This is a genomic window from Pseudomonas sp. B3G-3 (assembly GCF_028640915.1).
GTDB classification, from domain to species: Bacteria; Pseudomonadota; Gammaproteobacteria; order Pseudomonadales; family Pseudomonadaceae; genus Aquipseudomonas; species Aquipseudomonas chlororaphis_I.
Window position 1 is genome coordinate 143,332 of the sequence record NZ_JAQZAB010000127.1, and the last position, 115,343, is coordinate 258,674.

Sequence of the window (115,343 nt, forward strand, 5' to 3'; positions counted from 1 at the left end):
TCGCCCAAAAGGTTGTTTAAAACGCGACTTCTTAGTCATTCCAGACGGGCACGCACCATCAACAAGCTTGCTCATCTCAGGACATTCATAGAATCAATCTTTAGAAAAGTCGCCCTAATACGTGGCCCCCGTAACCGATTCGCGGCTACGCTGGCACAATCCTGGAGCAAAAATATGGATGCCTGGCCGAAAACCAGGCGTAAGATCGGCGACAACTCTATCCCCGACGGTCAGAACCAGGGGATCAGAAAGGATTTACCGGCCTGCCTGGCCAACCCCGCCCGACCCTGTCGGGCTTTTTATTGCCTGTTTTTCAACAACCTGGCCATTGCAGCGCAGGTCATGCTTCACGCCAGCGCCTTGAGTACCGCGGCAATGTCTTGCAAAACACTGGCTTCGCCACGTTCGCCCCAATACAAGACGATCATCTGCCGGTCGGCCTCGACCTTGAACACATTGGCCGGCAGCGTGCGAAAGTGCTCGAGCAAGGCCGGGTCCGCACAGGCTTCCCGCCATTGGTTGACCCACATGCCCGGCGCACTTTGCCAGTAGGCCCAGCAGGCCGGCTGTGTACCGCGCCGCGGCCGATGGTATTGCGCACAGGGGCTTGGAGGCTGCGGATCCATCCAGTGCGGCCATTCCTGAGGCGCCAGTTGCATGCCCAGCCCCATGCGTCGCGCCTCCATGCGCAGGGCGATCTGCCCGCTCTGGCGGCGCGACGGGCGCAACCAGGCCAGCGGACTCAAGACCACCGCGAGGATTGACACCACTATCCAGACCGTCATATCTGTACTCCCGATTCTTGATGAGCCGATTGATCCAGGTCGGAACCAATCCGCTTGAAACCAGCCATACTTGAAGCTATTGCAATCCTCAGGAGGAGCACCTCATGCCCTACCACCATATTCTGGTCGCCGTAGATCTAACCGAAGAGTGCGATCCTGTTATCCACCGGGCCCGCGAGCTGTCGGTCAGCAACAGCGCCAAATTGTCCCTGGTGCATATTGTCGAGCCGATGGCCATGGCGTTCGGCGGCGACGTGCCGATGGACCTGTCCCAATTGCAACAGCAGCAGTTCGACCAGGCCAAGGAACGCCTCGATCGCCTCATCACCAAATACCCCGAGCTGTCCAAGGAATACAGCCACCTGACCTATGGCCAGCCACGCCAGGAAATCCACCATCTGGCCAAGGAACAGGAATGCGACCTGATCGTGGTCGGCAGCCATGGCCGCCACGGCCTGGCCCTGCTATTGGGCTCGACCGCCAACGACGTGCTGCACGGCGCCCCTTGCGACGTGCTGGCCGTGCACCTGGTCAAACGCTGAGCCCGCCGCAGGCAGAATTCTCCGCCCGCACCGGCCCTGCAAAAAGCCCGACATGAATGTCGGGCTTTTTTATTGACGCCAGGTCACTCAGGCATCCAGCTCGGCCCAGCGCTCGACCATCACGTCCAGTTCAGCGTTGAGCTGTTCCAACTGGGCGATGACTGCCGTGGTCTCGGCCGCAGGACGCTGATAGAAGCCGGCGTCGGCCATCTCCGCTTCCACGCTGGCGATCTGCTGCTCCATGGCTTCGATCTGGCCAGGCAACGCTTCGAGCTCCCGCTGCAACTTGTAGCTGAGCTTCTTCTTGGCCGCAGGCGCTTCCTGTGCTGCAGCAGGTGCCGCCGCGACGGGCGCAACCACCGCCGAGTTCAGCTCGGCCTTGCCGGACTTGTTCTCGGTCACACCCAGCAGGCGTGGCGAACCGCCCTGGCGCAGCCAGTCCTGATAACCGCCGACGTATTCGCGGACCTTGCCTTCGCCTTCGAACACCAGGGTGCTGGTCACCACGTTATCGAGGAATGCCCGGTCGTGGCTGACCATCAGCACGGTGCCCTGGAAGGTCAGCAACACCTCTTCCAGCAGCTCGAGGGTTTCCACGTCCAGGTCGTTGGTCGGTTCGTCGAGCACCAGCAGGTTGGCCGGCTTGCTGAACAGCTTGGCCAGCAGCAGGCGGGCACGCTCGCCACCGGACAGCGCCTTGACCGGTGTGCGGGCACGCTGCGGGCTGAACAGGAAATCGCCGAGGTAGCTGAGCACGTGACGGCTCTGGCCATCGATATCGATAAAGTCGCGACCTTCGGCGACGTTGTCGATCACGGTCTTTTCCAGGTCCAGCTGGTGACGCAACTGGTCGAAGTACGCCACGTCGATACGCGTACCCTCCTCGACCTTGCCGCTGCTCGGCACCAGGCCGCCCAGCATCAATTTGAGCAGCGTGGTCTTGCCGGTACCGTTGGCGCCGAGCAGGCCGATACGGTCGCCACGCTGCAGGACCATGGAGAAATTCTTGACCAGGAATGGCCCGCCCGGATGAGCGAAGCTCACGTCTTCGAGCACCATGACCTGCTTGCCGGACTTGTCGGCGGTTTCCAGCTGGATATTGGCCTTGCCGGTGCGCTCGCGACGTTCGCTGCGCTCGACACGCAGGGCCTTGAGGGCGCGCACGCGGCCTTCGTTACGGGTACGACGGGCCTTGATGCCTTGGCGAATCCAGACTTCTTCCTGGGCCAGGCGCTTGTCGAACAGCGCGTTGGCTGTCTCTTCAGCCGCCAACACTGCTTCCTTGTGCACCAGGAAGCTGGCGTAGTCGCCGTTCCAGTCGATCAGCCCACCACGGTCCAGCTCGAGAATCCGGGTCGCCAGGTTCTGCAGGAAGGAACGGTCGTGGGTAATAAAGAGGACGGCACCCTGGAAGTCCTTCAGGGCTTCTTCCAGCCAGGCGATGGCGCCGATATCCAGGTGGTTGGTCGGTTCGTCGAGCAGCAGCAGGTCCGGTTCGGACACCAGGGCCTGGGCCAGCAGGACGCGACGACGCCAGCCACCGGACAACTCGGCGAGGGTCTTGTCGGCCGGCAGCTGCAGGCGGCTCAGGGTGCTGTCCACCAGCGTCTGCAAGCGCCAGCCATCACGGGCTTCGAGGTCATGCTGGACGTGCATGAGCTTTTCCAGATCGGCATCGGTGACGATGTTCTGGCTCAGGTGGTGGTACTGCGCCAGCAGCTCGCCAACGCCATCGAGGCCCTGGGCGACGACGTCGAACACCGTCCGCTCGTCGGCCACTGGCAATTCCTGCGGCAATTCGCCGATTTTCAGACCGGGCGCGCGCCATACGGAACCGTCGTCGGGCTTCTGATCGCCCTTGACCAGCTTCAGCATGCTGGATTTGCCAGTGCCGTTACGGCCGATGATGCACACCCGCTCACCACGGGCGATCTGCCAGGACACCTTGTCCAACAACGGCATAGCGCCGAACGCAAGGGACACATCGCTGAATTTGAGCAGGGTCATGAGCTTCTCCAAAAACCGGGCGCGCATTCTACCTGAGTTGAGGCCTCAGAAGGCCGGCATTTTCAATCCTGAAGCACCCTGAACAACATTTGCAGCGAACTGGCGACAAGAGGCCGGCAAAGCTTTCACCCGTTGCTGGCAAAAGGCTAAGCTAGGGAATAATCAGTGTTGGCATTGTCGGCACTTGTCATGATTTCTCTGCCCGGATGTCTCATGCGCAGTCGCCTTTTTAGTCTTTTGTCCTGCCTGCTTCTTTCTGCCTCTGCCGTGCACACCGCTCAGGCCGCGGACCTCTCACTCCAGCGTCAATATTACGATGAAGCCAAACGCGCCCTGGCCAAGGGCGACACCGGCCCGTATTTCCGCTACCGCCAGGTCCTGGCCGACTACCCGCTCGAGCCCTACCTGGCCTACGACGAACTGACCGCCCGGCTAAAAACCGCCAGCAACGCCGAGATCGAAAAGTTTCTCCGTGAACACGGCGACCTGCCCCAGGCCAACTGGATGAGACTGCGCTGGTTGCGCTGGCTGGCCGAACGTGGCGACTGGGCCACCTTCGTCAAGTATTACGACCCCAAGCTCAACTTTACCGAACTGGACTGCCTGAACGCGCAATACCAGCTGGGCCACAACCTCAAGGCCGAAGGTTACGCCGCCACCGACAAGCTCTGGCTCAGCGGCAAATCCCTGCCGGCCACCTGCGACGCGCTGTTCGCCCAGTGGGCCACCGAAGGCCAGTTGACCGAACAAAAGCGCTGGCAGCGCGCCAAACTGGCCGCCGAAGCCCGCAACTATCCGCTGGCCAATAGCCTGGTCAAAAGCATGACCACCCTCGCCCCTCAGGGCCGACTGTTGGTGGATGTTGCCCAGAAGCCCGAGCTGCTCAGCCAGCCGTCGCGCTTCACTCCAGCCAGCGAAGCCATGTCCGACGTGGTCGGCCTGGGTCTGCGCCGCCTGGCCCGCCAGGATCCGGACAGGGCCATGGCCCTGCTCGACGGTTATGCCAGCAGCATGCACTTCTCCCGTGACGAAAAAGTGGCGATTGCCCGGGAAATCGGCCTGACCCTGGCGCGACGCTTCGACAGCCGTGGCCTGGAGGTGATGACCAAATACGATCCCGAGCTGCGCGACAACACGGTCTCCGAGTGGCGCCTGCGCCTGCTGCTGCGCCTGGCGCGCTGGGAAGATGCCTACCAGTTGACCCGCAAGCTGCCCCAGGACCTGGCGACCACCAACCGCTGGCGCTACTGGCAGGCGCGCAGCCTGGAACTGGCCGAGCCGCAAAACCCTCAGGCCCAGACCCTCTACAAGGGCCTGGCCAACGAGCGCGACTTCTATGGTTTCCTCGCGGCCGACCGCACCCAACTGCCTTATCAGCTGAACAACAAACCGCTGGTGCTCAGCCAGCAGGTGATCAACAAAGTACGCAATACGCCGGGCGTACGGCGCGCCCTGGAGTTCCATGCCCGCGGCCAGATCGTCGATGGCCGGCGTGAGTGGTACCACGTCAGCCGTCATTTCAGCCGTGACGAAATGGTCGCCCAGGCCAAGCTGGCCTACGACCTGAAATGGTACTTCCCAGCTATCCGCACCATCAGCCAGGCGAAATACTGGGACGACCTGGACATCCGCTTCCCGATGGCCCACCGCGACACCCTGGTGCGCGAAGCCAAGGTCCGTGGCCTGCACTCGAGCTGGATCTTCGCGATCACCCGCCAGGAAAGCGCGTTCATGGACGACGCTCGCTCGGGCGTCGGCGCGGCCGGCCTGATGCAACTGATGCCCGGCACCGCGAAGGAAACCGCGCGCAAGTTCAGCATCCCGCTGGCCTCGCCGCAGCAAGTGCTGAACCCGGACAAGAACATCCAGCTCGGCGCCGCCTACCTGAGCCAGGTGCACAGCCAGTTCAACGGCAACCGGGTGCTCGCGTCCGCCGCCTACAACGCCGGCCCCGGCCGCGTGCGCCAATGGCTCAGGGGCGCCGACCACCTGAGCTTCGACGTCTGGGTCGAGAGCATTCCGTTCGATGAAACCCGCCAGTACGTGCAGAACGTGCTGTCCTACTCGGTGATCTACGGCCAGAAACTCAATTCGCCACAGCCACTGGTGGATTGGCATGAGCGGTATTTCGACGATCAGTAAGCGATAACGCCCAATAAAAATGCCCGCAGCGATGCGGGCATTTTTGTTTCCAGCGCGGGCTCAGGAGGCAGCTTGGCCATCGCTGAACTGCAACGCCGCCAGGCGTGCATACAGCGGATTGCTGGCGATCAACTCCTGGTGGGTACCCACCGCCACCAGCCGGCCCTGATCCATCACCGCGATCCGGTCGGCGTTTTTCACCGTGGCCAGGCGATGGGCGATCACCAGGGTGGTGCGATTCTTCATCAGGCTCGGCAAGGCCTGCTGGATCAAATGCTCGCTCTGGGCATCCAGGGCGCTGGTGGCTTCATCCAGCAACAGGATCGGCGCATCCACCAGCAGCGCCCGGGCAATCGCCAGGCGCTGGCGCTGGCCGCCGGAAAGTCCCAGCCCCGCATCGCCGAGATGGGTCTGGTAACCCTCGGGCATTTTCTCGATGAAGTCGTGGGCGTAGGCGATCCTTGCCGCCTCCCTGACCTGCTCCGGGGTGGCCGAGGGTTTGCCATAACGAATGTTCTCCTCGATGCTGCCGAAGAACAGCGCCGGGCTTTGCGACACCAGGGCAAAACAGCGTCGCACATCCTGCGGGTCGAGCCGGGTCAAGGGCACGCCATCGAGCAGGATGCGCCCCTGCTCCGGGTCATAGAAACGCAGCAGCAGATCATAGATGGTCGACTTGCCCGCCCCCGACGGCCCGACCAGCGCCAGGGTTTCCCCCTCGCGAACCGTCAGGCTCAGGCCATCGACGGCATAACTGTCCGGACGCGATGGATAAGAGAAGCGCAGGTTCTCCAGCACCAGCTCGCCCCGCACCCGCTCGGGCAAAGCGACCAGGCCTTCATTCGGCGGCTGGATCAGGTTTTCCGAACGCAGCAACTCGGCAATCCGCTCCGCCGCGCCCGCGGCCCGTTGCAACTCGCCGATCACTTCGCTCAGGGTGCCGAAGGCACTGCCGACGATCAGGCTGTAGAAAACAAAGGCCGCCAGCTCGCCACTGGAAATGCGCCCGGCAATCACATCCATGCCGCCGACCCAGAGCATCACCCCGACCGCGCCCAGCACCAGCACGATCACCAGGGTGATCAGCCAGGCACGCTGGACGATACGCCGGCGTGCGGTGTTGAACGCCTCCTCCACCGTCAGGGCGAAACGCCGCTCATCCTGGGGCTGGTGGTTATAGGCCTGGACGGTCTTGATCTGGCCCAGGGTTTCCGCCACGTAACTGCCGACATCGGCGATACGGTCCTGGCTCAAGCGTGACAGGCTACGCACCCGGCGGCCGAAAATCAGGATCGGCACCAACACCAGGGGCAAGGCGATCACCACGATGCTGGTGAGCTTGGGGTTGGTGACGAACAGCAGCACGATGCCGCCGATGACCATCAGCGCATTGCGCAAAAACAGCGAGAGCGACGAGCCGATCACCGATTGCAGCAAGGTGGTGTCGGCGGTCAGCCGCGACTGGATCTCCGAGCTGCGATTGTTCTCATAGAAGCCCGGGTGCAGGTAGATCAGATGGTTGAACACCTGCCGACGGATGTCCGCCACGCAGCGCTCGCCAATCCACGACACCAGGTAGAAACGCACGAACGTCCCCACCGCCAGCCCCAGCACCAGCAGCAGAAACAGGCCGATGGACTGGTTGAGCAGGTCCGGTGATCCGGTCATGAAGCCCTGGTCCACCAACAGGCGGATGCCCTGCCCCATGGACAGGGTGATGCCCGCGGTCACCACCAGCGCCAGCAACGCCCCCAGGGCCTGCCAGCGATAAGGCGCGATGAAACGACTGGCCAGGCGAATCGCCCGGCGTTGACGCGAAGAAAGCATGAAGTTCATCCGGAAGCACACCTGGGAACGGCCCCGCCCCATTCACCGCTGGGTGATCCAGCACAGTCATGAGGCGCAGCCCTGTTTGTCGGAACCGATTTCCTGGAACCTGTTTTCCTGGAACCTTCTTTTCCTGGAACTTCGGTAAATCACAATGAGTCAGGTTAATTATGTCCGCTGATACTGGAGCCTAGATGCTATTGGTCTAAGGTCCGAGTGGAAGTCCACAGGCATTTCTGTTGGACTGAGGACTCCCCGGATAGAAAACGCCGTAGTGGGACCTTGCAGGGAGTTGTCACAGCTTGGTCACCTGGCGGTTTTAAAGTAAGCGCACAACCTGATGAGGAGACAGGCCATGTCCTTGCAAAACAGCAGCAATGACAAGATTGAAGTGATTCGTACCCACCCCGACCAGTCTCTGGGATGCGCCATCATCGACGCTCAGGGTCGCGAAGTACCGATCACCGAAGACATGATCCAGAACGCCTGCCGCGAACTGGAAAAGCGACTGGTCAAGCCTGCGCAGCAAGATTGACACATAGCCTCACGTCCTCTTGACCCGGCCCTGAAGCCGGGTTTTTTATGCCTGCCGGAAACGACCCGGCTCAAGACCCGATCAGCGAACCGACACCGCCCCCAGGGCCGATACGATCTGCTGCAAGCCTGGTGCTTCGCCCTGGATACGCACGGCCAACCCATCGATTTCACGTCGTGGCGGATAACCCTTGCGCAACGCATCGAAAGCCGCGCGCTGCTCGGCCACGCTGCCCACCAGGCTGCGGCGGAAATCCGCATCGTCGCGCCGCGGGTCGTAGACCGCCCGACAGATCATCGCCAGGGACCAGGCCGGGTCACTATTGGCATCGAGACTCACCTCCGACAGCCATGGCCGAGGCAGCAGGTCGCGTAAATGAATCGCTTGCGGCTGCCCAAGGTAATCGCAGAGCGCCTGATAGATCTGCGCCGTCCCGCGCTGCCGGCCATCGAGGCTGTAACCGGCGATATGCGGCGTGGCCAGCACACAGAGGTCAGCCAGGGCCACGTCGACCTGGGGTTCGCCTTCCCAGACATCCAGCACCGCCTGCAAGTCTTCACGCTCGAGCAACACCTCGCGCAGGGCGCTGTTATCCACCACCGCGCCACGGCTGGCGTTGATCAGCCAGGCGCCGGGGCGCAGCTGGAGCAGGCGCTGCTTGTCCAGCAAGTGCCAGGTCGGCAGCTCGCCGGCCTTGGTCAAGGGAGTGTGCAGGCTGATGACATCGCACTGGGCGAGGATCTGTTCCAGGCTGACATAGTCGCCACCTTCCGCCACCTGCCGTGGCGGGTCGCAGACCAGGACTTTCCAGCCCAGGCCGCGCAACACCTCGATCAGCCGTCCACCGACCTCGCCCGCGCCCACCACGCCGTACGTGCGTTGCGTCAGGTCGGCGCCTTCGATTTCCGCCAGGGTCAGCAGGCTGCCCAGCACATAGTCGACCACCCCGCGTGCGTTGCAGCCCGGCGCGCTGGACCAGCGAATGCCCGCCTCGTGGAAATACTCGAGGTCCAGGTGATCGGTACCAATGGTGCAGGTCCCGACAAACCGTACCTGGCTATCCTCGAGCAAGGCGCGACTGACCTGGGTCACCGAACGCACCAGCAGCACATCGGCGCCCTCGATGGCGGCGCGGTCGATGGCCCGCCCCGGGAAACGGCGGATTTCGCCGAAGCCGGCAAAAAAGGCATCGAGCAGGGGAATATTTTCGTCGGCAACAATCAGCATGGCAGGCTCCTTTCGCGGAGCCGCAGTTTAGGCGTAGAAGGCCATTTTCGGCCAGCGAGCAATCCATCCCGCCGGGCGCCGCCAGCACTTACAAATCGACAACAGAGGTTTTTTCCTGACTCATCCGTCAATGCGTAGAATACGCCGCCCTGCGCATCAACCCTGTGGACGCTTCGCCTGTGAATTCCGTGACCGATACCCCTGCCACCTCCCTCAACCGCCCGGCCCGGGTGCGCCTTGAACTGCGCAGCCTGCTGGCCCTGTCCTTGCCGATCATGATCGCGCAGCTGGCGACCACGGCCATGGGCTTCGTCGATGCGGTGATGGCCGGCCGGTACAGCCCACGGGACCTGGCGGCGGTGGCGCTGGGCAACTCGATCTGGATCCCGGTGTTCCTGTTGATGACCGGCACCCTGCTGGCCACCACGCCCAAGGTGGCCCAGCGGGTCGGCGCCGGCACCTATGGCGAGATCGGCCCGATCGTGCGCCAGGCGCTGTGGCTGGCCCTGGCGGTCGGCCTGAGCGCCAGCCTGATCCTGATCAATGCCGAGCCGGTGCTGCACCTGATGAAGGTCGACCCGACGCTGATCGGCCCCTGCATGGAATACCTGCACGGCATCGCCAGCGGTCTGCCGGCGGTGGCGCTGTATTACGTATTGCGTTGCTGCAGCGACGCCCTGGGGCGCACCCGGCCGAGCATGGTCATCGGCCTGTTCGGCCTGGCCCTGAACATCCCCATCAACTACGTGTTCATTTATGGCCACTTCGGCGTGCCGGCCATGGGCGGCGTCGGTTGCGGCTGGGCCACGGCTATCGTGATGTGGGCAATGATGCTGGCCATGGCGGGCTGGACCCGCTGGGCCCCGGCCTACCAGAGCAGCCAGCTGTTCAAGCGTTTCGACTGGCCGCAGTGGGCGGTGATCAAGCGCCTGCTGAGCGTCGGCTTGCCGATCGGCATCGCGGTGTTTGCCGAATCGAGCATCTTCGCGGTGATCGCCCTGCTGATCGGCAGCCTCGGCGCGACAGTGGTGGCCGGGCACCAGATCGCCCTGAACATCAGCTCCCTGCTGTTCATGATTCCGTATTCCCTGGGCATGGCGGTCACCGTGCGGGTCGGCCAGGCCCTGGGCGCCGGCAATCCATACCAGGCGCGCTTCGCCGCCGGCGTCGGCCTGGGCGCGGCGCTGGCCTTCGCCCTGTTCTCCGCGAGCCTGATCCTGCTGCTGCGTGAGTCCATCGCCTCGATCTACACCCCGGACACCGCGGTGATCCAGGTGGCGGCGATGCTGATCGTGTACGCCGCGCTCTACCAGTTCTCCGACGCGATCCAGGTGATCTGCGCAGGCGCGCTGCGTGGCTACCAGGACACCCGGGTGACCATGATCCTGACGCTGCTCGCCTACTGGGGTATCGGTTTGCCGGTGGGTTATGTGCTGGGGCTGACCGACTGGTTCGGCCCTGCCAGCGGCCCGAGCGGGCTGTGGGAAGGTTTGATTGCCGGCCTGAGCTGCGCGGCGCTGATGCTGTCGATCCGCCTGGCGCGCAGCGCGCGCAAGCGAATCCGCATCAGCCGGGCGGCGGGTTAACCGGACTTCTTGCGAATCCAATACAGATAGGTGCCGGCCTCTTCCTGCTGGGCGACCAGCTCATGGTCGAGGAACACGCAGAACTTGGGGATGTCGCGGCGGGTCGAGGGATCGGTGGCGATCACCTTGAGCAGGCCGCCGGGCTGCAGGTCACGAATATGCTGGTGCAGCATCATGACCGGCTCCGGGCAATTGAGCCCGGTGGCATCCAGCGTGCCGTCGACCGGCGTATCGATGATTTGACTCATAACTCACTCCTGGAACTGGCCGGCATTGTCGCGCAATGCCGGCATCGACGCTATCTGTGACATTGCGCCGCAACTGAGCTCAACGGGCCTTGGCCTTCTTTTCATCCAGCCGGCGCAGGTGGCAGGTCACTTCTTCACGGTCGTGGTACAGCTGCTTGCAGCCGATCGCCACGCGAATGCCACGGGCCTTGAAGCCGTCTTCGATCCGTTCGAGCAAACGCTTCACTTCCGCGTAACGCTGCTTCATCGGCAGCTTCAGGTTGACCACCGCTTCGCGGCAGTGCCCCTCGCCGATCCAGGTTTCCAGCAAGGCAGCGTTGCGCGCCGGTTTCTCGACGATGTCGCAGACCATCCAGTCCACCGGCTGCTTGGGCTTGAAGGTGAAACCGTCGGCCATCAGGTGCTGCACCAGGCCGGTGTCCATCAGGCTTTCGGCCATCGGCCCGTTGTCGACAGCGGTGACCAGCATGCCGCGGTTGACCAGTTGCCAGGTCCAGCCACCCGGGGCGGCACCGAGGTCGACGCCGGTCATGTCGCCGTGCAGGCGCTCGTCCCACTGATCGCGAGGAATGAAGTGGTGCCAGGCCTCCTCCAGCTTCAGGGTCGAGCGGCTGGGCGCTTCACGAGGGAACTTCAAGCGCGGAATGCCCATCGGCCACATGGCCGAATTGCCGGCATCGGCCAGGCCGACAAACACCTCTCGGCCGCTTTTGAAGGTCAGCAGCAAGCGTGGCTTGCCGGCATCGTCCACCAGCTTGCCGGCCGCCGTCAGCGCCTTGCGCAGTGGCGCTTCGAATTTCTTGCAGAAGTTCGACAGTTCTTTGCCGTCATTGGTATCCAGCACTTCCAGCCACAGGCTGCCGCAGGTCGGGAAACTCGCCAGATGGGCCAGGATCACGCTGATGCGGTCGGTTTCCGGCAGATCGACGAAGACGCCCCGCGCCCACTGTCGCGGAAAGATCAGCTCGGCAAAACGCAGCTCGCGCATCAGGCGCTCGGCGCCGTCTTCTTCGCTGCACACAAACTCGGCACAGGCGGTGCTCGGCTTGGCCTTGGCGTACCCGGCCACGTTCAGGCGCGCGGCATGGTCGGCGATCTCGGAGCAGACTTCGCCTTCGAAGCCCGGCCGGCAGTGCATAAAGAGGGTGTTCATCGAATCTCCTGGGCAATTGGCAATGAATCATGCGCAAACCCGCTGTAGCAAAGCCTGTCACGAAAACCGGCGCATGATAGCCGAGTTCGGAACCTTGGACTTGTCCATAGAGTCCAGTTATTAGCCAGCTACTGAAAACAGGGCTAGCTTAAGAGCTCTGCCCTTCCCGTCAGGTCCGTAGCCGTGCGGACCAAAAGGAGTGATTCAATGCCGTCCCTCGATAGCCTGAAAACCCTTAAAACATTAAAAGTCGACGACAAGACCTACCACTACTTCAGCCTGCCAGAAGCCGCCAAGCACCTAGGCGATCTCGACAAGCTGCCGATGTCGTTGAAAGTCCTGCTGGAAAACCTGCTGCGCTGGGAAGACGAAAAGACCGTCACCGGCGCCGACCTCAAGGCCCTCGCCGCCTGGCTCAAGGAGCGTCGCTCGGATCGCGAGATCCAGTACCGCCCGGCGCGGGTGCTGATGCAGGACTTCACCGGCGTGCCGGCGGTGGTCGACCTGGCGGCCATGCGCGCGGCCATGGCCAAGGCCGGCGGCGACCCGCAACGCATCAACCCGCTGTCGCCGGTGGACCTGGTGATCGACCACTCGGTGATGGTCGACAAGTTCGGCAGCAACACCGCCTTCGAACAGAACGTCGACATTGAAATGCAGCGCAATGGCGAACGTTATGCCTTCCTGCGCTGGGGCCAGAGCGCCTTCGACAACTTCAGCGTAGTGCCGCCCGGCACCGGCATCTGCCACCAGGTCAACCTGGAATACCTGGGCCGCACGGTCTGGACCAAGGACGAAGACGGCCGCACCTACGCCTTCCCCGACACCCTGGTCGGCACCGACTCCCACACCACCATGATCAACGGCCTCGGCGTGCTCGGCTGGGGCGTGGGCGGCATCGAGGCCGAGGCGGCGATGCTCGGCCAGCCGGTGTCGATGCTGATCCCGGAAGTCATAGGTTTCAAACTGACCGGCAAGCTCAAGGAAGGCATCACCGCCACCGACCTGGTGCTGACCGTCACCCAGATGCTGCGCAAGAAAGGCGTGGTCGGCAAATTCGTCGAGTTCTATGGCGACGGCCTGGCCGACCTGCCGCTGGCCGACCGCGCCACCATCGCCAACATGGCCCCGGAGTACGGCGCCACCTGCGGCTTCTTCCCGGTGGATGACGTCACCTTGGAATACCTGCGCCTGTCCGGCCGCCCGGACGCCGTGGTGAAACTGGTGGAGGCCTACAGCAAGATCCAGGGCCTGTGGCGCCTGCCGGGCAAGGAGCCGGTGTTCACCGACAGCCTGGCGCTGGACATGGGTACGGTGGAAGCCAGCCTCGCCGGGCCGAAGCGGCCGCAGGACCGGGTCTCGCTGCCGAACGTCGGCCAGGCCTTCACTGACTTTCTCGATCTGCAGTTCAAGCCCACCAGCAAGGAGGAAGGCCGCCTGGAAAGCGAAGGCGGTGGTGGCGTGGCCGTGGGCAGCGCCGACCTGATAGGCGAAGTCGATTACGCCCACAATGGCCAGACCTATCGCCTGAAAAACGGCGCGGTGGTGATCGCCGCTATTACCTCCTGCACCAACACCTCCAACCCCAGCGTGATGATGGCCGCCGGCCTGGTGGCGAAAAAGGCCGTGGAAAAAGGCTTGAAGCGCAAGCCCTGGGTGAAGAGTTCGCTGGCCCCGGGCTCGAAAGTGGTCACCGACTACTACAAGGCCGCCGGGTTGACCCAATACCTCGACGCCCTGGGTTTCGACCTGGTGGGTTACGGCTGCACCACCTGCATCGGCAACTCCGGCCCCTTGCCGGAGCCGATCGAGAAAGCCATCCAGAAAGCCGACCTGACCGTCGCCTCGGTGCTGTCCGGCAACCGCAACTTCGAAGGCCGCGTGCACCCGCTGGTGAAAACCAACTGGCTGGCCTCGCCGCCGCTGGTGGTCGCCTACGCCCTGGCCGGCAGCGTGCGCATCGATATCAGCCGCGAGCCGCTGGGCGAAGGCAAGGACGGCAAGCCGGTCTACCTGCGCGACATCTGGCCGAGCAGCCAGGAAATCGCCGAGGCGGTCACCCAAGTCAACACCCGGATGTTCCACAAGGAATACGCCGAGGTATTCGCCGGCGACGCCCAGTGGCAAGCCATCGAAGTACCGCAGGCCGCGACCTATGTGTGGCAGGCGGACTCCACCTATATCCAGCACCCACCCTACTTCGATGACATCTCCGGCCCCCTGCCGGTGATCAAGGATGTGACGGGCGCGCGGATCCTGGCGCTGCTGGGCGACTCGGTGACCACCGACCACATCTCCCCGGCCGGCAACATCAAGGCCGACAGCCCAGCCGGCCGCTACCTGCGCGAGCAAGGCGTGGAACCGCGGGACTTCAACTCCTACGGTTCACGTCGCGGCAACCATCAGGTGATGATGCGCGGCACCTTCGCCAACATCCGCATCCGCAACGAAATGCTCGGCGGCGAGGAAGGCGGCAACACTCTGTACATCCCCACCGGCGAGAAACTGGCGATCTATGACGCGGCCATGCGTTACCAGCAAGCGGGCACGCCGCTGGTGGTGATCGCCGGCCAGGAATACGGCACCGGCTCCAGCCGCGACTGGGCGGCCAAGGGCACCAACCTGCTGGGGGTCAAGGCAGTGATCGCCGAGAGCTTCGAGCGCATCCACCGCTCCAACCTGGTGGGCATGGGTGTGCTGCCGCTGCAGTTCAAGCTCGACCAGAACCGCAAGAGCCTGAACCTGACTGGCAAGGAAACCTTGGATATCCAGGGCCTGACCGGCGTCGAACTGACGCCGCGGATGAACCTGACCCTGGTGATCACCCGCGAGGATGGCAGCCAGGAAAAGGTCGAGGTGCTGTGCCGCATCGACACCCTGAACGAAGTGGAATACTTCAAGTCCGGCGGGATCCTGCACTACGTCCTGCGACAGCTGATCGCCGCATAACGCCTTGCCGCAAAACCAACACCGCCTCCGGGCGGTGTTTTTGTTTCACTTATTCATCGCCCATGCCTCGTTATACTGGCCCCCCGTTCGTTCTATCCAGTAACCGCTGACGCAGGTGGCGCGAGCGGCTGATTCCATTCTTTTCGCAACAAGGATTTCACATGACTGTTCTGCCATGGATGTACCTGGCACTTCTCTCCATTGGTTACGCCCTGGCCCTGAGCTACGGCCAACTGGGCCTGCTGGCGGCGGTTTCCGTCGCCTTGCTGCTGTGCGCGGGCTTTGCCGTGCGCCAGCAGAAAAGCCCATACGCGCGCTACCTGGGGCACGGCCTGTTCGTGGTGCTGGCCCTGGCGCTGGCGATGCACTGGCTGCCCGGTTTCTACAATGGTCGGGCGATCGGCCCGGAACGCTTCACCGCCGACGCCGTGCCGTTTTCCATGTACCTGAACCAGGACAAGCCGCTGATCGGCTTCTGGCTGTTGCTGGTCTGCCCCTGGATCATCGGCCGGCGTTCGCTGCGCCTGTCCCTCTACACCACCGCCCTGGCCTTGACCCTGACCGCACTGGCGGCCCTGGGCGGCGCGGTGTTGCTGGGCATCATCGACTGGGCGCCGAAATGGCCGGATCAGGCCTGGCTGTGGGTGTTGAACAACCTGCTGCTGGTCACCCTGGTGGAAGAAGCGCTGTTTCGTGGCTACATTCAGGGCGGCCTGAGCCGTCGCTTCAAGCATCTGCCCTATGGCGAAAACCTGGCGCTGATGTGCGCGGCCCTGCTGTTCGGCCTGGTGCATGTGGGCGCCGGCTGGCAATGGTGGCTGCTGGCGAGCATCGCCGGGGTCGGTTACGGCCTGGCCTACCGCTTTGGCGGCCTGGGTGCCGCGGTGGCCACCCATTTCGGTCTGAACCTGCTGCACTTCGGGCTGTTCACCTACCCGATGCTCGCGGGTTGACCCTGGCCAAGCCGGGGCTCCTTGAACGGGCCTCGGCTTCGCCGCCCCCTCGCGCCACCTTGCAGAATCAGCTCTCTGTCAATGAGGCACTTCTCAAATTCCAGAAAAAAACTTCAACAATTGGCGAAGACCGCCGACAACCTATCAAAGCCTTGCGGATAGAAAAACCATGCGTAACAACCAGCCCGTCACCCAGCGCGAACGTACCTTTCCGGCTCAGCAACGGTTGATCTCCACCACCGATGCCAAAGGCGTGATCACCTACTGCAACGATGCCTTCGTTGAAATCAGCGGGTTTTCTCGTGAGGAACTGGTCCGCGCACCGCACAACCTGGTCCGTCACCCCGACGTTCCGGCCGCGGTGTTCGCGCATATGTGGGCCACCCTGAAACAAGGCTTGCCATGGATGGGCATTGTCAAGAATCGCTGCAAGACCGGTGACCACTACTGGGTCAACGCCTACGTGACACCGGTCTTCGAAGGTCAGCAAGTGGTCGGCTACGAGTCGGTGCGGGTCAAGCCCACCGCCGAGCAGATCCGTCGGGCCGAAGCGCTTTACCAACGCATCAACCAGGGCAAGTCGGCGATTCCGAAACGCGACAAATGGCTGCCGGTGCTCCAGGACTGGCTGCCGTTCATCCTGGTCAGCCAGCTGAGCTTCCTGATTGGCGTCTGGCTCAACTCTTCCTGGGGCTTTGCCCTCGCCGCCGGCCTTTCCGTGCCGCTCGGCCTGCTCGGGCTGAGCTGGCAACAGCGCGGCCTCAAGCGCTTGCTGCGCCTGGCCGAACAGACCACCTCCGACCCGCTGATCGCCCAGATGTACACCGACAGCCGTGGCGCCCAGGCGCGTCTGGAGATGTCGATCCTCAGCCAGGAAGCCCGCCTGAAAACCTGCCTGACTCGTCTGCAGGACACCGCCGAGCACCTCAACGAGCAGGCGCGGCAGTCCGACACCCTGGCGCACAACAGCTCCAGCGGCCTGGAACGCCAGCGTGTGGAAACCGAACAGGTGGCCACCGCGGTCAACCAGATGGCCGCCACCACCCAGGAAGTGGCCAGCCACGTGCAGCGCACCGCCGACGCCACCCAGGAGGCCAACCGCCTCACCGGGCGTGGGCGCGACATCGCCGGGGAAACCCGCGAAGCGATCCAGCGCCTGTCGGTGGTAGTGGGCGAAACCGGCCTGACTGTGACCCAGCTGGCCAAGGACAGCGACGAAATCGGCGGCGTGGTCGATGTGATCAAGGACATCGCCGACCAGACCAACCTGCTGGCGTTGAACGCGGCCATCGAAGCGGCGCGTGCCGGGGAAATGGGCCGCGGCTTCGCGGTGGTGGCCGACGAGGTTCGCCAACTGGCGCAACGCACCAGCGAGTCCACCGGCCAGATCCACAACCTGATCGCCAAGCTCCAGCAAACCGCCAGCACGGCGGTGCAGACCATGGACGCCGGGCATCGTCAGGCCGAGGAAGGCGTGGCCCGGGTGCTGGAAGCCGACCAGGCACTGGTGGGGATCAGCGAAGCGGTGGCCAACATCACCGACATGACCACCCAGATCGCCGCCGCCACCGAAGAACAAAGCGCGGTGGCCGAAGAGATCAGCCGCAACATCAGCACCATTGCCCAGCTGGCCGACCAGACTTCGGAACAGGCCCAGCATTCGGCGCAGCTCAGCGAAGAGCTGACCCGCACCGCCAACACGCAGTACTCGCTGGTCGAACGCTTCAACCGCTAAGCCGCAAAACAAAAAACCCGGAAGGTTTGCCTTCCGGGTTTTTTATTGCCTTTTTTCAGCCCAGCGCACCCTGTAGGAGCGAAGCTTGCTCGCGATGCGGCCTGGCAGTCGCCACCGTTGTCGCCTTGAAAAACAATCGCGAGCAATCGAACGTCGACCGGCTGCTCCTACAGAAGAGTCGTTCAGCCAGTCAGACCGCGCAAAACCTCGGCAACCTTCCGCGCGGCCGCCTCCAGGTGCTGCTCATGGGTGAAGCCGGAGGCCTTGAGCGGTTTCAGGTCATGGTCGGCGGCCGCCAGCCAGAACAGTTCGATAGCCGGCGCCAGCGCATAGGCTTCGACCGCCTCGCGGTTACCCAGGGCGTCGCGCTCGCCCTGGACGATCAGGGTCCTGGTGCGCAATTCGGCCAGGTGGGCGACCCGCGGTTTCTCCGGCTTGCCGGCGGCATAAAACGGATACCCCAGGCACACCAGCGCATCGGCGCCCAGCTCGTCGGCCAGCAAACTGGCCATGCGCCCGCCCATGGACTTGCCGCCAATGGCCAGCCGCCCAGCGACATGAGGTCGCACCTGGGCATATACCTCGCGCCAGCACTCCAGCAGCTTCGGCGCCGGGTTAGGCGGCCGTTTGCCACCATCGAGGCGACGCTGGGCCATGTAGGGAAACTCGAAGCGCAGGACGTTGACCCCATGCGCCGCAAGGCGTGCGGCCATGTCGTTCATGAAAGCACTGTCCATCGGCGCGCCGGCGCCATGGGCCAGGATCAGGGTCAGCGGTTCGCCGGCCAGCGGCTGCTGCGCGACATCCCAGAGCCAGCCACGTTCCCGCACGCACTGCGCCCATTGATCCCCGTCAATAACAGCCCCTTGCCGTTTGCCCATGCTTACCTCGCTTTTAGTCTGCCTATAACTCCAGAAGAAGTGAGCGCGCCTTGCCGTGCGCAGTCGCTTTCACTTCAGCTGAACCGTGGATGGGGAACCATGAACACTTCTATCAGTACCGCCTACAACTACAAGGTGGTCCGCCAATTCGCCATTATGACGGTGGTGTGGGGCATCGTCGGCATGGGGCTCGGGGTTTTTCTCGCTGCCCAGTTGGTCTGGCCCGAACTCAACTTCAACCTGCCCTGGACCAGTTTCGGTCGCCTGCGCCCGCTGCACACCAACGCGGTGATCTTCGCCTTCGGTGGCTGCGCACTGTTCGCCAGCTCCTTCTACTCGGTGCAACGCACCTGCCAGACCCAGCTGTTCGCGCCGAAAATCGCCGCGTTCTGCTTCTGGGGCTGGCAGCTTGTCATCCTCCTGGCGGCCATCAGCCTGCCGCTGGGCTACACCAGTTCCAAGGAATACGCCGAGCTGGAATGGCCGATCGACATCCTCATCACCATCGTCTGGGTGGCCTACGCCATCGTGTTCTTCGGCACGGTGATGAAGCGCAACACCAAGCACATCTACGTCGGCAACTGGTTCTTCGGCGGTTTCATCATCACCGTGGCCATCCTGCACATCGTCAACAACCTGGAGCTGCCAGTCAGCCTGACCAAGTCCTACTCGCTGTATGCCGGTGCGACCGACGCCATGGTCCAGTGGTGGTACGGCCACAACGCGGTGGGTTTCTTCCTGACCGCGGGCTTCCTGGGGATGATGTACTACTTTGTGCCCAAGCAGGCCGAGCGTCCGGTGTATTCCTATCGCCTGTCCATCGTGCACTTCTGGGCACTGATCACCCTGTACATCTGGGCCGGCCCGCACCACCTGCACTACACCGCGCTGCCGGACTGGGCGCAGTCCCTGGGCATGGTGATGTCGCTGATCCTGCTGGCGCCAAGCTGGGGCGGCATGATCAACGGCATGATGACCCTCTCCGGGGCCTGGCATAAGTTGCGCACCGATCCGATCCTGCGCTTTTTGGTGGTGTCCCTGGCGTTCTACGGCATGTCGACCTTCGAAGGTCCGATGATGGCGATCAAGACCGTCAACGCCCTCTCCCACTACACCGACTGGACCATCGGCCACGTCCACGCCGGCGCCCTGGGCTGGGTAGCGATGATCTCCATCGGCGCGCTGTACCACATGATCCCGAAAGTCTTCGGTCGTGAGCAGATGCACAGCATCGGCCTGATCAACGCGCACTTCTGGCTGGCCACTATCGGCACCGTGCTCTACATCGCTTCGATGTGGGTCAACGGCATCGCCCAGGGCCTGATGTGGCGTGCCGTCAACGAAGACGGGACGCTGACCTACTCCTTCGTCGAAACCCTGGTGGCCAGCCATCCGGGCTTTATCGTGCGCTTCGCCGGTGGCGCGATCTTCCTCTTCGGCATGTTGCTGATGGCCTACAACACCTGGCGCACCGTACGCGCGGCCCAGCCTGCCGAAATCACCGCCGCTGCGCAGATGGCCTGAGGAGTCCGCCATGAAACACGAAGTCATCGAGAAAAACGTCGGCCTGCTGATGCTGCTGATGGTGTTTGCCGTGAGCATCGGCGGTCTGACCCAGATCGTCCCGCTGTTCTTCCAGGACGTCACCAACAAGCCTGTGGAAGGCATGAAGCCCTACACCGCCCTGCAGCTGGAAGGCCGCGATATCTACATCCGCGAAGGCTGCGTCGGCTGCCACTCGCAGATGATCCGTCCGTTCCGCGCCGAGACCGAACGCTACGGCCACTACTCGGTCGCCGGCGAAAGCGTCTGGGACCACCCGTTCCTGTGGGGCTCCAAGCGTACCGGTCCGGACCTGGCCCGGGTCGGCGCCCGCTACTCCGACGACTGGCACCGCGCGCACCTGTACAACCCGCGCAACGTGGTGCCCGAGTCGAAGATGCCGGCCTACCCATGGCTGGTCACCCAGGCGGTCGACAGCAGCCACACCGAAACCAAGCTGCGCGCCATGCGCACCCTCGGAGTGCCGTACAACGACGACGATATCGCCGGTGCCGTCGCTTCCCTCAAGGGCAAGACCGAGATGGACGCCCTGGTCGCCTACCTGCAAGTGCTTGGCACTGCGATCAAGAGCAAGAGGTGAGCCATGGGTCTTGAACTCGATAGCGGCATGATCCGCGGGCTCGGCACGCTGGTGGTGATGATTGCCTTCATCGGCCTGTCGATCTGGGTCTTCAACGCCAAGCGCAACCCGGAGTTCGCCCAGGCGCGCCTGCTGCCCTTCGCCGACGAACCTTCGCCGGAAGTGCCCGGCAATCCATCTGATGACGCTCAATCCGAAGAGCATGCGACAAGGAGCATTCGGCCATGACCACCTTCTGGAGTACGTACATCTGCGTACTGACCATAGGCAGCCTGATCGGCCTGACCTGGCTGTTGATCGGCACGCGCAAGGGCGAAACCAAGGGCAGCGTCGACCAGACCATGGGGCACGCGTTCGATGGCATCGAGGAGTACGACAACCCCCTGCCGCAATGGTGGTTCCTGCTGTTCGCCGGCACCCTGGTGTTTTCCGTCGGCTACCTGATCCTCTACCCGGGCCTGGGCAACTGGAAAGGTATCCTGCCGGGCTATGAGGACGGCTGGACCCAGACCAAGGAATGGGAAAAGGAAATGGACAAGGCAGACGCCAAGTTCGGCCCGATCTTCGCCAAGTTCGCCGCCATGCCCGTGGAAGAAGTGGCCAAGGACCCGCAGGCGCTGAAAATGGGCGGACGCCTGTTCGCCTCCAACTGCTCGGTGTGCCACGGCTCGGATGCCAAGGGCGCGTTCGGCTTCCCTAACCTCGCCGACAACAACTGGCGCTGGGGCGGTAACGCCGACACCATCAAGGCCACCATCATGGGTGGCCGCATGGCGGCCATGCCAGCCTGGGGCGAAGTGCTGGGCGAGGACGGGGTGAAGAACGTCGCGGCCTATGTGCGTCACGAGCTCGCCGGCCTGCCGTTGCCCGCCGACAGCAGCGCCGACCTCGTCGCCGGCAAGCAAGCCTTCAGCACCACCTGCGTCGCCTGTCATGGCGCTAACGGCCAGGGCACTGAAATCATGGGGGCGCCGAACCTGACGCAACCGGCAGGCTTCATCTACGGCACCAGCCTGACCCAGCTGCAACAGACCATTCGCCACGGTCGCCAGGGCCACATGCCGGCGCAGAACGAACTGCTCGGCAACGACAAGGTCCAGCTGCTCGCGGCCTACGTCTACAGCCTCTCCCACAGCAGCAAGCCAGAAGCTGCAAGCGATAAGTAAAAGATCAACGGCAAGCTGTGAGTTTTTGACTTGCAGCTTGCCGCTTGAAGCTTAGCCCTCCTCCTTTGCGACCAAGTGTCGCACCCTCTCTACTCCCTGCCTTTCCACTCTCCGGATTCGGGTCTAAGCTGCTTCGCAGTGGACTGGCACTGGCCGGTCACAGACCAGAAGTAGCCGCTCCATTCGAAGCCGTTGTTCGAGGACAGGCCGCAAAGGCTGGTTTATACCGGCTGTCGCGCCACTTACCGTCTGTCGCTCGTTCAAGGGCTTTCCACACACCCGGTTACAACTGACCTGTACCCCTCGCCTTTTTCATCCGCTGCGACATTTTGTCCGGGGCCGATTTTGTCCTTACTCCGCGCATGGAAAGGCCGCAGAATCAGCTTTTGAAAGCATTGACCCAGGTCATGGCGCGTTGCAATGACCCCCCGCTTTCTCCATACTTGCGGCCGATTTTTACTCCTAATAAAACACCCAAACCGTGGAACCTTAGAATGAGCACAGCAATCAGTCCGACTGCTTATAACTATAAGGTAGTCCGCCAGTTCGCCATCATGACGGTGGTCTGGGGGATCCTTGGCATGGGGCTCGGTGTCTTCATCGCCTCGCAACTGGTCTGGCCGGAGTTGAACTTCGGTCTGCCATGGACGACCTTTGGACGCCTGCGCCCGCTGCACACCAACCTGGTGATTTTCGCCTTCGGTGGATGTGCGTTGTTTGCCACTTCTTACTACGTCGTGCAGCGAACCTGCCAAACGCGACTGATTTCCGACAGCCTGGCGGCCTTCACCTTCTGGGGTTGGCAAGCCGTGATCGTCGGCGCGATCGTTACCTTGCCGCTGGGTTACACCACCACCAAGGAATACGCGGAACTGGAATGGCCCCTGGCTATCCTGCTGGCCATCGTCTGGGTCACCTACGGTCTGGTGTTCTTCGGCACCATCGTCAAGCGCAAGACCAAGCACATCTATGTGGGTAACTGGTTCTACGGTGCCTTCATCGTGGTCACCGCGATGCTGCACATCGTCAACCACGCTTCCCTGCCGGTCAGCTTCTTCAAGTCCTACTCGGCCTACTCGGGCGCGACCGACGCCATGATCCAGTGGTGGTACGGCCACAACGCCGTGGGCTTCTTCCTGACCACCGGCTTCCTGGGGATGATGTACTACTTCGTGCCGAAACAGGCCGAGCGTCCGATCTACTCCTATCGCCTGTCCATCGTGCACTTCTGGGCGCTGATCACCCTGTACATCTGGGCCGGTCCGCACCACCTGCACTACACCGCGCTGCCGGACTGGGCGCAGTCCCTGGGCATGGCCATGTCGATCATCCTGCTGGCACCAAGTTGGGGCGGCATGATCAACGGCATGATGACCCTCTCGGGCGCCTGGCATAAGCTGCGCACCGACCCGATCCTGCGCTTCCTCGTGGTGTCCCTGGCGTTCTACGGCATGTCGACCTTCGAAGGTCCGATGATGGCGATCAAGACCGTCAACTCTCTGTCGCACTACACTGACTGGACCATCGGCCACGTACACGCCGGTGCCTTGGGCTGGGTAGCGATGATCTCGATCGGCGCCCTGTACCACATGATCCCGAAAGTCTTCGGTCGCCAGCAGATGCACAGCATCGGCCTGATCAACACCCACTTCTGGCTGGCTACCATCGGTACCGTGCTGTACATCGCCTCGATGTGGGTCAACGGCATCACCCAGGGCCTGATGTGGCGTGCAATCAACGACGACGGCACCCTCACCTACTCCTTCGTCGAAGCCCTGCAGGCCAGCCACCCTGGTTTCATCGTGCGCGCCCTGGGCGGTGCGTTCTTTGCCGCCGGCATGCTGTTCATGGCGTACAACGTGTTCCGTACCGTTCGCGCCTCGAACCCGGCTGAAGCTGAAGCCGCCGCTCAGATCGCTGTAGTTGGAGCTCACTGATGAAGCATGAAGCAGTAGAGAAGAATATCGGCCTGCTGGCCTTCTTCATGGTCATCGCCGTCAGCATCGGCGGCCTGACCCAGATCGTTCCGCTGTTCTTCCAGGACGTCACCAACAAGCCGGTCGAAGGCATGAAGCCGCGCACCGCCCTGGAACTGGAAGGTCGCGACGTCTATATCGCCAACGGTTGTGTCGGCTGCCACTCGCAGATGATCCGTCCGTTCCGTGCCGAAACCGAACGCTACGGCCACTACTCGGTCGCCGGTGAAAGCGTCTGGGACCACCCGTTCCTGTGGGGTTCCAAGCGTACCGGTCCGGACCTGGCCCGCGTTGGCGGTCGTTACTCCGATGACTGGCAGCGTGCGCACCTGTACAACCCGCGCAACGTTGTACCTGAGTCGAAAATGCCGGCTTACCCGTTCCTCGTAGAAAACAAGCTCGACGGCAAAGACACCGCGAAAAAAATGGAAGTCTTGCGCACGCTCGGCGTCCCTTACACCGACGAAGACATCGCCGGTGCCAAGGATGCCGTGAAGGGCAAAACCGAAATGGACGCGCTGGTGGCCTATCTGCAAGGCCTGGGCACCATCATCAAAAGCAAACGGTGATCTGGATGGATATCGGGATGATTCGTGGCCTGGGCACCGTAGTGGTGATGGTGGCCTTCATCGGCCTGGCGCTGTGGGTGTTCAGCCCCAAGCGCAAGTCCGAGTTCGAAGACGCCACCTTGCTGCCGTTCGCGGATGATCCCGAAGCCATCAAGCACGTCGAGCAAGCTTCTAGGAGTAACAAAGAATGACTACGTTCTGGAGTCTGTACGTCACAGTCCTCAGTCTGGGTACCATTTTCGCCCTGACCTGGCTGCTGCTGTCGACCCGCAAGGGCCAGCGCGCCGAGCAGACCGACGAGACGGTCGGCCACTCCTTCGACGGGATCGAGGAGTACGACAACCCGCTGCCGAAATGGTGGTTCATGTTGTTCGTCGGCACCATCGTCTTCGCCCTGGGTTACCTGGTGCTGTACCCGGGCCTGGGTAACTGGAAAGGCATCCTGCCAGGCTACAACTACCTGGATACCGAAAAGCAGACCCCCTTCGCCAACGGCCAGACCGGCTGGACCGGCGTGCACGAGTGGGAAAAGGAAATGGCCAAGTCGGACGCCAAGTTCGGTCCGATCTTCGCCAAGTTCGCCTCCATGCCGATCGAGGAAGTCGCCAAGGACCCGCAAGCCCTGAAGATGGGTGGCCGCCTGTTCGCCTCCAACTGCTCGGTCTGCCACGGTTCCGACGCCAAGGGCGCCTATGGCTTCCCGAACCTGACCGACGCCGACTGGCGCTGGGGCGGCGAGCCGGAAACCATCAAGACCACCATCATGGGCGGTCGTCACGCGGTGATGCCGGCCTGGGCGGAAGTCATCGGCGAGCAAGGCGTCAGCGATGTGGCCGCCTATGTGCTGACCAACCTCGATGGCCGCAAGCTGCCGGAAAGCGCCAAGGCCGATCCGGCCAACGGCCAGAAGATCTTCGCCGCCAACTGCGTGGCGTGCCACGGTCCGGCCGGTAAAGGTACCCCAGCCATGGGCGCACCTGACCTGACCCATCCGGGCGCGTTCATCTACGGCTCGAGCTTCGCCCAACTGCAGCAGACCATCCGTTACGGCCGTCAGGGTCAGATGCCTGCCCAGGAACAGCTGCAAGGCAACGACAAGGTTCACCTGCTGGCCGCTTACGTCTACAGCCTGTCCCACAGTGACAAGCCGGCGGACGCCGAGTAAGGCAGACACCTTCGGGTAACAGAAAAAGGCCCCGCCAATGTCCATTGGCGGGGCCTTTTTATTTCCCTCTCCCTCACGTCCGTCGCTCCACCCCCGGTTGAGATTGCCCCCTTCACGCCAAGAGTAGTAACGTTGCTACATGAAATTTTTGTCGAGAGTATGACGATGCCTATCACCACCATCTCCAGCCGCGAATTCAATCAGGACACAAGTGGTGCCAAAAAAGCCTCCAGAAACGGCCCGGTCATCATCACCGACCGTGGCAGGCCCGCCCATGTGCTGCTAAGCATTGAGGACTACGAAAAACTGAGCGGCCTGAACACCAGCATCGTCGACATGCTGGCCATGCCTGAAGCGCCTGAAATCGATTTCGAAACAGAGCGCGCCACCATCATTCCTCGCGAGATCGATCTGTCCTGATGTTTTTGCTCGATACCAACGTTGTGTCCGAATTACGCAAGCCCAACGCTGATCGCCAGGTAGTGGCCTGGGCTCAGACCGTGGCGCCCACCAGCCTGTTTTTATCAGTCATTACGTTATTGGAACTGGAAACCGGCATCCTGCGGTTGGAACGCCGCGATCGCACCCAAGGGGCCCTGCTGCGTGCCTGGCTGGAACTGCGCGTGATGCCCGCTTTCGACGGACGAATCCTGGCCATTGATCCTGCTGTCGCTATGCGCTGCGCCCGATTGCATGTTCCGGATCGCAGCAATGAATGCGATACCCTGATTGCGGCGACCGCCCTGGAACATGGGCTGACAGTCGTTACCCGCAACATCGCCGACTTCCAGTCCAGCGGTGTGCAGTTGCTCAACCCGTGGAGCGATTGAACGCGGTCGCGGCGAAAAGCGTCCATAATTCACAAGTCAATTGATTCAAGTCATTACACCATCAATTGATTTCCCCCAACGCGACCAAAGGTCGCACCCTTGAGCTAGAGCGACAGGCGTATCATTGCGCCACTGCAACACTCCTATTTGATCGCGGTCGGCACGTACTGACCGGGGCATTTCTCCACTGCCGTGGGATGCAATGATGAGCAACCAGATTCCGGTACATGACGTTACCCCTCCTGCCAAGAATTCGAACAACAGCGTAGATCTCTACGCCTCTCGGGAAAAAATCTACACACGCGCTTTCACCGGCCTCTTCCGCAACCTGCGGATGGTGGGCGGCGCGGCCCTGTTCCTGCTGTATTTCGGTACGGTGTGGCTCAACTGGGGCGGCCACCAGGCTGTCTGGTGGAACCTGCCGGAGCGCAAGTTCTTCATCTTCGGCGCCACCTTCTGGCCCCAGGATTTCATCCTGCTGTCGGGGCTTTTGATCATCGCCGCCTTCGGCCTGTTCTTCATCACCGTGTACGCCGGGCGCGTCTGGTGCGGCTATACCTGCCCGCAAAGCGTCTGGACCTGGATCTTCATGTGGTGCGAGAAGGTCACCGAAGGCGACCGCAACCAGCGCATCAAGCTCGACAAGGCGCCGATGAGCGCCAACAAGTTCCTGCGCAAGTTCAGCAAGCACAGCCTCTGGCTGCTGATCGGCTTCGTCACCGGCATGACCTTCGTCGGCTACTTCTCGCCGATCCGCGAGCTGGTCATCGACTTCTTCACCGGCCAGGCCGATGGCTGGTCGTACTTCTGGGTCGGCTTCTTCACCCTCGCCACCTATGGCAACGCCGGCTGGCTGCGCGAACAGGTGTGCATCTACATGTGCCCCTACGCCCGCTTCCAGAGCGTGATGTTCGACAAGGACACCCTGATCGTCTCCTACGACCCGCGTCGCGGCGAAGGTCGCGGCCCGCGCAAGAAAGGTGTCGACTACAAGGCCATGGGCCTGGGCGACTGCATCGACTGCACCATGTGCGTCCAGGTCTGCCCGACCGGCATCGACATCCGCGACGGCCTGCAGATCGAATGCATCGGCTGCGCCGCCTGCATCGACGCCTGCGACAACATCATGGACAAGATGGACTACCCGCGCGGCCTGATCAGCTACACCACCGAGCACAACCTGTCCGGGCAGAAAACCCATAAACTGCGTCCACGCCTGATCGGTTATGCGCTGGTGCTGCTGGCGATGATCAGCCTGCTGGTCACCGCGTTCTTCATGCGCTCGCTGGTGGGCTTCGATGTCAGCAAGGACCGCGTGCTCTATCGCGAGAACGCCGAAGGCCGGATCGAGAACGTCTACAGTCTGAAGATCATGAACAAGGATCAGCGCGACCATACCTACGTACTGGACGCCGCCGGCCTGCCGGACCTCAAGCTGCAAGGCCGACGCGAGATCAAGGTGGCGGCCGGCGATATCGTCAGCATGCCGGTCGAGCTGTCGAGCTCGCCGGAGCAACTGCCGTCGAGCACCAACGAGGTGAAATTCATCCTCAAGGACGCCGACGACGAAAGCGTCCACGTTGAAGCCAAGAGCCGGTTCATCGGCCCACAAATTCGTTAAGAGAAGTCATCATGCCCGCAGCGACCGCCACAAGCCCCTGGTACAAGCACCTCTGGCCCTGGATCATCATCGGCATCCTGGCCTGCTCGGTGGCCCTGACCCTGTCCATGGTGACCATTGCGGTGAACAACCCGGACAACCTGGTCAACGACAACTACTACGAGGCCGGCAAAGGCATCAACCGCTCCCTGGACCGCGAACTGCTGGCCCAGACCCTGCAACTGCGCGCCAGCGTGCACCTGGATGACCTCACCGGCGAAGTCGACCTGCGCCTGAGCGGCAACAGCGCGCCCGCCACCCTGGAGCTGAACCTGATCTCGCCGACCCAGCCGGAAAAGGACCGCAAGATCACCCTCGCCCGCAGCGAAACCGAACAGGGCCGCTACATTGGCCAGTTGAGCGACAAGGTCGATGGCCGCCGTTTTGTCGAACTGCTGGGCGTCGAAGGCGACAAGACCTGGCGCATGTTCGAAGAAGAACAGGTCAGCCACGACAAGGACCTGCTGCTGGGTGACGAACCGCTGCAAGGCGCGGAACACCTGGACAAGTAAGCGCCCTCCGTACATCGCCGGCAGGCTGCTGTCTTCTCCCAGGCAGCGGCCTGCCGGCGATGAGGTCCGCCCCTGGAACAAAGAACCGCGATGACCACGCCACTGCCCTGCTACCACTGCGCCCTGCCCGTTCCCGCCGGCAGCCGCTTCACCGCCGTCGTGCTCGGCGCCCCCCGCGAGTTCTGTTGCCCGGGTTGCCAGGCGGTGGCCGAAGCCATAGTCGCCGGCGGCCTGGAAAGCTACTACAGCCATCGCAGCGAAGCCTCGGCCAACCCCGAAGCGCTTCCCGTGCAACTGGTGGACGAACTGGCGCTCTACGACCGCGCGGATGTGCAGCAACCCTTTGTCCGGCATGAAGGCGAACTGGCCGAAACCACCCTGCTGATGGAAGGCATCAGCTGCGCCGCCTGTGGCTGGCTGATCGAGAAACACCTGCGCAGCCTGCCGGCGGTGGCCGAAGCGCGACTGAACCTGTCCAACCATCGCCTGCATGTGCGCTGGGCCGACAGCCAGCTGCCACTGAGCCAGGTGCTCAGCGAACTGCGCCTGATCGGCTATGCAGCGCATCCCTACCAGGCCGACCGCGCCTCCGAGCAACTGGCCAGCGAAAACCGCCTGGCCCTGCGCCAGCTGGGCGTGGCCGGGCTGCTGTGGTTCCAGGCGATGATGGCGACCATGGCCACCTGGCCGGAATTCAATATCGACCTGAGCCCCGAGCTGCACACCATCCTGCGCTGGGTCGCGCTGTTTCTCACCACGCCGATCGTGTTCTACAGCTGCGCGCCGTTTTTCAAGGGTGCCCTGCGTGACCTGCGTACCCGCCACCTGACCATGGACGTTTCCGTGTCCCTGGCGATTGGCGCCGCCTACATCGCCGGGATCTGGACCTCGATCACCGGGGTCGGCGAGCTGTACTTCGATGCCGTGGGCATGTTCGCCCTGTTCCTGCTGGCCGGGCGCTACCTGGAACGCCGCGCCCGCGAACGCACCGCCGCCGCCACCGCGCAACTGGTGAACCTGCTGCCGGCCTCGTGCCTGCGCCTGGGTACTGACGGCCAGAGCGAACGCATCCTGCTCAGCGAACTGCGCCTGGGCGACAAGGTGCTGGTGCACCCCGGCGCCATCCTGCCGGCGGACGGCAAGATCCTCGATGGCCAGTCGAGCATCGATGAGTCCCTGCTCACCGGCGAATACCTGCCGCAACCGCGCAGCATCGGCGATGCGGTCACCGCCGGCACCCTCAATGTCGAGGGCGCGCTGACCGTGGAAGTCCTGGCCCTGGGGCAGGACACGCGCCTGTCGGCCATCGTCCGCCTGCTGGATCGGGCCCAGGCGGAGAAACCGCGCCTGGCGGAAATCGCCGACCGCGCCGCCCAGTGGTTCCTGCTGTTCTCCCTGGTCGCTGCGGCCGCTATCGGCCTGCTCTGGTGGCAGCTGGACGCTTCCCGGGCCTTCTGGATCGTCCTGGCGATGCTGGTCGCCACCTGCCCCTGCGCGCTGTCCCTGGCCACCCCGACCGCGCTGACGGCCGCCACCGGCACCCTGCACAAACTCGGCCTGCTGCTGACCCGCGGCCACGTGCTCGAAGGCCTGAACCAGATCGACACGGTGATTTTCGACAAGACCGGCACCCTCACCGAAGGGCGCCTGGCCCTGCGCTCGATTCGGCCCCTGGGCGACCTCGACAGCCAGCAGTGCCTGGGCCTCGCCGCCGCCCTGGAAAACCGCTCCGAACACCCGATTGCCCGGGCCTTCGGCCGCGCGCCACTGGCCGCCGAGGAAGTCCTGAGCATGCCCGGGCTGGGCCTGGAAGGCCTGGTGGGCGAGCAACGCCTGCGCATCGGCCAGCCCGCCTTCGTCTGCGAGCTCAGCGCCTGCACGGTCCCGGCGATGCCGGACGAAGCCGGCCAATGGCTGCTGCTGGGCGATACCCAGGGGCCACTGACCTGGTTTGTCCTTGACGATCGCCTGCGCAGCGATGCGCCGGCCTTGCTGGCCGCCTGCAAGGCGCGGGGCTGGAACACCCTGCTGCTCTCGGGCGACAGTTCGCCGATGGTCGCCAGCGTCGCCGCCGAACTGGGCATCGACGAAGCCCGCGGCGGCCTGCGCCCGGACGACAAGCTGCAGGTGCTGCAACAACTGCATCGCCAGGGCCGCAAAGTGCTGATGCTCGGCGATGGGGTCAACGATGTCCCGGTGCTGGCCGCCGCCGATATCAGCGTGGCCATGGGCTCGGCCACCGACCTGGCCAAGACCAGCGCCGACGCGGTGCTGCTGTCCAACCGCCTGGACGCGTTGGTGCAGGCCTTCAGCCTGGCCCGTCGCACGCGCCGGATAATCATCGAGAACCTGCTGTGGGCCGGGCTGTACAATGGCCTCATGCTGCCGTTCGCCGCCCTCGGCTGGATCACTCCGGTATGGGCCGCCATCGGCATGTCCATCAGTTCGTTGACCGTGGTGCTCAATGCCCTGCGCCTGACTCGCCTGCCGCGTCAGCCCCAGGCCGAGGCCACGACCCAAACCCGCCCGCTGCCGGCCTGAGCCGCGCGGGCATGGAGCCTACCCATGCCAGCTCTCTACGTGATGATTCCGGCGGCGCTGCTGATCGTGGCCATCGCCATCTACATCTTCTTCTGGGCGGTCGACAGCGGTCAGTACGATGACCTCGATGGCCCCGCCCACAGCATTCTGTTCGACGACCAGGACCCCAAGCACACCGCCGCGATCGACGAGGCCAAGGGCCAGCCGGCGGCCGAACAGCCGCCGCACAAAGACCAGGCGCCGCCCCATGCTTGAGCTGGCGCCGCTGCTGGTTTCCGCGGTGATCCTCGGCCTGCTCGGCGGCGGTCACTGCCTGGGCATGTGCGGCGGCCTGATGGGCGCCTTGACCCTGGCCATTCCCCAGGAGCAGCGCAGCCGGCGCTTTCGCCTGCTGCTGGCCTACAACCTGGGGCGCATCCTCAGTTACGCCACCGCGGGCCTGCTGATCGGCCTGGCCGGCTGGGCCGTGGCCAGCAGTCCGGCGGCCATGGCCCTGCGCGTGCTGGCCGGTCTGCTGCTGATCGCCATGGGCTTGTACCTGGCCGGCTGGTGGAGCGGCCTGACCCGTATCGAAAGCCTTGGACGCGGCCTGTGGCGGCATATACAGCCCGTGGCCAACCGCCTGCTGCCGGTGTCGAGCCTGCCGCGCGCCCTGCTGCTGGGCGCGCTCTGGGGCTGGCTGCCGTGCGGCCTGGTGTACAGCACCCTGCTGTGGTCCGCCAGCCAGGGCAACGCCCTCGACAGCGCCCTGCTGATGCTGGCCTTCGGCCTGGGTACCTGGCCGGTGCTGCTGGCGACCGGGCTCGCGGCGGAGCGGGTCACCGCACTGCTGCGTCGGCGCAGCGTGCGCATGGCCGGTGGCCTGCTGGTGATCCTGTTCGGCATCTGGACCTTGCCCGGTCCGCATCAGCACTGGTTGATGGGCCACTGAGGCTGCCGGCCATCGCCAACAACCATACAAGGCCCGCCCGGCAGGCAGCGCGCACCCGCCAGCCTTGATGCAAATCAAGATGGCCCGGGCGCCAACCCCCTAGACTCGCGAACACTGCCTGCCTACCGGGGGAATTCCCGCATGCTCGACGCCATTCGTTGGGACACCGATCTGATCCGCCGTTACGACCTGGCGGGACCGCGCTACACCTCTTACCCCACCGCTGTGCAATTCCACAGCCAGGTGGGCACCTTCGACCTGCTCCACGCCCTGCGCGAAAGCCGCAAGGCGCTGCGCCCGCTGTCGCTGTACGTGCATGTGCCGTTCTGCGCGAACATCTGCTACTACTGTGCCTGCAACAAGGTCATCACCAAGGACCGCGGGCGCGCCCTGCCCTACCTGCAGCGCCTGGAACAGGAAATCCAGCTGATCGCCTGCCATCTCGACCCCGGGCAGAAGGTCGAGCAACTGCACTTTGGCGGCGGTACCCCGACCTTTCTCAGCCATGACGAACTGCGGCAACTGATGGGCCATCTGCGCCAGCACTTCAACCTGCTGGACGACGACTCGGGCGACTACGGCATCGAGATCGACCCGCGCGAAGCCGACTGGTCGACCATGGGCCTGCTGCGCGAGCTGGGGTTCAACCGGGTCAGCATCGGCCTGCAGGACCTCGACCCGGCGGTACAGCGCGCGGTCAATCGCCTGCAGAGCCTGGAAGAAACCCGGGCAGTGATCGAAGCGGCGCGCACCCTGCAGTTTCGTTCGATCAACATCGACCTGATCTACGGCCTGCCGAAACAGACGCCGGACAACTTCGCCCGCACCGTCGAGGAAGTCATCAACCTGCAGCCGGACCGGCTGTCGGTGTTCAACTACGCGCACCTGCCAGAGCGCTTCATGCCGCAACGGCGGATCAACAGCCACGAGCTGCCGGCCCCGGCGGAAAAACTGCAGATGCTGCAACGCACCATCGAACAACTGACGGCCGCCGGTTACCGCTACATCGGCATGGATCATTTCGCCCTGCCCGACGACGAGCTGGCGATCGCCCAGGAAGAGTCGACCCTGCAACGCAACTTCCAGGGCTACACCACCCATGGCCACTGCGACCTGATCGGCCTGGGCGTCTCGGCCATCAGCCAGATCGGCGACCTGTACTGCCAGAACAGCAGCGACCTGACCCAGTACCAGAACCTGCTGGGCGGCGCGCAACTGGCTACCAGCCGCGGCCTGGTGTGCAATCAGGACGACCGCGTCAGACGCGCGGTGATCCAGCAACTGATCTGCAACTTCAGCCTCGACTTCGAGGCCATCGAGCAGCAGTTCAACATCGACTTTCGCGGGTACTTCGGCGAGCTGTGGCCACAGCTGCAAGCCATGGCCGAAGACGGCCTGATCAAGCTGAGCAACGAAAACATCGAAGTCCTGCCGGCCGGGCGCCTGCTGGTGCGTTCGGTGTGCATGGTGTTCGACGCGTATCTGGAGCAACAGAATCGACAGCGTTTTTCCCGGGTCATCTAGGGGCATCAGGCGCGGCAGCCTGAGTGCCAGGCGCGACAACTTGTCGCAGATTGCGGGCAAAAACTGTCGGGAGAGACAGGGCGCAAGCAAGCCTGATACTTGACGCCGAGACAATCGGCGAGTGCAAGTGACGGCCAGCGCTGGAAATACCTTGAACGGACTGCACGAGCGCATTTTCCCGGAGTGGCCTGGAGGCCACAAACGGACAGCTTTACGACTAAGCGCCAATACGGCACGGACTGGCCGGAACCTCCTCCCGTGAGTTACCCTTACGGCTTATGTGTGTTTTCCCACAAGGATTCTATTGAATGTCCGAGCCAGTAAAACTGCGCGCTCACAACCAGGCCCATTGCAAGGATTGCAGCCTGGCCCCCCTCTGCCTGCCACTTTCTCTGAATCTGGAAGACATGGATGCGCTGGACGAGATCGTTAAACGCGGTCGCCCGCTGAAAAAAGGCGAGTTCCTGTTTCGCCAGGGCGACGCATTCGACTCCGTCTATGCTGTGCGCTCCGGTGCCCTGAAGACTTTCAGTCTCAGCGACAGCGGCGAAGAACAGATCACCGGCTTCCACCTGCCCAGCGAACTGGTCGGCCTGTCCGGCATGGACACCGAGATCCACCCGGTTTCCGCCCAGGCCCTGGAAACCACGTCGGTCTGTGAAATCCCCTTCGAACGCCTCGACGAACTGGCCCTGCAGTTGCCCCAGCTGCGCCGCCAGCTGATGCGAGTGATGAGCCGCGAGATCCGCGACGACCAGCAGATGATGCTGTTGCTGTCGAAAAAGACCGCCGACGAGCGCATCGCCACGTTCCTGGTCAACCTGTCGGCACGCTTCCGCGCCCGTGGCTTCTCGGCCAATCAGTTCCGCTTGAGCATGTCGCGCAACGAGATCGGCAACTATCTGGGCCTGGCGGTGGAAACCGTATCCCGGGTGTTCACCCGCTTCCAGCAGAACGCGTTGATCGCCGCTGAAGGCAAAGAGGTGCACATTCTCGACCCGATCCAGCTGTGCGCCCTCGCCGGCGGCTCCCTGGAAGGCTGAGGCAGAGCCCCCGCCCGAGCCAAGCGGCTCGGGCGAGGCTATACTGGCGCGCTCCACTTCATGCCCGCCAGGACACTGCCACGATGGCCTTCGATTCCTTCGACATCAAATCCCTGATCCGCCCAGTCATCGACTTCCCCAAACCGGGCGTGATCTTCCGTGACATCACCCCGCTGTTCCAGTCGCCCAAGGCCTTGCGCCTGGTCGCCGACAGCTTTGCCCAGCGCTATGTCGAAGAAGACTTCAGCCATATCGGCGCCATGGACGCCCGCGGCTTCCTGATCGGCTCGATCCTCGCCTACCAGCTGAACAAACCGCTGATCCTGTTCCGCAAGCAAGGCAAGCTGCCGGCCGACGTGCTTGCCGAGGGTTACCAGACCGAATACGGCGAAGCCTTTCTCGAGGTCCATGCCGACAGCCTGTGCGAAGGCGATTCGGTGGTGATGTTCGATGACCTGATCGCCACCGGCGGTACCCTGATCGCCGCGGCCAACCTGGTGCGCCGCATGGGGGCCAGCGTCTACGAAGCCGCCGCCATCATCGACCTGCCGGAACTGGGCGGCTCGCAGCGCCTGCGAGACATGGACATTCCAACCTTCTGCCTGACGCAGTTCTCGTTGAGCGAACGGTAAATCGCTGCCATTTGGGTTGCCAGGGCCGGCGCTATCGCGAGCAAGCTTCGCTCCTACAGGGGCCTCCGGCAGGTCTACAGCCCCATCTGCTTGCTGATGATTTCGTTCATCACTTCCCGGGTGCCGCCGCCGATGGAAAGGATGCGGTTGTCGCGGTACAGCCGCTCCACCAGGCTTTCGCGCATGTAGCCCAGCCCACCGAGAATCTGCACGGCATCGTGGGTGATGCGATCGGCCATATCGGTGGCGAAGTTCTTGGCCATGGAAATCTCCTTGATCACACTCTGGCCCGCCGCCATCTTCGCTGCCTGGCGATAAGTGAATTCGCGGGACACCTCCAGCGCGGTCGCCATCTCCGCCAGACGATGCTTGATCACCTGGAACTTGCCGATGGGCTTGCCGAACGCCTCGCGCTCCCGGGCCCACTTCAGGCTCTCCTCCAACGCCAGCTGCGCGGTCATGTTGGCCATTAGCGCCAGCGCCAGGCGCTCGCTCTGGAAGTTGCCCATGATGCAGGCGAAGCCCATGTTCTCGACCCCGATCAAATGACTGGCCGGCACCCGGCAATCGTCGAAAAACAGCTCGGCGGTATCCGACGCCCACCAGCCCATCTTCTTCAGTGGCCGGCCGACGGTGAATCCCGGCGTGCCCTTGTCGATCAGCAGCAGGCTGATGCCACCGAAACCGGGTTCGCCGGTGCGCACGGCCACCGTGTAGAAGTCGGCGCGCACGCCACTGGTGATAAAGGTCTTGCTGCCGCTGACGCGGTAGCAGTCGCCATCGCGCAGCGCCCGGGTCTGCAGATTGGCCACGTCCGAACCGCCACCGGGCTCGGTGACCGCCAGGGCGCTGATCTTCTCGCCCGCCAATACCTGCGGCACCACCCGGTCGCGGACCTCGGGGCGCGCCCATTTGACGACCGGCGGCAAACCGATGTCCAGCGAGCCCAGGCCCGCCACCAGGCCGCCGGAGCCACAACGCATCAGTTCCTCGCTGGCGGCGATCTTGGCGAACAGGTCGCCCTCGTGGCTGCCACCCAGGGCTTCTGGATAGCCGATGCCCAGGATGCCGGCCGCGCCAGCCTTGAGGTACAGCTCGCGGGGGAAGCCTTGCGCCTCCTCCCATTGATCGATGTCCGGGAGGATTTCCCGCTCGACGAAACGTCGAACGCTGTCGCGGACCAACTGATGGCTAGGGTCGAAGTATTCCTGGCAGGCAGACATCGGCAAGCTCCTCTGAAGGTTGAGGAAACTTACCTAGCGCTTGCTTGGTTTTCAAGAAGAGTCGCGTTTAAGCGACAGAGCGCGGCCAGCAAGCAAGCCCCTCTGGCAGCGGCGAGCTTGCTGGCCGAAACGCTTACAGGCTGATCGGCTTACGCCCGGCAAACGAGTGCGCCAGGGTGCCGCCGTCCACCAGCTCCAGCTCGCCGCCCAGGGGCACGCCATGGGCGATACGCGAGGTGATCAGGCCTTTGTTGGTCAACAGCTGGGCGATGTAATGGGCGGTCGCCTCGCCTTCCACCGTCGGGTTGGTGGCCAGGATCACCTCGGTGAAACTGCCCTGCTCTTCGATCCTGGCCAACAGTTGGGGAATACCGATGGCTTCCGGGCCGAGGCCGTCGAGAGGCGACAGGTGGCCCTTGAGCACGAAATAGCGACCGCGATAACCGGTCTGCTCCACCGCATAGACATCCATCGGCCCCTCGACCACGCACAACAGCGTGTCGTCACGGCGCGGATCGGCGCATTGCGGGCACAGATCGTCCTCGGTGAGGGTGCGGCACAGGCGGCAGTGGCCCACGCCCTCCATGGCCTGGCTCAGCGCCTGGGCCAACCGCGTACCGCCGCTGCGGTCGCGCTCCAGCAGCTGCAAGGCCATGCGCTGGGCGGTTTTCTGACCCACGCCCGGCAAAGTGCGCAGGGCATCGATCAGTTGGCGAATCAGGGGGCTGAAGCTCATGGGGAAAGGTCCGACAAAACGACGAGACGCGGTTTATACCCGCGCCTCCGATTAGCGTCAAATGCTCAGTCCGGGGCGACCCGCACCACCAGCTTGCCGAAGTTGCGTCCTTCCAGCAGCCCGATGAAGGCTTGCGGCGCGCGCTCCAGGCCGTCGACCACATCCTCCTTGAACTTGACCTTGCCTTGCAGCACCCAGGGCGCCATGGCGCTGACAAACTCCGGTTGCCGGTCGCCGTAGTCGTCGAACACGATAAACCCCTGGATGCGCACGCGCTTGGTCAACAGCTGGCGCTGCAACAGTGGCAGGCGATCGGGCCCCGGCGGCAGTTCCTGGGCGTTGTACTGGGCGATCAGCCCGCACAGCGGAATCCGTGCCTTGGGGTTGAGCAACGGCAACACCGCATCGAATACCTTGCCGCCGACGTTTTCAAAGTAGATGTCCACGCCCTCGGAGCAGGCCTGCGCCAGCTCGTCGGCAAAATTCGGGCTGTGATGGTCGATACAGGCATCGAATCCCAGCTCCTCGACCACATAGCGGCACTTGTCGGGACCACCCGCCACACCGATCACCCGCAGCCCCTTGATCTTGGCCACCTGCCCCACCACCGAGCCCACAGCCCCCGAGGCCGCGGCCACCACCAGGGTCTCTCCGGCCTTGGGCTGGCCGATGTCCATCAGGCCCATGTAGGCGGTCATGCCCGGCATACCGAGCACACCCAGGGCCATCGAGGGGCTGGGCAAACCCGCCGGCACCGGTACCAGGTTACGGCCATCGGAAATGCTGTGGCTCTGCCACCCGGTGGCGCCCACCACCAGGTCGCCCTCCTGGAATTTCGGATTCAGCGAGCGCTCGACCCGACTGACCGCGCCGCCGGTCATCACTTCGTTGATTTCCACCGGAGCGGCGTAGGACGGCGCATCACTCATGCGCCCGCGCATATAAGGGTCCAGCGACAGATAAAGGGTCTTGAGCAGCACCTGGCCATCCGCCAGATCCGGCAACGCCACCCGCTCCAGGCGAAAGTTTTCCGGCACGGGCGCGCCCTGGGGCCGGGAGACCAGAACGATGCGCTGGTTGAGGGTCAATGCTTGCGACATCAGAGCAACTCCTTATCGAGAATTGAATCGGGCCATACAGAGTGCAGACCATCGTACAGCGCCCAGCGTTCGATGTTTCTCCTCCCACAGCCGCGGCCGCAGGCTGCGATCGGTTGCACGGCAATCGCAAACTCTGCAACCGCAATCATCCAGCCAGACCCCATCGCCTGAATGACGACCGCTGCGCGCTCGTTCGCAGCCTGCGGCAGCGGCTACGGGCGGCACAAACAAAAATGCCAGGCGCGATGCCTGGCATTTTTAAGTCCGACCGATGCGCTGGCGCGAATCAGAACGGCAGTTTCATACCCGGTGGCAGTTGCATGCCAGCGGTCATGCCGGACATCTTGTCCTGGCTGTTGGCTTCGATCTTGCGCACGGCGTCGTTGACGGCGGCGGCGAACAGGTCTTCCAGCACTTCGCGGTCATCTTCGCTGACGCCTTCCAGCAGGCTTGGGTCGATGCTCACGCGCTTGATGTCGTGACGGCCGGTCATGACCACGGTGACCATATCGCCACCCGCCTTGCCGGTGACTTCGGCGTTGGCCAGCTCTTCCTGCATCTTGGCCATCTTTTCCTGCATCTGCTGCGCCTGCTTCATCAGGCCGGCCATGCCACCTTTCATCATGGGAATCACCTCAAAGTACTTGGATAAAAACAGCGCCCGGCCTCAAGGCCCGGCGCCCTTCAGTTATTAACCCTGGCTGACCAGGGCCTCGACAGGTTCAATAGTATCGTGACGGACCACCGCGCCGAACTCCCGCACCATCTGCTGGATGAACGGATCGCCGTGGATCGACTCCTCGGCTTCGCGCTGGCGATTGGCACGGCGACGCGACGCGGCCTGGGCCGGGGTTTCCTGCTCGGGCTTGATCAGCTCGATGCTCACCGTCAGCGTGCGCTGGTGATACTGGTTCAGGGCATCGTTCAGGCGCCGCTGCTGAGTGGCGTTGAACAGGGCGCTGTGGGCCGGATCCAGGTGCAGCAACCAGTTGTCGCCCTCGGCGGCGATCAAGGTGCAGTTGGCGGCGATGCTCGCCGTCATTCCGGAAATCGGCAGTTTCGGGAACAGCTCCAGCCACTCCAGCGCCAGGCCGGTGGCCGGCTGGGCAGCCGGCAGCGGCTCGGGTTCCGGCTCGGGATCGGCGGCGTGTTCGCTGGCCAGTTCGTCCAGGTAGCTGTAGGCCGAATCCATGTCCGGCTCGATGTAGTCTTCGTCCAGCGGCGGCTCGTCATCCAGGTCGATGCCCGGTGTCGCGGCATCGACCTCGGCAACGCTGGGCTCCGGCACCGGGGCACTGACCCATTCCGGCGCATCCGGCACTACGCTGTCCGGGGTCGGGGTCGGCATCGGGGTCAGCTCAGGCTGCTCCGCGGCGGTCTCCAGCACGGGCTCGACGGCCGGCTGCTGTGCGACGACTGGTTCGACCGGGTCGTTCCACGGCAGGTCGACCACCTCTTCGGCGGCGACAGGCGCGGCTTGCGCTGGCGTCTCGACCACAGGCTGTGGCGCAGGCGCCACGGGCGCTGCTGGAACAGGCGCGGGTGCAACGACAGGGGCAACCGCTGGAGCGGCCTCGACCACCGGCGCCGCAACCGGAGCGGCGGCAACACTTACCGGAGCAGCAACGGCTGCGCCAGCCACGGATTGAGCGGAATCAACTGTGGCCTGGCTGATCCCCACTGGCTTTAGCGGCTGTCTCGGCGCATCTGCCGAGTCCGCTGGCCGGAAGGCGAGCATCCGCAGCAGGACCATCTCGAAACCACCGCGCGGGTCCGGCGCCAGCGGCAGGTCACGCCGGCCGATCAGGCCCATCTGGTAATAGAACTGCACATCTTCGGCCGGCAACGCCTGGGCCAGGGCCAGCACCCGATCGCGGTCGCCATGCCCGTTGTCGACACCGTCCGGCAAGGCCTGGGCAATGGCCACGCGGTGCAGGACGTTGAGAATCTCCGACAGCACGCCGTTCCAGTCCGGGCCCTGTTCGGCCAGGTGGCGCACAGCCTCGAGCAAGGCCTTGGCATCGCCGTTGATCAGCGCATGCAGGACGTCGTAGACCTGGCCGTGATCGAGAGTGCCGAGCATCGCCCGCACATCGGCGGCCATGACCTTGCCTTCACCGAAGGCAATGGCCTGGTCGGTGAGGCTCATGGCATCGCGCATCGAACCGTCGGCGGCGCGGCCCAACAGCCACAGCGCGTCGTCTTCGAACGGCACGTTCTCGACGCCCAGCACGTGGGTCAGGTGCTCGACCACCCGTTCCGGGGTCATGTTCTTCAGGGAGAACTGCAGGCAGCGCGAAAGAATCGTTGCCGGAAGTTTCTGCGGGTCGGTGGTCGCCAGAATGAATTTGACGTAGGGCGGCGGCTCTTCCAGGGTCTTCAACAAGGCGTTGAACGAGTGGCTGGACAGCATGTGCACTTCGTCGATCAGGTAGACCTTGAAGCGTCCGCGGCTCGGTGCGTACTGCACGTTGTCCAGCAGCTCGCGGGTGTCCTCGACCTTGGTCCGGCTCGCGGCGTCGATCTCGATCAGGTCGACGAAACGCCCTTCGTCGATCTCGCGGCATACCGAGCAGGTGCCACAGGGCGTGGAAGTAATGCCTGTTTCACAGTTCAGGCATTTGGCAATGATCCGCGCGATGGTGGTCTTGCCCACCCCGCGGGTGCCGGTAAACAGATAGGCATGGTGCAGCCGCTGACTGTCCAAGGCATTGATCAGAGCCTTGAGCACATGGGTCTGGCCGACCATTTCGCGAAACGAGCGCGGACGCCATTTACGTGCAAGAACCTGATAACTCATCGAAAACCGTCGCAACTGGGAAGCGGAAGCCCGTAATGCTAGCGGAGCAAGGGCGAAATTGCATCCGGTGCGCTCGTCTAATCTGGCTAAGCTGCTTTTTGTCAGGCTCGTCAGCGGCCTTTTCCTGCGTGGAGACTCTATGCGTTTAGCCTTGGGCGCCTTTCTGCTGGTTGCCATGAATGGTTTTGCCGCAGAACCGGCCCTGCGCTTCTCGATCCCCGACAGCTGGGCCATGCCCGTGGTACAGATCGAACGTGGCCGACCCACCCAGGGCATTCTCCACGACCTGATGGCCAGCCTCGCCACCCAGGTCGGCACCCCGGCCGAATTCCACGTCCTGGCGCGGGCCCGCGTGCAGGCGGCCATGGATCACGGGGAAATCGATGTCCGCTGTTATGCCGCCCAGTCCTGGCTGCCCAACCAGGCCGGCGATTACATCTGGAGCATCCCGCTGTTCATTCAGCGCGACCTGTTGGTCAGCCGCGAGCGACACCTATTCCCGGTCACGCCCCGGGACCTGCCGACGCAGCCCATCGGCACCGTCCTCAGCTACACCTACCCTTCCCTGCAACCCTTGTTCGACAGCCGCCAGTTGCTCCGCGACGACGCGCGCAACCAGGAACAGGTGCTGCAAAAACTCTGGGCCGGCCGCTACCGCTACGCGGTGAGCAACCAATGGACGCTGGACTGGTTCAATCAGACCTTGCCGCCCGAGCAGCAACTGCACAGCGTGGCCATCCTGCAGGAACAGGCGGTCGGCTGCGTCGTCCGCAACGATCCGGCGCTGCCGGTGCAACGCGTGCTGCGCACCTTGTTGCGGATGAAAATGTCGGGAGAGATCGACGACCTCATCGGCCTGTACACCGGCCGCAGGCCGACCGAGAGCGCCCCGCAGAGCTACGAGGCACCTTAGGCGTCAGCCGACTTCGTCCTGCGGACACCATTCCAGCGGCGGCAGGAAGGTCGCCACCCAACCCGGCACCTCGCTGGCCGGCATGGGCGGGGCGATGAAATAGCCTTGCGCCACGTCGCAGCCCAGCGACATCAGCAACTCGCCGTGCTCCATGCTTTCCAGGCCCTCGGCCACCACCTGCCGGTCAAACGCCCGGGCCAGGCCGATCAAGGCCTGGGTCAGCGCCAGGTCACCCTGGTCGTGCAGCATGTCGCGCACGAACATGCGGTCGATCTTGATGGTCTGGGTGCGCAAGCGCTTGAGGTAACTCAGGGACGAATGCCCGGTTCCGAAATCCCCCAGGGAAAACTGCACCCCCAGCGCCTGGCAGGCCTCGAGGCAAGCGCTGACATGCTGGATATTCTCCACCGCCACCGCCTCGACGATTTCCAGGTCCAGCAACTGCGGGGCAATCTGTGGATGGCGCTCGAGCACCGCCTTGAGTCGGTCGACGAAATCCGCCCGCTGGAAATGCCGCGCTGCGATATTGACGCTGATCGGCCAGCGCTGTCCGGCCAGTTGCCATTGCCGCAACTGGGCCATGACCTGCTCCATCACCCACTCGCCGATATCGACGATCAGGTCGGTCTCCTCCACCAGCGGCAGGAACTCCCGAGGCGCGACCATGCCCCGCTGTGGATGCTGCCAGCGCAGCAACGCCTCGAAACCCACCACCTCGCCGCTGCGCATATTGACCTTGGGTTGAAAGTGCAGGCACAGCTCGCCGGACGCCAACGCCTGCCGGACCCGCTCCACGGTCTGGTGGGTAGCCTTGACCTCGCGGTCCCGCGACACATCGAACAAGTGAAAGCGATTGCGCCCGCTCTGCTTGGCCACGTACATCGCCTGGTCGGCATGCCGCAGCAAAGTGTCGGCGTCATCGTTGTCGGCGGGAAACAGCGTCACGCCGATGCTGGCGCAGACGTTGATCTCCTTGTCCTGGATCAGATAGGGCGTGGAGATCACCCCCAGCACCCGATGCAACGCCGCCCGCAACTCGCGAATGTCGCGCACATGGCGCAGGATCAGCACGAACTCATCCCCGGCCAGGCGCGCCACCACGTCTTCGCCGCGAATGATCGAGCGCAGGCGCGCCGCTACCTCCACCAGCAACAGATCGCCGCTGGCGTGCCCGTAGCCATCGTTGACCGCCTTGAAGCCGTCGAGATCGAGCATGCACACCGCCAGCGCGATGTTCTCCTTGCGCGAGTAATCCAGCGCTTGGTTGAGCAGGTCGGAAAGGAAGGAACGGTTGGGCAAACCGGTCAGCACATCGTGGCCGACCCGCCATTGCAGCGAGTGCAGCAAGCGCCGTTTTTCACTGATATCGAAACGAATTGCCACATAACGCTGGACCCGACCAGTGGCCTCATCGAGCAAAGGTACGACGGTGCTGTCGACCCAATATAAAGTCCCGTCCTTGGCCCGGTTGCAGATCTCGCCCTTCCAGACCTGGCCCAGGGCAATGGTGCGCCACATGCTGCTGAAGAATTCGGGAGGGTGCAGGCCGGAGCCGAGAATCCGGTGATTGGCGCCCAGCAGCTCTTCTCGGCTGTAGCCGGAAATCGAACAGAACTGGTCGTTGACGTAAGTGATCCGGCCGGTCAGGTCGGTCTCGGAAAAAATGGCGGCTGCATCCACGGCCCTGCGGTATTTCTCATCCATGAGTCTGACTCACTGTCGCTAGCGGTTGAACCGCTCGACCAGGGCACGGAGCCCGGAAGAGATGTTTGGGCGTTCACTCTCAATATTTTCGCAATCCCAGGCAGGCCTGGGCTGCTGGTCCGAAAATATCTGTTCAACAGAGGTGACCGGCACATTCAGACGCACGTTAAAACTCCATAGACAGCATTCGACAATGCCAGCCCAGACAAGCCGGCAAGAGGCCGACTCACGGAAAATGGCGCACCGTCTTGCCCCACCTGACACAATTGCAACCGTACAGCGACCGACACCGTCATTGACCTTCGAATCGACGAAGACCAACTAAAATCACTTAAGGATCAGCCGAATTTGGCGGGTGGGACACTGGCAATCATCAGCGAGACGTTCGCGCCTGCGCCATACCCTCGATTCTGGTGAACAAGGAAAATGCAATGAGTTCTTGTTTCATCAGTTCATCTTCTGAAACTAGATCACCAAATGCCTGTCCGAAGCGTCGATTCTACGAATTGCATCACATTTTGCAAGGCAAGGTGATGAATCATGGCGTTGCCTAATGCAAAGATTTATCGTTAAGTTCTTGATTCTAAATGGGAATTGAGCGATGCAAATTTCAAGTTTGGGTCCAGCCATCAGGCGTTACCGCAAGGTAGCGGGGCTTACTCAGGCTGAACTAGGCGAAAAAACCGGTTTTGACCCTAAAACCATCAGCCGCTTCGAAACCGGCACCTACACCCCCAGTGTGGAAGCGCTGTTCCTGCTGGCCGATGTACTGGGAGTGAAGCTGAAAGCCTTTTTCGCAGATCTGGGCGACGAAGACGAACAGCGGGCGTATCTGTTCGGTGTCATTCACAAAGCCACCCCGAAGGACCTGGGAAAGCTGATAGCAGCGGTAGACCTGGCCTTGTCCAAGCCTTAGAGCCGAGCAACACGCAGAGGAGGCAGCCCTATCGAAGCCGATAGCCTGCCTCCTCTTTATTTCCCCCAGATGACTCCTGACAGGAACTGACAACGGCGCCCCTTAAGCTGGCGTGCGCAGCCCAACCTTTCCAGGAGTCCGGATGATCGCTACCAGCACTTACCTTCTGCTATACGTCGACAGCCCCGCCACCAGCGCCAATTTCTACAGCCGCCTGCTGGACAGACCGCCGGTCGAGCTGTCGCCGACCTTCGCCCTGTTCATCCTCGATTCGGGGCTCAAGCTCGGCCTCTGGTCCAGGCAGGATGTCGAGCCAGCCACCCAGGTCGCCGGTGGCGGCGGCGAATTGGCCTTAGGGGTGGCCGACAACCAGACCGTCGACCGACTGCACAGCCAATGGGCCGAATCCGGCGTGAGCATCGCCCAGGATCCGACCGCCCTGGACTTCGGCTACACCTTCGTCGCCCTGGACCCGGACGGACATCGACTCAGGGTGTTCTGCCCGATCCTGGAGTGAACGGCAGTCGCGGCGATAGCCTCCGGCAGTACCGAGCGACGCCGCGACCAACGCCCCTCCAACTGCATCGCCATCACGCTACCGAGGACGATCGCCGCCCCCACGACCACCGCGCCATGCACCCGCTCATGCAGGACCAGCGCTGCCATCAGCATGGCGATTGGCGGTATCAGGTACATGGCGATGGACGCGCGGCTGACCTCGACCCGCGCCAGCACATAGGCCCACGCCAGGTAAGCCAGCGCACTGGGAAACAACCCCAGCAGCAACACCGCCAGGTTCACCCGCCACGGCGCCTGGACCACCGCGACCGCCAGCCCTGGCCAATACAGGCTCAACAGCAAGGTGCCGGCCCAGACCATGTAGCAGACGGTGGTCAACAGGTCGTAACGCCCCGAATAATGCCGCTGCAGCACGAAGTACAACCCCCAGGAGAAGGCCGCCAGCAGTACGAGCAATCCCTGGGGCTTGATCGACGCCACGCCCTGGTCGCCCCAGACCACCACGACCGCGCCGAGCAACCCCAGCCCGACACAGCCCCAGCGCCAACCGCTGACTGGCTCCCTCAACCAGAAAAACGCAATCAGGGTGCTGAAGATCGGCGCCGACTGCGCCAGCACACTGGACGCCCCCGCGCTCAACCCCTGCTGGCCATAGTTGAGGCTGACGTGATGCAGGGCGATGGCAAAAAAGCCCAGCACCAGCAACCAGGGCAGATCACGCCAGCGTGGCAAGGTGATTCTTTTCACCAGGGCAATGGCGCCCATGAACAGTGAGGCAATCAGAAAGCGCAGCAACGCCAGATGGCCAGGCTCGTAACCCTCCAGGCCGATATGGATACCCACCGGGGAATAAGCCCAACACAGAATGACCGCGGCGGTCGCCAGGACCAGTTTCAACGCAGGGGAGATATTCAAGACACAGGCACTCGGTAGCACAAGGAAGGCCTTCAGTCTCCCGCCCGCCACAACTCACCACAATTAACGGATACTGAGACCAGACCTCACTGGAAATGAGCAATGGAACTGAGCCAGCTGAAGATGGTGAAAGCCGTCGCCCGTACCGGCAGCATTGCCCGGGCGGCCGAACAACTGCATTGCGTGCCCTCCAACATCACCAACCGCCTCAAGCAACTGGAAGGCGAGCTGGGCACCCGGCTGTTTATCCGCGCGGGCCGCGGGCTGAAAATCAGTCCGGATGGGGAAATCTTTCTGGGTTACAGCGAGCGCATCCTGGCCTTGGTGGATGAAGCCAAACGCGCCGTCGATCGCCAGGCCGAACCCAGCGGCATCCTGCGCATCGGCGCCATCGAGTCCTGTGCCGGCGGACGCCTGCCGCCGCTGCTGGCGGAGTTCCATCAGCGCTTTCCCCAGGTCACTCTGGAGCTGGTAACCGGTACCTGGTCGCAGTTGTTCGAAGAGCTGCAACACCACCGGATCGACGGCGCATTGGTTGCGGTCGACACGCCCCAGCCAAAGCTGGAGCGCACCGCCCTCTACAGCGAGCCCCTGGTGCTGGTCGCCAGCGCCGATGCGGCACCTGTACTAAGCCCGCGCGACCTGCAAGACCAGACCCTGTTCATGTGGCCCGGCGGCTGCCCTTACCGCCGCGCCCTGGAGCATTGGCTGAACGCCCACGACGTGACCGCGACCATCATCGGCTATGCCAGCTGGGGCACCATCATCGACTGTGTCAGCGCCGGTGCCGGCATGACCCTGGCCCCGGAAGGCGTGCTCGAGCGCTACACCCTGTCCGCGGGCCTGACGCGCCACCGCTTCGCCGACCTGCAGCCGATCGACATTCGTTTTGTCTGGAACAAGGAAATAGAACGCCACACCGCACGGGACGCGTTTGCGCAGTTGTTGCAGGAACGATTGGGGAAATGAAACGAGCGACTGGCCTTTGAATACACCTTGTAATGTTGACCTGGATAAACGTCGGCTGACGCTTTTCCGTCAAATACAGAATGAGCAAAGGCCGAATGCAAAAAAGGGTTCATTTTTAATGAACCCCTTCTTATGGAGCCTGTTAAATAAATCAGAGCAGCGAGCAAGAATCCGACATCGGAACTTTCGCCACATCGCCTTTACCTGTGCAAAGCAAGGTAACCTTCGAACCTTTTTTGAGACTGACCAACTGCTCAGCATCAGACTTTTCAAAGGCAAATTGCGGCTCCATGAACTGATTCACACCACCGCGCAACGTTACATAAGGCTGCCCCATGAAGTTGGTGTTGATATCTGCAACAGTGCCCGACACCTTGAACTTCTTACCCTTGAACTGCTGGTCAGCCGCGACCGTGTTTGCATCATAAGCCGAGGCAATAGCAGAGGCAGTTACGACAGGCATCGCCGCCAATTCAGCGACTACCTTAGCCTTTTCAGCTGCAGCCTGCTCTACACGCTGCTGCTCAAGCGCCGCAGCTTCGGCTTGCTTTTGCTCAGGAGACTTCATTGCGTTGGAAACCATCCCGATAACCACCAGGCAACCAAAGATGATACCTACCCACTTAAATAATTTCTTCACGCCCTTCTCCCTACCCTTTTGAATAACTTCCGTAACAACATCCATGCCATGACACAAATTGCGTATCAAAGCGGCGAGGATTCTCCCCAATAGCAGGAAGGGAAGCAAGGCAAAGGGCCATTAAAGGTTTAACAGGCAATGAAGGAGTAAAAAATATCAGAACGGAGAGTCAGCGCAGATCATCAATATCGTGCGTTGCTACAGAAAGAACTGAAGAGGGGCATAAACAGAGGGGCGACTATGAATCGCTTGGGCGTTATGGAGGCAACCCCACCAGCCACACCCCGGCACACAATGTCACCGCTGCGGCTGCTCCCTTCCAGGCCTGACCGGGTTCACGGCTGATCGTTGCGAGGGGACCAATGGGGTCACCATAACGACGCTCACCTGACGGCGAGCCGCGCCATTGTACCTATCTGCGGCGAAGTTACAACCGCTCTGTAAAGATTAAAAAATCTGAACGGCTTCAAGTACTTGGATCATTACCCCTCTCCCCGCCCGCTCGTCGATTCCTGTAGCCGCTGCCGCAGGCTGCGTTCGGTCGCGCAGCGGCCGCCATCGCGGGTGACACCGTATTTCAGCTGAGCGCAATCGAATGGCTGGCGACTGCTTTGCAGTCGATCGCAGCCTGCGGCAGCGGCTACAGGGGACCGCGCATGAGTGGAATGGCAGTTTTGCGGCGAGCTGGCAGTCGATTTTTCGCTTTGTTTTGTAAGGGGTTTCCTAGAAACTCTGGAACGCCTTTGGGCGGGTTGTACCCCTGAATTTGATCGGGCAGTCTGCGGGGGTCGTTGCAGTTTCAACGACCCGGATGTGGAAGTCTGGAAAAGTCATTGGTACAGCGCTCAACAGCGACTGCTGACGTTTTGCGTCCGCAGATCCGTGTTATGGCGACCATGCGTGGGGCACCTTCGGGTGCGCCGGGCTTTGGGTACCAAGGACTCCCCGGTCTTCCACACCCACGCATGGCTGCCACCCTCTCGTGTGGAAGCGAGACTGGCGGCTTTCATCTTTCAGAGAGTCGTAGGTACCCACATGAAAAAGCTCGTTCCCGATCCGCCACTCACTCCCCCGCGCCGACTACGCGATCCTGAACTGGATGCGGCGAATATCTCCCTGCTCTTGTCGCTCAACGACCAGCAGCAACCGCTGCTCACACAACTCAAAGAAACCCGCAGCCAGCCGTTCGGCCTGCGCGACGCCCAGCAGCGCCCGCTGTTCGCGGTACAGGCCGGGGTGAATGCCGAAGAAGCCTTGATGCATGTTTCACTGCTGCTCAAATGCGCCGAAGAAGTCTCGGATGAAATCACCGAACAGGGCAGCGGCATCGAGCGCGGGTTGATCTGGTCCATGGTGCATTCCGTGGAAATGGCTCGCGCGGTGGTCGATGCCTTGCTCGATGGCGTGCGCACAGCTCGCTAACCGCCCTTGGTAGGAGCGAAGCTTGCTCGCGACAGCATCGCCGCGGCCTTCTGCCGGACCGAGTCGCCTGCATCGCGAGCAAGCTTCGCTCCTGCAGAGGCAGGTGGTGGATTCAGGCCTGTTCGAGCACTTCGTCGGCCTTGCCGCCGGCTTGCTGGATCACCAGGTGGATGAAGTGCAGCTTGGCGATCACCGCGGGCGGCAGGATGAAGGGATAGAAGTCGGGCTGACCCATGCTGCGTGACAATTCGTTGAGCATGCCCGCCAGTTCGATCCAGGCGTTGACGAAAGAGAGGAACGCCGGGCCGCCGGGATGCTGTGGGTCATACAGGGTGTCCAGCGGAAACGGCTGGTAGTCGAAGTCCATTTCCCGGGCGCTCATGCCGAAGCCCAGCGCGGTATCGACCGCGTCCATCATGTGCAGGTAGTGGGCCCAGGTTTCCGCCCAGTCTTCCCAGGGGTGCATGGTGGCGTAGGCGCTGACGTAGGCCTGCGACCAATCGTTGGGCGCACCCTGTTGATAATGTCGGTCCAGGGCTTCGGCGTAGCTCGCGCGTTCGTCGCCGAACAGCGCGCGACAGGGTTCCAGCCAATGGCTGTCGGCGATCAGACGATCCCAGTAGTAATGCCCCACCTCATGCCGGAAGTGCCCGAGCAAGGTGCGATAGGGTTCGCGCATCTGTACCCGCACCTGCTCGCGATAGGCGTCATCGGCTTCCTTTATGTCGAGGGTGATCAGACCGTTGGCGTGGCCGGTCATGGGCGCCTTGCCCTGCCGATCGACACCGAGGAAATCGAAAGCCAGGCCAGCCTCTTCATCCTCGCTCTTGGCGATCAGCTGCAACCCCAGGCTCATCAGTTGCGCCACCAGGCGGCGCTTGGCGATTTCCACCTTGCGCCAGCGCTCGGGGTTTTCCGCCACGCCAAGATCGGGAATGGTCCGGTTCAACCGGCACGCCATGCACAAGGTGCCGGCGCCATAAGCCGGCAGCAGCCAGTTACAGGCCGCCGGGGTATCGAGGTTGGCGCAGCGCCGGAACAGCCCCGCTTGCGGGTCGACGTCCAGCAGCCAAGTATCGACCTCCGGCCCTGGCTGCAGCGACGACAGGCGACTCTGTTCCGGTTGATAACCCAGGGCCGCCGAACAGGCCAGGCACTGACTGTTGCGAAAGAACAGCGACTGCCCGCAGCGGCACAACCAGACCTTGCTGTTGCGGCTGTTCTCACGGACAAAGGGCGCGGCGATACGGGAACTGAGCTGTTCGAAGAAGCGGTACATGGCGATCTCTCCCTGGGCTTGCCAAGACTAGATCATGGGAACGGGACTATTGTTCCATCGCCTTGCTGGCGATCCGCTTTTCTGTAGGAGCGAGCTTGCTCGCGAAGCGATTTCCATATCGCATCGCGTGCAAGCCTGGAGATTTTTTCGCGAGCAAGCTCGCTCCTACAAGGGAACATGATTCCATGTAGCCGCTGCCGCAGGCTGCGATAAGGTCCGCAGGACCTTCCGGCGCCCGACAAAGCAACGCCCGCTGCGCGGTCGATCGCAGCCTGCGGCAGCGGCTACAGGGTTATGCCGAGATACCGTGCTGGCCGAGGAAGGCCACGAAGGCTTCTTCATCCAGCACCTTGAGGCCCAACTCGTTGGCCTTGGCCAGCTTCGAGCCGGCGCCAGGACCGGCCACCACACAATGGGTCTTGGCCGAAACCGAGCCGGCAACCTTGGCGCCCAGGCTTTCCAGCTTGTCCTTGGCCACGTCGCGGCTCATCAGCTCCAGCGAGCCGGTGAGCACCCAGGTCTGGCCAGCCAGCGGCAGCCCTTCCACCACCTTCTTCTCGCTCTGCCAGTGCATGCCGAAGGCTTGCAACTGCGCCTCGATGGCCAGCGCCCGTGTGGCGTTCTCGGCGATATCGAAGAACTCGCGCACGGCCTTGGCCTGCTTCTCCGGCAGGGTCTGGCGCATGTCCAGCCAGTCCGCCTTGACCACACCCTCGAGGGTCCCGAACTTGTCCGCCAGCTTCTGCGCCGCACCCGGCCCCACCGATGGAATATTCAGCTTGTCGAGCATGCCGCCCAGGGTGGTGCTGGCGGCGAACTCGGCGCCCAGGTCGCCCTGATCCTGCAACTGCAGCCCGCACTGCTGCGGATCGAGCAAGGCACCGATGACCTGCCGGTTATGGCTGTCCTCGAAGAAGCTGTGAATCTCGTGAGCCACTTCCAGGCCGATATCCGGCAGGTAGGTCAGCACTTCCGGCAAGGCCTGCTGCACGCGCTCCAGGGAGGCCAGGGAGCGCGCCAGGACCTTGGCCGTCTCCTCGCCCACATCGGGAATGCCCAGGGCATAGATGAAGCGCGCCAGGCCCGGCTTCTTGCTGTCTTCGATGGCCTTGAGCAGCTTGTTGCTGGAGACCTCGGCGAAGCCTTCCAGGTCGATGATCTGCTCGTACTTGAGCTTGTAGAGGTCGGCCGGTGAGCCGATGAGTTTTTCGTCCACCAGCTGTTCGATGGTCTTGTCGCCCAGCCCTTCGATATCCATCGCCCGACGGGAAACGAAGTGGATGATCGCCTGCTTGAGCTGCGCACCACAGGCCAGGCGACCGACGCAGCGGTACACCGCGCCCTCGCTGATGGTTTCCTTGCCCTTGCTGCGCTTGATCAGTTGCGTGCGCTCGACGTGAGAACCGCACACCGGACAAGTTTCTGGGATATGCACCTGGCGTGCGTTTTCCGGACGGCGCTCGGTGACCACCTGCACCACTTGCGGAATCACATCGCCGGCGCGGCGGATGATCACGGTGTCGCCGATCATCAGGCCCAGGCGCGCCACTTCGTCCATGTTGTGCAGGGTCGCGTTGGAGACGGTGACACCCGCCACCTTGACCGGCCTCAGGCGCGCCACCGGGGTTACCGCGCCAGTACGGCCGACCTGGAATTCCACGTCCAGCAGCTCGGTCAGCTCTTCCATCGCCGGGAACTTGTGGGCGATTGCCCAGCGCGGCTCCCGCGCCCGGAAGCCCAGTTCGCGCTGCGAGGCAATGCTGTTGACCTTGAACACCACGCCGTCGATTTCATAGGGCAAGCCATTGCGGCGCTCGCCGATATCGCGGTAGTAATCCAGGCATTCGTCGATGCCCTTGGCCAACTTCAGCTCGCGACTGACGGGCATGCCCCAGTGCTTGAGCTGCTCCAGATTGCCGATATGGGTGTCGGCAATGTCAGCGGTGACCTGGCCAATCCCGTAGCAGCAGAATTCCAGCGGACGGCTGGCGGTGATCTTCGAATCCAGCTGGCGCAAGCTGCCGGCCGCGGCGTTCCGTGGGTTGGCGAAGGTCTTGCCACCCACTTCCAGCTGCGCGGCATTGAGCCGCTCGAAACCGGCCTTGGACATGTAGACCTCGCCGCGCACCTCGAGGGTCGCCGGCCAGCCGCTGCCGTGCAGCTTCAGCGGAATGTTGCGCACGGTGCGCACGTTGACGCTGATGTCTTCGCCGGTGGTGCCGTCGCCGCGGGTCGCGCCGCGCACCAGCACACCGTCCAGATACAGCAGGCTGACCGCCAGGCCATCGAGCTTCGGCTCGCAGCTGTATTCCACCGCCGCCCCGCCACCGAACAGATCGCCCACCGGCAGGTCGAGCCCCTCGGTCACCCGACGATCGAATTCACGCATGTCGGTTTCTTCGAAGGCGTTGCCCAGGCTGAGCATGGGGATTTCGTGGCGCACCTGAGTGAAGGCCGAGAGCGCCGCGCTACCCACGCGCTGGGTCGGCGAATCACTGCTGACCAGCTCCGGGTGCTCGGCTTCCAGCGCCTTGAGTTCGTGGAACAGGCGATCGTATTCGGCGTCGGGAATGCTCGGCTCGTCGAGGACGTGGTAGCGGTAGTTGTGCTGATCCAGCTCAGCGCGCAGCTCAAGAATGCGGGTTTCGACGGCGGTCATGGTGTTCTCTCAAAAAGCAAAAGAGCAGCCTAGGCTGCTCAATATTTGTCTGGAGGGTCTTGCGACCCTGTCGCGAGCCTGCTCCGGCAGGCCAAGGGTTATGCCGGAGCGGCTGGCTCGCGAAGCGCTCAGCGCTTCTGGGTCAGGGCGCGACGCTCGAATTCGACGATGCGCTGACGGTAGTGTTCGATGGTCTGGGCGGTCAGTACGCTGCGCTGGTCGTCCTTCAGTTCGCCGTTCAGTTCCTGGGACAGCTTGCGCGCCGCAGCCACCATCACGTCGAAAGCCTGCTTCGGATGACGCGGGCCTGGCAGGCCGAGGAAGAAGCTCACGGCCGGAGTGCTGAAGTGGTCGATGTCGTCCAGGTCGAACACGCCTGGCTTGACCGCATTGGCCATGGAGAACAGTACTTCGCCATTGCCAGCCATGCTTTCGTGACGGTGGAAAATATCCATCTCGCCAAAGCGCAGGCCGCTTTCCAGGATGTTCTGCAACAGCGCCGGGCCCTTGAAGCCGCCGGCATCACGGCAGATCACGCTGATCACCAGCACTTCTTCGGCTTGCGGCTGGTCCTTGTCGGCGTAGCCGGAAGCCTTGGTTTCATCCGGGAAGTCGTCGTCACGGCTGCTGAAGCTCGGGCCGCCGTCCAGGTCCAGGTTGAGGTTCAGGTCGCCCTGCTGTGGCTCGCTGCCACGCTTGCCACGCTTGGAACCAGACTCGCGCGGTTCGCGCGCCGGCGCGCTCATCGACGGCAGGTCGTGCTCATCGAGTTGCGGTTCCTTATGGGTATCCAGCACGCGGGGCGGGCCCAGCAGTTCGGCACTGCTGTCGTCGTCCGGCAGGTTGGACAGGCTACGATCCAGACGGAATTTCAACTTCCCCTTGCCGCCGCGCATACGGCGCCAGCCATCAAAAAGAATACCGGCAATGACAATGATGCCGATGACGATCAGCCACTCGCGCAGACCGATTTCCATGTAATCCCGTGCCTCTATGAAAAATGCTGAAAAATAAGAGGTTTAGCAAACTGCAAACCGCTTTAAAACGTGGCGCCAACTCTATGTTCTGACTGGCCTTTTGCCCACGTATAGGAAAAATTGACATTAAACTAGCACGACCAAAGACAACTTTACACCGTCTGTCGCAACGGCTTCATTCAATATGTCGATCAGCCAGTACTCGGCGCAGGTAAAAACCTCTTACTTGTCACTTACATACCGGCTTTGGTCGCCCGGATATCAGGCGTCCACCATCGCCATCGCCTCCTCGACATCCACGGCTACCAGGCGTGAACAGCCGGGCTCGTGCATCGTCACGCCCATCAATTGATCGGCCATTTCCATGGCGATCTTGTTGTGGGTGATATAGATGAACTGCACCGTCTGCGACATCTCTTTAACCAGCCTTGCGTAGCGTCCAACGTTAGCGTCATCCAGCGGAGCGTCAACTTCGTCGAGCATGCAGAACGGCGCCGGGTTCAACTTGAAGATGGCAAATACCAGCGCCAGGGCCGTCAATGCTTTCTCACCACCGGACAACAAATGAATGGTGCTGTTCTTCTTCCCTGGCGGACGCGCCATGATCGTTACCCCTGTATCGAGTAGATCTTCGCCCGTCAGTTCCAAATAAGCGCTGCCGCCACCGAAAACTTTTGGAAAGAGTGCCTGTAAACCGCCGTTAATCTGATCAAAGGTATCCTTGAAACGATTACGGGTTTCCTTGTCGATCTTGCGAATCACGTTTTCCAGGGTTTCCAGGGCTTCCACCAGATCGGCGTCCTGGGCGTCCAGATAACGCTTGCGCTCGGACTGCTGCTGGTACTCATCGATGGCCGCGAGGTTGATCGCCCCCAGGCGCTGGATACGCGCGGCAATCCGCTCGAGCTCTTCCTCGGCCTCTTTCTCGCTGGCCTGTTCGGTCAGCGTGGCGAGCACGCCCTGCAAGTCGTAGCCGTCTTCCAGCAACTGGTCCTGCAAGGTCTTGCGGCGCACGCTCAGGGCTTGCCATTCCATGCGCTGCTGTTCGAGCTGGCCACGGATCAATTGCGATTGCTGCTCGGCCTGGGTCCGGCGTTTTTCCGCATCGCGCAATTCGCGGTCGGCATCCTCCATGGCGATCTGCGCGCTCTTGAGCTCGACGTCGACGGTCATGCGCTTTTCCAGCAACTCCTCGAGCTTCAGGCGCAGCTCTTCCAGCGGTGCGGCGCCCTCCTCCAGGTTCAGGCTGAGCTGTTCACGCTTCTCCGTCAGGCGCTCCGATTGCAGCTCCAGGCGTTCCAGGGCCTGGCGGGTGGAATCGTGCTGGGCCTTGAGCGAACCCAGGCGTACCGCCAACTGGTGAGCGTGATCCTTGTGCTGGCGCGCCTCCTGGCGCACCCGGTCCAGGCGCTCACGCAAACTGTCGCGCTGGGCCAGCAGCAATTCGCGCTGCTCGGTGTCCAGGGCCATGCTGTCGAGGGCTTCCTGCAGCTGCAGACGGGCTTCGCCCACCTGCTCGTGTTCCACGGCGCGCTGCTCGCCCAGCTCCGCCACTTCTTCATCCAGACGGGTACGGCGCAGGGCCAGCTGTTCGGCCTTGGCCTTGCCGGCGGAAAGCTTGGCTTTCAATTCACCCTGCTGACGGGCTTCGTCCTGCAGCAGGCGGCGCAGGTGTTCGCGACCGTTCTCCTGCTGGCGCTGTTGCGCACGCAGGTTCTGCAAGTGGGTTTCCAGGTCTTCCACGCTGGCTTCGCGCTCGTCGCGCTCTTGGCTCAACTGCTCGATTTCCTGGTTGCGCGCGAGCATGCCGCTTTCCGCTTCGCTGGCGCGGCGCACCCGCAGGAAATGCCGGCCGACCCAGAAACCGTCGCGGCTGATCAGGCTCTCGCCGGCCGCCAATTGGCCACGCAGGGCAAGAGCCTGTTCAAGGCTTTCCACCGGTTTGACCTGACCCAGCCAGGGCGCCAGGTCGACCTGGGCATCGACCTTGTCCAGCAGGCTGCCGGGTATCCGCGCGCCCTCGCCCGCCAGCTGGAGCAGGCGCAGATCGCCCTGCTCGAACCCGGCCAGGTCAAAGCCGGCAAAGTCGTCGACCAACACCGCTTGCAGGTCGGCGCCGAGCACGGTTTCCACCGCCAGCTCCCAACCGGCCTCGACCTTCAAGCCTTCGGCCAAACGCGGACGCTCGGCCAACTGTTGCTCGCGCAGCCACTCCGCCGCGCCGGTCCCCGGATTGAGCGCCGCCTGCTGCAAAGCCTCCAGAGAGGCCAGGCGACCATTGAGACGTTGCAATTCACCCTGGGCCTGCTGCTGGGCCTGGGTCGCCTGATGCAGCTCCTGGCGCAGTTGCTCCAGGCGCTCGACCTGACCGTCTTCGCTGGCCTGCAAATCTTCCAGGGTCGCCTCGCTCGCCGCGAGTTGTTCGTTGAGTTCGAGGATTGCCGCGTCTTCCGGATCGGCGGCGAGCAACGCGCGCTCCTCCACCAGACGCCGCTGGCGCTCGCCCAGACGCTCCATGCTGCCTTCGAGCTGCTGGATACGCGACTGCTGCACCTCGGCCTGGCGCCGCGGCTCGGCGGACTTGAGGTTGAATGCGTCCCACTGCTCCTGCCAGCCGTGCATGGTGGCTTCGGCTTCTTCCAGGGCCGCGGCAGCCTCTTCGGCGGCGGCGCTGGTGACTTCCTGCTCGGGCTCGAGCATTTCCAGCTCTTCACCGAGGGTGGCGAGCAAGGTGCGGTCGTGACCCAGGTGGGATTCGGTCTCCTGGCGTGCACGCTCGGCCTCGCGCAAGTCGTCCTGCAACTGGCGCAGACGCTGCTGACCGTGCTGGATGCTCTGCTCGACCCGGGCGATATCGCCGCCGACCGAATAGAAGCGCCCCTGCACCAGATTGAAGCGCTCGGACAGCTCATGGTGACCGTCGCGCAGGCGCTCGATGGCGGCGTCGGCATTGCGTTGTTCCGCCACCAGGGCTTCAAAGCCGACTTCCTGGTTGCCGATGATCGATTCGCGCTGGCCGACCTGCTCGTTAAGCTCCTGCCAGCGCAACGCCGACAGCTGGGCCTTGAGCTGACGCTCCTCGGCTTTGTATTCCTGGTACTTCTCGGCCGCCTGGGCCTGGCGGTGCAGGCGTTCGAGCTGGCGCTCCAGCTCTTCGCGCAGGTCGGTCAGGCGCGCCAGGTTTTCGTGGGTACGGCGGATGCGGTTTTCGGTTTCCCGGCGACGCTCCTTGTACTTGGAAATCCCCGCCGCTTCTTCGATGAAGTTGCGCAGGTCTTCCGGCTTGGCTTCGATCAGCTTGGAGATCATGCCCTGCTCGATGATCGAGTAGCTGCGTGGCCCCAGGCCGGTGCCGAGGAAAATATCGGTAATGTCGCGACGGCGGCACTTGGCGCCGTTGAGGAAATAGCTGTTCTGACTGTCGCGGGTGACCTTGCGGCGGATGGAGATTTCCGCGTAGGCCGCGTACTCGCCGACCAGGGTGCCGTCGGAGTTGTCGAAGACCAGCTCGATGCTGGCCTGGCTCACCGGCTTGCGGCTGGTGGAACCGTTGAAGATGACGTCGGTCATCGACTCGCCGCGCAGGTTCTTGGCCGAGCTCTCGCCCATTACCCAGCGCACGGCGTCGATGATGTTCGACTTGCCGCACCCATTGGGCCCGACCACCGCCGCCATGTTACTGGGGAAGTTCACCGTGGTCGGGTCGACGAAGGACTTGAACCCCGCCAGCTTGATGCACTTGAGCCGCACGCTCAGGCAACCGTCAAGGCGGCGACTACCAGGTCGCAACTGCGCCGGGCATAGGCCGTCAACACCAGGCGGATGGTCGACAGGTCACGGGCCAGCACGGCGGCCAGCAGTTGCTCGAACAGGTCGAGGAATTCGCTCATTTCCGCCTTGCGCTGCTCCAGGGCCAGGAAATAGGCACGGCTCATCGCCGGCTGCAGGTTCTCGACGGTTTCCTGCAGGTACGGGTTGTTGGCGAATGGGTAAGCGGCGCGCATCACGTTGAAGCTGTCTTCGACGAAGCTGCGGATGTCCTGGCGCTCGTAGGCGGCGATCAGCCGTTGCTGGATCTGCAGGAACGGCGCCATGTCGGCTTGCAGTTCCCAGCCGTTGGCCACCGAGTTGCCCAGCAGGATGTACAGCTCGCTCATCAGGGTGCACAGGCTCTGCACCTTGTGCGGGGTGAGTTCGGTCACATGGGCGCCACGACGCGGCAGGATGGCGATCAGGTGACGGCGTTCGAGGATCAGCAGGGCCTCGCGGACCGAGCCGCGGCTGACGTTGAGGGCCAGCGTGACCTTCTGTTCCTGAATGCGCTCCCCAGGCTTGAGCTCGCCGCGAATGATGCGTTCGGCGAGGTGGTGAGCGATTTGCTCGGCGAGGCTGTCCGGCGCCTTGAACGTCATGGTTTTCCTTCAAACTCTTAGATCGGTACAAGCGGCGCAGTGTAGCGCAATTGCTACCTCATGGCGGAGTGCCCAAGGGCCTGAATTTGGCACGGAATAAGCAAAAAGCACTGCGGCCCGGGAGGGTCAATACTGTTTGAAAGCGCTTGTTGATCGGCAAAAAGCAATTTCTTGACCCTTAGGTCAGAAATTAATTGACCGAAAAGTCAGACATGACTAAATTCGGCCCACGTCGGTTACCAATAATAATGAGTCTGCGAGGCCTTCCGTGATCCAGTTTTTACTCAACCAGGAACTCCGTAGCGAGCACAGCCTGGACCCGAATCTGACGGTGCTCAACTATCTGCGCGAGCACCTGGGCAAGCCCGGCACCAAAGAAGGCTGCGCCAGTGGCGACTGTGGCGCCTGCACCGTGGTGGTCGGCGAATTGCACACCGATGACACGGGCGCGGAGCACATCCGTTATCGCAGCCTCAACTCGTGCCTGACCTTTGTCTCGTCGTTGCACGGCAAGCAGTTGATCAGCGTCGAAGACCTCAAGCACCAGGGCCAGTTGCACAGCGTGCAGAAGGCCATGGTCGAGTGCCACGGCTCGCAGTGCGGCTTCTGCACGCCGGGCTTCGTCATGTCGCTGTTCGCCCTGCAGAAGAACTCCGAGCAACCCGACTCGCACAAGGCCCATGAAGCCCTGGCCGGTAACCTGTGCCGCTGCACCGGCTACCGTCCGATCCTCGCCGCCGCCGAGCAGGCCTGTTGCAACAAGCAGCCTGACCAGTTCGACGCCCGCGAAGCCGAGACCATCGCGCGCCTGAAAGCCATCGCCCCCAGCGACACCGGCGAGCTGAACAGTGGCGACAAACGTTGCCTGGTACCGCTGACCGTGTCCGACCTGGCCGACCTGTATGACGCCTACCCGCAAGCCCGGCTGCTGGCCGGCGGCACCGACCTGGCGCTGGAAGTCACCCAGTTCCACCGCCCGCTGCCGGTGATGATCTACGTCGGCAACGTCGCCGAAATGAAACGCGTCGAACGCTTCGACGACCGCCTGGAAATCGGCGCCGCCACCGCCCTCTCCGATTGCTACGACGCCCTCAAGGCCGAGTACCCGGACTTCGGCGAACTGCTGCAACGCTTCGCCTCGCTGCAGATCCGCAATCAGGGCACCCTGGGCGGCAACATCGGCAACGCCTCGCCCATTGGCGACTCGCCACCCTTGCTGATCGCCCTGGGCGCGCAGATCGTCCTGTGCAAAGGTAACACCCGTCGCATCCTGGCCCTGGAAGACTATTTCATCGACTACCGCGTCACCGCGCGCCAGGAAAGCGAGTTTATCGAGAAGATCATCGTGCCGCGGGCCAGCGCCCAGCAGCTGTTCCGTGCCTACAAGGTGTCCAAGCGCCTGGACGACGATATTTCCGCGGTCTGCGCGGCCTTCAACCTGCGCATCGAAAACGGCGTGATCGCCGACGCCCGCGTGGCCTTCGGCGGCATGGCCGCCACCCCGAAACGCGCCAAGCACTGTGAAGCCGCGCTGCTCGGCGCGCCCTGGAGCGAGGCCACAGTCGAACGTGCCTGCGCTGCCCTGGGCGAGGACTTCACTCCGCTTTCGGACTTCCGCGCCAGCAAGGAATACCGCCTGCTCAGCGCCCAGAACCTGCTGCGCAAATACTTCATCGAACTGCAAACACCGCACATCGAGACCCGGGTGACCGCTTATGTCTAATCATCACAAAGTCGAGAAGACTCAAGCCGAACTGAGCGCCCTGTTTCAACAGGATCTGGCCACCGGCGTCGGGCGCAGCGTCAAGCACGACAGCGCCGCCAAGCATGTGTCCGGCGAAGCGGTGTACATCGATGACCGGCTGGAATTCCCCAACCAGCTGCATGTGTATGCGCGCCTCTCGGACCGTGCCCACGCGAAGATCCTCAGCATCGACATCGCGCCCTGCTACGCCTTCGACGGCGTGCGTATCGTCATCACCCACAAGGACATTCCGGGGCTGAAAGACATCGGCCCGCTGCTGCCCGGCGACCCGCTGCTGGCCATCGACGATGTGCAGTTCGTCGGCCAGCCGGTGCTGGCGGTGGCCGCCCGCGACCTGGAAACCGCGCGCAAGGCGGCCATGGCCGCGCTCATCGAATACGAGGACCTGGAGCCGGTGCTGGACGTGGTCGAAGCCCTGCGCAAGCGCCACTTCGTCCTCGACAGCCACACCCACCAGCGCGGCGACTCGGCCAAAGCCCTGGCCAGCGCCGAGCATCGCCTGCAGGGCACGCTGCACATCGGCGGCCAGGAACACTTCTACCTGGAGACCCAGATCTCCTCGGTGATGCCCACCGAAGACGGCGGCATGATCGTCTACTGCTCGACCCAGAACCCCACCGAAGTGCAGAAGCTGGTGGCCGAGGTGCTGGACGTGTCGATGAACAAGATCGTGGTCGACATGCGCCGCATGGGCGGTGGTTTCGGCGGCAAGGAAACCCAGGCCGCCAGCCCGGCATGCCTGTGCGCGGTGATCGCGCACCTCACCGGCCAGCCGACCAAGATGCGCCTGCCGCGGGTCGAAGACATGCTGATGACCGGCAAGCGCCACCCCTTCTATATCGAGTACGACGTCGGCTTCGACAGCACCGGGCGCCTGCACGGCATCCAGCTGGAGCTGGCCGGCAACTGCGGTTGCTCGCCGGACCTGTCGGCCTCGATCGTCGACCGGGCGATGTTCCACGCCGACAACTCGTACTACCTGGGCGACGCCACCATCAACGGCCATCGCTGCAAGACCAACACTGCGTCGAACACCGCCTACCGTGGCTTCGGCGGCCCACAAGGCATGGTCGCCATCGAAGAAGTGATGGACGCCATCGCCCGCCATCTGGCGCTCGACCCGCTGGCCGTACGCAAGGCCAACTACTACGGCAAGACCGAACGCAACGTCACCCACTACTACCAGACCGTCGAGCACAACATGCTCGAAGAAATGACCGCCGAGCTGGAAGCCAGCAGCCAGTACGCCGAGCGTCGCGAAGCGATCCGCCGCTACAACGCCAACAGCCCGATCCTGAAAAAGGGCCTGGCGCTGACCCCGGTGAAATTCGGCATTTCCTTCACCGCTAGCTTCCTCAACCAGGCCGGCGCGCTGGTGCATGTCTACACCGACGGCAGCATCCACCTGAACCACGGCGGCACGGAAATGGGCCAGGGCCTGAACACCAAGGTGGCGCAGGTGGTGGCCGAAGTGTTCCAGGTGGAAATCGACCGGGTGCAGATCACCGCAACCAACACCGACAAGGTGCCCAACACCTCGCCGACTGCCGCCTCCAGCGGCGCCGACCTGAACGGCAAGGCCGCGCAGAATGCCGCCGAAACCATCAAGAAACGCCTGGTGGAGTTCGCTGCCCGGCAGTACAAGGTCAGCGAGGAAGATGTGGAATTCCACAACGGCCATGTGCGGGTCCGCGACCAGATCCTGAGCTTCGAGGAGCTGATCCAGCAGGCCTATTTCGCCCAGGTCTCGCTGTCCAGCACCGGCTTCTACAAGACTCCGAAAATCTACTACGACCGTGCCCAGGCCCGTGGCCGGCCGTTCTACTACTTCGCCTACGGCGCCGCCTGCGCCGAAGTGATAGTCGACACCCTGACCGGCGAGTACAAGATGCTGCGCACCGACATCCTGCATGACGTCGGCGCCTCGCTGAACCCGGCCATCGACATCGGCCAGGTGGAAGGCGGCTTTATCCAGGGCATGGGCTGGCTGACCATGGAAGAGCTGGTGTGGAACGCCAAGGGCAAATTGATGACCAACGGCCCAGCCAGCTACAAGATTCCGGCGGTGGCCGACATGCCGCTGGACCTGCGGGTCAAGCTGGTGGAAAACCGCAAGAATCCGGAAGACACGGTGTTCCATTCCAAGGCCGTGGGCGAGCCGCCGTTCATGCTCGGCATCGCTGTCTGGTGCGCGATCAAGGATGCCGTGGCCAGCCTTGGCGATTACCGGCACCAGCCAAGGATCGACGCGCCGGCCACGCCGGAGCGGGTGTTGTGGGGCTGCGAGCAGATGCGCCAGTTGAAGGTGACCAAGGCCGTCGAGGCCGAGTCTGAACTGGCGCCGCTCTAGACCGAGGTGCGCCCATCGCGGGCAGGCCTCGCTCCTACGAACAGGTGACACGCGAACGACGCATAACCTGTAGGAGCGAGGCTTGCCCGCGATGATGGCCGAACAGACAACAGCGATGTTGAGGTGAAACATGTACAACTGGATCAGCGCCCTCGCCGACCTGCAAACCCGCGGTGAACCCTGCGTGCTGGTGACCATCATCGAAGAGCTGGGTTCGACGCCACGCAATGCCGGCTCGAAGATGGTCATCAGCGCCACCCAGAGTTTCGACACCATCGGCGGCGGCCACCTGGAATACAAGGCCATGCAGATCGCCCGCGAAATGCTCGCCAGCGGCAAGCAGGATACCCACCTGGAGCGCTTCAGCCTGGGCGCCAGCCTCGGCCAGTGCTGCGGCGGCGTGACCGTGTTGCTGTTCGAACCCATGGGCCAGGTCCAGGCGCAGATCGCGGTCTTCGGCGCCGGCCATGTCGGCCGCGCCCTGGTGCCGCTGCTCGCCAGCCTGCCGTGCAAGGTGCGCTGGATCGACTCACGGGAACAGGAATTCCCCGAGCAGATCCCCCTGGGCGTGCGCAAGATCGTCAGTGAAGAGCCCGTCGATGAAATCGACGACCTGCCCGCCGGCAGCTACTGCATCGTCATGACCCACAATCACCAGCTCGACCTGGAACTCACCGCCGCGATTCTCAAGCGCAACGACTTCGCCTACTTCGGCCTGATCGGCTCGAAGACCAAGCGGGTGAAGTTCGAACACCGCCTGCGCGAGCGCGGCTTCGACAACAGCGTGCTGCAACGCATGCGCTGCCCGATGGGGCTGGGCGAGGTCAAAGGCAAACTGCCTGTGGAAATCGCCATCTCCATCGCCGGTGAAATCATCGCCACCTATAACGCCAATTTCGGCCAGCACAGCGTCCGCGCCGAACCCATTGCCAAACTGCTGCCGGCCTCGCGCCGCAGCCATGCCTCCCATTAAAAAGCCACGAACCGAGACTGCCTCATGCCTCTGACTCGCAAAGCCTACCGTGCCGCCATCCTGCACAGCATCGCCGACCCCGCCGAGGTCGGCATCGAAGCCTCCTACGAGTATTTCGAGGATGGCCTGCTGGTGGTCGACAACGGCCAGATCAGTGCCCTCGGCCACGCCAGCGAATTGCTCGCCAGTTTGCCCCCCGATACCGAGATCACTCACTACCAGGATGCGCTGATCACCCCAGGCTTTATCGACACCCATATCCACCTGCCGCAGACCGGCATGGTCGGTGCCTATGGCGAGCAGTTGCTGGACTGGCTCAACACCTACACCTTCCCTTGCGAAAGCCAGTTCGCCGACCAGGCCCATGCCGAGGAAGTGGCGGAGATTTTCATCAAGGAACTGCTGCGCAACGGCACCACCACCGCCCTGGTCTTCGGCAGCGTGCATCCGCAATCGGTGAATGCCTTTTTCGAAGCGGCCGAGAAACTCGACCTGCGGATGATCGCCGGCAAGGTCATGATGGACCGCAACGCTCCCAACTACCTGACCGACACCGCCGAATCCAGCTATCTGGAAAGCAAGGCGCTGATCGAGCGCTGGCACGGCAAGGGTCGCCTGCACTACGCGGTGACACCACGTTTCGCCCCGACCAGCACCCCGGAACAACTGACCCTCGCCGGCCAGTTGCTCGGTGAGTACCCCGACCTGTACATGCAGACCCACATCAGCGAGAACCTGCAGGAAGTCGAATGGGTCAAGGAGCTGTTCCCGGAGCGCAAGGGCTACCTGGATGTGTACGACCACTACCAATTGCTGGGCGAACGCTCGGTGTTCGCCCACGGCGTGCACCTGTGCGACGACGAATGCGCGCGCCTGGCGCAGACCGGTTCGGCCGTGGCCTTCTGCCCGACCTCGAACCTGTTCCTCGGCAGCGGCCTGTTCAACCTGCCGATGGCCGAGAAACACAAACTGAATGTCGGCCTCGGTACCGACGTCGGCGGCGGCACCAGCTTCTCGCTGCTGCAGACCCTGAACGAAGCCTACAAGGTCATGCAGCTGCAGGGCGCACGGCTGAGCCCGTTCAAGTCGCTGTACCTGGCCACCCTCGGCGGCGCCCGCGCACTGCGCCTGGAAGAGCGGATCGGCACCTTGCAGCCGGGCACCGACGCCGACTTCCTGGTGCTCGACTACAACGCCACGCCGCTGCTGAGCTATCGCCTGAAGCAGTCCAAGAGCATCGCCGAGACCCTGTTCGTGCTGATGACCCTGGGCGACGACCGCACCGTGGCGCAGACCTATGCCGCGGGTAATCTGGTGCACCAGCGCTAATCCCGAAAACGAAAAATCCCCCGCCTCAGATTCTGGGGCGGGGGATTTTTTTACCTGCTGTAAACCCTGTAGGAGCGAGCTTGCTCGCGAAAAGATCGCCAACGATGACGCGTCTTGGCAGACAGGTCGCCGCTTCGCGGCTATCGCGAGCAAGCTCGCTCCTACAGAGAGATGGCGTTACAGCTTGGCGGGAGAACGGCCCGGCTTCTTGGTTTGCAGCAGGTGCGAGAACACCGCGTGCAGGTCGTCCGAGGCGCTTTCTTCGTCGAGGTTGAGCTTGCTGTCGATGTGATCCATGTGATGCATCATCAGGGTCACCGCCAGCTCCGCGTCGCGGGCCTCGATGGCGTCGATCAACTGGGTGTGCTCGTCGTAGGAACAGTGCGAGCGGTTGCCGCTTTCATACTGGGCGATGATCAGCGATGTCTGCGACACCAGGCTGCGCTGGAAGCTGATCAGCGGGGCATTCTTCGCCGCTTCGGCAAGCTTCAGGTGGAACTCGCCCGACAAGCGGATACCGGCGCCGCGATCGCCGCGGGAGAAGCTGTCGCGCTCGTCGTTGACCATCTGCCGCAGCTCGGCAAGCTGCTCGGCCGTGGCATGCTGCACCGCCAGTTCGGTGATCGCCCGCTCCACCAGCCGGCGCGCCATGAACACCTGACGGGCTTCCTCGACACTCGGGCTGGCCACTACCGCGCCGCGATTGGGCCGCAGCAGCACCACGCCTTCATGGGCCAGGCGCGACAGCGCACGACGAATGATGGTACGGCTGACCCCGAAAATTTCCCCCAGCGCCTCTTCGCTCAACTTGGTGCCGGGCGCCAGGCGCTGTTCGAGGATGGCCTCGAAGATATGCGCGTAGACAATATCGTCCTGGGTCCCGCTGCGACCGGCCTTGCCTGCTCGCGGTTGTTTCTTGAGGGGTTGCAACTGTTCGTTCATGGGCACTCGAGTCGGGAGAACTGCGGCGAATTGACCGTGACTGTAATACGGCACAGTGGGTCGCTGACAAGTATCGCGTAAAAACAATGGCACATTGTACACAACCCATAGGGTTTATTCGCAATAACTCTATGGTCCAGCGCCTGTCGCAACGACTGTACGGCCATTTGCCGCCCTGGCTGTATTGCAATGAATAGTTACTTTTACGTTTAGGCTTGGCCCCTGCTTTCGTCACCCAACGCCCCTGCTCCGGGCTTTCGGGTGGCAGATATCTTCATCAGAACAAGGAACAGTGCTCCATGTCCGACGCCTCCCTCGCGCCGTTACGCCCCCTGGCCGATACTTCGCCCTCGGCCGTAGTCGCCGGCTTCATCGCCATGATGACCGGCTACACCAGCTCCCTGGTGCTGATGTTCCAGGCCGGACAGGCCGCGGGGCTGAGCAGCGGGCAGATTTCCTCCTGGATCTGGGCCATCTCCATCGGCATGGCCGTGTGCAGCATCGGCCTGTCCTTGCGCTACCGCACCCCGATCACCGTCGCCTGGTCGACCCCCGGCGCCGCGCTGTTGATCACCAGCCTGTCCGGGGTGAGCTACGGCGAAGCCATCGGCGCCTATATCACCTGCGCGGTGCTGGTGACCATCTGCGGCCTGACCGGCAGCTTCGAACGCCTGGTCAAGCGCATTCCGGCCTCGCTCGCCGCGGCGCTACTGGCGGGCATCCTGTTCAAGATCGGCAGCGAGATCTTCGTCGCGGCGCAGCACCGCACTGGCCTGGTGCTGGGCATGTTCTTCAGCTACTTGCTGGTCAAGCGCCTGTCACCACGCTACGCGGTGCTCGCCGCGCTGTTGATCGGCACCGCGCTGGCCGGCGTGATGGGCCTGCTGGACTTCAGCCAGTTCCACCTGGAAGTCGCCACACCGGTGTGGACCACTCCGCACTTCTCCCTGGCGGCGACCATCAGCATCGGCATCCCGCTGTTCGTGGTGGCCATGACCTCGCAGAACATGCCCGGGGTCGCAGTACTGCGCGCCGACGGCTACAACGTGCCGGCCTCGCCGCTGGTCACCACCACCGGTATCGCCTCCCTGCTGCTGGCGCCATTCGGCTCCCACGGCATCAACCTGGCGGCCATCAGCGCGGCGATCTGCACCGGCCCCCATGCCCACGAGGACCGCAACAAGCGCTACACCGCGGCGGTCTGGTGCGGGATTTTCTATGGCATCGCCGGGATCTTCGGCGCCACCCTAGCGGCCTTGTTCGCGGCACTGCCCAAGGAGCTGGTGCTGTCGATCGCCGCCCTGGCGCTGTTCGGCTCGATCATCAACGGCCTGAGCATCGCCATGAGCCAGGTGAAGGAGCGCGAGGCAGCGTTGATCACCTTTATGGTGACGGCCTCGGGCCTGACCCTGTTTTCCGTCGGCTCGGCGTTCTGGGGAATCGTGGCCGGCGTGCTGACCCTGGTGATCCTGAACTGGAACAACGAATAAGCCTGTGGCCGCTGCCGCAGGCTGCGATCGCGACCGAAGGGTGCGCAAGGCCTCAGGATCGCTGAAGCCCTTCGGGCTTATCGCAGCCTACGGCAGCGGCTACAACCCGCCCACGCGAAATCCCGGGAAACAGGCCCGAGGCATATAAAGGTTCTGCGGGGGGAATAAATAGATGAAGGCTGTACAGCGACAGCCGTGAGTCGGTAGCCCGGACGGGCCACCGACTCAGCACATCAGGCTACCGGATTGATCGAGTTTTCCGGGTACCAGACATCCAGCAGCGGGCTGACTTCAACGCTGGTCAGCTCGGTGCGGGCCTTGAGCCAGGCTTCGACCTTGGCACGTTGCTCTTCGCTGACCGAACCGCGTTTGCTCAGGCAAACCAGGCCGAAGTCATCGCCACCAACATAGCCGAGGCCGTTGGCTTCCATCGCTTCTTTGAGGAACGCGTCGAGGAAAGCGTCAATAGCCTCTTCGGCCAGATCTTCTTTGAAATCCAGGTTCAGCTCAAAACCCAGCTCCTGAAATTCATCTACGCACAGTTTTTTGCGCAGACGGCGGGAACGGTTAGTGGCCATGGAACAATCCTCATAAGTAATAACGGGCGGCACTTTACCAGTTTAAACAACCGATTGCCTGACTCTATGAGGGCCTTGGCCGGCCATTGGGAAAAAAATAGCGGATTCGCCCGACGCGGCACGGCACAAGCCGCTATACCTTGGGGCATAATGCCGACACTTTCGTGACCACTGAGGGAATTTATCGTCATGCCCTCGTCTTTTCTCCCCTCGGCTGTAGGGTTTTACTTCACATGATCAAATCTTTGCGCCCACTTTTTCTTGCCGGTCTTCTTCTGCCCCTGGCCATTTCCGTTTCCGCAGCCCCCGTCAACACCACCCTTTCGCCCAAGGTTCAACAGGCCCTCAAGGCCAGCAAACTGCAAGACAACGCCCTGTCGCTGGTGATGATCCCGCTCAACGGCCCGGGCACGGCCACCGTTTACAACGCTGACGTGTCGGTCAACCCGGCCTCCACCATGAAACTGGTCACCACCTACGCCGCCCTGGAAATGCTCGGCCCGACCCACCAGTGGAAAACCGAGTTCTATACCGACGGCACCCTGAGCGGCGGCATCCTCAATGGCAACCTGTACCTCAAGGGCGGCGGCGACCCCAAGCTGAACATGGAAAAACTCTGGTTGCTGATGCGCGACCTGCGGGCCAACGGTGTGCAGCAAGTGACCGGCGACCTGGTGCTGGACCGCAACTTCTTCGTGCAGCCGCAACTGCCGCAGTTCAACGACGACGGCAATGACGAGAACAAGCCGTTCCTGGTCAAGCCCGACTCGCTGCTGGTCAACCTCAAGGCCCTGCGCTTCGTGGCGCGCAATGACTCGGGCAAGGTGCTGATTTCCGTCGAACCGCCGATTGCCAGCATTCGCATCGACAATCAGGTCAAGGCCGTCGGCGGTAAACAGTGCACCGGCAACGTTCGCTACAACCCGGTCTCGCAGGCGGACGGCGGCGTCACCGTGACCGTCAACGGCCAGTTGGGCGACGGCTGCAGCTCGCAGACCTACCTGTCGCTGCTTGACCACGCGACCTACACCGCCGGCGCCGTACGCGCCATCTGGAAGGAACTGGGCGGCAGCATCCAGGGCAAGGACCGCCTGGCCGCCGTGCCATCCAGCGCCAAGGTGCTGGCCCGGGCCTTCTCGCCGGACCTGGCGGAAATCATCCGCGACATCAACAAATACAGTAACAACACCATGGCCCAGCAGCTGTTCCTCAGCCTCGGCGCGCAATACCGCACCGAAGCCGATGGCGACGATGCCAAGGCAGCGCAACGGGTGGTGCGTCAGTGGCTGGCCAAGAAAGGCATCACCGCGCCGCATCTGGTGATGGAGAACGGTTCAGGCTTGTCCCGTGCCGAACGGGTCAGCGCCCGGGAAATGGCCTCCATGCTGCAAGCGGCCTGGAGAAGCCCGTACTCGGCGGAGTTCATCAGTTCGATGCCGATCGCCGGCATGGACGGCACCATGCGCAAGCGCCTGAAGCGCACCGCCATGTCCGGTGAAGCCCACGTGAAGACCGGGACCCTGAACACCGTGCGCGCCATCGCCGGCTACAGCCGCGACAGCAACGGCAACACCTGGGCCGTGGTGGCGATCCTCAACGATCCTAAGCCATGGGGCGCGTCCTCGGTGCTCGACCAGGTGCTGCTGGATCTGTATCGCCAGCCGAAACTGGCAGACACCGCTTCGACCCTGTAAGCCGTCACTTGCAGGTGGCGCGGCAACCCCGCGCCACCTCGCTCCTCTGCCCCACTAGCCTCAAGCCATCTCGGCCTGGACCCGGTCGCGCCCTGCCTGCTTGGCCGCATAGACCCCGGAATCCGCCCGCAGCAACAGCCCGTCGGCCCCTTCGTGCTCCCGCCAACTGGCGATGCCGAAACTGGCCGTGACAATGCCCACGCCATCGATCGGCGAGCTGCGCAGCCCGCGCCACAGCTCCTCGGCCAGGACATAGGCCTGCTGGCCATCGGTGTCCGGGCACAGCACCATGAACTCTTCGCCGCCCAAGCGGCAAAACACATCCGTGCGGCGCAGACGAAGGCTGATGCGCTCACAGACACCGCGCAGCACCATGTCGCCGATGGCATGCCCATGCTGGTCGTTGATCCGCTTGAAGTGGTCGATATCCAGCATGATCACCGCCAGATTGCCCACCCCGCGCTCGACCCGCGCCATTTCCGTCTGCAGGCGCTCCTGGAAATAGCGGCGATTGTGAATGCCAGTCAGCGAGTCGGTGACCGACAGGGCCCGCAACTCCTCCTCGACCCGCTTGAGGTCGGAGATGTCCGACAGATAGCCATGCCACAGCACTCCACCCCCCGCCAGCTTTTCCGGGGTCGCCTCGCCACGCACCCAGCGCAGGCCGCGCTGTGGCAACTGCACCCGATACTCCTCGCGCCAGGGGCTGAGGTTGCGCGCCGAAGTCCAGATCGAGCCACGCACCCGGGCCACATCGTCCGGGTGAATACGCTCGAACACCGGGTTGGCATCGCGCTGCAACTGCTGCGGATCGATCTCGTAGATGTCGCGGATGCCGTCACTGACGTAGCTGAAGCTGGAATGGCCTTCGGCATCCACCTGGAATTGGTAGATAGCGCCGGGCACATGGGCGCTGAGTTTCTTCAGCAGGCGATCGCGGGCCGCCAGCGCCTCGTGGACCCGCTTGCGTTCGGTGATGTCGATGCAGATGGCCAGGTGCCCGACCCATAAACCGTGATCGTCCAGGACCGGGGTGGCCAGCATGTTCACCACCAGGTGGCTGCCATCGCGGCGCACCAGGGTCCACTCGCGGGTTTCCTCGCCACGCTCTTCGGAACCGTCCACCAGCATCGCCTGGCACATCGGGATCTGCCGGCCGTAACGCTGGCTGAGGGCTTGCGCGCGCGCATTCAGCTCCGCGGGCAGGTGCAGGCTTTCCAGGGTCAGGTGGCCCACCACCTCGGCGCTGTTGTAGCCGAGCATATGTTCGGCGCCGGCATTGAAGGTGCTGATCACACCCCGCAGGTCCGTGGCGATGATCGCTACCTGGGTCGCCGCATTGAGCACGCTGCGCAGCTGCCCATGGGTGCCGCGCAATTCCTGCTCCCGGACCCGCAGCTCCTCGGTGCGCTGTTCCACCAGCCGCAGCGCGCGCTGCCGCTGGCTGACCAGGACATACAGCAAGGCGCTGAGCAGCAGGCTGAGCAGCGTGCCGAGGATCACCTGGCTGGACACCGAAGAATGGTTGGCCTGGAGGAACACCGCGCTGGGGCGGATGTTCACCTGGTAATCATGATCGGCCAGGCTCAGCACCCGGCTCACCGCCAACGGGCTGTCCCCCGGGCCGTTGCTCGATTCATAGAGCTTGCCGTACGACTCGGCGGTCGACAGGTCGATGATCTGCACGAACAGGTTGTCCTGGCTCTGCTCGGGCAGGCCATCGACCACCAGTTGGCGCATGCTGATCACCGCGATCACATAACCGTATGGCTCGGGGGTCGACAGGGCCACATCGGTGCGCAGGCTGACCGGAGTCGCCAGGATGATGCCGCGCGCGTAGGAAGGCTCGACTCCGACCAAGCGCACCGGCTGTGAAACCGCCACGCCCCCGCGCTGCCGCGCCCGTTCGAGGGTATCGCGACGCATCGGCTGGGCCAGCAGGTCGAACCCCAGGGGCGAGCCCAGCGGGCTTTGGGTCTGGCTGTAGAGCACCGGTATGTACTCATCGCGCTCGGCGGCTCGCTGCAGCTTGCCCTCGGCATTCAGGTCGGCAATGAAATAATCCGGCGCCCCCTGCTCCTGCGCCATGCGCTCGAACGACGCACGCTCGGCGCGGCTGACGCGCGGCGCCCAGGCGTAGGCCTGGGTCCGATGCAAGAGAGGTTTGGTGTAACCGTCGAAGTCCTGGCGCGAGACCGTACCGGAATTGATGAAGAAGCGCTTGAGACCATCCAGGCGCTGCTCCTGGTCTTCGAAGCGCTCTTCGATGCGGCTATAACGTTCGCTGGCCAACAGCTGGAAGCGTTGGCGCAACTGCTGCTGATACAGATTGAGGGTCGACCAGGCCAGCAGCCCGGTCAATACACAGCCAAACAGCAATACCAGTAGCGCGACCAGCCAGGCCGACACGTCTTCGCTGATGAAGCCCAAGATTTTCGGGCGTACCGAGTGCAACGACATAAGCAAAACTCATAACGCCAGCGAACATGAGCGTCACATGGGCTTGCATTGAGTTATAGCTATTCGCCACTAATTTGGCTAGAGCAAAGAGCCTTGAAAATCAAGGCTCTGTGGATCCAATCAACGTCAGCGGGCGGTGATTTTCCAGGCCCGGTGGATCTTGCCGTTACGGGCAAAATCCGGGTCGATGGTCTTGGCGGTGATCTCCTCGACGGAGTAGCGCGCCGCCAGGTTTTCCTCGAGCTGGAACTTGCGGAAGTTGTTGGAGAAATACAGCACGCCACCGCTGGCCAACCGGGCCATGGCCAGGTCGAGCAGTTGCACGTGGTCACGCTGCACGTCGAACACCCCTTCCATGCGCTTGGAGTTGGAGAAGGTCGGCGGGTCGATGAAGATCAGGTCGAACTCATCGCGGCAGGTCTCCAGCCAGGCCATGACATCGCCCTGCTCCAGACGGTTCTTGTCGGAGAAACCGTTGAGCGACAGGTTGCGCCGCGCCCAGTCCAGGTAGGTCTTCGACAGGTCGACGCTGGTGGTGCTGCGCGCCCCGCCTTTGGCCGCGTGCACACTGGCGGTGGCGGTGTAGCAGAACAGGTTGAGGAAACGCTTGCCGGCGGCTTCTTTCTGAATCCGCAGGCGCATCGGCCGGTGGTCGAGGAACAGCCCGGTGTCGAGATAGTCGGTGAGGTTGACCAGCAGCTTCACGCCGCCTTCGCTGACCTCGGTGAACTTGCCCTGGGCGCTCTGGCGTTCGTACTGCCTGGTGCCGCTCTGGCGCTCGCGACGCTTGATCACCACCCGGCTCTTGTCGACGTTCAACGCCTGCGGAATCGCCGCCAGGGCATCGAACAGACGGGCCTGGGCCTTTTCCGGGTCGATGGATTTCGGCGCGGCGTATTCCTGCACGTGCACCCAGTCGTGGTACAGGTCGATGGCCAGGGAGTATTCCGGCATGTCGGCATCGTAGACGCGATAGCACTCGACGCCTTCGCGCTTGGCCCACTTGCCCAGCACCTTGAGGTTCTTCTGCAGGCGGTTGGCGAACATCTGCCCGCCTTCGCTCAGGCGCGCCTGCTCGACCACAGGGGCTGGCGCCGGCTTGATCGGGTTGCCGTTCTTGTTGTACTGGCGCTCCTGCGGAACCAGCGGCGCCTTGTCGGCCTCGGCCTGTGCCCGCTCGATCTGCCGCTGTTCCGGGGTGCGGCGCTCACCGGTGACGAACTGATCCGGCTGCACCTTGATCAGCAGCAGCTTGCACGGCAAGGCGCCGTTCCAGAACGAATACTGCTTGTGGCTGCGGATGCCCATGCGCTTGCCCAGGTCCGGCGCGCCGGTGAACACCGCCGCCTCCCAGCCCAGGCAGGCCTGACGCAGGCGTTCACCCAGGTTCTGGTAGAGATACAGCAGACTGGCCTCGTCACCCAGGCGCTCGCCGTAGGGCGGGTTGCTGATCACCAGGCCTTTCTGGTTCTGGTCCGGGCGCGGCTCGAAGGTCGCCACTTCGCCCTGGTAGATCTTGATCCACTCACTGAGGCCGGCGCGCTCGACGTTGTTGCGCCCTGGCTGGATCAGCCGTGGGTCGGCTTCGTAACCGCGAATCCACAGCGGCGGCTTGGCCAGGCCAGCCTGGGCCCGCGCCTGGGCTTCTTCGTGCAGCTTGCGCCACAGGGCCGGGACGTGACCGAGCCAGGCGGTGAACCCCCACTGCTCGCGCTTGAGGTTGGGGGCGATGTCGGCAGCGATCATCGCCGCCTCGACCAGGAATGTGCCCACGCCGCACATCGGGTCGGCCAGGGCGCCGCCATTGGCCGCGATACGTGGCCAGCCGGAACGGATCAGGATCGCCGCCGCGAGGTTTTCCTTCAGCGGCGCCGCGCCCTGCTGCAGGCGATAGCCGCGCTGGTGCAGGCTGTGGCCGGACAGGTCGAGGGAAAGGATGGCTTCGCCGCGATCCAGGCGCAGGTGAATGCGCAGGTCCGGGTTGAGCTTGTCGATGGAGGGACGCTCGCCAGTCGGCGTGCGCAGCCGGTCGACGATGGCATCCTTGACCTTCAAGGCGCCGAAGTGGGTGTTGTCGATGCCCGAGCCGTGGCCGCTGAACTCCACCGCCAGGGTGCCGTCCGCCAGCATGTGGTCCTGCCAGTCGACGTCATGCACGCCGTGGTAGAGGTCTTCGGCGTCCTTCATCGGGAAGCGCTTGAGCACCAGCAGTACCCGGTTGGCCAGGCGCGACCAGAGGCACAGGCGGTAGGCGGTCTCCATGTCGGCCATGCCGCGCACGGCCGAGGTATGTTCGCGCGCGTCTTCAAGGCCAAGCCCGGCGGCTTCCTCGATGAGCAGGCCTTCAAGGCCTTTGGGACAGGTGAGGAAGAGTTCGTAGCGATCCGACATGGGAGTTCAGGGCCTTTAGCAATAAGTGAACGGACAACGCATCGTCCGCCCGGTTTTCAATCAAGCGCTTTTCTTGAAGAGCGCTCGCGTGGCACGAATCTGTGCCGTCCCGCCCCTGCTGTTCAGCTCGCCGCTAGCGGTGACCACGGGGGCCAAAAGAGCTTAGATGCCGGGGCAGATAAATAAGTCAGTGAAACAAAAGGTCATAACTCGACCTTTCATCGAATAATACCTGAGTGCAACGGAGTGGAATTCTCACTAAAGCATTAAGCCCATCATCCAGTAAGAGGCTGATCAGAGCGAGGTTTGCCTGACTGAGCCGAGGTAAAGCAGGCCGTTCTTATGGCCTTAGCATCATTATCGTTACGTCCTTATGACAAAACGATCATTCCCACGCTGTGACGCATTGGTTAGAAATCAACTCAGGTTGGCGCCGCAACGACGCCAACACCACGCTCGCGACGCCGGCAGCGAGCACCAACGGCAGAAGCAATCTGCCCGGCCTCAAACGAGGCCGACGGGACATAAGACAGTCAACAAGTGAGGGAAACACCCTATGAGAAGACTTAAGCGTGATCCGTTGGAAAGAGCATTTTTGCGCGGATATCAGTATGGCGTTCATGGCAAGTCCCGTGAGCTTTGCCCATTTACTCTACCGTCGGTACGCCAAGCCTGGATCAATGGCTGGCGCGAAGGACGCGGCGACAACTGGGACGGTATGACCGGCACTGCGGGAATCCACAGACTCAACGAACTTCACGCCGTCGGCTAAAACAGGGCACACATTCCGACACCAAAATCTGAATACGTAACGACTTAACCACGCACGTCCCATCCGGACGGCGGGCTGCGGCCCAGGGGCTCCTTTCAGGAGCCCTTTTTATTGGCCGCGCAAAAAACTCAGCGCAACGCCGCGATCGCGTCCACCGACTCGCGAATCAGCGCCGGGCCCTTGTAGATGAAGCCCGAATACAGCTGCACCAGGCTGGCGCCGGCGGCGATCTTTTCCGCCGCATGCTTGCCTTCGGTGATACCGCCTACCGCGATGATCGGCAAACGCCCGGCCAGCTCGCCCGCCAGCACCTTCACGGTGTGGGTGCTCTTGTCGCGCACCGGCGCGCCGGACAGGCCGCCCGCCTCGTCGCCATGCTCCATGCCTTCGACGCCGACGCGGCTCAGGGTGGTGTTGGTGGCGATGACCGCATCCATCCCGGTTTCGATCAGCGCCTGCGCCACTTCGGCGGTTTCTTCGTCGGTCATGTCCGGGGCGATCTTGATCGCCAGCGGCACCCGCTTGCCATGCTGCACCGCCAGCTCCTGCTGACGCTGGCTGAGGGCGCCGAGCAACTGCTTGAGCGATTCGCCGAACTGCAGGCTGCGCAGGCCCGGGGTGTTGGGCGAACTGACGTTGACCGTCACATAGCTGGCGTGGGCATACACCTTGTCCAGGCAGATCAGGTAGTCATCCACCGCGCGCTCGACCGGGGTGTCGAAGTTCTTGCCGATGTTGATCCCCAGCACACCCTTGTACTTGGCGGCCGCCACCCGGGCCAGCAGGTGATCGACGCCCAGGTTGTTGAAGCCCATGCGGTTGATGATCGCTTCGGCTTCCGGCAGGCGGAAGATCCGTGGCTTGGGATTGCCCGGCTGCGGGCGCGGGGTGATGGTGCCGATTTCGACGAAGCCGAAACCCAATTGGGCAAAACCGTCGATGGCCGCGCCGTTCTTGTCCAGGCCGGCCGCGAGGCCGACCGGGTTCGGGAAGTCCAGGCCCATGACCTTCACCGGCATCTGCGCCGGCGCCTTGCACAGCAAGCCATTGAGGCCCAAACGCCCGCCCGCGCCGATCAGGTCCAGGGACAGATCGTGGGAGGTTTCCGGGGAGAGTTTGAACAACAGCTGGCGGGCCAGGGTATACATGGGCGGGCTTGACTCGGTGGCGGCGAAATGAGGCGGCGATTATAGCCGGGCATGGGGCTCGCAGGCGAGGCACGCGGCGAAATCAGCGGTGGATGGCATATGCCTTGCACCACAAGCTGCATCAGCACCCAGGCCAATGGCGGCGTGGGTCGAAAGACAAAGGCGTCGTTACCCCGCCGGCTCTGCCTGGCGCGGGTGCGACGTTTTTTTATGGAAGCTTTTTATGGCCGCTTTTTTATGGAGGACGCCACCCCATGAATGAACTCCCCGTCAGCCCGCTGGCCTGGGTCAACGGCAGCGACGCCCCGGAAAAGACCGCGATCAACCTCGGTTTCATGGCCTTGAGCGACTGCGCCTCGGTGGTGGTCGCCGCCACCCAGGGCTTCGCCCAGCCTTACGGCCTGACCCTGAACCTCAAGCGTCAGGCGTCCTGGGCCAACCTGCGGGACAAGCTGGTGAGCGGCGAGCTGGATGCCGCCCACAGCCTGTACGGCCTGATCTACGCCGTGCACCTGGGTATCGGCGGCGTCAACGCCAACGACATGGCGGTGCTGATGGGCCTGAACCAGAACGGCCAGAGCATCAACCTCTCGCGGGAGCTGCAGGCGCTGAACGTGACCAGTCCTGAAGCACTGGACCGGCACGTGCACCAAAGCCGGGCAAGATTGACCTTCGCCCAGACCTTCCCCACCGGCACCCACGCCATGTGGCTGTATTACTGGCTGGCCGCCCAGGGTATCCACCCGTTGCAGGACGTCGACAGCGTGGTGGTGCCGCCACCGCAAATGGTCGCGCACCTGCAGGCGGGGCGCATCGACGGTTTTTGCGTGGGCGAACCCTGGAGCGCCAGCGCGGTGAACCAGAACCTGGGCTTCACCCTGGCCACCAGCCAGGCGATCTGGCCCGACCACCCGGAAAAAGTCCTCGGCTGCACCCGCGCCTTCGTCGAGCAGTACCCGAACACCGCGCGGGCGCTGGTGATGGCGATCCTCGAGGCCAGCCGCTTCATCGAGCAGGGCCGCGAAAACCGCCAGAGCACCGCGCAGCTGCTGAGCGCCCGCGAGTACCTCGATGCGCCGCTGGACTGCATCGAACCGCGCCTGCTCGGAGAGTATGCCGACGGCCTCGGCAACCGCTGGCAGGACCCGCACGCGCTACGCTTTCATAATGAAGGCGCGGTCAACCTGCCGTATCTGTCCGACGGCATGTGGTTCATGACCCAGTTCCGCCGCTGGGGCCTGCTGCGCGAAGACCCGGACTACCTGGGCATCGCGCGCCAGGTGCAGCAACTCGAGCTTTATCGTCAAGCCGCCACCGCCGTCGGTGTCGCGTCCCGGGGCCAGGACATGCGCAGCAGCCAGTTGATCGACGGCAAGCGGTGGGACGGGTCGGACCCGGCCGCCTATGCCCGCAGCTTCCAGCTGCACGCCATGAGCGACAGCTCGCCTCTTCTCGCCAGCCGCTGACAGGAGCCCGAGACCATGTTGCGTATCCTGCTGATCAACGACACCGCCAAGAAGGTCGGTCGGCTCAAGGCGGCCCTGATGGAAGCCGGTTTCGAGGTGATCGACGAGTCGGGGCTGACCATCGACCTGCCGACGCGCGTCGAAACGGTGCGTCCGGACGTGATCCTGATCGATACCGAATCACCGAGCCGCGATGTGATGGAGCAAGTGGTGCTGGTCAGCCGCGATCAGCCACGGCCGATCGTGATGTTCACCGACGAGCACGACCCCGATGTGATGCGCCACGCCATCAAGTCCGGGGTCAGTGCCTACATAGTCGAAGGCATCCAGGCCCAGCGCCTGCAGCCCATTCTCGATGTGGCCATGGCCCGCTTCGAGAGCGACCAGGCCTTGCGCGCGCAGCTGCAGGCCCGCGACCAGCAGCTGGCCGAGCGCAAGCGCATCGAGCTGGCCAAGGGCTTGTTGATGAAGATGAAAGACTGCAACGAAGAACAGGCCTACACCCTGATGCGCCGCCAGGCCATGAGCCGGCAGCAGAAGCTGATCCAGGTGGCGGAGCAGATCATCGCCATGAGCGAGTTGCTGGGCTGAATCCCACGGCTGCGGTGCGGCGGCCTATCGCGGGCAAGCCTCGCTCCTACGGAAGAAGACCGTGAGTTTCCGTAGGCGCGAGGCTTGCCCGCGATCAGGGACAGCAGGACTGCAACTCTTGGCACAGATCTGGCTATGTAATCGACACAGGTAACCAACGGCGGTTGCCCCACCTACGACAAAGACGTCGCACACCCTTCTCGCCCCAGGCGATGCGGGTTGCGGCGTTTTTTCGTTTTGGCCCCACAGCCCGGGGCCGGTGGAGCGGCCGTAATGGCGCCCCACGCAAAAGCTCATGACTCCTTTCGAGACTCTTTACAGCTGAGGTGCGCGATGAATTCAAGCTTCTGGAAATCCGGCCACACCCCGACACTGTTCGCGGCCTTCCTCTACTTCGACCTGAGCTTCATGGTCTGGTACCTGCTCGGCCCGCTGGCCGTGCAGATCGCCGCCGACCTGCAACTGACCACCCAGCAGCGCGGGCTGATGGTGGCCACGCCGATCCTGGCTGGCGCCGTGCTGCGCTTCGCCATGGGCCTGCTGGCCGATCGCCTGTCCCCCAAGACCGCCGGGCTGATCGGCCAGGTGATCGTCATCGGCGCGCTGTTCTGCGCCTGGAAGCTGGGCATCCACAGCTATGAACAGGCCCTGCTGCTGGGGCTGTTCCTGGGCATGGCCGGCGCCTCGTTCGCCGTGGCCCTGCCGCTGGCCTCGCAATGGTATCCACCGCAGCATCAGGGCAAGGCGATGGGCATCGCCGGGGCCGGCAACTCCGGCACGGTATTCGCGGCCCTGTTCGCCCCCTTGCTGGCCGGCGCCTTCGGCTGGAGCAACGTGTTCGGCTTCGCCCTGATCCCGCTGGTCCTGACCCTGGTGCTGTTCGCCTGGCTGGCCAAGAATGCCCCGGAACGGCCCAAGGCCAAATCCATGGCCGACTACTTCAAGGCTCTGGGCGACCGCGACAGCTGGTGGTTCATGTTCTTCTACAGCGTGACCTTCGGCGGCTTCATCGGCCTGGCCAGCGCCCTGCCCGGCTACTTCAACGACCAGTACGGCCTGAGCCCGGTCACCGCCGGCTACTACACCGCCGCCTGCGTGTTCGGTGGCAGCCTGATGCGGCCGCTGGGTGGCGCGCTGGCCGATCGTTTCGGCGGCATTCGCACCCTGCTGGTGATGTACAGCGTCGCGGCGGTATGCATCGCCGCGGTCGGTTTCAACCTGCCCAGCTCCTACGCGGCCCTGGCCCTGTTCGTGTGCACCATGCTTGGCCTGGGTGCGGGTAACGGCGCGGTGTTCCAGCTGGTGCCACAACGCTTCCGCCGCGAGATCGGGGTGATGACCGGGCTGATCGGCATGGCCGGCGGCATCGGCGGTTTCGCCCTGGCCGCGGGCATGGGCGCGATCAAGCAAAGCACCGGCAGCTATCAGCTGGCGCTGTGGCTGTTCGCCAGCCTGGGCATACTGGCCTGGTTCGGCCTGCACGGGGTGAAACGCCGCTGGCGGACCACCTGGGGCTCCGCCGCCGTCACCGCGGCCCGGGTCTGAGCCGTCCATGAGCCTGCGACTGAGCCACGCCCAGGCCAGCGCCATCGGGCCGCGCGCGGAGAACCAGGACGCCTTGCGCCTGGTTACCCCGGCGCCGACCCTGGCCGCCAGCAAGGGCCTGCTGTTCGCCATCGCCGACGGCGTCAGCCAATGCGCCGACGGCGGCCTGGCCGCGCGCTCGACCTTGCAGGCGCTGGCGCTGGACTACTACGCCACCCCGGAAACCTGGGCCGTGGCCCAGGCCCTGGAGCGCCTGCTGCTGGCGCAGAACCGCTGGCTGCAGGCCAACGGCGGCGGCCAGCCGCTGCTGACCACCGTCAGCGCCCTGGTGCTGCGCGGCCGGCGCTTTACCCTGGCCCATGTCGGCGATTGCCGGGTCTATCGCTGGCACGCCGATCAGTTGCAGCGCATCAGCGACGATCACGTCTGGGACCAGCCCGGCATGCAGCACGTGCTCAAGCGTGCCCTGGGCCTGGACCAGCACCTGGTGGTGGACTTCCTCGACGGTGAGCTGCGGGAAAACGAAAGTTTCCTGATGCTCAGCGACGGGGTCTGGGCCACCCTGGGCGACACCGCCATCGCCGCGATCCTGCGCGATCAGCTCGACCTCGACAGCGCGGTGCAGACCCTGGTCAGCGCCGCGCACCTGGCCGGCAGCCAGGACAATGCCAGCGCCCTGCTGGTGCGGGTCGAAGCCTTGGGCGAAAGCTCCATTGGCGACGCCCTGATTCACTTGCAGCAATGGCCTCTGCCGCCGCCCCTCAAGCCGGGCCAGCACTTCGAAGGCTGGCAGGTCGCCGAGGTGGTCGGGCAGAGCCAGCAATCCCTGCTGTACCGCGTACTCGATGCGCAACAACAACCCTGGCTGCTGAAAACCCTACCCGGCCATCTGCACGACGATCACCAGGCCGGGCAAGCGCTGCTGTCAGAGGAATGGTTCCTGCGGCGGGTGGCTGGACGGCACTTTCCCGAAGTGCATGCCGCGACCGCCCGCCAGCATCTGTATTACGTGATGCGCGAATACCCGGGGCAGACCCTGGCCGATTATCTGCAACAGCATGGCCCCTTGCCGCTGGCGCAGTGGCAGGACCTGGCTGAGCGTCTGTTGCGGGCCGTGGGCCTGCTGCACCGCCGGCAGATCCTGCACCGCGACATCAAGCCGGAAAACCTGCTGCTCGGCGACGACGGCGAACTGCGCCTGCTGGACTTCGGCCTGGCCTATTGCCCCGGCCTGTCCGAGGATCAGGCACACCTGCTGCCCGGCACCCCGAGCTATATCGCCCCGGAGGCTTTCACCGGCGTGGCGCCGACACCGCGCCAGGACCTGTACGCCGTGGGCGTGACCCTCTACCACTTGCTGACCGGGCATTTTCCCTACGGTGAAATCGAAGCCTTCCAGCGCCCGCGCTTCACCACCCCGGTCAGCGCCAGCCGCTATCGCCCGGACCTGCCGGACTGGCTCGAACAGAGCCTGGAGCGCGCGGTACAGGCCGATCCGGCCCAACGCTATGAAACCGCCGAAGAGTGGTTGCTGCTGCTGGAACAGGGCGAACGCCGCAGCCTCAGCGTGCGCCCCAGGCCACTGCTGGAACGCGAGCCCTTGAAGGTCTGGCGCACCCTGGCGCTGGTCTCGCTGCTGCTCAACCTGCTGTTGCTGTACCTGTTCCTGCATCACTGATAGCGCCTATAACCCTGTAGCCGCTGTCGAGCCCCGGCGAGGCTGCGCTCGACCGCGTAGCGGGCGCCAAGCCAGGCGACCGTGCAGGTCAGGCACACCGAGCTGTCAGGTTTACGGGGCTGCGCCCCGATCGCAGCCTCGCCGGGGCTCGGCAGCGGCTACAGGTTGCTCCAGAAACGGGCAAGACGCTTTGAATCGGTGCAGTTTTTACCCTTCTCGCCTGCGCAAGCCGCGCCAACCCCGCTAAAACCGCGCTTGGCGGAACTTGGCACAACCACTGCATTAACTCTCCCAACAGCACATACGACCCGGCCTTCAACGACGAAGGATGGGTTTTCCCGAGAGAACGGGACCGGACAAAGGCGTCCTGCCAGGCAACTGGCGGGACGCCTTTTTTGTTTGCGCAACGTTTATCGAGCCAGGCCCGGCATACCCGACGGCCTGTCTACGCGGAGAGCGAAATGAAGAAACTCAAGCTGGTGATGATCGGCAACGGCATGGCCGGGGTACGCACCCTGGAAGAGCTGCTCAAGCTGAGCAATGAGCTGTACGACATCACGGTCTTCGGCGCGGAACCCCACACCAACTACAACCGCATCCTGCTCTCCCCGGTACTGGCCGGCGAACAGACCTTCGAAGAGATCGTGCTCAACGACCTGAGCTGGTACCTGGACAACAACATCAAGCTGCTGCTCAACCGCAAGGTGGTGGAGATCGACCGGGTCAAGCGCCGGGTGATCGCCGAAGACGGCAGCGAAGCCGAATACGATCGCCTGCTGATCGCCACCGGCTCGACCCCGTTCATCCTGCCGATTCCCGGCAACGATCTGCAGGGCGTGATCGGCTACCGCGATATCGCCGACACCCAGGCGATGATCGACACCGCCAAGACCCACAAGCACGCGGTGGTCATCGGTGGCGGCCTGCTCGGCCTGGAAGCCGCCAACGGCCTGATGCTGCGCGGCATGGACGTGACCGTGGTGCACATCGGCGAATGGCTGCTGGAGCGCCAGTTGGACAAGACCAGCGGCCAGCTGCTGCAAACCGCCCTGGAAAGCCGCGGCCTGAAGTTCCGCCTGAGCGAACAGACCCAGGCCCTGTATGACTCAGGCAATGGCCGGGTCGGTTCGGTGCAATTCAAGAACGGCGACATCATCCCCGCCGACCTGGTGGTGATGGCCGCCGGCATCCGGCCCAATACCGAGCTGGCGGAAAAAGCCGGCCTGCCGTGCAGCCGCGGGATCCTGGTCAACGACACCCTGCAGACCTACGACCCGCGCATCTATGCCATCGGCGAATGCGCCAGCCACCGCGGTATCGCCTACGGCCTGGTGGCGCCATTGTTCGAACAGGCCAAGGTCTGCGCCAACCACTTGGCGCAACTGGGCTTCGCCCGCTACCAGGGTTCGGTGACCTCGACCAAGTTGAAAGTCACCGGCATCGACCTGTTCTCCGCCGGCGACTTCATGGGCGGCGAAGGCACCGAGACCATCACCCTCTCCGACCCCATCGGTGGCGTGTACAAGAAGCTGGTGATCAAGGACGACGTCCTGGTCGGCGCCTGCCTGTACGGCGACACCGCCGACGGCGGCTGGTACTTCCGGCAGATCCGCGAGAACCACGTCATCGGCGAGATCCGCGACCACCTGATGTTCGGCGAGAACGCCCTGGGCGATGTCGGCCACCAGGGCCAGGACAAGGCCATGAGCATGGCCGACAGCGCCGAAGTCTGCGGCTGCAACGGCGTGTGCAAGGGCACCATCGTCAAGGCGATCCAGGAGCATGGCCTGTTCAGCGTCGATGAGGTCAAGAAGCACACCAAGGCCGCCAGCTCCTGCGGCTCCTGCGCCGGCCTGGTGGAACAGATCCTGATCAACACCGTGGGTGGCGCGGCCGACGTCAAGCCGAAAAGCGAGAAAGCCATTTGCGGTTGCAGCGACCTCAACCACGGGCAGATCCGCCAGGCGATCCGCGAACAGCACCTGCTGACCATCGCCGGCACCATGAGCTACCTGAACTGGCGCACGCCCAACGGCTGCGCCACCTGCCGCCCGGCGCTGAACTACTACCTGATTTCCACCTGGCCGGGCGAGGCCAAGGACGATCCGCAATCGCGCCTGATCAACGAACGGGCCCACGCCAACATCCAGAAAGACGGCACCTATTCGGTGGTGCCGCGGATGTGGGGCGGCGTCACCACCCCCTCCGAACTGCGGCGCATCGCCGACGTGGCGGACAAGTACCAGGTGCCGATGGTCAAGGTCACCGGCGGCCAGCGCATCGACCTTTTGGGCATCAAGAAGCAGGATTTGCCCGGGGTCTGGAAGGACCTGGACATGCCCTCCGGCCATGCCTACGGCAAGTCCATCCGCACCGTGAAAACCTGTGTCGGCAGCGAGTTCTGCCGCTTCGGCACGCAGAACTCCACTCAGCTGGGCATCGAACTGGAGCACGACCTGTTCAACATGTGGTCGCCGCACAAGGTCAAGCTGGCGGTCTCCGGTTGCCCGCGCAACTGCGCCGAGGCCGGGATCAAGGACGTCGGCATCATCGGCGTCGAATCGGGCTGGGAGATGTACATCGGCGGCAATGGCGGGATCAAGACCGAGGTCGCGGAGTTCTTCGTCAAGCTGAAAACCGCCGACGAGGTACGCGAATACAACGGCGCCTTCCTGCAGTTGTACCGCGAGGAAGCCTTCTACCTGGAGCGCACCGTGCACTACCTGCAACGGGTCGGCATGGCGCACATCAAGCAAGCCATCATCGAAGACCCGCAACGGCGCAAGGCCCTCAACGAGCGCCTGCAGTTCGCCCTGTCCTTCGAACAGGACCCGTGGAAGGAGCGCCTGGAACAGCCGCTGCTGAAAAAAGAGTTCGAGCCGATCCGCGTCAAGCAACTGGAGGTGCCGCTATGAACTGGCTGGATATCTGCGCCCTGGACGAGATCAACGCCCTGGGCTCGCGCATCGTCAACGGCCCCAAGGGCGACATCGCGATCTTCCGCACCAGCGACGACGAAGTCTTCGCCCTCGACGATCGTTGCCCGCACAAGGGCGGACCGCTGTCCCAGGGGCTGATCTACGGCAAGAAGGTCGCCTGCCCGCTGCACAACTGGCAGATCGACCTGGAATCCGGAGAAGCGCAGGCACCGGATATCGGTTGCGCCCATCACCATCTGGCGCGGGTGGAAAACGGCCGCGTGCTGCTGGCCCTGCGGGATGCCGGCTGATGAACCGCCAGACGACCGCCTCGACCTGCTGTTACTGCGGCGTTGGCTGTGGCGTGCTGATCGAGCACGACGGCGAACGCATCCTCGGCGTCAGTGGCGACCCGAGCCACCCGGCCAACCACGGCAAACTGTGCAGCAAGGGTTCCACCCTGCACCTGACCGGCGACCTCGCAGCCCGCGCCCTGTACCCGGAGTTGCGCCTGGGCAAGGCCCTGGCGCGCAGCCGCACCGACTGGGACACCGCGCTGGAGCACGCGGCCAACCTATTTGCCGAAACCATCGCCGAACACGGCCCGGACAGCGTGGCCTTCTATATCTCCGGGCAATTGCTCACCGAGGACTACTACGCCTTCAACAAACTGGCCCGGGCCCTGGTGGGCACCAACAACATCGACAGCAATTCGCGGCTGTGCATGTCCTCGGCGGTGGTCGGCTACAAACGCAGCCTGGGCGCCGACGCCCCGCCCTGCAGCTACGAAGACCTCGAGCTGAGCGACTGCGTGATGATCGTCGGCAGCAACATGGCCTACGCCCATCCGGTGCTGTTCCGCCGCCTGGAACAGGCCAAACGCCTGCGGCCGCAGATGAAAGTGATCGTCATCGACCCACGGCGCACCGACACTTGCGACCTGGCCGACCTGCACCTGGCGATCCTGCCCGGCACCGATGTCGCGCTGTTCCACGGGATCCTGCATCTGCTGCTGTGGCAGGACTGGATCGACCGTGACTTCATCCAGGCGCATACCGAAGGCCTGGCCGAGCTGAAGAACCTGGTCCACGACTACACCCCGCATATGGTCGCGCAGCTGTGCGGCATCAGCGTCGAGCAACTGCGCCAGTGTGCCGAATGGGTCGGCACCTCGCCGAGCTTCCTGTCGCTGTGGTGCATGGGGCTGAACCAGTCCAGTGCCGGCAGCGCGAAAAACAGCGCGTTGATCAACCTGCACCTGGCCACCGGGAAGATCGGTCGCCCCGGGGCCGGCCCCTTCTCCCTCACCGGCCAGCCGAATGCCATGGGTGGCCGGGAAACCGGCAGCCTGTCGAACCTGCTGCCGGGGCACCGGGAGGCGGCCAACCCGGAGCATCGGGCTGAAGTCGCGGCCTATTGGGGCATCGAGCAATTGCCAGCCAACCCCGGCCTGACCGCGATCGAGCTGTTCGAACAACTGCGCGGCGGCAAGATCAAGGCACTGTGGATCGCCTGCACCAACCCGGCGCAGTCGCTGCCCGACCAGAACGCGGTGCGGGAGGCCTTGCTGGCCTGCCCGTTCGTGGTCCTGCAGGAAGCCTTTCGCACCACCGAGACCGCGGCCTTTGCCGACCTGCTGCTGCCCGCCGCCAGTTGGGGCGAGAAGGAAGGCAGCGTGACCAACTCGGAACGGCGCATCTCCCATGTGCGCCGCGCCGTGGCGGCGCCAGGCGAAGCACGCCCGGACTGGGCCATCACCCTGGATTTCGCCCGGCGCCTGGAACAGCGCCTGCGCCCGCAACAGCCCAGCCTGTTCGCCCTGGATACGCCTGCCCAGCTGTTCGATGAGTACAAACTGCTGACCCGCGGCCGCGACCTGGACCTTTCCGGTATCAGTCACGCGCTGATCGACCAACTGGGTCCGCAGCAATGGCCCTTCCCCGCCGGTGCCGAACAAGGGACAACGCGGCTGTACGTTGACGGCCGCTTCCCGACCGCCAGCGGGCGGGCACACTTCATCAGCGACCCGTATCGCGCGGCCAAGGAACAACGTGATGCACGCTTCCCTCTGACCCTGATCACCGGCCGCCTGCGCGATCAATGGCATGGCATGAGCCGTACCGGCACCGCGGCGCAGCTGTTCGGGCACGTCAGCGAAGCAGTTCTCAGCCTGCACCCGGACGAACTGCGCCGGCAGAACCTGCAGGCGGGTGATCTGGTGTCGCTGAAAAGCCGGCGCGGCAGCGTGATAGTCGCCGTGGCGGATGACGACAGCGTGCGCCCGGGCCAGGCTTTTCTGCCGATGCATTGGGGCGACCGGTTCCTCAAGGGTGGCGTCAATGCCGTGACCCAGCCGGCGTTCGACCCGCTGTCCAAACAGCCGGAACTCAAGCACAGCGGCGTGCGCCTGGAGCCGGTCCAGCTGCCGTGGCAGCTGTTCGCCCTGATCGAAGGCGACGTGCAGCGGCATTTCGAAGCCTTGCGCCCGCTCTGCGAAAGCTTCGCCTACGTCAGCCTGAGCCTGGCCGGTCGCGAACGCCCGGCCCTGCTGCTGCGGGTGGCCAATGCCAAGGCGCCGGCAGCGCAGTTGCTCAAGGACATCGACCAGTTGCTGGGGCTCAACGAAGGCCCGGTACTGGCCTATGACGATCCGCGGCGCTCCATCGGCAAGCGGGTACGTGTCGAACAGGGACGGATCACCGCCATTCGCCTGGCCGGTGAAACCCTGGCCCAGCACTGGCTGCAGAACCTGTGGCTGGAAGGCAAGGCCGATGAGCAACTGCGTCGCTGGCTGCTGGCGCCAATGAGCGCGCCACCGGGGGCCGCCGGGCTGATCGCCGCGAGTGGCAAGACCTTGTGCAACTGCAAGAACGTCAGCCAGAGCGCAGTCTGTGCCGGGATCTCCCGCGGCCTGGACCTCGATGGCCTGAAACAGGAACTGGGCTGCGGCACTCAATGCGGCTCCTGCGTCCCCGAAATCAAACGTCTGCTGGCCAGCTCGGCACAGCCCGTCGCAATCCCCCTGTGAGGAAACAAACATGAGCGCAAAAGTCTGGCTGGTGGGTGCGGGCCCTGGCGACCCTGAACTGCTGACCCTCAAGGCCGTGCGGGCCCTGGGCGAAGCCGATGTGGTGCTGATCGACGATCTGGTGAATCCGGCGGTGCTCGAGCACTGCCCCCAGGCACGGGTCATTGCCGTGGGTAAACGCGGCGGCTGCCGCTCGACGCCCCAAGCGTTCATTCATCGGCTGATGCTGCGCTACGCCCGGCATGGCAAGTGCGTGGTACGCCTCAAGGGTGGCGATCCATGCATCTTCGGCCGTGGCGGTGAGGAAGCGCAGTGGCTGCAGGAACGTGGCGTCGAGGTGGAACTGGTGAACGGCATCACGGCCGGCCTGGCGGGAGCTACCCAGTGCGGGATCCCGCTGACCCTGCGCGGTGTCGCCCGTGGCGTCACCCTGCTGACGGCCCATACCCAGGACGACAGCAGCCTCAACTGGCAGGCCCTGGCGCAGAGCGGCACAACGCTGGTGATCTATATGGGGGTGGCCAAACTGGGCGAGATACGTGAACAGCTGATTGCTGGCGGCCTGGCGCCGCATACCCCGGTGGCCATGATCGAAAATGCATCCCTGCCCGAGCAGCGCCTGTGCCGGAGCGATCTGCACACCATGCAGGACGATGCCCATACCTTCCAGCTGAAAAGCCCGGCCATCCTGGTGGTTGGCGAGGTGGCCGCTTGCGGCGCACAACTGCCGGCCCTTTCCGAGGCGGCCCTGGCGGCCGCACTTTCGGCCTGACGCTAGGCTCTTTCAACAAATCGCGGACAAAGAAAAACCCGGCCTAGGCCGGGTTTTTCAAAGCTGCAAGCTACAGATTACTGAGCTTGTTGAGCTTGTGCTTCAACCTGCGCTTCTACGCGACGGTTTACAGCGCGGCCAGCTTCAGTTGCGTTGTCAGCAACTGGGCGGGACTCACCGTAACCAACGGATTGAACGCGGCTCGACTCAACACCGTACTGGCTGGTCAGAACTTGCTTAACGGCGTTTGCACGACGCTCAGACAGTTTCTGGTTGTAAGCGTCAGGACCGACGGAGTCAGTGTGACCTTCAACAACGGTGCTGGTTTGTGGGTACTGCTTCATGAAGTCAGCGAGGTTCTTGATGTCAGCGTAGCTGTTAGGCTTAACGACCGACTTGTCGAAGTCGAACTTCACGTCCAGCTCAACACGAACAACTTCAGCAACCGGAGCTTCTGGTTCTGGAGTTGGCTCTGGAACTGGAGCAGGAGCTGGAGCAACCTTGCCAGCGTTGCCGCCGAAGTTCACACCCAGACCAACCAGAGCGGAGTAGTCCCACTTGCCGTTGTCCATTGCGTAGTCGGCTTCAACGCCGGCACGAGCGAACAGGTTGTCGGTGAAGTAGTACTTAACACCGGTACCGATGATAGCCAGGGTCGACTGGTCGCGACCGCTGTGGCCGTCAGCCAGGACGTTGGTACGGCTCTGGTGACCGAAACCACCCGAAACGTATGGACGCAGGGAGTCCACGCCAGCTTGACCGAAGTGGTAGGTAGCCAGCAGGCTGCCGGTGTCACCTTTGATCTTCTGGTTGCCAGTGCCGTCGTTCGAACGGGTGTGGTTGGTTTTGTCGTAGTTCAGGTCCAACGACAGGTCATCGGTCAGGAAGTAGCCGATACGAGCGCCTGGGTTGAAGCCGTCTTCGATGTGCTTAACGCTGTCGTTGTACTGTTTTTTGTAAAACAGTTCACCCTCGACCGCGCCTTGGCCTTGCGCCAGAACGCCGAACGAAGTCACGGCAACAATAGAACCAATGGCAATGCCCAAGGTGTTTTTCAGTTTCATCCGTTAAATCCCCATCTGGTGATTGTAAAGCAGTCCCACATACCGGGGGACAACTCGGCGGTAAGTCTATCAGAACTTACCTAGACGTAAGAGATATTTGCGCCGAACTAAGTTTCAGCAATGCCTGCAAATTTCTCACGCAATTTATCAAGCGCACGCTTGTACCGCATTTTCGTAGCACTCAACCCCATGTGCATGATGTCTGCGATCTCCTGGAACTCCAGTTCTGCGACAAATCGTAGCACCAGAATCTCCCGATCGATCGGGTTCACATGCACCAACCAGCGGTCAAGTCCGCCCTTTTCCTCAGGTTTCGGCGCCTTATCTTCAGACGCTTCCTCGAGGGGATCAAGACTTAACGCATCCATCAAGCGACGCTTGCGCCGTTCTTTCCGATACTGAGTGATGCATTCGTTGTACGTGATGCTATAGAGCCATGTCTTGAACTTCGATTTCCCCTCGAAGTTCTTGAGGCCATACAGCACCTTCAACATCACCTCCTGACAGACATCATCAGCATCACGATCGTTCCCTAAATAACGTGCACAAACGTTGAAGAGGGTTCGCTGATAGCGTCGCATCAACTCTTCATACGCACGCGTCACATGAAACAGCTCCGTGTGCGAGCGCGCAACCAACTCCTCGTCAGAGAGCTCACGGGGGTCATAGCGCGTGGATAGCGATTGGGCTTTATTCAAAACGAGTCGGGCCGACAGTCAGGTCAATGTCCACCGCAGCCCAGGCAAGGGCATTTTGCGGCGGCATACATTAGCAGGGTTTGCCGGGTTAGCGGCTACTTACATGCTGCTCCAGCATGATCCGATTGGAGAGAGAGACCAGCTCACCCTCATCGGTCAGCAGTGTAGTCTTAACCGTGCCGATCTCCTCGATCTGCCCTTCGACCTCGCCAACTCGCACTTGTTGCCCAACCTGATACAACTCACGCACATAGATTCCCGCAAGAATCTGACCGGCAATATCCCGGCTTCCCAACCCCATGGCCAAGGCAACAGCCAGACCAACGGTAATCAAAACGATCACGATCACATGGTTGAGCAGGTCGGTTTTGACCTCCAACTGACTGATCGCAACGGAAATACTGATGATGATCACCAGCCCCTGGGCGATTCGCCCCAGGCCACTGGCGTAATCCAGACCAACCCCTTCGGCCGCTCCACGCACCAGCCCATTGGCCAGTTGCGCCAGCAATACCCCCACCAACAGCACCAGCGCGGCCCCGAAAACCTTCGGTAAATACAGCGCCAGCATGTCGAGCGTAGCCGAAACCCGCTCCAGGCCAAGGGATTCTGCAGCAGAAACCAGGAAAATCAGTAAAACAAACCAATACACGATTTTACCGATCAAGGTAGAAATCGGCACCTGCAGGCCCGCACGAGACAGCAGTTTGGTCAAACCGGTACCGCCCATCAAGCGGTCCAGGCCCAGTTTGGCGAGCAGTTTGGAAAGCAGGGTATCAAGCAGTTTGGCGACCACGAACCCCAACAGCAGCACGACCAGCGCGCCAAACAGGTTGGGAATGAAGTTCGCTACCTTGGTCCACAACGCAGTCATCGCAGTGACGAGGCTCTGAGTCCAGAGATCAAGTTCCATATTCAATCAGCCTTATCAGCAGTGCGAGCAGTAGGTTTACGACGGGAAACCGGCGAGATATGGGCCGATCCGTTATTCAGAGCAATCATCAGCGCCGGCAACCAGCGGCCGAGCAGGCTGAACAGATCGCCCGCCCCCACCTGCCGGTTGGCGGTTTTCAGTACGCGGCCCAGGCACGCATCGTCGTCCCGGGTGGACGGTGTGGCCTTGAGCATGTCACGCAACGACTGTTCAAACGGATCGTGCATACGCACCTCTCGATATGTCTGTGAAAGACGCGATCAAAATTCCCCGGGTCACATAGTTCATGATCAGACCCAGCGCAAACGTCGGAATAACCACCATTGTCCCAGCGCTACCAGCGCCATCAACAGGCAGGCCACCAGAAACCCGTAGGGACTGTTGGAAAGCGGGATTCCTCCGACGTTGATCCCCAGCAAGCCGGCCAGAAAACTCATTGGCAGAAAGATCCCGGTGATGATCCCGAAGCGAAACATGATGCGGTTCATGCGCACGCTCAGGCGCCGGTCTTCGGCCTCCAGCACAAGCCCCACGCGCTCTCGGGTCAATTCGAGCTCTTCCAGGTAGCGGGTCAGGCTGTTGTTCAATTCGTTCCAGTAATCGCCATCGTCATCGGCGAACCAAGGCAGCCTGATGCGGCTGAGTTGACCGAAAATATCCCGCTGCGGAGCGAGGAAACGCTTGAGTCCGGCAGCCCGTCGACGGATCTGCAGAATGTTGCTGTGCTCGGGGGTATACCGTTCGTCGGCATCCAGTTTTTCTTCCTCGGCATCGACCACTTCCGACAGGTCGCTGACCAGATCCTGCACCTTATGAGTCAGGTACTCAGCCATATAAAGGATGAGTTCGGAGGCGGTCTTCGGTCCCTTGCCTTCGCCCAGTTGCACCAGCAGCTCATCGGTCGCGCGCAATGGCCGCAGGCGCAGGGAGATCACTCGCTGGGCCGAACCGAAGATGCGTACCGAAACCATGTCCTCCGGCTCGGCGCCGGGGTTGAGGTTGATGCCGCGTAAAAACAGCAGGAACTCGGAATCCGGCAGCGCCAACAGGCGCGGCCGGGTGTTTTCTTCGAGTAGGAGGTCACAGCTGAACTCGCTCAGACCGCTGGATTTACGCAGCCAGGTCTGGGTTTGCGGATGGCTGCGATCCCAATGCAGCCAGAGGCTCTCATGGGCTTGCAGCTGCAGGTCGTCCAGTTCAGTTCGGGCAATCGCACGCGCACCGCCTTTACCATCCAGCACCAGGGCATGTACCAGCCCCCATTGCGCGTTGTCTTCCTCGAACATCCTCATCCCTTGCTTGGTCGACTGCTTATTCAGGCATTTTCAGTGGGCTTGGCGAAACGATCACGCCATTGTTGTCGGCATAGACATATTCGCCCGGACGGAAAGTCACCCCGGCAAAGGTCACTGCCACGTTGAGATCGCCAATGCCGCGCTTGTCGGTTTTCATCGGATGGCTGGCCAGCGCCTGAACACCCAGGTCGGTTTGCGCGATGACATCGACGTCACGGATGCAGCCGTAGATCACCAGCCCTTCCCAACCATTCTTGGCGGCCTTCTCGGCCAGCATGTCACCCAGCAGCGCGCGGCGCAGGGAGCCGCCACCGTCGACCACCAGCACCTTGCCGTGGCCCTTGAGCTCGACCTGTTCCTTGACCAGCGAGTTGTCTTCGAAGCACTTGATGGTCACGATTTCGCCGCCGAAGGAGTCGCGACCACCGAAATTGCTGAACATCGGTTCAACCACCTGTACCAGATCCGGGTAGGCGTCGCACAGGTCGGGAGTGAGGTAATGATTCATCGAGAAACTCCTGTAATGGAAAGAACACGTCGCGGTGTCGGAACTCGCAGGGTTCATGCTGAGTGACGAGCGCTGGCGGCAAATGTTCAACACCTTGCCTTAGCCCTCGATCCCCATGCAGCCCCCACCATACGCCAATTTCAGCAGGGGCAATGAGCACGAACAGGATACCGAGCCAGCGACCGAATGTGACCAAAACCGCTCAATGCGTCATATCTTAGCCGCAAGCGCAGCGGAACGAAATGCTCTTGTCAGAGCCTTCTGAACTCAACTCGCGGCAGCCAGTTCGGCACTCGATGCCAACAACGGGCTCTGCTGATCCTTCAACCAACGCGCCACCAAAGGCCAGACTTCGGCCTGGGCGGCTTTGCTCACCAGCATCTCGACGTGGCCGAAATTGCCGCTGAACCCTTGTTCGCGCCCCAGGCAGACAAACTGTTTGTGCTCGGAACTCAACTGGTCAAACAGCTTGCGACAAGCCCAGGTCGGATCCTGATGATCCCCGGCCGCGCTCACTGCCAATACCGGCAGCGAAACATCGGACAAACCGGCCCACCAGTCCTTCTGCCCATCCCCGAAACGCCCGAACAGCCCATACCAACGCATGCCTTCCAGGGCCAGGCCAATGGGTTCGTCCTCGGGACCGCGCTTGAGCCGCGAGCCGGACAACTGGGCAAACCGCTTGAGAATGAAACGACCGCCCCACTCCACCGCCGGGATTTTCAACGGCCAATAGGTGCGGCTGACCTGACAACCGAACAGCGCCGCCGACGCCACTGCCGGCTCTCCCAGATACTGGCCGCCCAGGGCCGCCGCCAAGGTAATGCCGCCCAGGGAATGGCCGATCCAGTGCGGAACCTGGCCGCTTTGTTCCCGCACGAAAGCGCCGATGGCCGGCAGATCGTATTGCGCATAGTCGGCGACGCGATTCTTACGGTAGTCGGCATTACGTCGCGACAGGCCGTGGCCACGCATCTCGGGGATCCATACATCGAAACCCAGGCGCGCCAGATACGCGCCCAGGCCGATGCCCTTGGGCGAATACCAGAAACGCCGATTGGAGAAGCTGCCGTGCAGCAGAATCACCGGCACGCCACGGGATTCGGGCTCGTCCGCCATTCCCAGGCGGGTGACGGCCAGCTCGACCGTGGTGTCCGGGCTGTTGCCGGGCTTCAGGCGGTAGACGTCTTCACTCAGGTCGCCTCGACGTTCGGCACTGATCAAGGCGACGGGAAATAGGTTGCTGCTGCTTTGCATAATGCTCTTGCACAAAAAAGGGCGGCTTCCAGATGGAGCCCGCCCTACTTGAATCTCAAAGCCCCGGCCAGCCCGAAGGCTGGCCGGGGCTTCATTCCGCTTAGACCGCACCCTGCCCCTCGGCCAGGAAGAACCAGGTTTCCAGTACGGAGTCCGGGTTCAGCGAGACGCTTTCGATGCCCTGCTCCATCAGCCACTTGGCCAGGTCCGGGTGGTCGGACGGGCCCTGGCCGCAAATACCGATGTATTTGCCGGCCTTGTTGCAAGCGGCGATGGCGTTGGCCAGCAGCTTCTTGACCGCCGGATTACGCTCGTCGAACAGGTGCGCGATGATGCCCGAGTCGCGGTCCAGGCCCAGGGTCAGCTGGGTCAGGTCGTTGGAACCGATGGAGAAACCGTCGAAGAACTCGAGGAACTCTTCGGCCAGGATCGCGTTGGAAGGCAGCTCGCACATCATGATCACGCGCAGGCCGTTTTCACCGCGCTTGAGACCGTTTTCGGCCAGCAGATCCACCACCTGGCTGGCTTCGCCCAGAGTACGGACGAACGGCACCATGATCTCGACGTTGGTCAGGCCCATGTCGTTGCGCACGCGCTTGAGGGCGCGGCACTCGAGTTCGAAGCAGTCACGGAACGATTCGCTGATGTAACGCGAAGCACCGCGGAAGCCCAGCATCGGGTTTTCTTCTTCCGGCTCGTAGAGCTTGCCGCCGATCAGGTTGGCGTATTCGTTGGACTTGAAGTCCGACAGGCGCACGATGACCTTTTTCGGCCAGAACGCCGCGGCCAGGGTGCTGATGCCTTCGACCAGCTTGTCGACGTAGAAACCGACCGGTTCGTTGTAACCGGCGATGCGCTTGTCGACGCTTTCCTTGATTTCATGGGGCAGGCCGGCGTAGTTCAGCAGTGCCTTGGGGTGCACGCCGATCATGCGGTTGATGATGAACTCCAGGCGGGCCAGGCCGACACCGGCGTTCGGCAGTTGGGCGAAGTCGAAGGCGCGGTCCGGGTTGCCGACGTTCATCATGATCTTGAACGGCAGCTCCGGCATGGCGTCGACGGAGTTTTTCTTCACGTCGAAACCCAACTCGCCTTCGAAGATGAAACCGGTGTCGCCTTCAGCGCAGGACACGGTCACGCCCTGGCCGTCTTTCAACAGTTCGGTGGCATTGCCGCAACCGACAACCGCTGGAATACCCAGCTCGCGCGCGATGATCGCGGCGTGGCAGGTACGGCCGCCACGGTTGGTGACGATGGCGCTGGCGCGCTTCATCACCGGTTCCCAATCCGGGTCGGTCATGTCGGACACCAGCACGTCGCCGGCCTGGACCTTGTCCATCTCCGACACGTCCTTGATGATCCGCACCTTGCCGGCGCCGATGCGCTGGCCGATGGCGCGACCTTCCACCAGCACGGTACCGGTTTCCTTCAACAGGTAACGTTCCATGACGTTGGCCTGGGTGCGGCTCTTCACGGTTTCCGGACGGGCCTGGACGATATACAGCTTGCCGTCGTCGCCGTCTTTGGCCCACTCGATGTCCATCGGGCACTTGTAGTGCTTCTCGATGATCATCGCCTGCTTGGCCAGCTCGCTGACTTCGGCATCGGTCAGGCAGAAACGCGCGCGATCGGCCTTGTCGACGTCGACGGTCTTGACCGAGCGACCGGCCTTGGCTTCGTCGCCGTAGATCATCTTGATCGCCTTGCTGCCCAGGTTGCGGCGCAGGATGGCCGGGCGACCGGCTTGCAGGGTGCCCTTGTGGACGTAGAACTCATCCGGGTTCACCGCACCTTGAACGACGGTTTCACCCAGGCCGTAGGCGCCGGTGATGAACACCACGTCACGGAAGCCCGACTCGGTGTCGAGGGTGAACATCACGCCGGCGGTACCGGTTTCCGAACGCACCATGCGCTGCACGCCGGCAGACAGGGCGACCAGCTTGTGGTCGAAGCCCTGATGCACGCGGTAGGAAATAGCGCGGTCGTTGAACAGGGAAGCGAAGACTTCCTTGGCGGCGCGAATGACGTTCTCGACGCCACGGATATTGAGGAAGGTTTCCTGCTGGCCGGCGAAGGAAGCGTCCGGCAGGTCTTCGGCGGTGGCCGAGGAGCGCACGGCCACGGCCATGTCAGGGTTGCCCGCGGACAGCTTGGCGAACGCGGTGCGAATTTCGGTATTCAGTTGCTCGGGGAATTCGGCTTCCATGATCCATTGACGGATCTGGGCGCCAGTCTTGGCCAGGGCATTCACGTCATCGACGTCCAGGGCGTCGAGCGCGGCGTGGATCTGGTCGTTAAGACCGCTCAATTCGAGAAAATCACGATAGGCCTGGGCCGTCGTGGCAAAGCCTCCAGGAACCGATACACCGGCGCCTGCAAGGTTACTGATCATCTCGCCCAGGGATGCGTTCTTGCCCCCCACATGCTCTACATCATGGACGCCGAGCTTATCGAGGGAAACTACGTACTCTACCAAGGTGATCTCTCCACTAACTGTGTTGGAAAAGCTCAGAAGCCGGCTGCTCGGGGAGCGCTTGCCAGCTGTATGGCCTGGACCTGGAAAATAAGTGAGAATGCGGGCCATTGGAGGCCGGCAAATCGCGCCTATCATATCCAAGATTCGTCACTAGCTTAAGGCCCAAGGTGCAAATGAAACGATCTGCTTTCTTCATCTCCGACGGTACCGGCATCACCGCTGAAACCCTCGGCCAGAGCCTCCTGGCGCAGTTCGAAAACATTACCTTCAGCAAAATCACGCGGCCGTATATCGACAGCGTAGATAAAGCGCGGGCCATGGTACAACAAATCAACATTGCCGCCGAAAAGGACGGATTTCGCCCGATTATCTTCGACACCATCGTCAATCAGGACATCCGTGAGATCCTCGCGACGTCCAATGGTTTCATGATCGACATCTTCTCAACCTTCCTCGCCCCCCTGGAGCTGGAGTTGAGCGAGCACTCGTCGTACTCGGTCGGCAAGTCCCATTCCATTGGCGGCAACTCCAACTATATGGAGCGGATCGAGGCGGTGAACTTCGCCCTCGACAACGACGACGGCGCCCGCACCCACTACTACGACAAGGCCGACCTGATCCTGGTCGGCGTGTCGCGCTGCGGCAAGACCCCGACCTGCCTGTACATGGCCATGCAGTTCGGGATCCGCGCCGCCAACTACCCGCTGACCGAAGACGACATGGAACGCCTGCAGCTGCCGACCGCCCTGCGCGCCCACCAGCACAAGCTGTTCGGCCTGACCATCGACCCCGACCGGCTCACCGCCATCCGCAACGAGCGCAAGCCCAACAGCCGTTATTCGAGCTATGCCCAGTGCGAGTTCGAAGTGCGCGAGGTGGAAAACCTGTTCCGCCGCGAGAACATTCCGCACATCAATTCCACGCATTTCTCGGTGGAAGAGATCTCGGCGAAGATCCTCGTGGAAAAAGGCGTCGAGCGGCGCTTCAAGTAGCGTTATCTGACCAATAGAAGGCTATCGCGAGCAAGCTCGCCCCTACATGGCTTACAAGATCTTGTAGGAGCGAGCTTGTCGCGATCGGACCAACGGTCCGCCCTGCCTTCAGATCACCAACAGATCCACGAACCGGTGCACCGCCGTGGCTTCCAGCTGCGCCTGGTCCTTGCACAGGGCAAAGATCTGCGCCGAACGCTGGGCCGTGAAGCGGGTGGCCAGGTTGGCCTTGAACTTGTCTTCCAGCAGCGGAACGCCTTCGGCGCGGCGCCGGCGATGGCCGATCGGGTATTCCACCACCACCTGCTCGGTGCTCGAGCCATCCTTGAAAAACACCTGTAGCGCATTGGCGATGGAGCGCTTGTCGGCTTCCAGGTACTCGCGGGTGTAGCGCGGCTCTTCGACTATCTGCATCTTCTCGCGCAACTGATCGATGATCGGGTGGGCGGCATGGAAGCCGTCTTCATAGTGCTCGGCCACCAGGTTGCCGAAGGCCAGCGGCACGGCGGTCATGTACTGGATGCAGTGGTCGCGGTCGGCGGCGTTGGCCAGCGGGCCGACCTTGGAAATGATGCGGATCGCCGATTCGTGGGTGGTGATGACGATCCTGTCGATCTCGTGCAGGCGATTGCGTACCAGCGGATGCAGGGTCACCGCCGCTTCACAGGCGGTCTGTGCATGGAACTCGGCCGGGAAGCTGATCTTGAACAGCACGTTTTCCATCACGTAACTGCCGTACTTCTGCGACAGGCTGAAACGGCGCTGGTCTTCGGGCTTGAGCGCCAGGTCCTTGTTGGTGTGGCTGAACAGCACGTCGTAGAAGCCCCACTGCGGCGCGCTCAGCACTCCCGGAATGCCCATCTCGCCGCGCAGGGCGATATCCGCCAGGCGCACACCACGACTCGTGGCGTCCCCCGCCGCCCAGGACTTGCGCGAACCGGCATTCGGCGCATGCCGATAAGTGCGCAGCGCCTGGCCATCGACAAAGGCATGGGACAGCGCCGCCAGCAGCTGTTCGCGGTTGGCGCCCATCAGTTTGGCGGTGACCGCGGTCGAGGCGACTTTCACCAGCAGCACATGGTCGAGGCCGACCCGGTTGAAGGAGTTCTCCAGGGCGATCACTCCCTGGATCTCATGGGCCATGATCATGGCCTCGAGCACCGCGCGCATGGTCAGCGGCGCCTCGCCATTGGCCACGCGCTTTTGCGACAGGTGATCGGCCACGGCGAGGATGCCGCCGAGGTTGTCGGAAGGATGGCCCCACTCGGCGGCGAGCCAGGTGTCGTTGTAATCCAGCCAACGGACGATGCAGCCGATATCCCAGGCTGCCTTGACCGGGTCCAGGCGGAAACTGGTGCCCGGCACTCGCGCGCCAAAGGGTACGACCGTGCCCTCGACCATGGGCCCCAGGTGCTTGGTGCATTCGGGAAAGCGCAGGGCCAGCAGGCCGCAGCCAAGGGTGTCCATCAGGCAGTTGCGGGCGGTATCCAGGGCCTCATGGGACTCGATCCGGTAGTTCAGAACGTAATCGGCAATGTCCTGCAGGACCTGGTCGTAATCGGGGCGTTCGTTCAGATCAACGTTGGCGCTCATGGGCAGTTCACTCCATCAAGGGTTAGGTGTGGGTTGCATCCTCAAGGTCAGGCTGATCGGGGTTATTTTTTATAACCCCCATTGTAGGAGCGAGCTTGCTCGCGATGACGGATGGACTGTCGACATCGATGTCGAGCTTGGTATCGCTATCGCGAGCAAGCTCGCTCCTACAAGGGTGGTGTGTTTTTAGAAAGCGTCGCCAGGCACACGCACCCAGCCTTCCATCAAGACCCGTGCGCTGCGGCTCATGATGGCCTTGGTCACGCTCCATTCGCCGTTGTCCTGCACGGCTTCGGCGCCGACGCGCAAGGTCCCCGACGGGTGGCCGAAACGCACCGCGCTGCGCTCACCGCCGCCGGCCGCGAGGTTGACCAGGGTGCCGGGAATCGCCGCCGCCGTACCAATGGCCACCGCAGCGGTGCCCATCATCGCGTGGTGCAGCTTGCCCATGGACAGCGCGCGCACCAGCAGATCGATATCGGCAGCCTTCACCGCCTTGCCGCTGGACGCCTGGTAGTCCGCCGGCGGAGCGACAAAGGCGACCTTGGGCGTGTGTTGGCGCTTGGCCGCTTCGTCCAGGTGCTGGATCAGCCCCATGCGCAGCGCGCCGTGGGCGCGGATGGTCTCGAACATCGCCAGCGCCTTGGGGTCGCCGTTGATATCGCCCTGCAGCTCGGTGCCGCTGTAGCCGATGTCGCGGGCATTGATGAAGATGGTCGGGATCCCGGCATTGATCATGGTGGCCTGGAAAGTCCCGACTCCCGGCACCTCCAGGTCGTCCACCAGGTTGCCGGTGGGGAACATCGAACCGCCGGCGCCCTCTTCCTCGGCCGCCGGCTCCATGAACTCCAGCTGCACCTCAGCTGCCGGGAAGGTCACACCATCCAGTTCGAAATCGCCGGTTTCCTGCACCGCGCCGTTGGTCATCGGCACATGGGCGATGATGGTCTTGCCGATATTGGCCTGCCAGATACGCACCACGGCCACGCCGTTCTGCGGGATGCGCTCGGCATCCACCAGGCCACTGCTGATGGCGAAGGAACCGACCGCCGCCGACAGGTTGCCGCAGTTGCCGCTCCAGTCGACGAAAGGCTTGTCGATGGAGACCTGGCCGAACAGGTAATCCACGTCGTGACCGGGCTTGATGCTTTTCGACAGGATCACCGTCTTGCTGGTGCTGGACGTGGCGCCGCCCATGCCATCGATCTGCTTGTCGTACGGGTCGGGGCTGCCGATCACCCGCAACAGCAACGCATCGCGGGCCGCCCCCGGCAGTTGCGCCGCCTCGGGCAGGTCTTGCAGGCTGAAGAACACGCCCTTGCTGGTGCCGCCACGCATGTAGGTGGCGGGAATCTTGATTTGCGCTACGAAAGCCATGGATTTCGGTCCTGATAAAGACCGAGGGCGGCGCCTTGCGGCCCGCCCCCGGTACGTCACTTAACTGGCGACAGCCGATTCGAGGAAGTCCTGGGCAAAGCGCTGCAACACGCCGCCCGCTTCGTAGATCGACACCTCTTCGGCGGTGTCGAGACGGCAGGTCACCGGCACCTCGATGCGCTCGCCGTTCTTGCGCCGGATCACCAGGGTCAGGGTGGCGCGCGGCTTGCGCTCGCCCACCACATCGAAGGTTTCGGTACCGTCGATGCCCAGGGTCTTGCGGTCGGTGCCCGGCTTGAACTCCAGCGGCAATACGCCCATGCCCACCAGGTTGGTGCGGTGGATGCGCTCGAAGCCTTCGGCGGCGATGGCCTCCACCCCGGCCAGGCGCACGCCCTTGGCCGCCCAGTCACGGGACGAACCCTGGCCGTAGTCGGCACCGGCGATGATGATCAGCGGCTGCTTGCGCTGCATATAGGTTTCGATGGCTTCCCACATCCGGGTGACCTGGCCTTCCGGCTCGATCCGCGCCAGCGAACCCTGCTTGACCTTGCCGCCTTCCTGGACCATTTCGTTGAACAGTTTCGGGTTGGCGAAGGTCGCGCGTTGCGCAGTCAGATGGTCACCGCGGTGGGTCGCGTAAGAGTTGAAGTCCTCTTCCGGCAGGCCCATTTTCGCCAGGTACTCACCCGCCGCGCTGTCGAGCATGATGGCGTTGGACGGCGACAGGTGATCGGTGGTGATGTTGTCCGGCAGCACCGCCAGCGGACGCATGCCGGTCAGGCTGCGCGCGCCGGCCAGGGCGCCTTCCCAGTACGGCGGACGACGGATGTAGGTACTCATCTCGCGCCAGTCGTACAGCGGCTCGACCTTGGGCCCGGTGTCTTCGTGAATGGCGAACATCGGGATGTACACCTTGCGGAACTGCTCGGGCTTCACCGAAGCCTTGACCACCGCGTCGATCTCTTCGTCGCTCGGCCAGATGTCCTTGAGGCGGATTTCCTTGCCGTTGGCGTCCAGGCCCAGCACGTCCTTCTCGATGTCGAAGCGGATGGTCCCGGCAATCGCGTAAGCCACCACCAGCGGCGGCGACGCGAGGAACGCCTGCTTGGCATAGGGGTGGATGCGTCCGTCGAAGTTGCGGTTGCCCGACAGCACCGCGGTGGCGTACAGGTCGCGGTCGATGATTTCTTTCTGAATCACCGGGTCCAGCGCACCGGACATGCCGTTGCAGGTGGTGCAGGCAAAGGCCACGACGCCAAAGCCCAATTGCTCCAGTTCGTGGGTCAAGCCCGCTTCGTCCAGATACATGGCCACGGTCTTGGAACCCGGTGCCAGCGACGACTTGACCCAGGGTTTGCGGGTCAGGCCGAGTTTGTTGGCGTTGCGCGCCAGCAGGCCGGCGGCGATCACGTTGCGCGGGTTGCTGGTGTTGGTGCAACTGGTGATGGCCGCGATGATCACCGCGCCATCGGGCATTTGCCCCGGCACCTCTTCCCACTGGCCGGCGATGCCCTTGGCCGCCAGGTCGCTGGTCGCCACCCGGGCGTGGGGGTTGCTCGGGCCCGCCATGTTGCGCACCACCGAGGACAGGTCGAACTGCAAGCCGCGCTCGTACTGGGCGTCTTTCAGGCTGTCGGCCCACAGGCCGGCCTGTTTGGCATAGGTCTCGACCAGTTGCACTTGTTCGTCTTCACGACCGGTGAGCTTGAGGTAGTCGATAGTCTGCTGGTCGATGTAGAACATCGCCGCGGTGGCACCGTATTCCGGGGCCATGTTGGAGATGGTCGCGCGGTCGCCCAGGGTCAGCGCCGCGGCGCCTGCGCCGAAGAACTCAAGGTAGGCGCCCACCACCTTCTGCTTGCGCAGGAACTCGGTCAGCGCCAGCACCATGTCGGTGGCGGTGATGCCCGGTTGCAGCTTGCCGGTCAGCTCGACGCCGACGATTTCCGGCAGGCGCATCCAGGACGCCCGGCCGAGCATCACGCTTTCGGCTTCCAGGCCGCCGACGCCGATGGCGATCACGCCCAAGGCATCCACGTGTGGGGTATGGCTGTCGGTGCCGACGCAGGTATCGGGAAAGGCCACGCCATCGCGCGCCTGGATCACCGGCGACATTTTCTCCAGGTTGATCTGGTGCATGATGCCGTTGCCCGGCGGGATCACGTCGACGTTCTTGAAGGCTTTCTTGGTCCAGTTGATGAAGTGGAAACGGTCTTCGTTGCGCCGGTCTTCCACCGCGCGGTTCTTGGCGAACGCATCCGGGTCGAAGCCGCCGCACTCCACCGCCAGCGAGTGGTCGACGATCAACTGGGTCGGCACCACCGGGTTGACCTGGGCCGGGTCGCCACCCTGGTCGGCGATGGCGTCGCGCAGGCCGGCCAAATCCACCAGGGCGGTCTGGCCGAGAATGTCGTGGCACACCACACGGGCCGGAAACCACGGGAAGTCGAGGTCGCGCTTGCGTTCGATCAATTGCTTCAGGGAATCGGTCAGGGTCGCCGGATCGCAACGACGCACCAGGTTTTCCGCGAGCACGCGCGAGGTGTACGGCAAGGTGTCGTAGGCGCCGGGCTGGATCGCCTCGACAGCCGCGCGGGTGTCGAAGTAGTCCAGTCGGGTACCGGGTAACGGTTTACGAAATTCTGTGTTCATCGTCAGGACTCGGTCACGGTGATTGCAAAAGGTGATGCTGCTGAAATCGCTCCCTGTAGGAGCGAAGCTTGCTCGCGATAGCGGTGTAACGGCCAACATCGATGTTGAATGTCAGTCCGTCTTCGCGGGCAAGCCTCGCTCCTGCAGGGCTCTGGGTTTTTAAGCAGCCACCATTCAGCGACGTTCGATTGGCACGAACTTGCGCTGCTCGACGCCGACGTACTCGGCGCTTGGACGAATGATGCGGTTGTTGGCGCGCTGTTCGAACACGTGGGCCGCCCAGCCAGTCAGGCGCGAGCAGACGAAGATCGGGGTGAACAGCTTGGTCGGGATGCCCATGAAGTGGTACGCCGAGGCATGGTAGAAGTCGGCGTTGGGGAACAGCTTCTTCTGCTCCCACATGGTCTTGTCGATGGCTTCGGAAACCGGGAACAACACCTTATCGCCCACTTCGTCAGCGAGCTTTTTCGACCAGCCCTTGATCACCTCGTTGCGCGGGTCGTTGTCTTTATAGATCGCGTGGCCAAAGCCCATGATCTTGTCCTTGCGCTCGAGCATGCCGAGGGTGCCCTTGATCGCCTCTTCCGGCGAAGCAAAGCGCTCGATCATCTCCATCGCCGCCTCATTGGCGCCGCCATGCAGCGGGCCGCGCAGCGAACCGATGGCCGCAGTAACGCAGGAGTACAGGTCGGACAGGGTCGAGGCACAGACCCGGGCGGTGAAGGTCGAGGCGTTGAATTCGTGCTCGGCGTAGAGGATCAGCGACACGTTCATCACCTTGACGTGCAGCTCGCTCGGTTTCTTGTCGTGCAGCAGGTGCAGGAAGTGGCTGCCGATGCACGGCTCGTCGGTCACGCAATCGATGCGCTTGCCGTCGTGGCTGAAGCGGTACCAGTAGCACATGATCGCCGGGAACGCGGCCAGCAGGCGGTCGGTGACGTCACGCTGTTGGGAGAAGTCCTGTTCCGGCTCGATATTGCCGAGGAACGAACAGCCGGTGCGCATCACATCCATCGGATGGGCGTCGGCCGGAATGCGTTCCAGCACTTCTTTCAGCGCCTGCGGCAGGTCGCGCAGCTTGCTCAGCTTCTGGGCGTAGGCGTCCAGTTGCGCCTGGGTCGGCAGCTCGCCGTACAGCAGCAGGTAGGCCACTTCCTCGAACTGCGCGTCGGCCGCCAGTTCGCGGACGTCGTAACCCCGGTAGGTCAGCCCGGCACCGGCCTGGCCCACGGTCGACAAGGCAGTCTGTCCGGCCACCTGGCCACGCAGGCCAGCGCCACTCAATACTTTTGCTTCGGCCATTGCTCTCTCCAATCTTGAATTTGTTAGGGAATCGGCAACTTCATGGGTCGGGGCTCACCCCGACACCGCAGGAACGAAGCGGCTCGCGATGCTGATCGACACACCCCGGTGTATCAGGGGCTGCGCGTTGTCGTTAACGTCCATCGCGGGCAAGCCTCGCTCCTACAAAGGTTGGTTCAGCTTTTCTTCTGGGCGAACAGCGCATCGAGCTTCTGCTCGAAGGCGTGGTAGTCGATGCGGTCGTACAGCTCCATGCGGGTCTGCATGGTGTCGATCACGTTCTGCTGGGTACCGTCGCGACGGATCGCGGTGTAGACGTTTTCCGCCGCCTTGTTCATGGCACGGAACGCCGACAGCGGGTACAGCACCAGGGAAACATCCACGGATTTCAGTTGTTCGGTGGTGTACAGCGGCGTGGCGCCGAACTCGGTGATGTTGGCCAGGATCGGCGCTTTCACCCGGCTGGCGAAGATCTTGTACATCTCCAGCTCAGTGATGGCTTCCGGGAACACCATGTCGGCACCGGCCTCGATGCAGGCGGCGGCGCGGTCCAGGGCCGACTCCAGCCCCTCCACCGCCAGGGCGTCGGTACGGGCCATGATCACGAAGCTGTCGTCGGTGCGGGCATCCACCGCGGCCTTGATACGGTCGACCATTTCCTGCTGGGAGACGATCTCTTTGTTCGGACGATGGCCGCAGCGCTTGGCGCCGACCTGGTCCTCGATGTGAATCGCCGCCGCGCCGAACTTGATCATCGACTTGACGGTGCGCGCCACGTTGAACGCCGACGAACCGAAACCGGTGTCCACGTCCACCAGCAGCGGCAGGTCGCAGACGTCGGTGATGCGGCGCACGTCGGTCAGCACGTCGTCGAGCCCGGTGATGCCCAGGTCCGGCACGCCGAGGGAGCCGGCCGCCACCCCGCCACCGGACAGGTAGATCGCCTTGAACCCGGCGCGCTTGGCCAGCAGCGCATGGTTGGCATTGATGGCGCCGACCACCTGCAACGGTCGTTCGCTGGCGACCGCATCGCGAAAGCGCTGGCCTGGAGTGCTCTTATTATTGGAACTCATGACTCACCTCGTGGAGTGGCTGTCTGCTTGGCGCCGTCCTGGTAATGACGGGCAATGTTGCGTTTGGAAGCGCCGATGTGACGGCGCATCAACAACTCGGCCAGTTCGCCGTCGCGATCGGCAATGGCATCGAGAATCCGGTGGTGCTCGGCGAACGCCTGGTGCGGGCGGTTGGGCGTGGCGGAAAACTGGATGCGGTACATGCGCACCAGCTGGTACAGCTCGCCGCAGAGCATCTGCGTGAGGGTGCGGTTGCCCGCGCCCTGGATGATCCGGTAGTGGAAGTCGAAATCGCCTTCCTGCTGGTAGTAGCCGACCCCGGCCTGGAACGCCGCGTCGCGCTCGTGGGTATCGAGCACCCGGCGCAGCTCGTCGATTTCCTCGTTGGTCATGCGTTCGGCGGCCAGGCGGCAGGCCATGCCTTCCAGGGACTCGCGGATTTCATAAAGCTCGATCAGCTCGGCATGGCTCAGGGACACCACCCGCGCCCCGACATGGGGCACCCGCACCAGCAGGCGCTGGCCTTCCAGGCGGTGGATCGCCTCGCGCAGCGGGCCGCGGCTGATGCCATAGGTGCGCGCCAGTTCCGGCTCGGAAATCTTGCTGCCCGGGGCGATCTCGCCCTTGACGATGGCCGCCTGAATGCGCCTGAAGACGTTTTCGGACAAGGTTTCCGAATCGTCCTGCGTCACGGCGGGGGGATCGAGCTGATCCAGCATATTGTCGACACCTTGAAAATCAATGCGACAAAAACTAGCCAATACAAGCCAACCAGTCAAAGGAAAAATAGATATTGTCGACAATCGTCTAATAACCCTTTGCACCAAACCGGCACAAAAGCCCCCGCCCCGCCGCTGGCGCCATAAAACCAGCATGCTAGAATGCCGCCCGCATTTGCCTGTCACATTAATAAGGCAGCACACGAGGGAGCTTGCGCAGCAATGCCAGTCGCCTTGAACTGAAGAACCCATGCAACGCACCAGGATCTATGAGACTCAAGGCCTTCTCCATACTGTTCTGCCTGCTCGGCCTGCCGGGCCTGAGTGCCGCCGCCGGCAAGACCGTTTACGGTCTGAATGAATACGCCAGACTGTCCGGGATCGACCTGGAAGTCGCCGCCAAGCTCGACACCGGCGCCAAGACCGCCTCCCTCAGCGCCCGCGATATCAAGCGTTTCAAGCGCAATGGCGAGTCCTGGGTACGCTTCTATCTGGCCATCGACGCCGCCCATTCCCACCCCATCGAACGTCCGCTGGCCCGCGTCAGCAAGATCAAGCGCCGCGCCGGCGACTACGACCCCGATGAGGAAAACAACAAGAAGTACACCGCGCGCCCGGTCATCGAGCTGGATATCTGCATGGGCACAGCCCTGCGCAGCATAGAAGTGAACTTGACCGACCGCAGTGCATTCCAATACCCGCTCTTGATCGGCTCCGAAGCGCTCAAGCGCTTCGATGCACTGGTCGACCCCAGTCTTAAATACGCTGCTGGCAAACCTGCCTGCGCCACCGACGCTCATACCGCAGAGTAATTCCAATGCGCTCTCTTACCCTCCATCTGAAAATCCTGATCGCCATCCTGGTGGTGCTGGGCATCTCGATCACGGCCTATCAGATTTTCGTGCTCGGCATCCCGGTGACCGAAGACGCCACCGACGACCTGTGGAACATCGACGCCAAGGTCGAATTCGTCGCCAACGCCAAGGACCCGATCAAGATCCAGATGTTCGTGCCGCCCCTGAGCCGCGACTACGTCAGCCTGAACGAGAGCTTCATTTCCAATAACTACGGGGTGGCGGTGAACCGCGTCGACGGCAACCGCAAGGTCACCTGGTCGGCACGCCGCGCCAAGGGCAACCAGACCCTCTACTACCGCCTGGTCCTGACCAAGCGCTACACCGCGGAAAAAGCCAAGATCAAGGGCCCGACCTTTCGCGACAGCATCGCCGTCGAAGGCCCGGAAAAGATCGCCGCCGAAGCCCTGCTCGCGCCGATCCGCCAGCACTCGGCCGACGTCGAGACCTTCATCAGCGAAGCCATCAAGCGGGTCAACAACAGCAGCGACGACAACGCCAAGATGCTCCTGGCGGGCGATCCGTCGCCGGCGAACAAGGCCAAGATCGTCGACCTGCTGCTGTCCATCGCCCACGTGCCGATGGAAAAGGTCCACACCATCCGCCTGGTGGCCGACCAGCCGCAGGCTCCGGAACTGTGGCTGCGCAGCTTCAACGGTACCGACTGGCTGTACTTCAACCCGGAAACCGGCGAACAGGGCCTGCCCAGCGACCGCCTGTTGTGGTGGATCGGTGACGACAGCCTGATCACCGTCGATGGCGGCAAGAAAGCCACCGTCACCTTCAGCCTGAACAACAGCGAAATGAACGCCATTCGCCTGGCCAAGCTGACCGACGAGAACACCGACGCCAACTTCCTCGAATACTCGCTGTACGGCCTGCCGCTGCAGACCCAGCAGACCTTCATGATCATGGTGATGATCCCGATCGGCGTGCTGGTGATCCTGGTGCTGCGCAACCTGATCGGCCTGCAGACCCTGGGTACCTTCACCCCGGTGCTGATCGCCCTGGCCTTCCGCGAAACCCAGCTGGGCTTCGGCATCGTGCTGTTCACCGTAATCACCGCGCTCGGGCTGTCGCTCAGGTCCTACCTGGAACACCTGAAGCTGCAGATGCTGCCGCGGCTGTCGGTGGTGCTGACCTTCGTCGTGGTGCTGATCGCCGCCATCAGCCTGTTCAGCCACAAGCTCGGCCTGGAACGCGGCCTGTCGGTCGCCCTGTTCCCGATGGTGATCCTGACCATGACCATCGAACGCCTGTCGATCACCTGGGAAGAACGTGGCGCCGGCCACGCGATGAAAGTCGCCATCGGCACGCTGTTCGCCGCCTCCCTGGCCCACCTGATCATGAGCGTGCCGGAGCTGATCTACTTCGTCTTCACCTTCCCGGCGATGCTGCTGATCCTGGTGGGCTTCATGCTGGCGATGGGTCGCTACCGCGGCTACCGCCTGACCGAGCTGATCCGTTTCAAAGCCTTCGTCAAGGCTGATTCGTAATGTTCGGCCTGTGGAAGACCTGGAAGGCCCTGGAAGCCCGGGGCATCATGGGGATCAATCGGCGTAACGCGGACTACGTGCTCAAGTACAACAAGCGCAGCCTGTACCCGATCGTCGACGACAAGATCATCACCAAGGAACGCGCGATCAAGGCCGGCATCCATGTGCCGGAACTGTATGGCGTGATCTCCACCGAGAAGGAAATCGACAAGCTCGGCGAGATCATCGGCGGGCGCAACGACTTCGTGATCAAGCCGGCGCAAGGCGCCGGCGGCGACGGCATCATCGTGATCGCCGACCGTTTCGAGGGTCGCTACCGCACGGTGTCGGGCAAGATCATCAGTCATGAAGAAATCGAGCACCACATCTCCAGCATCCTCACCGGCCTCTATTCCCTGGGCGGCCACCGTGACCGGGCGCTGATCGAATACCGGGTGACCCCGGACCAGATCTTCAAGAGCATCAGCTACGAAGGCGTGCCGGACATCCGCATCATCGTGCTCATGGGCTACCCGGTGATGGCCATGCTGCGCCTGCCGACCCGCCAGTCCGGCGGCAAGGCCAACCTGCACCAGGGCGCCATCGGCGTCGGTGTCGACCTGGCTACCGGCCTGACCCTGCGCGGTACCTGGCTGAACAACATCATCGCCAAGCACCCGGACACCACCAACGCGGTGGACGGCGTGCAGCTGCCCTACTGGGACGGCTTCATGAAGCTGGCGGCCGGCTGCTACGAGCTGTGCGGCCTGGGCTACATCGGGGTCGACATGGTGCTGGACCAGGAAAAGGGCCCGCTGATCCTCGAGCTCAACGCCCGCCCCGGCCTGAACATCCAGATCGCCAACGACTGCGGCCTGACCCAGCGCACCCACGCGGTCGAAGCGCACCTGGCAGAGCTGAAAGCCCGCGGCATCAGCGAAACCGTCGAGCAGCGCGTGCAGTTTGCCCAGGATCTGTTCGGCCATATCCCGGCGGTGGAAGGCTGATCCACGGCATTGACCTGTAGCCGCTGCCGCAGGCTGCGATCGGCCGGCACGGCCGTGGCGTCCTTATGGGCGCTGGAAGACCTTCGGTCTTATCGCAGCCTGCGGCAGCGGCTACAGTGCGATGCGTCGTAAACCGGGCAATCCCCGACATCCCCACTAGGAGCAAATCCTTGAGGGGACTACAATCGCCAGCCGCGCTCCTCCGATGGCTGATCCGCCCCGCATGTCGACCTGCTCCGTACACCCGCTGCCCTATCGCCCCAACCCCGCCGAGTATTTCGCGGCGATCCGTCATGCCCCTGGCGCCGTCCTGCTCGACAGCGGCCGGCCCAGTGCCGAGCGCGGCCGCTACGACCTGCTCAGCGCCTGGCCACGGGCCCAGCTGGCCGTCCTCAAGGACGAAAGCGGCGAAGATTTCCTGCAACGCCTGCGGCTCAATCTGGATCAGCTGGGCCAGGCGGCGATCCCCGCGCCTTACCAGCTGCCTTTTGCCGGCGGGCTGATCGGCTACCTGAGCTACGACTTCGGACGCCACCTGGAACGCCTGCCCAGCCAGGCCCTGGATGACCTGCAACTGCCCGATGCGCGCTTCGGCCTCTACGACTGGGCGCTGATCAGCGACCATCAGCAGTGCACCAGCCAACTGGTGTTCCACCCGGCCGTCGTCGCCGCCGAACGCCAGCGCCTGATCGCCCTGTTCAGCCAGGTGCCGGCCAGCACCGACGGCAGCTTCAAACTCAGCGGGCCGATGCGCCCCGACCTCAGCGCCGCGCAGTATCAACAGGCGTTCGAGCGTATCCAGGCGTACATCCAGGCCGGCGACTGCTATCAGGTCAACTTCGCCCAACGCTTTCGCGCGCCCTGCGTCGGCGATCCGTGGGCTGCCTACTGCGCGCTGCGCGCGGCCTGCCCCACGCCTTTTTCCGGGTTCCAGAGCCTGCCGGAAGGTGGCGCGGTGCTGAGCCTGTCGCCGGAGCGCTTCGTGCGGATCAGTGAGCGCCAGGTGGAAACCCGGCCGATCAAGGGCACCCGCCCACGCAGCCAGGATGCCGCCGAAGACGCGGCGAACGCCGCCGAGCTGCTGGCCAGCCCCAAGGACCGCGCGGAAAACCTGATGATCGTCGACCTGCTGCGCAACGACCTGGGCCGCACCTGCCGCATCGGCTCGGTGCGGGTGCCGGAGCTGTTCAGCCTGGAAAGCTACCCGAATGTGCATCACCTGGTGAGTAGCGTCACCGGCGAGCTGGCGGACGACAAGGACGCACTGGACCTGATCGCCGGCAGCTTCCCTGGCGGCTCGATCACCGGCGCGCCGAAGATCCGCGCCATGCAGATCATCGACGAGCTGGAGCCGACCCGGCGCGGGCTGTATTGCGGTTCGTTGCTGTACCTGGATGTGCGGGGCGAGATGGACAGCTCGATCGCCATCCGCAGCCTGCTGGTCAAGGACGGGCAGGTCTGCTGCTGGGGCGGTGGCGGGATTGTCGCGGACTCGGACTGGCAGGCCGAGTATCAGGAGTCCATCACCAAGGTGAAGGTGCTGCTGGAGACCTTGCAGAGCCTTTAAAGGCATCGTGGGCAAGTCGGATCGCCGCGCGCTCGCTCCTACGGGTCAATGTCGTTCACGGCAATGCGGCACGACGCGGCCTGTAGGAGCGAGGCTTGCCCGCGATAGCTGCGCCGCGAACCTACAGGCTCAACTCGCGGTTCGATGCCTTGAGGAACTCGTGCTTCAGCTCGGCAAAGCTGTGCACCGCCGGGAACTGCGGGAACTCGCGAATCACGTTGTCCGGGGCATGGAACAGAATCCCGGCATCGGCCTCGCCGAGCATACTGGTGTCGTTGTACGAATCCCCCGCCGCGATCACCCGGTAGTACAGGCTCTTGAAGGCCAGCACTGACTGGCGCTTGGGGTCTTTCTGGCGCAGCTGGTAACCGGTCACCCGGCCGCTGTCGTCGGTGACCAGGCGATGGCACAGCAGCGTGGGGAAGCCCAGCTGGCGCATCAGCGGCTGGGAAAACTCATAGAAGGTGTCGGACAGAATCACCACCTGGAAACGCTCGCGCAGCCAGTCGACGAACTCGATGGCGCCGTCCAGCGGCTTGAGGGTGGCGATCACTTCCTGAATGTCCGAGAGCTTCAGGCCGTGCTCGTCGAGAATCCGCAGGCGCTGTTTCATCAACACATCGTAATCGGGGATATCCCGGGTGGTCGCCTTGAGGGATTCAATCCCGGTTTTTTCGGCAAAGGCGATCCAGATTTCCGGGACCAGTACACCTTCCAGGTCGAGACAGGCAATTTCCACGAGACACTCCCATTTGTATTGGTTATTCGAGCGAGCAAAAGGACTGCCGAACTCTAGCGATTCGCCCCAGCCCACGCAACGCAAGGAGCGCGCCAGCCGGGGGCGGATTTTGTTACCATCGCCAGTATCTAGAGCGCTCAGCGCCACCGACCTGTAGGAAACCGCCCTGATGAGCCCATCGTTCAATGTCGCTGAACTCGCCGCGACCTATGCCCAAAAATCCGCCCAGGACATTCTCAAGCTGGCCTTTGCCGAGTTTGGCGATGACCTGTGGATCTCTTTCAGTGGTGCCGAGGATGTGGTGCTGGTGGACATGGCCTGGAAGCTGAACAAGAACGTCAAGGTCTTCAGCCTCGACACCGGTCGCCTGCACCCGGAAACCTATCGTTTCATCGAGCAGGTACGCGAGCACTACAAGATCGACATCGAAGTGGTTTCGCCGGACCACGCCAAGCTCGATCCTTTCGTCAAGGAGAAAGGCCTGTTCAGCTTCTACAAGGACGGCCACGGCGAGTGCTGCGGCATCCGCAAGATCGAACCGCTGCGCCGCAAGCTGTCCACCGTCAGCGCCTGGGCCACCGGCCAGCGTCGCGACCAGAGCCCGGGCACCCGCAGCCAGGTGGCGGTACTGGAGATCGATAGCGCCTTCTCCACCCCGGAACGCACCCTGTACAAGTTCAACCCGCTGGCGCAGATGACCAGCGAAGAGATCTGGGGTTACATCCGCATGCTCGAACTGCCGTACAACAGCCTGCACGAGCGTGGCTTCATCAGCATCGGCTGCGAGCCTTGCACCCGCCCAGTGCTGCCGAACCAGCACGAGCGCGAAGGCCGCTGGTGGTGGGAAGAAGCCACGCAGAAGGAATGCGGCCTGCACGCCGGCAATATCATCAGCAAGGGCTAAAGCCCCCGATTCCTCTTTCCTCTGGTCTGTCGGAGTGAAGCCTGCTCGCGAAGCGGTGTGCCAGGTACGCCGTCTCGCGAGCAAGCTTCGCTCCTACAGAAGCCCTCCTCCCGGCAAAAATCTTGTACACACAAGTGTCACCACAGGTGCCATTTTTGTGTGCACTTTATGCCTCGACGCCCCAAAAGGTTACACCCCTCTCCCTGGGCCGTCCTCCATCGCGCTTACACCCCATCCCCTCGAAAATAAATACCTGTTCGAACGGTCAATTTATAATTTCGTAGTTTCAGTTACTTAGAAATCATTAAGAACAAACCGAAATTATCAGTCGCTTGCTTAGATTGGGTTCTGGCACGGAAGTGGCTTAAGTCGCTTCGCATCTTGTATACAACTTAAATAAAAAATACATACACTTTATATCCGCAAGCCGGGTTCCCGAATCCGCCTGCAGATGCCCAGAACCCAGTGATTCCCGGACCCCAGCCGAAGACTGCCGAGCCTTGCGCTCAAGCACAGTCAGCGCAGGTCCGCGATCAGGAGCCTGCCGGAATGCGTACAAGCCTTGCCAACAACATCGCACTGGATTTGCCCTCCTCCCACACCCACCTCGGCCCCGGCACCGCCGCCACGGTCGACCTCAGCCCACGCCTGCACAACCGCGACCTGGCGCCGACCAAGGTCGAAGGCCGGCGCTGGGGTGGATACAGCATCTTTGCCCTGTGGACCAACGACGTGCACAACATCGCCAATTACTCCTTCGCCATCGGCCTGTACGCCCTGGGCCTGGGCGGCTGGCAGATCCTCCTGTCCCTGGGGATCGGCGCGGCGCTGGTGTACTTCTTCATGAATCTGTCCGGCTATATGGGCCAGAAGACCGGCGTGCCCTTCCCGGTGATCAGCCGTATCAGCTTCGGCATCCATGGCGCGCAGATTCCGGCGCTGATCCGCGCGGTGATCGCCATCGCCTGGTTCGGCATCCAGACGTACCTGGCCTCGGTGGTGTTCCGGGTCTTGCTCACGGCCATCCACCCCGGCTTCGCCGACTACGACCACAACTCGATCCTCGGCCTGTCGAGCCTGGGCTGGGTGTGTTTCGTGGCGATCTGGCTGGCCCAGCTGGCAATCCTCGCCTATGGCATGGAAATGGTCCGGCGTTACGAAGCCTTCGCCGGCCCGGTGATCCTGGTGACCGTTGCCGCCCTCGCCGCCTGGATGTTCACCCAGGCCGAAGCCAGCATCGCCTGGTCGATCCGCGAGCCCTTGAGCGGTGGCGAGATGTGGCGCCAGATCTTCGCTGGCGGCGCGCTGTGGCTGGCGATCTACGGCACGCTGATCCTCAACTTCTGCGACTTCGCCCGCTCCTCGCCCTGCCGTCGGACTATCAAGGTCGGCAACTTCTGGGGGCTGCCGGTGAACATCCTGGTGTTCGCGGCCATCACCGTCTTGCTCTGCGGCGCGCAGTTCCAGATCAACGGCAGGATCATCGAAAGCCCGACCGAAATCATCGCCTCGATCCCCAACACCTTCTTTCTGGTGCTCGGTTGCCTGGCGTTCCTGATCGTCACCGTGGCGGTGAACATCATGGCGAACTTCGTCGCCCCGGCCTTCGTGCTCAGCAACCTGGCGCCGAAATACCTGACCTTTCGCCGCGCCGGGCTGATCAGCGCGACCCTCGCGGTGCTGATCCTGCCGTGGAATCTCTACAACAGCCCGCTGGTGATCGTGTACTTCCTGTCCGGGCTCGGCGCCCTGCTGGGGCCGCTGTACGGGGTGATCATGGTCGACTACTGGTTGCTGCGCAAAGGCCGGATCAACGTGCCCGAGCTGTACAGCGAGAACCCGCAAGGCGCGTATTTCTACAGCCGCGGGGTCAACCTGCGGGCGGTGGCGGCGTTCATTCCGTCGGCGCTGATCGCCATTGTCCTGGCCCTGGTGCCGGGGTTTGCCAGCGTCTCGCCCTTCTCCTGGCTGATCGGCGCCGGCATTGCCGGCCTGCTGTACCTGATCATCGCCAAACGCCAGCCGCACTATGCGGATGTCAGCGGCGAATCCATCGCAGTCGACAACGTCTGCCACTAACCTTGAACGGCCCGCGTGCGGCGGGCCCCGAATGCCTCATCGATAAGGACAGCCCATGCGAATTCTCGTGGTCAACGTCAACACCACCGACTCCATCACCCAGGCCATCGCCCGCCAGGCCCAGGCCGTGGCCGCGCCCGGCACTGAAATCATCGGCCTGACCCCACACTTCGGCGCCGACTCCATCGAAGGCAACTTCGAAAGCTACCTGGCCGCCATCGCCGTCATGGACCGCGTGCTGTCCTACGACCAGCCCTACGACGCGGTGATCCAGGCCGGTTATGGCGAGCATGGCCGCGAAGGCCTGCAGGAACTGCTCAATGTGCCGGTGGTGGACATCACCGACGCCGGCGCCAGCACCGCGATGTTCCTCGGCCATGCCTACTCGGTGGTGACCACCCTGGATCGCACCGTACCGCTGATCGAGGATCGCCTGAAA

At 63.0% G+C, this 115,343-nt stretch carries 93 protein-coding genes and 1 other RNA gene (1 of these 94 running past the window's edge); 53 read left to right on the forward strand and 41 right to left on the reverse strand.

Annotated elements, in window-relative coordinates; translation table 11 throughout:
* Nucleotides 1-347: 347 nt before the first annotated feature.
* On the reverse strand, nucleotides 348-785 hold the full coding sequence (locus tag PVZ80_RS28275; protein WP_009047960.1) for a hypothetical protein: 438 nt from the start codon (nucleotides 783-785) through the stop codon (nucleotides 348-350).
* Nucleotides 786-889: 104 nt separating this feature from the next.
* On the opposite strand from PVZ80_RS28275, the gene PVZ80_RS28280 reads away from it, so the two are divergent.
* Nucleotides 890-1,327 carry a universal stress protein gene (locus PVZ80_RS28280; RefSeq protein ID WP_007921319.1) on the forward strand — a complete coding sequence of 146 codons (438 nt, stop codon included), beginning with the start codon at nucleotides 890-892 and terminating at the stop codon, nucleotides 1,325-1,327.
* An 87-nt stretch (nucleotides 1,328-1,414) separates the two neighbouring features.
* Here the strand turns inward: PVZ80_RS28280 and PVZ80_RS28285 are convergent, their stop codons facing one another.
* Nucleotides 1,415-3,334, reverse strand: coding sequence for an ATP-binding cassette domain-containing protein (locus tag PVZ80_RS28285; RefSeq protein WP_016704948.1), 1,920 nt, complete (start codon nucleotides 3,332-3,334; stop codon nucleotides 1,415-1,417).
* Nucleotides 3,335-3,547: 213 nt separating this feature from the next.
* Between PVZ80_RS28285 and PVZ80_RS28290 the strand changes: the two genes are divergently transcribed.
* Nucleotides 3,548-5,476: a transglycosylase SLT domain-containing protein gene (locus PVZ80_RS28290; RefSeq protein ID WP_273864865.1), complete on the forward strand. Its 1,929-nt coding sequence runs from the start codon at nucleotides 3,548-3,550 to the stop codon at nucleotides 5,474-5,476.
* A gap of 60 nt (nucleotides 5,477-5,536) precedes the next feature.
* On the opposite strand, the gene PVZ80_RS28295 is transcribed toward PVZ80_RS28290, so the two are convergent.
* Nucleotides 5,537-7,312: an ABC transporter transmembrane domain-containing protein gene (locus tag PVZ80_RS28295; protein WP_009047956.1), complete on the reverse strand. Its 1,776-nt coding sequence runs from the start codon at nucleotides 7,310-7,312 to the stop codon at nucleotides 5,537-5,539.
* 346 nt (nucleotides 7,313-7,658) lie between these two features.
* Here PVZ80_RS28295 and PVZ80_RS28300 point away from each other — a divergent pair, with 346 nt between their 5' ends.
* Entirely contained in the window at nucleotides 7,659-7,838 is a 180-nt protein-coding gene (locus PVZ80_RS28300) for a PA1571 family protein (RefSeq protein ID WP_007921326.1), read from the forward strand.
* Between the two features lie 81 nt (nucleotides 7,839-7,919).
* Here the strand turns inward: PVZ80_RS28300 and pdxB are convergent, their stop codons facing one another.
* The gene (gene pdxB, locus PVZ80_RS28305) at nucleotides 7,920-9,065 is read right to left on the reverse strand and encodes a 4-phosphoerythronate dehydrogenase PdxB (RefSeq protein WP_038631230.1); all 1,146 of its coding nucleotides are present in this window, start codon (nucleotides 9,063-9,065) and stop codon (nucleotides 7,920-7,922) included.
* Between the two features lie 179 nt (nucleotides 9,066-9,244).
* Between pdxB and PVZ80_RS28310 the strand changes: the two genes are divergently transcribed.
* Nucleotides 9,245-10,651: an MATE family efflux transporter gene (locus tag PVZ80_RS28310; protein WP_053268583.1), complete on the forward strand. Its 1,407-nt coding sequence runs from the start codon at nucleotides 9,245-9,247 to the stop codon at nucleotides 10,649-10,651.
* On the opposite strand, the gene tusA is transcribed toward PVZ80_RS28310, so the two are convergent.
* Together tusA and rlmM are read right to left on the reverse strand one after the other, a co-directional pair.
* A complete protein-coding gene (gene tusA, locus PVZ80_RS28315; RefSeq protein ID WP_007921329.1) occupies nucleotides 10,648-10,899 on the reverse strand; it encodes a sulfurtransferase TusA in 252 nt (83 codons plus the stop codon). The two genes, PVZ80_RS28310 and tusA, sit on opposite strands and share 4 nt — an antisense overlap.
* Before the next feature lie 79 nt (nucleotides 10,900-10,978).
* Complete coding sequence (rlmM, locus tag PVZ80_RS28320; protein ID WP_009047953.1) at nucleotides 10,979-12,052, reverse strand: 23S rRNA (cytidine(2498)-2'-O)-methyltransferase RlmM; 1,074 nt, start codon at nucleotides 12,050-12,052, stop codon at nucleotides 10,979-10,981.
* Between the two features lie 207 nt (nucleotides 12,053-12,259).
* On the opposite strand from rlmM, the gene acnA reads away from it, so the two are divergent.
* From acnA to PVZ80_RS28335, 3 genes are all read left to right on the forward strand, one after another.
* Nucleotides 12,260-15,001: an aconitate hydratase AcnA gene (gene acnA, locus PVZ80_RS28325; protein WP_038631225.1), complete on the forward strand. Its 2,742-nt coding sequence runs from the start codon at nucleotides 12,260-12,262 to the stop codon at nucleotides 14,999-15,001.
* A gap of 161 nt (nucleotides 15,002-15,162) precedes the next feature.
* A complete protein-coding gene (locus tag PVZ80_RS28330) occupies nucleotides 15,163-15,954 on the forward strand; it encodes a CPBP family intramembrane glutamic endopeptidase (RefSeq protein WP_009047951.1) in 792 nt (263 codons plus the stop codon).
* A 169-nt stretch (nucleotides 15,955-16,123) separates the two neighbouring features.
* Nucleotides 16,124-17,689 carry a methyl-accepting chemotaxis protein gene (locus tag PVZ80_RS28335; protein WP_273864866.1) on the forward strand — a complete coding sequence of 522 codons (1,566 nt, stop codon included), beginning with the start codon at nucleotides 16,124-16,126 and terminating at the stop codon, nucleotides 17,687-17,689.
* A 182-nt stretch (nucleotides 17,690-17,871) separates the two neighbouring features.
* Here the strand turns inward: PVZ80_RS28335 and PVZ80_RS28340 are convergent, their stop codons facing one another.
* Nucleotides 17,872-18,570, reverse strand: coding sequence for an alpha/beta family hydrolase (locus PVZ80_RS28340; RefSeq protein WP_273864867.1), 699 nt, complete (start codon nucleotides 18,568-18,570; stop codon nucleotides 17,872-17,874).
* Between the two features lie 99 nt (nucleotides 18,571-18,669).
* Here PVZ80_RS28340 and ccoN (PVZ80_RS28345) point away from each other — a divergent pair, with 99 nt between their 5' ends.
* The 18 genes from ccoN (PVZ80_RS28345) to PVZ80_RS28430 all read left to right on the forward strand — a co-directional run bounded on the left by ccoN (PVZ80_RS28345) (nucleotide 18,670) and on the right by PVZ80_RS28430 (nucleotide 35,262).
* Nucleotides 18,670-20,094: a cytochrome-c oxidase, cbb3-type subunit I gene (ccoN, locus tag PVZ80_RS28345; RefSeq protein ID WP_009047948.1), complete on the forward strand. Its 1,425-nt coding sequence runs from the start codon at nucleotides 18,670-18,672 to the stop codon at nucleotides 20,092-20,094.
* Between the two features lie 10 nt (nucleotides 20,095-20,104).
* The gene (gene ccoO, locus PVZ80_RS28350) at nucleotides 20,105-20,713 is read left to right on the forward strand and encodes a cytochrome-c oxidase, cbb3-type subunit II (protein ID WP_009047947.1); all 609 of its coding nucleotides are present in this window, start codon (nucleotides 20,105-20,107) and stop codon (nucleotides 20,711-20,713) included.
* A gap of 3 nt (nucleotides 20,714-20,716) precedes the next feature.
* The gene (locus PVZ80_RS28355) at nucleotides 20,717-20,941 is read left to right on the forward strand and encodes a cbb3-type cytochrome oxidase subunit 3 (protein WP_023968526.1); all 225 of its coding nucleotides are present in this window, start codon (nucleotides 20,717-20,719) and stop codon (nucleotides 20,939-20,941) included.
* On the forward strand, nucleotides 20,938-21,879 hold the full coding sequence (gene ccoP, locus PVZ80_RS28360) for a cytochrome-c oxidase, cbb3-type subunit III (RefSeq protein ID WP_009047945.1): 942 nt from the start codon (nucleotides 20,938-20,940) through the stop codon (nucleotides 21,877-21,879). Before PVZ80_RS28355 ends, ccoP (PVZ80_RS28360) begins: the two co-directional genes overlap by 4 nt.
* 494 nt (nucleotides 21,880-22,373) lie before the next feature.
* The gene (ccoN, locus tag PVZ80_RS28365; RefSeq protein WP_009042962.1) at nucleotides 22,374-23,816 is read left to right on the forward strand and encodes a cytochrome-c oxidase, cbb3-type subunit I; all 1,443 of its coding nucleotides are present in this window, start codon (nucleotides 22,374-22,376) and stop codon (nucleotides 23,814-23,816) included.
* Nucleotides 23,816-24,424 carry a cytochrome-c oxidase, cbb3-type subunit II gene (gene ccoO, locus PVZ80_RS28370; protein WP_009042961.1) on the forward strand — a complete coding sequence of 203 codons (609 nt, stop codon included), beginning with the start codon at nucleotides 23,816-23,818 and terminating at the stop codon, nucleotides 24,422-24,424. Before ccoN (PVZ80_RS28365) ends, ccoO (PVZ80_RS28370) begins: the two co-directional genes overlap by 1 nt.
* 5 nt (nucleotides 24,425-24,429) lie before the next feature.
* Nucleotides 24,430-24,615, forward strand: coding sequence for a CcoQ/FixQ family Cbb3-type cytochrome c oxidase assembly chaperone (locus tag PVZ80_RS28375; RefSeq protein ID WP_003175465.1), 186 nt, complete (start codon nucleotides 24,430-24,432; stop codon nucleotides 24,613-24,615).
* Entirely contained in the window at nucleotides 24,612-25,589 is a 978-nt protein-coding gene (gene ccoP / locus PVZ80_RS28380; protein ID WP_009047944.1) for a cytochrome-c oxidase, cbb3-type subunit III, read from the forward strand. Before PVZ80_RS28375 ends, ccoP (PVZ80_RS28380) begins: the two co-directional genes overlap by 4 nt.
* A gap of 165 nt (nucleotides 25,590-25,754) precedes the next feature.
* Nucleotides 25,755-26,009 carry a type II toxin-antitoxin system Phd/YefM family antitoxin gene (locus tag PVZ80_RS28385; protein ID WP_016704960.1) on the forward strand — a complete coding sequence of 85 codons (255 nt, stop codon included), beginning with the start codon at nucleotides 25,755-25,757 and terminating at the stop codon, nucleotides 26,007-26,009.
* Nucleotides 26,009-26,419, forward strand: a complete 411-nt coding sequence (locus PVZ80_RS28390) for a type II toxin-antitoxin system VapC family toxin (RefSeq protein WP_110177226.1) — start codon at nucleotides 26,009-26,011, stop codon at nucleotides 26,417-26,419. Before PVZ80_RS28385 ends, PVZ80_RS28390 begins: the two co-directional genes overlap by 1 nt.
* Before the next feature lie 205 nt (nucleotides 26,420-26,624).
* Complete coding sequence (ccoG, locus tag PVZ80_RS28395) at nucleotides 26,625-28,040, forward strand: cytochrome c oxidase accessory protein CcoG (protein ID WP_028682021.1); 1,416 nt, start codon at nucleotides 26,625-26,627, stop codon at nucleotides 28,038-28,040.
* 11 nt (nucleotides 28,041-28,051) lie between these two features.
* Nucleotides 28,052-28,591: a FixH family protein gene (locus PVZ80_RS28400; RefSeq protein WP_041989228.1), complete on the forward strand. Its 540-nt coding sequence runs from the start codon at nucleotides 28,052-28,054 to the stop codon at nucleotides 28,589-28,591.
* Between the two features lie 90 nt (nucleotides 28,592-28,681).
* Complete coding sequence (locus tag PVZ80_RS28405) at nucleotides 28,682-31,132, forward strand: heavy metal translocating P-type ATPase (RefSeq protein ID WP_273864868.1); 2,451 nt, start codon at nucleotides 28,682-28,684, stop codon at nucleotides 31,130-31,132.
* A 24-nt stretch (nucleotides 31,133-31,156) separates the two neighbouring features.
* Nucleotides 31,157-31,387 carry a cbb3-type cytochrome oxidase assembly protein CcoS gene (gene ccoS / locus PVZ80_RS28410; protein WP_009047938.1) on the forward strand — a complete coding sequence of 77 codons (231 nt, stop codon included), beginning with the start codon at nucleotides 31,157-31,159 and terminating at the stop codon, nucleotides 31,385-31,387.
* Nucleotides 31,380-32,063, forward strand: a complete 684-nt coding sequence (locus PVZ80_RS28415) for a sulfite exporter TauE/SafE family protein (protein WP_009042956.1) — start codon at nucleotides 31,380-31,382, stop codon at nucleotides 32,061-32,063. Before ccoS ends, PVZ80_RS28415 begins: the two co-directional genes overlap by 8 nt.
* 141 nt (nucleotides 32,064-32,204) lie before the next feature.
* Nucleotides 32,205-33,587, forward strand: a complete 1,383-nt coding sequence (gene hemN / locus PVZ80_RS28420) for an oxygen-independent coproporphyrinogen III oxidase (RefSeq protein ID WP_124308045.1) — start codon at nucleotides 32,205-32,207, stop codon at nucleotides 33,585-33,587.
* Between the two features lie 308 nt (nucleotides 33,588-33,895).
* Nucleotides 33,896-34,630 carry a Crp/Fnr family transcriptional regulator FnrA gene (gene fnrA / locus PVZ80_RS28425; protein ID WP_009047936.1) on the forward strand — a complete coding sequence of 245 codons (735 nt, stop codon included), beginning with the start codon at nucleotides 33,896-33,898 and terminating at the stop codon, nucleotides 34,628-34,630.
* An 83-nt stretch (nucleotides 34,631-34,713) separates the two neighbouring features.
* The gene (locus PVZ80_RS28430; RefSeq protein WP_009047935.1) at nucleotides 34,714-35,262 is read left to right on the forward strand and encodes an adenine phosphoribosyltransferase; all 549 of its coding nucleotides are present in this window, start codon (nucleotides 34,714-34,716) and stop codon (nucleotides 35,260-35,262) included.
* A 74-nt stretch (nucleotides 35,263-35,336) separates the two neighbouring features.
* Here PVZ80_RS28430 and PVZ80_RS28435 read toward each other — a convergent pair whose 3' ends face one another.
* The 5 genes from PVZ80_RS28435 to dnaX all read right to left on the reverse strand — a co-directional run bounded on the left by PVZ80_RS28435 (nucleotide 35,337) and on the right by dnaX (nucleotide 41,121).
* The gene (locus tag PVZ80_RS28435) at nucleotides 35,337-36,485 is read right to left on the reverse strand and encodes an acyl-CoA dehydrogenase family protein (RefSeq protein ID WP_273864869.1); all 1,149 of its coding nucleotides are present in this window, start codon (nucleotides 36,483-36,485) and stop codon (nucleotides 35,337-35,339) included.
* Between the two features lie 133 nt (nucleotides 36,486-36,618).
* A complete protein-coding gene (gene recR / locus PVZ80_RS28440) occupies nucleotides 36,619-37,221 on the reverse strand; it encodes a recombination mediator RecR (RefSeq protein WP_009047933.1) in 603 nt (200 codons plus the stop codon).
* 65 nt (nucleotides 37,222-37,286) lie between these two features.
* Nucleotides 37,287-38,321: an NADP-dependent oxidoreductase gene (locus PVZ80_RS28445; RefSeq protein ID WP_273864870.1), complete on the reverse strand. Its 1,035-nt coding sequence runs from the start codon at nucleotides 38,319-38,321 to the stop codon at nucleotides 37,287-37,289.
* A 286-nt stretch (nucleotides 38,322-38,607) separates the two neighbouring features.
* Complete coding sequence (locus PVZ80_RS28450) at nucleotides 38,608-38,946, reverse strand: YbaB/EbfC family nucleoid-associated protein (RefSeq protein ID WP_009047931.1); 339 nt, start codon at nucleotides 38,944-38,946, stop codon at nucleotides 38,608-38,610.
* A gap of 66 nt (nucleotides 38,947-39,012) precedes the next feature.
* Entirely contained in the window at nucleotides 39,013-41,121 is a 2,109-nt protein-coding gene (gene dnaX, locus PVZ80_RS28455; protein ID WP_009047930.1) for a DNA polymerase III subunit gamma/tau, read from the reverse strand.
* A 139-nt stretch (nucleotides 41,122-41,260) separates the two neighbouring features.
* Here dnaX and PVZ80_RS28460 point away from each other — a divergent pair, with 139 nt between their 5' ends.
* The gene (locus PVZ80_RS28460) at nucleotides 41,261-42,034 is read left to right on the forward strand and encodes a substrate-binding periplasmic protein (protein WP_124313044.1); all 774 of its coding nucleotides are present in this window, start codon (nucleotides 41,261-41,263) and stop codon (nucleotides 42,032-42,034) included.
* Nucleotides 42,035-42,037: 3 nt separating this feature from the next.
* On the opposite strand, the gene PVZ80_RS28465 is transcribed toward PVZ80_RS28460, so the two are convergent.
* Nucleotides 42,038-43,738: a putative bifunctional diguanylate cyclase/phosphodiesterase gene (locus tag PVZ80_RS28465; protein ID WP_103331033.1), complete on the reverse strand. Its 1,701-nt coding sequence runs from the start codon at nucleotides 43,736-43,738 to the stop codon at nucleotides 42,038-42,040.
* 601 nt (nucleotides 43,739-44,339) lie between these two features.
* On the opposite strand from PVZ80_RS28465, the gene PVZ80_RS28470 reads away from it, so the two are divergent.
* A complete protein-coding gene (locus tag PVZ80_RS28470) occupies nucleotides 44,340-44,654 on the forward strand; it encodes a helix-turn-helix domain-containing protein (protein ID WP_007922376.1) in 315 nt (104 codons plus the stop codon).
* Between the two features lie 142 nt (nucleotides 44,655-44,796).
* Nucleotides 44,797-45,171: a VOC family protein gene (locus PVZ80_RS28475; protein ID WP_198919980.1), complete on the forward strand. Its 375-nt coding sequence runs from the start codon at nucleotides 44,797-44,799 to the stop codon at nucleotides 45,169-45,171.
* On the opposite strand, the gene PVZ80_RS28480 is transcribed toward PVZ80_RS28475, so the two are convergent.
* Nucleotides 45,105-46,088 (reverse strand): DMT family transporter, encoded by a 984-nt coding sequence (locus tag PVZ80_RS28480; RefSeq protein ID WP_273864871.1) that lies wholly within the window; start codon nucleotides 46,086-46,088, stop codon nucleotides 45,105-45,107. The two genes, PVZ80_RS28475 and PVZ80_RS28480, sit on opposite strands and share 67 nt — an antisense overlap.
* 102 nt (nucleotides 46,089-46,190) lie before the next feature.
* On the opposite strand from PVZ80_RS28480, the gene PVZ80_RS28485 reads away from it, so the two are divergent.
* Nucleotides 46,191-47,057 carry a LysR family transcriptional regulator gene (locus tag PVZ80_RS28485; RefSeq protein WP_106696893.1) on the forward strand — a complete coding sequence of 289 codons (867 nt, stop codon included), beginning with the start codon at nucleotides 46,191-46,193 and terminating at the stop codon, nucleotides 47,055-47,057.
* 151 nt (nucleotides 47,058-47,208) lie between these two features.
* On the opposite strand, the gene PVZ80_RS28490 is transcribed toward PVZ80_RS28485, so the two are convergent.
* Together PVZ80_RS28490 and ffs are read right to left on the reverse strand one after the other, a co-directional pair.
* A complete protein-coding gene (locus tag PVZ80_RS28490; RefSeq protein ID WP_051408725.1) occupies nucleotides 47,209-47,697 on the reverse strand; it encodes an OB-fold protein in 489 nt (162 codons plus the stop codon).
* A 268-nt stretch (nucleotides 47,698-47,965) separates the two neighbouring features.
* Nucleotides 47,966-48,062, reverse strand: an RNA gene (gene ffs / locus PVZ80_RS28495) — signal recognition particle sRNA small type.
* A 670-nt stretch (nucleotides 48,063-48,732) separates the two neighbouring features.
* Between ffs and PVZ80_RS28500 the strand changes: the two genes are divergently transcribed.
* Entirely contained in the window at nucleotides 48,733-49,119 is a 387-nt protein-coding gene (locus tag PVZ80_RS28500; protein WP_038631199.1) for a DUF6124 family protein, read from the forward strand.
* A gap of 112 nt (nucleotides 49,120-49,231) precedes the next feature.
* On the opposite strand, the gene PVZ80_RS28505 is transcribed toward PVZ80_RS28500, so the two are convergent.
* From PVZ80_RS28505 to PVZ80_RS28525, 5 genes are all read right to left on the reverse strand, one after another.
* Nucleotides 49,232-50,398: a zinc-binding metallopeptidase family protein gene (locus PVZ80_RS28505; RefSeq protein WP_273864872.1), complete on the reverse strand. Its 1,167-nt coding sequence runs from the start codon at nucleotides 50,396-50,398 to the stop codon at nucleotides 49,232-49,234.
* A 292-nt stretch (nucleotides 50,399-50,690) separates the two neighbouring features.
* Nucleotides 50,691-53,057 carry an NAD-dependent DNA ligase LigA gene (gene ligA, locus PVZ80_RS28510; RefSeq protein WP_009047923.1) on the reverse strand — a complete coding sequence of 789 codons (2,367 nt, stop codon included), beginning with the start codon at nucleotides 53,055-53,057 and terminating at the stop codon, nucleotides 50,691-50,693.
* Nucleotides 53,058-53,185: 128 nt separating this feature from the next.
* A complete protein-coding gene (zipA, locus tag PVZ80_RS28515) occupies nucleotides 53,186-54,034 on the reverse strand; it encodes a cell division protein ZipA (protein WP_009047922.1) in 849 nt (282 codons plus the stop codon).
* Nucleotides 54,035-54,295: 261 nt separating this feature from the next.
* Nucleotides 54,296-57,784 carry a chromosome segregation protein SMC gene (gene smc, locus PVZ80_RS28520; protein ID WP_198919977.1) on the reverse strand — a complete coding sequence of 1,163 codons (3,489 nt, stop codon included), beginning with the start codon at nucleotides 57,782-57,784 and terminating at the stop codon, nucleotides 54,296-54,298.
* A 2-nt stretch (nucleotides 57,785-57,786) separates the two neighbouring features.
* On the reverse strand, nucleotides 57,787-58,446 hold the full coding sequence (locus tag PVZ80_RS28525) for a GntR family transcriptional regulator (RefSeq protein ID WP_009047920.1): 660 nt from the start codon (nucleotides 58,444-58,446) through the stop codon (nucleotides 57,787-57,789).
* Between the two features lie 268 nt (nucleotides 58,447-58,714).
* On the opposite strand from PVZ80_RS28525, the gene xdhA reads away from it, so the two are divergent.
* The 4 genes from xdhA to guaD all read left to right on the forward strand — a co-directional run bounded on the left by xdhA (nucleotide 58,715) and on the right by guaD (nucleotide 64,863).
* On the forward strand, nucleotides 58,715-60,169 hold the full coding sequence (gene xdhA, locus PVZ80_RS28530; protein ID WP_198919976.1) for a xanthine dehydrogenase small subunit: 1,455 nt from the start codon (nucleotides 58,715-58,717) through the stop codon (nucleotides 60,167-60,169).
* Entirely contained in the window at nucleotides 60,162-62,561 is a 2,400-nt protein-coding gene (xdhB, locus tag PVZ80_RS28535; RefSeq protein ID WP_198919975.1) for a xanthine dehydrogenase molybdopterin binding subunit, read from the forward strand. Before xdhA ends, xdhB begins: the two co-directional genes overlap by 8 nt.
* A 130-nt stretch (nucleotides 62,562-62,691) precedes the next feature.
* Complete coding sequence (xdhC, locus tag PVZ80_RS28540) at nucleotides 62,692-63,534, forward strand: xanthine dehydrogenase accessory protein XdhC (protein WP_053268569.1); 843 nt, start codon at nucleotides 62,692-62,694, stop codon at nucleotides 63,532-63,534.
* 24 nt (nucleotides 63,535-63,558) lie between these two features.
* Complete coding sequence (gene guaD, locus PVZ80_RS28545) at nucleotides 63,559-64,863, forward strand: guanine deaminase (protein ID WP_273864873.1); 1,305 nt, start codon at nucleotides 63,559-63,561, stop codon at nucleotides 64,861-64,863.
* Nucleotides 64,864-65,040: 177 nt separating this feature from the next.
* On the opposite strand, the gene PVZ80_RS28550 is transcribed toward guaD, so the two are convergent.
* Nucleotides 65,041-65,805: a GntR family transcriptional regulator gene (locus PVZ80_RS28550; RefSeq protein ID WP_007932193.1), complete on the reverse strand. Its 765-nt coding sequence runs from the start codon at nucleotides 65,803-65,805 to the stop codon at nucleotides 65,041-65,043.
* 299 nt (nucleotides 65,806-66,104) lie between these two features.
* Here PVZ80_RS28550 and PVZ80_RS28555 point away from each other — a divergent pair, with 299 nt between their 5' ends.
* Nucleotides 66,105-67,295, forward strand: a complete 1,191-nt coding sequence (locus PVZ80_RS28555) for a benzoate/H(+) symporter BenE family transporter (protein WP_124313037.1) — start codon at nucleotides 66,105-66,107, stop codon at nucleotides 67,293-67,295.
* Between the two features lie 233 nt (nucleotides 67,296-67,528).
* On the opposite strand, the gene PVZ80_RS28560 is transcribed toward PVZ80_RS28555, so the two are convergent.
* On the reverse strand, nucleotides 67,529-67,873 hold the full coding sequence (locus PVZ80_RS28560; RefSeq protein ID WP_007932191.1) for a YggL family protein: 345 nt from the start codon (nucleotides 67,871-67,873) through the stop codon (nucleotides 67,529-67,531).
* A gap of 233 nt (nucleotides 67,874-68,106) precedes the next feature.
* Between PVZ80_RS28560 and dacB the strand changes: the two genes are divergently transcribed.
* Nucleotides 68,107-69,567 (forward strand): D-alanyl-D-alanine carboxypeptidase/D-alanyl-D-alanine endopeptidase, encoded by a 1,461-nt coding sequence (gene dacB, locus PVZ80_RS28565; RefSeq protein ID WP_273864874.1) that lies wholly within the window; start codon nucleotides 68,107-68,109, stop codon nucleotides 69,565-69,567.
* A gap of 60 nt (nucleotides 69,568-69,627) precedes the next feature.
* Here the strand turns inward: dacB and PVZ80_RS28570 are convergent, their stop codons facing one another.
* Both PVZ80_RS28570 and rlmKL read right to left on the reverse strand, forming a co-directional pair.
* Complete coding sequence (locus tag PVZ80_RS28570) at nucleotides 69,628-72,027, reverse strand: sensor domain-containing diguanylate cyclase (protein ID WP_103331029.1); 2,400 nt, start codon at nucleotides 72,025-72,027, stop codon at nucleotides 69,628-69,630.
* 126 nt (nucleotides 72,028-72,153) lie between these two features.
* Nucleotides 72,154-74,418: a bifunctional 23S rRNA (guanine(2069)-N(7))-methyltransferase RlmK/23S rRNA (guanine(2445)-N(2))-methyltransferase RlmL gene (gene rlmKL / locus PVZ80_RS28575; RefSeq protein ID WP_257374571.1), complete on the reverse strand. Its 2,265-nt coding sequence runs from the start codon at nucleotides 74,416-74,418 to the stop codon at nucleotides 72,154-72,156.
* A 556-nt stretch (nucleotides 74,419-74,974) separates the two neighbouring features.
* On the opposite strand from rlmKL, the gene rmf reads away from it, so the two are divergent.
* Nucleotides 74,975-75,190 carry a ribosome modulation factor gene (rmf, locus tag PVZ80_RS28580; RefSeq protein ID WP_002553055.1) on the forward strand — a complete coding sequence of 72 codons (216 nt, stop codon included), beginning with the start codon at nucleotides 74,975-74,977 and terminating at the stop codon, nucleotides 75,188-75,190.
* A gap of 128 nt (nucleotides 75,191-75,318) precedes the next feature.
* Here the strand turns inward: rmf and PVZ80_RS28585 are convergent, their stop codons facing one another.
* Nucleotides 75,319-76,338 carry a quinone-dependent dihydroorotate dehydrogenase gene (locus PVZ80_RS28585; RefSeq protein ID WP_009047911.1) on the reverse strand — a complete coding sequence of 340 codons (1,020 nt, stop codon included), beginning with the start codon at nucleotides 76,336-76,338 and terminating at the stop codon, nucleotides 75,319-75,321.
* Between the two features lie 254 nt (nucleotides 76,339-76,592).
* On the opposite strand from PVZ80_RS28585, the gene PVZ80_RS28590 reads away from it, so the two are divergent.
* From PVZ80_RS28590 to cobA, 8 genes are all read left to right on the forward strand, one after another.
* On the forward strand, nucleotides 76,593-77,804 hold the full coding sequence (locus PVZ80_RS28590) for a CmpA/NrtA family ABC transporter substrate-binding protein (protein WP_198919972.1): 1,212 nt from the start codon (nucleotides 76,593-76,595) through the stop codon (nucleotides 77,802-77,804).
* 15 nt (nucleotides 77,805-77,819) lie between these two features.
* Nucleotides 77,820-78,395, forward strand: a complete 576-nt coding sequence (locus tag PVZ80_RS28595) for an ANTAR domain-containing response regulator (protein ID WP_007932173.1) — start codon at nucleotides 77,820-77,822, stop codon at nucleotides 78,393-78,395.
* A 333-nt stretch (nucleotides 78,396-78,728) separates the two neighbouring features.
* Nucleotides 78,729-79,940 carry a nitrate/nitrite transporter gene (locus PVZ80_RS28600; protein WP_016704979.1) on the forward strand — a complete coding sequence of 404 codons (1,212 nt, stop codon included), beginning with the start codon at nucleotides 78,729-78,731 and terminating at the stop codon, nucleotides 79,938-79,940.
* A gap of 7 nt (nucleotides 79,941-79,947) precedes the next feature.
* Entirely contained in the window at nucleotides 79,948-81,618 is a 1,671-nt protein-coding gene (locus tag PVZ80_RS28605; protein ID WP_028682005.1) for a bifunctional protein-serine/threonine kinase/phosphatase, read from the forward strand.
* A gap of 461 nt (nucleotides 81,619-82,079) precedes the next feature.
* The gene (gene nirB, locus PVZ80_RS28610; protein WP_257374572.1) at nucleotides 82,080-84,533 is read left to right on the forward strand and encodes a nitrite reductase large subunit NirB; all 2,454 of its coding nucleotides are present in this window, start codon (nucleotides 82,080-82,082) and stop codon (nucleotides 84,531-84,533) included.
* On the forward strand, nucleotides 84,530-84,847 hold the full coding sequence (nirD, locus tag PVZ80_RS28615) for a nitrite reductase small subunit NirD (protein WP_009047906.1): 318 nt from the start codon (nucleotides 84,530-84,532) through the stop codon (nucleotides 84,845-84,847). The genes nirB and nirD overlap by 4 nt, the downstream gene beginning before the upstream one ends.
* On the forward strand, nucleotides 84,847-87,564 hold the full coding sequence (locus tag PVZ80_RS28620; protein WP_273864875.1) for a nitrate reductase: 2,718 nt from the start codon (nucleotides 84,847-84,849) through the stop codon (nucleotides 87,562-87,564). The genes nirD and PVZ80_RS28620 overlap by 1 nt, the downstream gene beginning before the upstream one ends.
* Before the next feature lie 10 nt (nucleotides 87,565-87,574).
* A complete protein-coding gene (gene cobA, locus PVZ80_RS28625) occupies nucleotides 87,575-88,336 on the forward strand; it encodes a uroporphyrinogen-III C-methyltransferase (RefSeq protein WP_028682001.1) in 762 nt (253 codons plus the stop codon).
* Nucleotides 88,337-88,413: 77 nt separating this feature from the next.
* Here cobA and PVZ80_RS28630 read toward each other — a convergent pair whose 3' ends face one another.
* The 8 genes from PVZ80_RS28630 to ppsA all read right to left on the reverse strand — a co-directional run bounded on the left by PVZ80_RS28630 (nucleotide 88,414) and on the right by ppsA (nucleotide 96,568).
* Entirely contained in the window at nucleotides 88,414-89,400 is a 987-nt protein-coding gene (locus tag PVZ80_RS28630; protein WP_273864876.1) for an OmpA family protein, read from the reverse strand.
* Between the two features lie 107 nt (nucleotides 89,401-89,507).
* Complete coding sequence (sigX, locus tag PVZ80_RS28635) at nucleotides 89,508-90,098, reverse strand: RNA polymerase sigma factor SigX (RefSeq protein WP_009042922.1); 591 nt, start codon at nucleotides 90,096-90,098, stop codon at nucleotides 89,508-89,510.
* Between the two features lie 88 nt (nucleotides 90,099-90,186).
* Nucleotides 90,187-91,011: a mechanosensitive ion channel family protein gene (locus PVZ80_RS28640; RefSeq protein WP_007927520.1), complete on the reverse strand. Its 825-nt coding sequence runs from the start codon at nucleotides 91,009-91,011 to the stop codon at nucleotides 90,187-90,189.
* Between the two features lie 2 nt (nucleotides 91,012-91,013).
* Nucleotides 91,014-91,259: a hypothetical protein gene (locus PVZ80_RS28645; RefSeq protein ID WP_007927518.1), complete on the reverse strand. Its 246-nt coding sequence runs from the start codon at nucleotides 91,257-91,259 to the stop codon at nucleotides 91,014-91,016.
* A gap of 63 nt (nucleotides 91,260-91,322) precedes the next feature.
* On the reverse strand, nucleotides 91,323-92,318 hold the full coding sequence (locus PVZ80_RS28650; RefSeq protein WP_009042920.1) for a zinc transporter ZntB: 996 nt from the start codon (nucleotides 92,316-92,318) through the stop codon (nucleotides 91,323-91,325).
* A gap of 25 nt (nucleotides 92,319-92,343) precedes the next feature.
* On the reverse strand, nucleotides 92,344-92,835 hold the full coding sequence (gene rraA, locus PVZ80_RS28655) for a ribonuclease E activity regulator RraA (protein ID WP_009042919.1): 492 nt from the start codon (nucleotides 92,833-92,835) through the stop codon (nucleotides 92,344-92,346).
* A 267-nt stretch (nucleotides 92,836-93,102) separates the two neighbouring features.
* Nucleotides 93,103-94,092 (reverse strand): alpha/beta fold hydrolase, encoded by a 990-nt coding sequence (locus PVZ80_RS28660; RefSeq protein ID WP_210532785.1) that lies wholly within the window; start codon nucleotides 94,090-94,092, stop codon nucleotides 93,103-93,105.
* Between the two features lie 100 nt (nucleotides 94,093-94,192).
* Nucleotides 94,193-96,568, reverse strand: coding sequence for a phosphoenolpyruvate synthase (ppsA, locus tag PVZ80_RS28665; protein ID WP_009047902.1), 2,376 nt, complete (start codon nucleotides 96,566-96,568; stop codon nucleotides 94,193-94,195).
* Nucleotides 96,569-96,741: 173 nt separating this feature from the next.
* Here ppsA and ppsR point away from each other — a divergent pair, with 173 nt between their 5' ends.
* Nucleotides 96,742-97,560, forward strand: coding sequence for a posphoenolpyruvate synthetase regulatory kinase/phosphorylase PpsR (gene ppsR, locus PVZ80_RS28670; protein WP_007927505.1), 819 nt, complete (start codon nucleotides 96,742-96,744; stop codon nucleotides 97,558-97,560).
* Nucleotides 97,561-97,668: 108 nt separating this feature from the next.
* Here ppsR and prpD read toward each other — a convergent pair whose 3' ends face one another.
* The 6 genes from prpD to PVZ80_RS28700 form a co-directional block, all read right to left on the reverse strand.
* Entirely contained in the window at nucleotides 97,669-99,153 is a 1,485-nt protein-coding gene (prpD, locus tag PVZ80_RS28675) for a 2-methylcitrate dehydratase (RefSeq protein WP_273864877.1), read from the reverse strand.
* A 186-nt stretch (nucleotides 99,154-99,339) separates the two neighbouring features.
* Nucleotides 99,340-100,530 carry a 2-methylaconitate cis-trans isomerase PrpF gene (gene prpF / locus PVZ80_RS28680; RefSeq protein WP_273864878.1) on the reverse strand — a complete coding sequence of 397 codons (1,191 nt, stop codon included), beginning with the start codon at nucleotides 100,528-100,530 and terminating at the stop codon, nucleotides 99,340-99,342.
* 60 nt (nucleotides 100,531-100,590) lie between these two features.
* Entirely contained in the window at nucleotides 100,591-103,185 is a 2,595-nt protein-coding gene (acnD, locus tag PVZ80_RS28685; RefSeq protein ID WP_028681997.1) for a Fe/S-dependent 2-methylisocitrate dehydratase AcnD, read from the reverse strand.
* 174 nt (nucleotides 103,186-103,359) lie between these two features.
* A complete protein-coding gene (gene prpC, locus PVZ80_RS28690; protein ID WP_025804288.1) occupies nucleotides 103,360-104,487 on the reverse strand; it encodes a bifunctional 2-methylcitrate synthase/citrate synthase in 1,128 nt (375 codons plus the stop codon).
* 176 nt (nucleotides 104,488-104,663) lie between these two features.
* Nucleotides 104,664-105,560 (reverse strand): methylisocitrate lyase, encoded by an 897-nt coding sequence (prpB, locus tag PVZ80_RS28695; protein WP_016704988.1) that lies wholly within the window; start codon nucleotides 105,558-105,560, stop codon nucleotides 104,664-104,666.
* Nucleotides 105,557-106,279, reverse strand: a complete 723-nt coding sequence (locus PVZ80_RS28700) for a GntR family transcriptional regulator (RefSeq protein WP_009047896.1) — start codon at nucleotides 106,277-106,279, stop codon at nucleotides 105,557-105,559. The genes prpB and PVZ80_RS28700 overlap by 4 nt, the downstream gene beginning before the upstream one ends.
* 269 nt (nucleotides 106,280-106,548) lie before the next feature.
* Between PVZ80_RS28700 and rloA the strand changes: the two genes are divergently transcribed.
* From rloA to pabB, 4 genes are all read left to right on the forward strand, one after another.
* Nucleotides 106,549-107,091 (forward strand): retropepsin-like aspartic peptidase RloA, encoded by a 543-nt coding sequence (gene rloA, locus PVZ80_RS28705; protein ID WP_009047895.1) that lies wholly within the window; start codon nucleotides 106,549-106,551, stop codon nucleotides 107,089-107,091.
* 5 nt (nucleotides 107,092-107,096) lie between these two features.
* The gene (gene rloB / locus PVZ80_RS28710; RefSeq protein ID WP_009047894.1) at nucleotides 107,097-108,629 is read left to right on the forward strand and encodes an osmotic stress tolerance membrane protein RloB; all 1,533 of its coding nucleotides are present in this window, start codon (nucleotides 107,097-107,099) and stop codon (nucleotides 108,627-108,629) included.
* Nucleotides 108,629-109,615 (forward strand): alpha-L-glutamate ligase-like protein, encoded by a 987-nt coding sequence (locus tag PVZ80_RS28715; protein ID WP_009047893.1) that lies wholly within the window; start codon nucleotides 108,629-108,631, stop codon nucleotides 109,613-109,615. Before rloB ends, PVZ80_RS28715 begins: the two co-directional genes overlap by 1 nt.
* A gap of 223 nt (nucleotides 109,616-109,838) precedes the next feature.
* Nucleotides 109,839-111,182, forward strand: coding sequence for an aminodeoxychorismate synthase component I (pabB, locus tag PVZ80_RS28720; RefSeq protein WP_110176104.1), 1,344 nt, complete (start codon nucleotides 109,839-109,841; stop codon nucleotides 111,180-111,182).
* 121 nt (nucleotides 111,183-111,303) lie between these two features.
* Here the strand turns inward: pabB and thrH are convergent, their stop codons facing one another.
* Entirely contained in the window at nucleotides 111,304-111,921 is a 618-nt protein-coding gene (thrH, locus tag PVZ80_RS28725) for a bifunctional phosphoserine phosphatase/homoserine phosphotransferase ThrH (RefSeq protein WP_273864879.1), read from the reverse strand.
* Between the two features lie 169 nt (nucleotides 111,922-112,090).
* Here thrH and PVZ80_RS28730 point away from each other — a divergent pair, with 169 nt between their 5' ends.
* The 3 genes from PVZ80_RS28730 to PVZ80_RS28740 form a co-directional block, all read left to right on the forward strand.
* Nucleotides 112,091-112,825, forward strand: coding sequence for a phosphoadenylyl-sulfate reductase (locus PVZ80_RS28730; RefSeq protein WP_016704990.1), 735 nt, complete (start codon nucleotides 112,091-112,093; stop codon nucleotides 112,823-112,825).
* A gap of 549 nt (nucleotides 112,826-113,374) precedes the next feature.
* Nucleotides 113,375-114,904 (forward strand): NCS1 family nucleobase:cation symporter-1, encoded by a 1,530-nt coding sequence (locus PVZ80_RS28735; protein WP_273864880.1) that lies wholly within the window; start codon nucleotides 113,375-113,377, stop codon nucleotides 114,902-114,904.
* A gap of 55 nt (nucleotides 114,905-114,959) precedes the next feature.
* On the forward strand, nucleotides 114,960-115,343 hold the 5' portion of the coding sequence (locus PVZ80_RS28740) for an aspartate/glutamate racemase family protein (protein WP_028681992.1). The gene runs 345 nt beyond the window's last position; only the first 384 of its 729 coding nucleotides appear in the window; its start codon is at nucleotides 114,960-114,962; its stop codon lies beyond the right edge, outside the window.

Excerpts from the sequence above, each read along its gene's own strand:
- ppsR (WP_007927505.1), top strand. The coding sequence starts at position 96,742 with ATGAAACGATCTGCTTTCTTCATCTCCGACGGTACCGGCATCACCGCT.
- PVZ80_RS28415 (WP_009042956.1), top strand. The coding sequence starts at position 31,380 with ATGCTTGAGCTGGCGCCGCTGCTGGTTTCCGCGGTGATCCTCGGCCTG.
- ccoP (WP_009047945.1), top strand. The coding sequence starts at position 20,938 with ATGACCACCTTCTGGAGTACGTACATCTGCGTACTGACCATAGGCAGC.
- PVZ80_RS28640 (WP_007927520.1), bottom strand. The coding sequence starts at position 91,011 with ATGGAACTTGATCTCTGGACTCAGAGCCTCGTCACTGCGATGACTGCG.
- PVZ80_RS28595 (WP_007932173.1), top strand. The coding sequence starts at position 77,820 with ATGTTGCGTATCCTGCTGATCAACGACACCGCCAAGAAGGTCGGTCGG.
- PVZ80_RS28330 (WP_009047951.1), top strand. The coding sequence starts at position 15,163 with ATGACTGTTCTGCCATGGATGTACCTGGCACTTCTCTCCATTGGTTAC.
- recR (WP_009047933.1), bottom strand. The coding sequence starts at position 37,221 with ATGAGCTTCAGCCCCCTGATTCGCCAACTGATCGATGCCCTGCGCACT.
- rmf (WP_002553055.1), top strand. The coding sequence starts at position 74,975 with ATGAGAAGACTTAAGCGTGATCCGTTGGAAAGAGCATTTTTGCGCGGA.
- nirB (WP_257374572.1), top strand. The coding sequence starts at position 82,080 with ATGAAGAAACTCAAGCTGGTGATGATCGGCAACGGCATGGCCGGGGTA.
- PVZ80_RS28290 (WP_273864865.1), top strand. The coding sequence starts at position 3,548 with ATGCGCAGTCGCCTTTTTAGTCTTTTGTCCTGCCTGCTTCTTTCTGCC.
- PVZ80_RS28525 (WP_009047920.1), bottom strand. The coding sequence starts at position 58,446 with ATGACGTTCAAGGCGCCGGACAGCCTCGCCGAGCAAATCGCTCACCAC.
- PVZ80_RS28560 (WP_007932191.1), bottom strand. The coding sequence starts at position 67,873 with ATGGCCACTAACCGTTCCCGCCGTCTGCGCAAAAAACTGTGCGTAGAT.
- PVZ80_RS28605 (WP_028682005.1), top strand. The coding sequence starts at position 79,948 with ATGAGCCTGCGACTGAGCCACGCCCAGGCCAGCGCCATCGGGCCGCGC.
- dacB (WP_273864874.1), top strand. The coding sequence starts at position 68,107 with ATGATCAAATCTTTGCGCCCACTTTTTCTTGCCGGTCTTCTTCTGCCC.
- PVZ80_RS28450 (WP_009047931.1), bottom strand. The coding sequence starts at position 38,946 with ATGATGAAAGGTGGCATGGCCGGCCTGATGAAGCAGGCGCAGCAGATG.
- PVZ80_RS28280 (WP_007921319.1), top strand. The coding sequence starts at position 890 with ATGCCCTACCACCATATTCTGGTCGCCGTAGATCTAACCGAAGAGTGC.
- rraA (WP_009042919.1), bottom strand. The coding sequence starts at position 92,835 with ATGAATCATTACCTCACTCCCGACCTGTGCGACGCCTACCCGGATCTG.
- PVZ80_RS28715 (WP_009047893.1), top strand. The coding sequence starts at position 108,629 with ATGTTCGGCCTGTGGAAGACCTGGAAGGCCCTGGAAGCCCGGGGCATC.
- PVZ80_RS28570 (WP_103331029.1), bottom strand. The coding sequence starts at position 72,027 with ATGTCGTTGCACTCGGTACGCCCGAAAATCTTGGGCTTCATCAGCGAA.
- acnD (WP_028681997.1), bottom strand. The coding sequence starts at position 103,185 with ATGAACACAGAATTTCGTAAACCGTTACCCGGTACCCGACTGGACTAC.
- guaD (WP_273864873.1), top strand. The coding sequence starts at position 63,559 with ATGCCTCTGACTCGCAAAGCCTACCGTGCCGCCATCCTGCACAGCATC.
- PVZ80_RS28300 (WP_007921326.1), top strand. The coding sequence starts at position 7,659 with ATGTCCTTGCAAAACAGCAGCAATGACAAGATTGAAGTGATTCGTACC.
- PVZ80_RS28385 (WP_016704960.1), top strand. The coding sequence starts at position 25,755 with ATGCCTATCACCACCATCTCCAGCCGCGAATTCAATCAGGACACAAGT.
- PVZ80_RS28435 (WP_273864869.1), bottom strand. The coding sequence starts at position 36,485 with ATGTCTGCCTGCCAGGAATACTTCGACCCTAGCCATCAGTTGGTCCGC.
- hemN (WP_124308045.1), top strand. The coding sequence starts at position 32,205 with ATGCTCGACGCCATTCGTTGGGACACCGATCTGATCCGCCGTTACGAC.
- tusA (WP_007921329.1), bottom strand. The coding sequence starts at position 10,899 with ATGAGTCAAATCATCGATACGCCGGTCGACGGCACGCTGGATGCCACC.
- PVZ80_RS28295 (WP_009047956.1), bottom strand. The coding sequence starts at position 7,312 with ATGAACTTCATGCTTTCTTCGCGTCAACGCCGGGCGATTCGCCTGGCC.
- xdhC (WP_053268569.1), top strand. The coding sequence starts at position 62,692 with ATGTACAACTGGATCAGCGCCCTCGCCGACCTGCAAACCCGCGGTGAA.
- PVZ80_RS28730 (WP_016704990.1), top strand. The coding sequence starts at position 112,091 with ATGAGCCCATCGTTCAATGTCGCTGAACTCGCCGCGACCTATGCCCAA.
- PVZ80_RS28405 (WP_273864868.1), top strand. The coding sequence starts at position 28,682 with ATGACCACGCCACTGCCCTGCTACCACTGCGCCCTGCCCGTTCCCGCC.
- ccoG (WP_028682021.1), top strand. The coding sequence starts at position 26,625 with ATGAGCAACCAGATTCCGGTACATGACGTTACCCCTCCTGCCAAGAAT.
- ccoO (WP_009047947.1), top strand. The coding sequence starts at position 20,105 with ATGAAACACGAAGTCATCGAGAAAAACGTCGGCCTGCTGATGCTGCTG.
- PVZ80_RS28650 (WP_009042920.1), bottom strand. The coding sequence starts at position 92,318 with ATGTTCGAGGAAGACAACGCGCAATGGGGGCTGGTACATGCCCTGGTG.
- PVZ80_RS28375 (WP_003175465.1), top strand. The coding sequence starts at position 24,430 with ATGGATATCGGGATGATTCGTGGCCTGGGCACCGTAGTGGTGATGGTG.
- fnrA (WP_009047936.1), top strand. The coding sequence starts at position 33,896 with ATGTCCGAGCCAGTAAAACTGCGCGCTCACAACCAGGCCCATTGCAAG.
- PVZ80_RS28585 (WP_009047911.1), bottom strand. The coding sequence starts at position 76,338 with ATGTATACCCTGGCCCGCCAGCTGTTGTTCAAACTCTCCCCGGAAACC.
- PVZ80_RS28485 (WP_106696893.1), top strand. The coding sequence starts at position 46,191 with ATGGAACTGAGCCAGCTGAAGATGGTGAAAGCCGTCGCCCGTACCGGC.
- ccoP (WP_009047944.1), top strand. The coding sequence starts at position 24,612 with ATGACTACGTTCTGGAGTCTGTACGTCACAGTCCTCAGTCTGGGTACC.
- PVZ80_RS28390 (WP_110177226.1), top strand. The coding sequence starts at position 26,009 with ATGTTTTTGCTCGATACCAACGTTGTGTCCGAATTACGCAAGCCCAAC.
- PVZ80_RS28630 (WP_273864876.1), bottom strand. The coding sequence starts at position 89,400 with ATGAAACTGAAAAACACCTTGGGCATTGCCATTGGTTCTATTGTTGCC.
- PVZ80_RS28340 (WP_273864867.1), bottom strand. The coding sequence starts at position 18,570 with ATGGGCAAACGGCAAGGGGCTGTTATTGACGGGGATCAATGGGCGCAG.
- PVZ80_RS28285 (WP_016704948.1), bottom strand. The coding sequence starts at position 3,334 with ATGACCCTGCTCAAATTCAGCGATGTGTCCCTTGCGTTCGGCGCTATG.
- ccoS (WP_009047938.1), top strand. The coding sequence starts at position 31,157 with ATGCCAGCTCTCTACGTGATGATTCCGGCGGCGCTGCTGATCGTGGCC.
- ccoN (WP_009047948.1), top strand. The coding sequence starts at position 18,670 with ATGAACACTTCTATCAGTACCGCCTACAACTACAAGGTGGTCCGCCAA.
- prpD (WP_273864877.1), bottom strand. The coding sequence starts at position 99,153 with ATGAGCGCCAACGTTGATCTGAACGAACGCCCCGATTACGACCAGGTC.
- PVZ80_RS28660 (WP_210532785.1), bottom strand. The coding sequence starts at position 94,092 with ATGCAAAGCAGCAGCAACCTATTTCCCGTCGCCTTGATCAGTGCCGAA.
- prpF (WP_273864878.1), bottom strand. The coding sequence starts at position 100,530 with ATGGCTTTCGTAGCGCAAATCAAGATTCCCGCCACCTACATGCGTGGC.
- ligA (WP_009047923.1), bottom strand. The coding sequence starts at position 53,057 with ATGACCGCCGTCGAAACCCGCATTCTTGAGCTGCGCGCTGAGCTGGAT.
- PVZ80_RS28335 (WP_273864866.1), top strand. The coding sequence starts at position 16,124 with ATGCGTAACAACCAGCCCGTCACCCAGCGCGAACGTACCTTTCCGGCT.
- PVZ80_RS28470 (WP_007922376.1), top strand. The coding sequence starts at position 44,340 with ATGCAAATTTCAAGTTTGGGTCCAGCCATCAGGCGTTACCGCAAGGTA.
- PVZ80_RS28475 (WP_198919980.1), top strand. The coding sequence starts at position 44,797 with ATGATCGCTACCAGCACTTACCTTCTGCTATACGTCGACAGCCCCGCC.
- zipA (WP_009047922.1), bottom strand. The coding sequence starts at position 54,034 with ATGGAAATCGGTCTGCGCGAGTGGCTGATCGTCATCGGCATCATTGTC.
- prpC (WP_025804288.1), bottom strand. The coding sequence starts at position 104,487 with ATGGCCGAAGCAAAAGTATTGAGTGGCGCTGGCCTGCGTGGCCAGGTG.
- PVZ80_RS28645 (WP_007927518.1), bottom strand. The coding sequence starts at position 91,259 with ATGCACGATCCGTTTGAACAGTCGTTGCGTGACATGCTCAAGGCCACA.
- pabB (WP_110176104.1), top strand. The coding sequence starts at position 109,839 with ATGTCGACCTGCTCCGTACACCCGCTGCCCTATCGCCCCAACCCCGCC.
- ccoO (WP_009042961.1), top strand. The coding sequence starts at position 23,816 with ATGAAGCATGAAGCAGTAGAGAAGAATATCGGCCTGCTGGCCTTCTTC.
- PVZ80_RS28400 (WP_041989228.1), top strand. The coding sequence starts at position 28,052 with ATGCCCGCAGCGACCGCCACAAGCCCCTGGTACAAGCACCTCTGGCCC.
- xdhB (WP_198919975.1), top strand. The coding sequence starts at position 60,162 with ATGTCTAATCATCACAAAGTCGAGAAGACTCAAGCCGAACTGAGCGCC.
- PVZ80_RS28465 (WP_103331033.1), bottom strand. The coding sequence starts at position 43,738 with ATGGATGAGAAATACCGCAGGGCCGTGGATGCAGCCGCCATTTTTTCC.
- acnA (WP_038631225.1), top strand. The coding sequence starts at position 12,260 with ATGCCGTCCCTCGATAGCCTGAAAACCCTTAAAACATTAAAAGTCGAC.
- PVZ80_RS28590 (WP_198919972.1), top strand. The coding sequence starts at position 76,593 with ATGAATGAACTCCCCGTCAGCCCGCTGGCCTGGGTCAACGGCAGCGAC.
- prpB (WP_016704988.1), bottom strand. The coding sequence starts at position 105,560 with ATGAGTTCCAATAATAAGAGCACTCCAGGCCAGCGCTTTCGCGATGCG.
- nirD (WP_009047906.1), top strand. The coding sequence starts at position 84,530 with ATGAACTGGCTGGATATCTGCGCCCTGGACGAGATCAACGCCCTGGGC.
- cobA (WP_028682001.1), top strand. The coding sequence starts at position 87,575 with ATGAGCGCAAAAGTCTGGCTGGTGGGTGCGGGCCCTGGCGACCCTGAA.
- PVZ80_RS28550 (WP_007932193.1), bottom strand. The coding sequence starts at position 65,805 with ATGAACGAACAGTTGCAACCCCTCAAGAAACAACCGCGAGCAGGCAAG.
- rloB (WP_009047894.1), top strand. The coding sequence starts at position 107,097 with ATGCGCTCTCTTACCCTCCATCTGAAAATCCTGATCGCCATCCTGGTG.
- PVZ80_RS28430 (WP_009047935.1), top strand. The coding sequence starts at position 34,714 with ATGGCCTTCGATTCCTTCGACATCAAATCCCTGATCCGCCCAGTCATC.
- PVZ80_RS28700 (WP_009047896.1), bottom strand. The coding sequence starts at position 106,279 with ATGCTGGATCAGCTCGATCCCCCCGCCGTGACGCAGGACGATTCGGAA.
- PVZ80_RS28735 (WP_273864880.1), top strand. The coding sequence starts at position 113,375 with ATGCGTACAAGCCTTGCCAACAACATCGCACTGGATTTGCCCTCCTCC.
- PVZ80_RS28460 (WP_124313044.1), top strand. The coding sequence starts at position 41,261 with ATGCGTTTAGCCTTGGGCGCCTTTCTGCTGGTTGCCATGAATGGTTTT.
- ccoN (WP_009042962.1), top strand. The coding sequence starts at position 22,374 with ATGAGCACAGCAATCAGTCCGACTGCTTATAACTATAAGGTAGTCCGC.
- rlmKL (WP_257374571.1), bottom strand. The coding sequence starts at position 74,418 with ATGTCGGATCGCTACGAACTCTTCCTCACCTGTCCCAAAGGCCTTGAA.
- PVZ80_RS28620 (WP_273864875.1), top strand. The coding sequence starts at position 84,847 with ATGAACCGCCAGACGACCGCCTCGACCTGCTGTTACTGCGGCGTTGGC.
- dnaX (WP_009047930.1), bottom strand. The coding sequence starts at position 41,121 with ATGAGTTATCAGGTTCTTGCACGTAAATGGCGTCCGCGCTCGTTTCGC.
- PVZ80_RS28505 (WP_273864872.1), bottom strand. The coding sequence starts at position 50,398 with ATGTACCGCTTCTTCGAACAGCTCAGTTCCCGTATCGCCGCGCCCTTT.
- PVZ80_RS28355 (WP_023968526.1), top strand. The coding sequence starts at position 20,717 with ATGGGTCTTGAACTCGATAGCGGCATGATCCGCGGGCTCGGCACGCTG.
- rlmM (WP_009047953.1), bottom strand. The coding sequence starts at position 12,052 with ATGAACACCCTCTTTATGCACTGCCGGCCGGGCTTCGAAGGCGAAGTC.
- pdxB (WP_038631230.1), bottom strand. The coding sequence starts at position 9,065 with ATGCTGATTGTTGCCGACGAAAATATTCCCCTGCTCGATGCCTTTTTT.
- PVZ80_RS28555 (WP_124313037.1), top strand. The coding sequence starts at position 66,105 with ATGTCCGACGCCTCCCTCGCGCCGTTACGCCCCCTGGCCGATACTTCG.
- PVZ80_RS28445 (WP_273864870.1), bottom strand. The coding sequence starts at position 38,321 with ATGTCGCAAGCATTGACCCTCAACCAGCGCATCGTTCTGGTCTCCCGG.
- PVZ80_RS28600 (WP_016704979.1), top strand. The coding sequence starts at position 78,729 with ATGAATTCAAGCTTCTGGAAATCCGGCCACACCCCGACACTGTTCGCG.
- rloA (WP_009047895.1), top strand. The coding sequence starts at position 106,549 with ATGAGACTCAAGGCCTTCTCCATACTGTTCTGCCTGCTCGGCCTGCCG.
- PVZ80_RS28275 (WP_009047960.1), bottom strand. The coding sequence starts at position 785 with ATGACGGTCTGGATAGTGGTGTCAATCCTCGCGGTGGTCTTGAGTCCG.
- PVZ80_RS28500 (WP_038631199.1), top strand. The coding sequence starts at position 48,733 with ATGAAAAAGCTCGTTCCCGATCCGCCACTCACTCCCCCGCGCCGACTA.